Raw genomic sequence first — 108,087 nt, 5'->3', positions numbered from 1 at the left:
GGCGGCGCGCGGGGCGGGGGGGGGGGGGGGGGGGGGGGGGGGGGGGGGGGGGGTGGTGGTTTCTGTTTTTTCTATCCCCCACCCCCCCCCAACCAAACACCCCCCCCCCCCCCCCCCACGTCGCTCGGCTCCGCCGAGTGTGGCCGGAGGTTGCGCGCGAAGCCTGCGTCGACCGCCGAGCGGGGACACGCGCCGCGTAACGCGGGCGTCGATCGGCGAGCGGGGGAGTTGCCGTGCGTCGTGCCGGCAGGCGGTCGGACGAACAGCATGACGCCGCTAGGACGAGCGGGCGAGTCGGCAGCGGGCGATGTCGGCGTCGCCCGACATACGGCGAACAGCGACAAGCGGTGTACCGCGCCGCCCGGCACCAGCGACAAGCGGTGTACCGCGCCGCCCGGTACCAGAGCGACAGGCGGCGTGCAGCGCCGAAACGCCGAGTAGCACCCAACGACGGGCGGGTACACAGCGACGGGCCCGGTCGCCTAGGTGGCGGCCGGGCCCGTTCGCGGACGGCTCAGAGAGTGCTGCCGTTGGTGCCGGACGACTTGCTGCGGGGGGTGGCGGACGTCGAGCTGGTCGCGCTCGACGAGCTGCTGCCCGCCGTCGCCGGAGTGCCGGCGAAGGTGTCGTCCGCCGGAGTCAGCCCGTGCTTGCCGTTGCTGTGCAGCTTCTCGCCCAGCTTGGAGTGGCCGAGCTTGTCCTTGCCCTCCTGGTAGAGGCGGTTGGCCTGGGCCTGCGCGACCCCGGCCGCCTCCTGCACCGTCGGGTGGTCGAGGACCTTGCGGCCCTGGACCATCAGCTCCTCGTACTTCTCACGGCCGGCACGGGCGCCCAGGACGAACCCCGCAGCCAGCCCGCCAAGGAACATGATCTTTCCGCGCATGGCGGCTCCTTTCGTACCTGGCGCGCTGTCTTCCGTACCCGGAGACCGGGTGACGGTCGATCGAACTCGCGCCTGCGTCATGTCGTCGGCAGTTATCTACCCATCCTCCTCTCCGCTCATACCTCCTTGGGCCGCGATGACGATTTATCCTCTTGCGTCCGGTTGGCGGTCCATCCGATGGATGGGTAACCCCCTAGCCCACGACCCCCCGGAATCCTGTACTCTTGTGCCGGTCGCGCGGCGCGGAGAGATCCGCACCGAGCGGTGGCACGGTCCCCCGTAGCTCAATTGGCAGAGCAGCCGGCTGTTAACCGGCAGGTTTTTGGTTCGAGTCCAAACGGGGGAGCTTCACCTTCTCGTCCCGACGCCCACCGGCAAGCCGGTGGGCGTTCGTCGTATCCAGGCCCGGTCCGCCGAAGGAAGGGTCCCCTGCTATGCACGAGGCGTTAGCAGGGGACCCTTCCTTACCTGCGATCACGCCCGGCCCACCCCGGGATCGGCTGACCCGGGCCTGCCCGCACGGCGGCGTCGGGCAGCGAAAACGGGGACACCGGAGCCGAAGATGATCACCTATGATCCTCGCTGTGCCCGCACCCCTCCCGCCGGTGACCTTCGACGTCGCGGCGGCATATCCGCAGGTCGCGACCGGTCGGGACGCTCTGGCGGCCGGTGACTGGCCGGCCCTGCGCGCGCTCGTCGACGCCCAGGACGCACACGGCCGGACCGTCCTGGTCGGCGAGATCGGCGACGCCCCCGACGCGGAGAGGTTCCTGCGCGAGGTGTTCGCCGAGCATCCGGAGGACCCGGTGGCCGGGGCGATGCTCGGCGCGCACCTGATCCGGGCCGGTTGGCGCATCCGCACCGCCCAACAGGCCCAGCATGTCAGCCGGAAACAGTTCGCCGACTTCTTCGACCACCTGCGCCGGGCCGAGCAGATCCTGATCGAGGTCACCGCCCGCCACCCGCAGGACGCGGCAGCCTGGACCCAGCGGATCACCAGCGGTCGGGGACTACAGGTCGGGCAGGCCGAGGCCCGTCGCCGGTACGACCGGTTGGCCGCCCACCATCCACACCACCTGCCCGCGCAGGCGTCGCTGCTCCAGCAGTTCTGCCCCAAGTGGAGCGGCACCTGGGAGAAGACCCACGCGTTCGCCCGCGAGTGCGCCGAGGCCGCCCCGCCCGGCGCCGCCAACGCGGTACTCGTCGTCGAGGCGTACCTGGAACAGGCCCTCGACCACGACCGGGTCGAGGCGGCGAGTCAGTTCCTGCGCGACCCGGCGGTGGCCGCCGGGATCCGGGCGGCGGCGGAACGCTCCGTCTGGCACCCCGACTACCGGGACGGCTGGGGTTGGGTGTGGGTACGCAGCACCTTCGCCCTCGCCTTCTGCCTGATGCAGGAGTGGCACCCGGCGGCGCGCGAGTTCGCCGCACTCGGCGGCTTCGGCGACGAGTCGATGTTCGGCTACCTCGGTGACGGGGCGACCGAGTTCCAGCGGCTGCGCGCGAAGGCGTACGCGAAGGCCGGTCGGCCGTGATCGCGCACCTGGACACCGACGGGGTCCCCACGCTACTCGCGCCCACCGGCGGGCCGATGCGGGCCGGGCTGACCTTCCGGGTCGGCACCGCCGACGAGACACTGGCCCGGCACGGCATCACCCACCTGCTCGAACATCTCGCGCTCGCCCCGCTCGGCAGCGCCGACTACCACTTCAACGGCGCCACCGGGCCGGTTTTCACCACCTTCCACATGCAGGGCTCCGAACACGACATCGCCGCCTTCCTCACCGCCGTCTGCGCCCACCTCACCGACCTGCCCACCGCACGGTTGGAGGTGGAGAAGGACATCCTGCGGACCGAATGGAGCACCCGGGGCAGCGCGGCCATCGACGACATCCCGCTCTGGCGGCACGGTGCCCGCGACTTCGGGCTGAGCAGCTACCCCGAGTGGGGACTCGCCGCGCTCACCGTCGACGACCTTCGCCAATGGGCGGCGCGCTGGTTCACCCGCGAGAACGCGGTGCTCTGGATCGCCGGTGACCGGGTCCCCGACGGGCTGACGCTCACGCTGCCCAGCGGCACCCGGCAGCCCGTACCGGCCGCGTCGTCGGCGCTGCCCGCCACCCCGGCGTACTTCGTGCGCGGCAACCAGGCCGTGGTGCTCGACGCGGTGGTGCGGCGCGGACCCGCCGCCGGTCTCTTCGCCGACGTGCTGGAACGCGAACTGTTCCGCGCGCTGCGCCAGGACGCCGGCCTGTCCTACACGATCGCCTGCGGCTACGAGCCGCGCGGCGACGGATACGCCGTCCTGCGCGCCCTCGCCGACGCGCTGGCCGAGAAACAGGACGCCGCCCTCGGCGGCTTGGTCGACGTGCTGGCCAAGCTCCGGGTCGGCCGGATCGAACAGACCGACCTCGACGCCGCCGTGGCCAAGCGCATCGAGATGCTGGCCACCGCCGAGGCCGACGCCGCCAGACTGACCGGGTACGCCTTCAACCTGCTCACCGGCGAGCCCAACCTCAGCCTCGACGAGCACCGCGCCGCGCTGACCGCCATGACGGTGGGCGACCTGCACCGGGTCGCCCAGGAGGTGCACGCCTCGACCCTGCTGATGGTGCCGGACGGCACCCGTGCCGACTGGGCCGGTTTCGTCGCCGCTCCCACCACCTCCGAGGCGATTCCCGCCGGCACCGCCCACCGCTCCCGCGACGACGACGGCCAGCTCCGCGTCGGCCCCGACGGCATCAGCTACCTCGGTGACGGCGGCCCGCTCACCGTCCGGTACGCCGACTGCGCCGCCATGCTCGTCTGGCCCGACGGCGCCCGCCAACTGATCGGCCACGACGCGATCGTGCTGCACGTCGAGCCGACCCTGTACGACCTGCGCCCACCCGGCCTGGCCGTGCTCGACACCGCCGTACCCGCCGACCGGCAGGTCGCCATGCCACCCCGCGACCCCCAGCAGATCCCACAACCCGGCGCGGTACGCGAGTACCGCGACCGCCGTGATGACGTCCCTCGCCCCCGGCGTGCCCGGAGGGAGACGTTGCTCCTGGTGCTCGGCGTCCTGGCCGTCCTCGGCCTCGGCGGCCGGGCCCTGCTGCTCACCGTCGACGTGGTCCTCGAACCCCCTGCCGAAAAGGCCGGCGGGCGGTGGGGTGCGGTCGTCCGGGGCTGGCTGCTCACTGTTATCCTCGCGTTGCCCATCGTGCTGTTGGCGCGGGGGCGACGCCGGTGAGAAGCGGCCACCGATGCTGGCCGGTGATCGACTGGGCGGGATAAGATCCGCGCGGTGCCGGGGCGGTAGCTCAGCCGGTTAGAGCAGGGGACTCATAATCCCTCGGTCACGGGTTCGAGTCCCGTCCGCCCCACCAACGTCACCTGGGGGCACGTCGTCCTTCTCGTTGATGCGGATCTCGGCGATGAAGGCTTCGATGGCGCGTTCGCGTTCGCCGGAAGTGCCATCGGTCATGACGTGGTCGAGGTGGGCGCGCAGCTCGATGGTGCACACTGGCCGCCGCCCTCGTCGCCGCGCTCACCGCCGCCCTGGCCGAGTCGGTCCGGCCCGGTCGACGGGGTCAGCGGGTGGTGCCGTACTCGCCGGTCGACCGGACGTGGGCGCGCACCCACGGCAGCCCCCGCAGCGCGGCGAGCGGGGCGGCCCCGAGGCTGAACAGGATCGAGCGAATCCGCCGTCCGCCGACGATCGCCAGGGCCGCGCAGCACAGCGCCGCGACCACGCAGAACGTCACCAGCCACCAGGCGTTGCGGAAGGCCAGCACCGCCAGCAGCGCCAGGGCGGCACCGCCCCAACCGGCCCGGACCCACCGCTGCGCCCTCGGCAGGTCGGCGGTGTGTCGGCGGACCGCGACCAGCACCCCGGCGGTCAGCACCAGCCAACCGAGGAACCAACCGACGCCGGTACGCCCCAACGGCACGAACGCGGCCACCCCCAGCGCCCCGGCCAGGACCGCCAGCGGGGTGGCCCGGTCCCGGGCCGGTGCGGGGCCGGGCCACGCCCGGTCCAGGAACGACGGTTGGAGTGGCCGGGACCGGAAGTCGTACGGCGAGCCGGGCACCCGGTAGTCGGGCGCGGGCGGCACGGGAACGCCGGGCAGCACCGCCGATGGTGCCGCACCGGGAGCTCGCTGGCCCGGCGCTGCCGTCTCCGGACTCCGCTGCGCTGGTGGTGATGCCGCCTTCGAGACCGGATCGGTCGGCGGTGAGGCCGGGGGAGTGGAGTCGACCGGGGTGGAGACCGTCGCGGCGGCCGGGGGCGGAGTCGCCAGGGCGGCCACCGCCGAGGTGCCCGGGGCGGTGGCGGCCGGGTCGTCGTCGGCCGCCACCAGCGGGAGGAAGATCGCGTAACCCCGGGTGCCGGGCGGCACGGTCACCGGGATGGCCCAGGCGGGCTGGTTGGCGGCGCCGGGCCAGACGATGGGCGACAACCCGTCGGTGGGCGGCAGGACCAGCAGCCGGGGTGGCGTTCCGGTGGGACCGGCGTCGGGTGGCACAGGGATGTCGCCGGGTTCCCCGGCCGGGGAACGCTCGGCGGGTGGCGGCTCGGACACCGCGCCCTCATCGATGGACGAATCGCTGTCACTCTAAGGGCGGTACACCTCTGCGCGTTGTCCCCTCGGCCCCGGATGCGGCGACCCGTCGGCCCACGCTCACTCGGGCGTGCCGGTGCCCCGGCCCCGGTCGTCCAGGACCAGCGGGGCGCGCCCACGTACGGCGTACCGGATGTGGGTGACCTCGGGGGTGGGCACCACCCGGGTGGGGGACATCTCGATCGCCTCGAAGTCGTCCAGGCCCAGGTCGGGGGTGAACAGGCGCAGACCGTCGCCGAGCACCACCGGCACCACGTGCAGCTCCAACTCGTCCAGCAGGCCGGCCCGCAGCACCTGGCGGACCAGGCTGCCTCCGCCGGCCACCGCCACGTCCCTGCCGCCGGCCGCCTCGCGGGCCCGTGCCACGGCGGCGGCCACCCCGTCGGTGACGTAGGTGAAGCTGGTGCCGCCCTGGCGCAGCAGCGTCGGGCGGGGCCGGTGGGTCACCACGAACACCGGGGCCCGGAACGGCGGCTCGTCGCCCCACGGCACCTCACCGCCGTCGGCCATCCGCCGCCCCATCACGTACGCGCCGGCCGCGCCGAACGACTCGGCGACGATCTCCGAGTTGACGTCGTGCTCGCCACCGGCGAATCCCTGCCGTTCGCGCCACGACGACGCGGCGGTGACCCAGCGGGTGACCCGGAAGAAGCCGTGGCTCTCCGCCGAGTGCATCCAGTCGCCGGTCCCGTCGTGTCGTGGGCCGGCGTAGCAGCCGTCCAGCGACACCGACAGTTGCGCGGTCACCTTGCTCATCTCCGTACCTCCGCTGTCTGCGGCGGGCACCCGCCGCTCACCGGTGGATCGGAGCCGGACCGGCCACTTCTACCGGTCCCCGTTGTGTCCTGGGTCACTCTCGCAGCGGGCGGCGCGGCGCAGCAGGTGCCGCCGTTCGGCGTCGTTCCCGGCGAGGTCGGCGGCCCGCCGCCAGGCCACCGTCGCGGCGCTCCGGTCGCCGGCCAGTTCCAGCAGGTGGGCGCGGACCGCGTGCCGGCGGTGGTGGTCGGCGAGTGGCCCCGACTCCACCTCGGTCAGCAGTGCCAGCCCGGCCTCGGGCCCGTGCACCATGCCCACCGCCACCGCCCGGTTCAGCGTCGCCACCGGGTTGGGTGCCAGCCGGTCCAGCACCTCGTAGAGGCCGAGGACCTGCGGCCAGTCGGTCTCCTCGGTGCGCGGTGCCTCGGCGTGTACGGCGGCGATGGCGGCCTGCACCTGGTACGGACCCGGTGGCGAGGTGGCGAGACTGTTCGCGACCAGCGCGCAGCCCTCGGCGATCGCCGCCCGGTCCCACCGCCGGCGGTCCTGTTCGGCCAGCGGCACCAGGTCCCCGTCCGGGTCGACCCGCGCCGCCGCCCGTGCCTCGGTCAGCAGCATCAGGGCGAGCAGTCCGGCGGTCTCCCCGTCGTCGGGCAGCCGCTCGTGCAACCGGCGGGTCAGCCGCAGCGCCTGCCGGGTCAGGTCGGCCCGGCGCAGCTCGGGGCCGCTGCTGGCGCTGTACCCCTCGTTGAACAGCAGGTACAGCACCTGCCGGACCACGGCCAACCGGCGGCCCTGTTCGGCTGCCGGGGGCGGGGCGAACCGTGCGCCCGCGTCGCGCAGTCGCTGTTTGGCCCGCACGATCCGCTGCCCCATGGTCTTCTCCGGCACCAGGAAGGCGGCGGCCACCTCGGCGGTGGTGAGCCCGCCCACCGCCCGCAGGGTGAGCGCGAGCTGCGCCGGTGCGGGCAGCGCCGGGTGGCAGCAGAGCAGGAACAGCTCCAGCAGGTCGTCGCGGGCAGGTGCGGCGGCGTCCGGTGGCGGCGCGACGAGCGCGTCCCGTGGCAGGGCGTCGTGGGCGGTCCGTTCCCGGCGGGTCCGGGCCGCCTCGGCGCGGACCTGGTCGACGTACCGGCGGGCGGCCACGGTGTGCAGCCAGCCCGACGGATGCTCCGGTACGCCCTCGCGCGGCCACGCCTCGACGGCCGCGACCAGCGCCTCCTGCACCGCGTCCTCGGCGGTGGCGAAGTCGCCGTAGCGGCGTACCAGGGTCCCCAGCACCTGCGGGACGAGCCGGCGCAGCAGGTCGGCGGTGGCCTCGTCCAGGCTCAGTTCCCGGCCCCGTCCTGGGTCATCAGCGGCCAGACCTCCAGGCCGCCGCCGATTCCGGTGCCCATCCGCAGTCCCGGGTACGAGCGGGCGATCTCCAGCGCACGCTGCTCGCTGTCCACGTCGACCACGAAGTACGACCCGACGTACTCCTTGGCCTCCAGGTACGGCCCGTCGGTGACGACCGGCGCGGCGTCGACCATGCGTACCGCCCGGGGGCGGACCTCAAGGCCCTGCGAGTCGACCAGTTCACCGGAGTCGCGCAGCGCCTGGTTGAAGGCGTCCACCTCGCCGATCAGCGTGGCCAGGTCGCCGTCCGGCAGGCTGCCCCAGACCTCTTCGTTTCCGTAGATCAACATCAGGTACTTCATGTGGCATCCTCATAATGATCGATATGTCCGTAAATAGACAGGACGACGAGTGCTCTCCTGACGCACTGTTGTAGCAGGTGGAGAGGCTGCGGACGGCGGGCCACGTCCGACGAGGCCACCCCATCGACCGGGCGGATGCCCGCCCTTCCCCGACAGCGCCGTCGCCACCGTCATCACACCGGACCACCGGACCGGGCATCCGCCCGCTCCGGCCGTCGCCGTACCTCCCGTCGGGCCGACGGGGCAACCCGCCGGTCACCGCGATCGAGCCAGGAAGGCGCCGCCATGGCCGTTCCCACCGTCACCGCCGCCCTCAACGCGAGCAGCTACGCCCCCGGTGCGCAGATGCTGCTCACCGTCACCTACGGCGACCCGGACACCAAGACGCTCACCGTCACCGTCGTGGTCACCGACGCGCAGGGCAACAGCAGCGCGCCGGCCAAGGTCACCGCCGTCATCGACCCGCTCACCGTCACCGTCACCGACGACTCGGGCCGCACCTGGACACGGGTGTCGGACAACGGCACGGTGGCCGTGTACCGGGCGGTGGCGTGATGGCCCGGGTCACCGTCACCGTGCGCGACTCCACCGGGCAGACCGCCAACGCCGCCGTCGACTACGCGATCACGCCGCCGGTGCTCGGCGGCTACTACCTGTCCGGGAACGCCGACCCGACCGCCGACATGGCCGGGGGGAACTTCCGGTCGCTGACCCAGTACCGCAGTTTCGCCGACAGCTACGTCTTCCCCGGCTACAACCGCCCGTGGCTGGTCACCCTCGGTCGGGGCGGGATCCAGATCAACATGGTGCTGGAGCTCAAGCACTACGGGGCGGCCGACACCGGGGCGCAGACCTTCACCGTCGACGGGGTGCGCTACGTCGTACCCGCTCCGGCGATGACCATCCAACAGCGTCCCGGCGCGGTCTGGCCGAAGGCGTACGGCTACGGCCAGGTGCTCGCCGGGCAGTGCGACGGACTCTTCGCCCGGGCGCTGTCGCAGTACCGCACGATGGGGTTCGGGGTGAACATCCAGCTCGCCTCCGAGCTGGACACCGACCACGAGTTCGGCACCACCGAGTCCGGCCGGGCGTACACCTGGGCGGAGTCGGACGCCCGCGCGGTGCAGGCGATGACGTACATCGTGAACTGGTTCCGGGCCAAGGCGCTGCCGCAGAACACCACCTTCTCGGTCGGTCTCGGCGGCTTCGACCGGCCCTGCTTCCAGCGCACCCACCCGGAGTCGCTGATGTCGCGGCTGGACTTCCTCCAGTGGAACGTCTACGCCACCAGCGCCTCGCACACGGCCCTGGACCGGTTCCGCCGGACCAAGGACTGGGCCGTGGCCGACCTCGGCCCGGTGGCGCTGTCCCGTCCGGTGCTCATCGCCGAGTGGGGCGTACGCGTCGCCGAGATCCCCGACCAGCCGGCCTGGATCGCCACCGTGCCGGCCGCCATCGCCCGGCTGAACGCCGAGCGCGGTCCGATCATCGCCCGCACCAACTACTTCAACTCCGGCTGGGGCACGCTCAGCCCGAAGGCACCCGGACTTGCCGCCCTGCGGGCCGCGTACGCCCGTCCCCCGTACGCCTGACCGTCACCGGGTCATGCGCACCTCCCGGTACGGAGACGCGCACGCCGGGTCGGAAGGTTAACGGACCGCACCGCGACTTGACAGCGACGCCCCTCCGGTTGCATGGTTAGTTACATGAGTAGTGAACCGGCCAACCAGGGCGGCAGGCCAGGGTGGCGGACGTGATGGAGGACGGTCGACCGATCTTTCTCCAGATAGCGGAGCTGCTGGAGAACTCGATCCTGGACGGGACGCTGGCCGAGGAGGAGCAGGTGCCGTCCACGAACGAGCTGGCGGCCTTCCACCGGATCAACCCGGCGACCGCCGCCAAAGGGGTCAACAAGCTCGTCGACGACGGAACGCTCTACAAGAAACGAGGGATCGGGATGTTCGTCTCCTCCGGCGCCCGCGCCAAGCTGCGCGGTCGACGCCGTGACGAGTTCGCCCGGCAGTACGTGCAACCGCTGGTCGCCGAGGCACGCAAGCTCGGCATCGGCCCGGCGGAACTCAAGAGCATGATCGACACCTGGGAGGGGGAGCGATGAGCCCCGTCGTCACCGTCACCGACCTGACCAAGAAGTACCGCGGCGTCACGGCGCTGGACCGGGTCAGTTTCTCGCTTGCCGGGAACCGGATCTACGGCCTGCTGGGACGCAACGGCGCCGGCAAGACCACCCTGATGCAGATCCTCACCGCCCAGAACTTCGCCAGCTCCGGCGAGGTTTCGGTCTTCGGGCAGCACCCGTACGAGAACGAGAGTGTGCTGTCCCGCGTCTCCTTCATCAAGGAGAGCCAGACCTACCCGTCGAACCTCCAGGTGCGGCACGTGCTGCGGGCCGCCAGCCTGGTCCACCCCGGGTGGGACGAGCAGTTCGCGCAGCGGTTGACGGCGGACTTCCGGCTGCCGCCACGACGCAACGTCCGCAAGCTCTCCCGGGGCATGCTCTCCACGCTGGGCATCATCGTCGGGCTGGCCTCGCGGGCGCCGCTGGCCTTCTTCGACGAGCCGTACCTCGGTCTGGACGCGGTGGCCCGGCAGATCTTCTACGACCGGCTGCTGGCCGACTACACCGAACACCCCCGCACCATCGTGCTGTCGACCCACCTCATCGACGAGGTCAGCGACCTGATCGAGCACGTGCTGCTGATCGACGCCGGGCGGCTGCTGCTGGACGAGGAGTCGGAGGCGCTGCGCGGCCACGTGCTCATCGTCTCCGGCCCGGTCGCGGCGGTGGACGAGTTCACGCGTACCGCCACCGAGCTGCACCGGGTGCTGCTGGCCGGCACGGCCCGTGTCACCGTACGTGGTGACTTCGGCCCGGCCGAGCGGGAACGGGCCCGGTCCCTGGGCCTGACCCTGGAGGCGTCGTCGTTGCAGGACACCGTCGTGCGTCTGACCACCTCGGCCGGCGGGCAGGCCGTCGGTGCCACCGGCAAGGAGGCCGTCCGATGAACCGTGTCCTGACGGTCCCCCGGTTGCAGTTCGTCGCCTGGCCCAGCGTGGTCGGCTGGCCCTGGGCGATCCTCTCCCTCAGCTTCCTCATCAACCTGGCCTTCTTCGCCTCCATGGACGGGCGGGACATCGAGCAGACCACCGGTGGCCTGGCCAGCATCTACGTGATGATGTTCATCGCCTGCATCAACGTGATCACCCAGGACTTCCCGTTCGCGATCGGGCTGGGCATCTCGCGTCGCAGCTTCTACCTCGGCAACGTGTTCTCCTTCGGTGCCCAGGCGGTCGTCTACGCGGGGCTGCTCTACCTGCTCGCCGTCATCGAGGAGGCGACCGGAGGCTGGGGCGTCGGCCTGACCTTCTTCGGCATCCCGTTCCTCTGGGTGGAGAACCCGGTGCTGCGGTTCCTCGGCTTCGCGATCCCGTTCCTGCTGCTCGGGTTCCTGGGGATCGCCATCGCCCTGGTGTTCAAGCGGTGGGGCGTCAACGGCATGCTCACCCTGAGCACCGCGACGCTGGTCGTGATCGGCGGGGCAGTGGTCCTGGCGACCTGGCGCGGCTGGTGGTCGGCGATCGGTGACTGGTTCGCCGACCAGTCGAACGCCGCCCTGCTGGTGGGCTGGCCGGCGTTGTTCACGCTGCCGCTCGCGGTCGCCAGCTATCTGATCATCCGGCGCGCGACCCCCTGACCGTCGACCCGCCGGTGACGACGCCCGACGCGGTTGATCGGGCGGAACGGGGGCGGCCCCTCCCGACACGACATCGGGAGGGGCCGCTGCGGTCGGTCCCGGTCAGCGCCAGGTGTCGGTCAGCGTGACCGATCCGGCGGTGGCGGTGCGGTTGGCGCCCGACTCCCAGACCACCTGGCCCGAGTCGGTGCGCTTGACGTACTTGTAGGAGAACGCGGTGCCGGCCGGCAGGTTCAGCCCGCCGGTCCAGACCGGGTAGGCGGTCGGTGACAGCCGGACCCCCTTGGTCGGGTCCCAGCCGCCGAGCGCGGGCAGGTCGCCGACGACGTAGACGTTCTGGCCGAGTGTGGTGGTGGCGGTGGCCCGGAAGGAGACCGTGGTGGCGGCCGGCGGGGTCGTGCCCGGCTGGTTCCAGGTGGCGGTCAGGGCGCTGCCGGCGGTGCCGGTGCGGTTGGGGTCGTTCTCCCACTGCACCGAGCCGTTGCCGACCTTGACCAGCTTCCACTCGAACGCGGTGCCCGCCGGCACCGACACCGAGCCGGTCCAGGTCGGGTAGCTGCCCGAGGTGGTGGACAGCTTCACCCCGTTCGCCGGGTTCCAGGAGCCGAGCGCCGGGATCGAGCCGACGACGTACACCTCCTGGCCGAGGTCGGTGGAGACGGTGGCGGTGAACCGGGTCGACCCGGCCGGGACCGACGGGCTCGCGGTCGGGGTCGGTGAGCCGGTCGGGGAGACCGTCGGGGTCGGCGTGGCACCGTCCAGACGGGCCTCGACGTGCAGGGCGACCGCCTGGTCGGCGGCGATCGACGCGGTGAAGGCACCACCGGAGACGGTCACCGCACCGCCCGGGCAGGCCCCGGTGGACCGGTCGTACGCGCCCCGACCGACGTTGCAGTAGCGGCCGTCCGGCAGCGAGGTGGCGAAGCTGCGGCTCCAGGCGCTGTTGGTGGCGTTGAAGGCGGCGTACCCCCGGTTGCCCCGGGCGAAGGCCAACCGCCCGTTGCCGTCGGTGACCACCGACCCGATGCCGGTCCCGGCGACCGCGTTGCGGAAGCCCGGCATGCCCGCCACTCCCGGGTTGCGGTGCTCGCAGATCCAGGCGCTGCCGGTGCAGTCGGCGGCCAGCGTGGTGCCGTTGGACGTGCTGGGCGGTCCCTGCCCGTGCACCGAGCCGAACGCGTAGCTCGACATGAGCTGGGGCCGACCGTACGGGTGGGCCATCATGAACGTGTCCGCCAGGTAGTAGCGGGCACCGCTCTTGTAGGTCAGCGTCGGGTTCTCGCGCTGGGTGTCGTGGTTGTCGACGAAGACGACCGCCTGTGCGGCGGTGAGCCCGCCGTAGTTCGGCAGGTTGCCCAACTGGGCGATGGTGCCGTCGCGGAACGCCGAGGAGACGGCGCGCTGGTAGTCGAAGTTGGTCACCCCGCCGTACGGCGCGTACGCGGTGTAGGGGATCGTGCCGTCGCCGTACACCTCGTGGAACAGGTCCGGCCGACCGCCGAAGCCGGGCACGTCCCGCAACCGGTTGATGATGTCGCCCAGGTGTGCCTCCTGGACGTGCTTGGCGGCGTCCACCCGGAAACCGGCCACCCCCAGGTCGATCACCGCGTTCATGTACTTGGCGATCTTGCGGCGTACCTCGGGGTCGGCGGTGTTCAGGTCGGCCAGGTCGAGCAGCTCGCAGTCCTGGACCTCCTGCTTGTTGCCCCAGTTGCTGATCCGCCGGTAGCAGGGCGCGAAGTCGCCGTAGCCGTAGCTGTCGCCGGAGCCGTCGTTGAACAGGTTGGGGTAGCTGTACTTGCCGTAGACGGTGCCGGCGCTGCCCGGACCGCTGCCCGCCGAACCGGTGCCGCTCATGTGGTTGAGCACCATGTCCACATAGATCTTCACGCCCTGGGCGCGGCAGCGCTGGACCATGTCGACGAACTCGGCCTTGGTGCCGCGCCGGGTCGAGTCCAGCCGGTACGACACCGGCTGGTAGTCCTGCCACCACGGGTACGTGGCGCCTTCGGCGCTGGGCAGCACCACGTGTTCCTGCGGCGGGGAGACCTGTACACCGCCCCAGCCCTGGGGGCCGAGGGTGCTCTCGCACTCCTGCGCGACGGAGTCCCACCGCCACTGGAACAGGTGGACGATCGCGTCGCCGTTGGCGCGTACCTCGGCGGCGCTGGCCGGCGCGGTGCCGGCGGCGACGACGGTGAGACCGGCCGCGACCAGTGTCGCGGCCAGGGCCGCGGGTATCGCGGCGCGGGGACGGGGGATTCGCACGGGCCCTCCTCGGGGGACGGTCAGGCAGACGTGGTGACAGCAAGGCTTCCTGCAAGTTATGCAAGAAGTTGCGGTGATGGCGTGACCGTAACAGTGACGTCGATCCTTGGGAACCTCTGATTCACGCGTCGACCCCAACTGCGAGCAGCCTCTTGCGGAAGGCTGAAAACGCTGCAAGAATTTGCGTCCACCTCGGCCGGAACAGCCGGTGACTCACACCCGAGGGCGACGTCCGTCCGTGCCGAAACGCAGATAGGCCAGCACCGCCAGCACCGCGCACACCGCCTGGACGGCGACCCAACCCCAGCCCGGCCGGACCGGCCCGAGCAGGGCCACCAGGGTCGGCGTCGCGAACAGCAGCACGTCGGTACCGTTGAGCAGCCACAGCACCGGGCCGGGCGAGAAGGCACCCATCGGGGTGACGACCAGCGGAAGGGAGTGGTCGATCCGACCCGCCTGCGCCCGCCGGACGGCCATCATCGCGGCCGTCGGGCCGAACGCCAACCCGAGCGCCCACCAGGGTCCCGGCGGCAGGTCACCGAGCCACCCCAGCACTGCCACGGCCAGTCCGGACCAGGCCGTGGCCAGCACCGTCGGCACGACCAGCCGGATCGCGACCGCCCGCCGGCCGGTCAGCCCGAGCAGCCGCAGCAGCGCCGGATGGGCCGCGTCGCGGCGCAGCGCGTCGAGGGTGACCCCGGCGGTGGTGACCGCCCCCAGCACCAGGGCGGTCGCCGGCAGCCAGCCGGCACCGGCGGCGAGCAACGCCGGCAGTGGAGTCGCCAGGGCCAGCCAGCCCAGCCGCCAACCGCGTCGGCGCAGGACCAGCAGGTCCTGTTGCAGCGGCACCAGGCGGCCGAACCGGGGACGCAGCGGCCGGGAGCGCAGGGCCCGCCGCCGCCAGTACCGTCGCTCGCGCAGGTCGGCGAGGAACGACGGCTCGACGGCGTACGCGGCGTCCAGGTACGTGCCGACGGTCAGCGACGGCTCGTGCAGCCGGACGTCGGGCAGGCGCGCCAGGTCGCGGACGGCCACGGCGGTGAGGCCCGCGACGAGGAGCAGGACGCCGAGGGTGAGGGGGAGCGGCGGCGCGTCGACGCCGGGCAGCGTCGGCATCGGTCGTACCCGGGTGAGCAGCACCGTCGCGCCCAGCGCCACCAGTAGCGCCGGCAGCGTGGCGTCCAACACCCGGGCGTACCCCGGCCGTCGCTGCGCGGCCGTCGCGAGCAGTGCCAGGAGCGCACCGGCGGCCGTACCCAGGGCGAGCCAACCGGCCAGGGCGGACCCGGCGACCGGGCGGGCCGCCAGGCGGGCGGCGCCGGCCAACGCCAGCAACGCGCCGATGACCGCACCGACCGCCAGCGCCCGCACCAGCGCCGGCAGCAGCAGACCGCGCCGGGGCACCGGCGCCGGCAGCAGCCAGGTCAGCTCACCGCGTCCCAGGACCAACGGGCCTGTCTGACGCAACAGCAGCAACAGGCCGACGGCACCCGCACCCAGCAGCACCAGCACGACGAGCCGGTCCGGCGGGGCCGCCCCCGCCGCCGGCCACATCGCCGACCCGACCCCCGGACCGAACAGTCCGAACGCCATCGCCACCGTCAGCACCAGCAGGTACGCGCTCTCCAACGAGAGTGAGGGGGCGCGTTCGGCCCGCTGCCGGCGCACCCAGCGGCGCAGCCGGCGGGCGGTCGGCGGCACCGGCTCCCGGCGGGTCGGCGCCTCGGCCACCCGCGTCATGTGCCCGCGTCGGGCGTCGGTGAGCATGCGCCCGCGTCGGGCGTCGGTGACCATGCGCCCGCGTCGGGCGTCGGTGACCCGGTGTGCAGCCGGAGGACCGGACAGTCGAGGGCGGCGACGAAGACCGGATCGTGACTGGCGAACAGCAGGCTCCCACCGGCGGCCAGGTGGTCGCCGAGCAGCCCGGCCACCACCGGCCGGATCGCCGCGTCCAGCCGCTGTTCCGGCTCGTCCAGCACCAGCAGCTCCGCCGGACGGGCCAGGGCGGCGGCCAGCAGCAGCCGTTGCCGCTCGCCCGAGGAGAGTCGGTCCGGGGTGCCGTCGCCGAGGTCGCGCAGGCCCAACACGGACAGCAGCTCATCCACCCGACCGTCGGCCGGATCGTCGCCACCGGCCAACCGGACCAGCTCCACGTGCTCCCGGACGGTCAGTCCGGCGTACCAACTGGGCTGCTCGACGGTGGCCACCACCCGGCGCCAGAACGCGGCCGAGCCGTCCGGCGCGGCCCCGAAGACCCGGACCCGGCCCGCGGTCGGGTCGGTCAGGCCGGTGACGCAGCGCAACACGGTGGACTTGCCCGCACCGTTCTCGCCGACCAGGCAGAGCGCGCCGCCCGCCGGCAGGTCGAAGTCGACGTCCCGCACCACGGTCACGCTGCCGAACGTGACGTGCAGGTCCGCTACGGCAACGACCGGTTCACCCACCGCACCACCCTAGATCGGGTGCACAAGTCGGGCGGTACGGCGCTGGGCTTTCTATGCTCGGTCCATGGAACTGCGGATCTTCACCGAACCTCAGCAGGGCGCGACCTACGACGACCTGCTGGCCGTGGCCCGCCGCGCCGAGGAGACCGGCTTCGGCGCCTTCTTCCGCTCGGACCACTACCTCAAGATGGGGTCGGTCAGCGGCGATCCGGGCCCCACCGACGCCTGGACGACCCTGGCCGGGCTGGCCCGGGACACCCGCTCGATCCGGCTCGGCACGCTGATGACCGCCGCGACGTTCCGGCTGCCCGGCCCGTTGGCCATCACCGTCGCGCAGGTCGACCAGATGAGCGGCGGCCGGGTCGAACTGGGCATCGGCACCGGGTGGTACGACGCCGAGCACAGCGCGTACGGGATCCCGTTCCCGGCGCTCAAGGAGCGCTTTGACCGGCTGGACGAGCAGCTCGCCGTGATCACCGGTCTGTGGCGTACCCCGCCGGGGGAGACGTTCGCCTTCACCGGCCGCCACTACCAGGTCAGCGACTCACCGGCGTTGCCCAAGCCGGTGCAGCAGCCGCACCCGCCGATCCTGCTCGGCGGCATGGGCGCGAAGCGGACCCCGCAGCTCGCCGCCAGGTACGCCGACGAGTTCAACCTGCCGTTCGTCTCGATCGACGACACGGTCACCCAGTTCGGCCGGGTGCGGGCCGCCTGCCAGGAGATCGGCCGGAACCCGGACGAGCTGACCTGGTCCAACGCGCTGGTGCTCTGCTGCGGCAAGGACGACGCCGAAGTGGCCCGGCGGGCCGCCGCGATCGGCCGGGAGGCGGACGAGCTGCGCGAGAACGGGCTCGCCGGCACGCCCGCCGAGGTGGTCGACAAGCTCGGCCGGTACGCCGAGGTGGGCAGCCAGCGGGCCTACCTCCAGGTGCTCGACCTGGGCGACCTGGACCACCTGGACCTGGTCGCCTCGCAGGTGCTGCCGCAGCTCTGAGTGGTGCGGCAGCGCCGAACGGGCGGCTGCTCCGCGGTGCGGTGTCGCCCCCGGCCCGTCATCAGCGGGTCGGGGTCCGCAGCACGGTCTCCAGCCGCCCGTCGCGGTCGTTGTCGAGGTAGGTGACGTCCGGGATCCCGTCGCCGTCGAGGTCGTACTGCACCACGTCGGCCACGCCGTCGCCGTCGAAGTCGGTGACCACCGCGACGGAACCGTCCAGGTGTCGGCTGACGATCGACCGCGCGCCGCCCTCGATCCGGGGCGGCGGGCCGGGGGTCGGCACCGGCGACGGCGCCGGGCCCGGCGCGGGCGACGGCTGCGGGGTGGGCTGCCCCGCCGGGTACGCACCGGTCGGCGCGCTGGCCGGGAACACCCCGCTGCCGGTCGGGTCGATCTCCTCCTCGGAGGGGTACACGTCGCCACGAGGGGCGGGATCACGGTAGCTGCTCATCGGCGTAGGGTTCCCCGACGGAGCCGACGGTAACCGTCGGCAGGGCAGGGGGAGGTCGCGTGTCGACGCAGCGCAACTGGGCGGGCAACATCCGGTACTCCGCACGGGCGCACCACCGGCCGTCGTCCCTGGACGAGCTGCGTGAGCTGGTCGCCGGCAGCGACCGGATCCGGGCGGTGGGCAGCGGACACTCCTTCAACCGGCTCGGCGACACCACCGGCGACCTGGTCGACCTGTCCGGGCTGCCGGACACGATCCGCCTCGACCCGCAGCGCCGGACCGTCGACGTCCCGGCCGCGATCCGCTACGGCGACCTGGCCACCTGGCTGCACCAGCGGGGGTACGCGCTGGCCAACCTGGCCTCCCTGCCGCACATCTCGGTGGCCGGCGCGGTCGCCACCGGCACCCACGGTTCCGGTGTCACCGTCGGCAACCTGGCCACCGCCGTCGCCGGACTCGAACTGGTCACCGGCACCGGTGACCTGCACACCGTCGACCGGGACTCGGCCGACTTCGCCGGCACGGTCGTCGCCCTCGGCGCGCTCGGCGTGGTCACCCGGCTCATCCTGGACGTGGTGCCGACCTACGACATCCGGCAGTACGTGCGGCTGGACCTGCCCCGTGCCGCGCTGGACGAGGCGCTCGCCGCCGCGTACAGCGTCAGCGTCTTCACCGACTGGCGCTCCACCCTCGGTACCCAGGTCTGGCGCAAGCAGCTCGCCGACCAGCCGCCACCGCCCGCCGACTGGCTCGGCACCAGCGCGGCCGACCGGCCCTGGCACCCGGTGCCCGGCATGCCGACGGTCAACTGCACCGAGCAGCTCGGGGTGGCCGGGCCATGGCACGAGCGGCTGCCGCACTTCCGGCTCGGCTTCACCCCGAGCAGCGGCGACGAGTTGCAGTCCGAGTACCACCTGCCGCGCGCCGACGCCGCGCAGGCGCTGGCCGCACTGGACGAGGTGGCCCACCTGATCGCCCCGGTGTCGCAGACCAGCGAGCTGCGGACCATCGCCGCCGACACGCTGTGGCTGAGCCCGCAGTACGACCGGGACACCCTCGCCGTCCACTTCACCTGGATCGCTGACACCACCAAGGTGCTGCCGGTGCTCGCCGAGGTGGAACGTGCCCTGGCCCCCTTCGCCCCGCGCCCGCACTGGGGCAAGGTGCACACGCTGTCGCCCGAGGCCGTCGCGGCCACGTACCCCCGCTGGGCGGACTTCGCCGCGCTGCTCACCCGGCTGGACCCGGCCGGTAGGTTCCGCACCGAGGAACTGGACCGTCTCTTCCCCCGCTGACCTCTCAGAAGATCAAGATCGTGCTCGATCCGGGATCGAGTGGTCTCGGAGCGGTGCTGACACCACTCGATCCCGGATCGAGCACCGTCTCAGTCGAGGCCAGCGCCAGTGGGCGCCCGGCGGTGACGTCAGCGGCCGGCGGTGACCTGGTCGCGCATGCTGCCGCGCTGCACGGCGCGGCTGATGTCGCTGGGCGAGACGATGCCGACCAGGCGACCGTCGGCGACCACCAGCGCCCGCCCGTCGGCGCAGTCGTTGAGCCGGGGCAGCAGGTCGGTGAGCTGCTCGTCGGGGGAGGCGAGCACCAGCTCGTCGGAGCGGCAGGCCACCGACTCCAACGTCGTACCGTCCCGCTCGTCACTCGGCACACCGCGTACCCGGTCGAGCGTGACCAGGCCGACCGGTCGGCCGTCCTCGGTCAACGGCAGCGCGGTGTGCCGGTATGCGAACAGGTAGTTGTCCACGAAGTCGGCCACCGTCATCTCTCCCGAGGCGGTCTGCGGCTGCGGGGTCATCACGTCGGCCACCCGGATCCCGCGCAGCGCCGAGCCCACCCGCGCCTGCCGCTCCTCCAGGCTGGCCGCGCCGATCAGGAACCAGCCGATCAGAGCCAGCCAGAGCCCGCCGACACCGGCACCGGTCAGGAACCGGAACAACCCGAAGCCGATCAACGCCAGGCCCAGCACCCACCCGGCCCGGGCCGCCACCACCGTCGCCCGGGTCCGATCCCCGGTGGCCTTCCACACCGCCGCCCGCAGCAGCCGCCCACCGTCCAGCGGGGCGGCCGGCAGGATGTTGAATACCGCCAGCAGCAGGTTGATCCCGCCCAGCCAGGCCATCACCCCCAGCCACAGCCCGTGCACCCCGGCGACGCTGAGCAGCATCGCGAGCACCCCGAAGAACGCGCCGATGATCAGGCTGACCAGCGGCCCCACCCCGGCGATCCGCAGCTCGGCACCGGGCGTACGGGCCTCCCCACGCAACTCCGCCACGCCCCCGAACAGCCAGAGGGTGATCCCGCCGACGCCCAACCCGTTGCGCTTGGCCACCACCGCGTGCGACACCTCGTGCGCCAACAGGCCCAGGAAGAACACGATGGCCGCCGCCAGCCCCGCCAGCACGTACGCGACCACCGACCGGTCCGGGTACGACACGGGGAACAGGTTGGCCGACAGGCCCCACCAGATCAGCGCGAAGATGACCAGGACGCTCCAGTTGACCCCGACGGGTACGCCCACGATCCGGCCGAGCCGGAAACTCGCCCTCATGTGTGGCTGATACCCCCACAGGTCGTTTCCATGCCAGCCCGGAACATCACCACTGCGGCTACCTGCCGGTTTCCCGATGACGGTCGAACATGGCGGACAGCTCCGACCGCCCCCGATCCACGACGGCGACGAGCGGACCCAGGTCGATGCCGGCTGGCAAGTGCAACTCCGGGTGGCTGCTGGAAGCGCGACCACAACTCACCGTGTGCCGGGTCAACGTCGTCGGCGGCAGACCCGCGTCCGATGCGCGACGGCATACCTCACCCTTCGTGAGGTGCAGGTACGGATTGACCACCTCGACGGCGCCACCGACCTGCCGGATCACCTCGTTGAGAAGCCCCAGCGTGAAGGGGTGCACCGATCGGGTGGAACAGGCCGCGACCCGAGCCGGCGTCAGTGCCGGATTCAGCGCCAACTGGCCGTTCTCCGGCACGGCGACCTGCGCCACCCGGTGGGTCGCGGCGAAGAAGACGGCGGTCGCCGCGTAGAGCAGTCCTCGGGTACGCGCGGACTTCTCCAGCCGGGAACGCCCGGCGCGTACCTGCTGCGTCGACACGAACCGCGACAGCCCTCGGCGCGGTGAACGATCGATCGCACCGAAGACGGCATCCTGCGGTGACTTCCACTTGGGCTCGAAGTAGGAGACGAGAAGCAGGTCGCCTGCGGACACCAGGGACCGCTCCGCCGCGTACGCGGTGGAGTCGAGACCGCCGGAGAAGAGTGCGACCTCCTCGATCGAGGTGTCGTAGTGGCTTCTGCCCTGATGCGGCAGGGGCGGTGCACCGGGGCGGACGCTGATCCGCCAGCGGTCCGCAGTGAGAGCCCCGACCAGCGACGAGAACAGGTCGAGGGCGTGTCCGTGCCAGACGTCCGCGTGCGTCACCTGGACCCGAAGGTCGATCTGTCGGGTCCAACGGTCGTCCGCCCTGTCGCGGAGGGAGAGCTTGTCGGCGAGATACACCGCCCGAGCGATGTGCAGGAGGTCCTCCGCCCAGGCGGGACGACGCCACGGCACCTCGCTGAGGGTGCAGAGCGTCTCGGGGGCGGCTTCGAGATAGTTCCGGCCGATTCTCTCCCGGCCGTTCTCGTCCCGGGAGATCGGATAGTCGTACGCATAGGTGGCTGGTCTCATGCGGCCCGGTCCAGTCCGTGGTCGCCGAGGCCGACCGCTTCGGCGACCGTCTCCACGAGCAGATCCCGGGCTATGTCGGCGAGGCGGGGCCGTTCGGGCTCCCGTACGGCGGCTACCGCGCAGGGATCGGGGAGGATCTTCACCACCTGGTCGGCGACGAGGCCGGCCACGGTATCGGTGGGATCGAGCGCGAGTACGGGCATGGCGAGCTTGACGTGCTCGGCGATCAGGACGTGCACGAACTCGCCGACCATGCCGCCGAAGAACAGCCGGTACAGGTCGCAGAACAGCTCGCCGCTGATGCCGGTCGTCCGCGTACCGGCGAGAACGCCGCCGTCCCCGTCCACGAGACGTTCGGCCACCCGTCGCGCCGCGCGGCGGGTGACCGCGTCGACGATCAGCCGACCGTCGCCGCCGACCTCGTCGACGAACCGCCGGACGAACTCGTCCTCAAGGGTGATCGCGCTCTGCGTGATGTCTCGAAGCAGCGCCGGATCGGGTCGGCGCAGGTCGTCCAGGACGGTGACCAGACGCTCGCCGCCTGCCCGGCCCGCCTCCTGGAGGCCGAACCGGTCCGGATCCTCGCGGAGCGCGTCGCGCAGTGCCCGTCGGAGGTGTGCTGCGGACTCTTCGAAGAAGCGCTGGTCGCTGGTGGCGAGCTCATCCGGCTGGCTCTTCGGATCAGGTGTCCAGCCGTCCAGGCGGCGCTTGGCGCTGGTCCAGCCGCCTGTGGTCGGACCGGGTAGACGGGTCGACGTGCCCAAGGCGACCTCCCGGAGGGGACGGGAAAGCGCGTGACCGCGAGTCTATGGAAACCGAGCGTGCTTGTTCAAGTGCTCGGTGTGTTGGCCGCCGGTGCGAATCTTCCCCGCCAAGCCGCAGGCGGAACCTGAAGAGGGTCGTTGCCGGAGGCGCTTGCGCCGTCTGTCGCTGTGTGGGCCGCTGTCGAGCTGATGGCGTAGGCGGTTCGACCCCGGTCTACGCGGCGTCTGGCGAGTGCGTCTACATGGTTGATCGGATCGACTCGATCTGGCTCCAGAGCAGGGCTCCCGCCACGCTGGACACCACGGCCGACGCGATGAACGTCGGCCAGGACCTCGTGGCCCTGCGACGGGCAAGGAGAAGGGTGCCGCCCACCGTGGCGAGCGCGACGCTCACCCCAGCAGCGACGAGGTTGCCCAGGGAGAAGGTGTCGTCCAAGACGCGCCACGCCTGGAAGGTGACCACGATGTGCAGCCCCTGGCCGGCGAGCAGTCCCACGGCCGTCCCGGCGGCGAGCGACGCTGGCAGTCGTGTCCCGCACCGGACGGTCGAGCCCAGCCAGCCGAGTGTCACCCCGGCGGCGACGGCGGCGACGAGCCAGAGCACGGAGTGGCGGCCCACCGAGGCCAGGCCGGACATGGCGGCCGAACTGCCGTCCGCCAACTGCCCGGAGTGCCAGCGTCGCCCGTGCACCAGGATGAGCCCGTAGTACGTGACGGTGGCGACGAGCAGCAGCGTGGTGGCGTTGCGGACGGCGCTCCTGTAGTGGGGTGACGCGTACCCGGCCAGCAGGGCTGCCATGCCCCAGACGAAGCCGGTGCTGGTCAGCGTGAGGATGACCAGTCCCGCCACCCCCGGTACCTCGTCGCCGACGAAGGCGAACAGACCGAGGACCCCACCGCCCGTGAGCACCGGCCACCAGAGCCGGGCCTGGCGGGTGACGGTCGGCACCGTAGCGGGTGGGGTCATCCGGTCTCCTCACTTGACCTCGCCTAGGTGGTGGCCGGCGGGCGGTCGGCCACAGGTCGGGGATCTCGCCCGCCGGTGCCGCTGAGCATGCCACCGTCGACCACGACGCTCGTACCGGTCAGGATGCTCATCTCGCCCGAGGCGAGGGCCGGCGGTTCGTTCAGGCGGTGGCCGGTGCGGCGGGTAGTTCGTCGACCACCACCACCGGGCTGCCCTCGGGCACCTCGGCCAGCAGTTGCCGCTGACCACTCGGGGTGAGCCGGATGCAGCCGTTGGTGGTCTGCTGGCCCAGTTCGCCGTCGTGATACCAGGTGTGGATGCCGATGTGGGCGCCGCGCAACCCGTCCGGCACCGAGTCCGGGTCGTCGGGGATCGAGCCGAGGGCGTAGATGTCGACCCCGCCGTAGACGCTCTCCGGCGGTGGGGTGCGACCCAGGACGAATGTACGGCCCAACGGTGTCTCCTGGCCGCGCTGGCCCAGGCTGACCTGCCAGGTACGGCGGGCGACCCCGTCGCGGTACCAGGTGAGGCGGTGCGGCACCCGTTCCACCACGATCTGGTCCCGCAGCGCGACGGTCCGGAAGCCACCGGGCGGCAACCAGGCCAGCTTGCGGTTGGCCGACGGCAGCAGCACGGCGGTCCAGCCCTGCTCACGTCGGGCGATCGGCACGGTGAGCGGCACCTCGCTGATGGTGGGCATCAGGAAGGCCACCGGTCGTCCGCCCGGCCCGTCGTACGCGGCGAGTCGCCGGGTCGGTCGCAGCCCCTCGGTCAACGGGGTGGTGTCCAGGGTGTCCGGATCGTCGGGGAAGCCGGCCGGTGCCGGGTCGTAGGCGATCTCGGGCAGGCCGTCCGGTGCCGGTGCGGCCGACGGGACGATCTCGTCGAGCGGTGGCAGGGTGGTACTCGGCATCTCGGCCCGGTCGCTCGGCCCGGCGATCGGTGCCGGCGTCGACGAGGGCGTCAGCGCCCACCCCGCGTACGCCGACCCACCCAGCAGCACGGCAATGCTCACTGCCGCGACGACCCCCCGCCGCTCCCTACCCCAATCCCCAATCCGCACAACCAACCCTAACAATCCAGACACCCCAAAAACCCCACTTCACCCACCCCGCCCACCACCCTGGACCGAGTTGATCAAGAAGTTCGCGTCACGCCCGGGGTCGAATCCGGACCCAAAGTTCTTGATCACCTCACGAGGGGTGGGCGCGGTGGGTGGGTGGGGGTTAGGGGAGGCGGGCGTTGGTGTGGAGGGCTATGGCGTCGTGGGCGGGGACGGTGGCGGCGAACCAGCCGTTGGCGTCGACGGTGATGACCGGGCCGCTGCACGTGCCGTTGGTGAAGGTGCCGTGGATGACGTCGCAGTAGCGGCCGGCGGGCAGCCCGGTCTGGTACGAGCGGCCGGTGATCGGGAAGTCCTCGTCGTTGATGGTGACGAAGCCCCGGCCGGTACGGCTGAAGGCGATGTGCTGGTAGCCGTTGTCGTACCAGTTGCTGACGCCGGTGCCCTCGGTGGCGTTGCGGAAGCCGACCATGTTCGCGATCACCGGCCAGCGGTGCTCGCACTCCCACCCGGAGTAGCAGGTGGTGTTCAGCGTCCTGTTGGTGCCGTCCGAGGGCGGACCCGCGTCGCGGTTGGTGATGGTGTAGCTGGACATCACGGTCGGTGAACCGTACGGCCAGGCCAGCATGAAGGCGTTGGCCAGTGCGTACGTGCCCCGGTCGCGGTAGGTGAGCACCCCGCCGTCGTCGCGCTGGGTGTCGTGGTTGTCCACGAAGACCGACGACACCGAGCTGGGCAGATGGCCCCAACCCTCGCCGAAGTTACGCAGGTAGGCGAGTCGTTCGGTGCGGAAGACCCGGGCCAGGTCCTTGCCGTAGCGGAACTCGTGCACGTCGCCGTTGCCGGTGTACTCCTCGGGCCGGACCGGTTCGCCGGCACCGTAGATGACCTCCTGCACCACGTACGCGGGGCGGTTCAGGCGGCGCAGGATGTCGGCGATGTCGGCGGCGGGCATGTGCTTGCTGGCGTCGAGCCGGAAGCCGTCCACGCCGAGTGACAGCAGGTCGTTGAGGTACCCGGCCAGCCGTGACCGGACGTACTCGGAGCCGGTCTTGAGGTCGGCGAGGTTGACCAGCTCGCAGTTCTGCACCTCGTAGCGGTCGAGGTAGTCGACGATGTCGTCGTTGCCGTTGCGACCGCAGTAGTGGAAGTCCTGCGCCTGGTAGATGCCGGGGTAGACGTGGTGCTGGTAGGTGGACCCGGCCCAGCCGGTGCCGCCGTTGGTCTGGCCGGACATGTGGTTGACGACGGCGTCGACGATCACCTTGACGCTGGCCGCCTGGCAGGTGGCCACCATGGACCGGAACTGCTCCCGGGTGCCCTTGCGGGATTCGATCCGGTAGCTGACCGGCTGGTAGGCGACCCACCACTGGTTGCCGCGTACGTGTTCCTGCGGGGGTGAGACCTGGACGTAGCCGTAGCCCTTGGGGCCGAGTGTGCTCGTGCACTCGGCGGCCACCGAGGGCCAGTTCCACTCGAAGAGGTTGGCGATGACCTTCTTGCCGCCGGTCGGGGCGGCGGCGGCCGGGGGTGTGGTCACGGTGCCGGGTGCGAGGAGGCCGGCGATCACGGCGAGAGCGATGATCGCCGGGCGGAGTCGACGTCGACGCATCGGGTGCTCCTGGGTGGCGGAGGAAGGGGGTGATGGTGCGACTGCCCGGGTCTTGCAGTCGGGCCTGAAAATTTCAGCAAGGTTACAAGCGTATTTCAGTGCCTGTCAATGCATGGACGGTCGTGACTGCGTCCGGGGAGGCGGCGGAACCGCTACACGCGCCGGGCCGGGGGACGGTTCGACAACTCGTCGAGAAATTTTCGGTCCGAGCTAATCCGACTGAACGCTACGGACGTACTGGTGGGGGGAACAGGGTCGGCCGGCGGTGCGCCGCCGCGAGACGATCGAGGAGCTAATGGCCCGGGCTACGCAGAACGAGAAGGCGCCTGCCGTCCGTACCAGCACCAGCACCAGAGGCATCCGGGTACGGTCCCGTAGCCAGATCCTGGCGCTGTCGGCGTCCGGCATCGCGGCGTTGTGGGCGCTGATGATGCTCACCAGCGCCGGTCAACGGGCGTACGCCATGGGCTTCTTCTTCACGGAGTTCTTCGCCGGTGTGATCTGCCTGGTCGCGCTGAGCCTGACCGTGATGATGGGGCTGCTGGCCACCGACCGGCTGGTGCTGCTGATCCGGCACCGGGTGCTGTTGCAGTCGGCGCACCGGGCCACCGGCATCCTCGGCGTCGCCGGCCTGGTCTTCCACGTGATCACGAAGATCGCCAGCGGCCGGGCCGGGGTGACCGACGCGGCGGTGCCGTTCGTCGGCGGCCGGGGACTCTACGTCGGCCTCGGCACCATCGCCGCGCTGCTCATGGTGGGTGTGCTCTGGACCGGCATCATCCGGGCCCGGTTCGCCGACGTCGGTCCCAAGTGGCTGTGGCGTGCCCTGCACTCGATGGCGTACCTCTCCTGGCCCTTCGGCATCTTCCACGGCCTCGGTGCCGGGCGCGCGCCGGCCACCTGGGTCAGCCTCAGCTACTGGCTCTGCGTGGTGCTGGTGGTGGTGGCGCTGCTGGTCCGCCTCTCGGTCAGCCTCCAGCGTCGGAGCCGCGAGCAGCACCAGGCCGCCGCGCTCAACGAGGCGATGACCGGTGGCAAGTCCACCGAGGAGACCCGGGGCAAGGGCCTGCTCGGCACCCTGACCGGCCGCCGCGCCGAGGGCGAGGACGGTCGGGAGAAGCGGGTCCGGCGCGACATGAGCTGGGCTGAGAGCACCTCCGGCACCTGGGCCAGCCCGACCATCCGGCGCAACGACCCGGAGCGTTTCACCGTGCCGGTGGTCCCCGAGCCGGGCAGTCTGCGCGAGCCGGTACTTCCCGGCCGGGACCGCCTCGACGAGGAGCTGGAGCCGGTGGTGCGGCGTCCCTCGCGCCGCGAGGAGGAGGAGTTCGAGCGGGCCATCCGCCGCGAGACCGAGCTGATGGAGCCGGTGACCAGACGGCGTGACGAGGAACCGGCCGGTCGACGTACGGTCCGGCGCGACGACGAGCTGGAGTCCACCGGGCGGCGCGCGTACCGCCGGGACGAGGAGGAGCTGGAGCCCGTGGGCCGCCGGGTCCGCGAGGACGATGAGCCGGTCCGGCGCCGTGCCTCCCGCCGCGAGGAGGAGCGCGAGTCGGTGGGCCGACGCTCCGCGCGCCGCCGCGAGGAGGAGCCGGAGTACGAGCGCGAGCCGGGCGGCCGACGCCGCCGCGACGACGAGGAGACCGGCCGGTACCGCCGCTCCCGGGTGGATGACGATGCGGGCACCCGCTACTCGTCCCCGCCCCGCCGCCGCACCGACGAGCCGGAGGAGCCCTGGGACAGCCCGCGTCGCTGGGAGTCGAACGCCCCGATCTCGGCCGGCCCGATCTCCGGCGCGCCGATCTCCGGTTCGCCGATCTCGGGTACGCCCATCTCCGCCGAGCCGCGCAGCGGCGGCGGGCGGCACAGCGTGGAGGACGACGTGCCCGAGGCGGAGAACGACTACTGGCGGCCCCCGGCCCGGTACGCCACGGAGGACGCCGTGGACGACGACACCCCGACCCTGGTCGACCTCGCCTCCCGGCGCGCCCGCCGGGCGTCGGACAGCCGCCGCCGTCGGGCCGACCCGGACAAGGTGGACGGTGCCTACTGGGCCGGGCTGCGAGGGGAGGCCAAGTGACCGAGCGTGCTGTCGTCCCGCCGGTGGCCTGTGTCGGTGAGCCCCGGCTCACCGCCGGGTTCGCCGAGTTCGGCCGACTCGACCTGCGGGCGCACGAGATGGTGCACGGCCCGATCAGCCCGATGGAGCCGTCCAACCTGCTGCGTCTCGCCGAAGGCATCCAGCTCAAGGGCAAGGGCGGCGCCGGGTTCCCGTTCGCCCGGAAGTTGCGGGCGGTGCTGGAGTCCTGTGAACGCCAGGACCTGCCGCCGGTGGTGGTGGTCAACGCCACCGAGGGGGAGCCGGCGAGCTGGAAGGACAAGGTGATCCTCACCCGGGCCCCGCACCTGATCCTGGACGGCGCTGCACTGGCCGCGTTCGCGTTGGACGCCGAGGAGATCGTGCTCTGCGTGGCCGACGACCTGGTCGGCCGGGACTCCCTGATGGAGGCGCTGGACGAGCGGCGGATGCCGGCGCCGACCAGCGTGGTGACGGTGCCGCACCGGTTCATCAGCGGGGAGGGCGGTGCGCTGGTCAACGGGATCAACGGGCTGCCGCACATCCCGCCCGGCACCAAGAAGCGCTCCAGCGACTCCGGCGTGAGCAACCTGCCCACCCTGCTCTCCAACGCCGAGACGTACTCGCAGCTCGCGGTGGCCGCCCGCCTCGGCCCGTACGAGTACGCGGCGCTCGGCACCGACGACGAGCCGGGCACCGTGCTGCTCAGCGTGACCGGCGCGGCCAAGCGGCACGCGGTGGTCGAGTGCGCGGCCGGCACCCCGCTGCGCGAGATCCTCGAACTCTGCGAGGTGCCCGACGGGCCGGGCATCCTGATGGGCGGCTACCACGGCAAGTGGATCACCAGGGAGGCGGCGGAGAAGGCCGAGGTCTCCCGCAAGGGACTCGCCGCCGTCGGCGGGACCCTCGGTGCCGGCATCATCGTGCCGCTCGCCAACGACACCTGCCCGCTCGGCGAGGCCGCCCAGGTGGTGCGCTACCTGGCCGGCGAGTCGGCCGGGCAGTGCGGACCGTGCAAGCGCGGACTGCCCGACCTGGCCCGCGCGGTCGACCTGGCGGTCTCCGGCAGCGCGCCGGTGGAGGTGGTCCGGGCCGCCGCCGGTGACGTCAAGGGGCGCGGCGCGTGCAGCCACCCCGACGGTACGTCCCGCTTCGCGCTGTCGGCGATGGAGGTCTTCGCCGACGACCTCAAGAAGCACACCACCGGCGAGGGCTGCGGCCGACGGGTCAAGGGCATGATGGGCCTGCCCGGAGCCCCCGACCCGGATCCACAGAAGCTGGTCCTGGACTGGTCGCGGTGCGACGGCCACGGCCTCTGCGCCCACGTGGTGCCGGACTTCATCCGACTCGACCAGAACGGCTACCCCGCCTTCCCGCCCACCCCGGTGCCGACCTGGCTGCGGGAGGGCGCCTCGAAGGCGGTCAAGGTCTGCCCGGAGCTGGCGTTGCGGCTGACCAAGGCCTGAGCGTGCCGCGACCGGAGCCGGCACCGGGCAGGCGTGTCGCGACCGAAGCGGGGTGCGTGCGCGTGCCGCGACCGAAGCGGGAGTGCCCGCGCGCGGTGACCGAAGCGGGACCGGGCGGGCGGCCGGTGGCCGTACCAGCGAACCGAAGGAGACACCGATGAGGCCGGTCCGACAGACGCGACGTGCCATCGGTCCGGTCGTCGTCCTGCTCGCCGCCGCGCTGGCGGCCGGCGGCTGCGGTGCCGGGGGCTCGGTCGAGGAGGCTGCGGCCGTGCCGGAGCCCCCGCCCGCCTCGGCGTCTGCGGAGCCCGCCGGACCCACGCCCGGTCCCACCGCCCCGGTGCCGGTGCCCGACACCCTGCGGTTCACCGGGCAGACCCTGGCCGGTACGGAGTTCGACGCCGCCGTCCTGGCCGGTCGTCCGGTGGTGCTCTGGTTCTGGGCGCCCTGGTGTGCCACCTGCGCCAGCCAGGCGTGGACCATCGCCGAGATCGAACCCGGCTTCCGCGACACCGTGCCGATCGTCGGCGTCGCCGGGCTCGGCGAACGCAAGGCGATGACCGACTTCGTCACCGAGTTCGAACTCGGCCCGATGCCGCAGATCGACGACCGGCAGGGCGCACTCTGGAAGCGGTTCGGAGTCGTCGAACAGAGCACTTTCGTGATCATCGATCGCGAGGGCAAGGTCGCGCACAAGGGGTGGCTGGACGGGGAGGACCTCACCCGCCGGGTCACCGCGCTGGCCGCCTGATGGAGGCACCGCTCCTGCTCGCGCTGACCGCGGGCATGCTCGGCGCGGTCAACCCGTGCGGCTTCGCGATGCTGCCGGCGTACCTGTCGCTGCTGGTCGCCGGGGCCACCGACACCCGGGGCGCGGTCGGCCGGGCACTCACCGCCGCCGCCGCGCTCACCTGCGGGTACGTGCTGGTGTTCGGCGCCTTCGGCCTGGCGCTGGCCCCGTTCGCGGGTTGGTTGCGTCCCCGGCTGCCGTGGTTCACCGTCGGACTGGGACTGCTGCTCCTGCTGCTCGGCTGCTGGCTGCTCGCCGGACGACGGCTGCCCAGCCTGCGTCCGCTGACCCGGGCGCCCCGACTGACCCGCAGTTGGCCGTCGATGGTGGTGTTCGGCATGGCGTACGCGGTCGCCTCGCTGGGCTGCGCCATCGCGCCCTTCCTGGCGATCGTGGTGACCAGCCTCCAGGCCGGGTCGACCGGACGCGGGCTGGCGCTGTTCGGGGCGTACGCCCTGGGGATGGGTCTGGTGGTCGCGGTGGCCGCGCTCGGCGTGGCGCTGCTGCGCGGCGAGGTGGTGGCCCGACTGCGGGGCGCGGGGGCCTGGGCCCCTCGGGTGAGTGGCTTGGTGCTGCTGCTCGCCGGTGGCTACGTGGCCTGGTACGGCTGGTACGAGGCGCGGCTGGCCGCCGGTCGTCGCGAGGCGCTCGCCGATCCGGTGGTGAGCGCCGCCGCCGGTGTCCAGCGTTGGCTGGCGGCGACCCTGGACAGCGTGGGTCCGGCGGTGCTGGCTGCGGTGGTCGGCGTGCTGGTGCTCGCCGGCCTGCTGCGAAGGAAGGGCACCTTGTTAACGTCTGCGGTAGAGCAGGGGACCCCTGCTCTACCGCACGGGGGCCGCACGCGGCGACCCCCGACGAACCGGTCAGCGCGGGGTGAGTAGGTCGGTGCCGATCCGGTCGCGGAGCACCTCGGGCACCAGCACCGAACCGTCGGGCTGCTGGAACTGCTCCAGGATCGCCGGCAGCAGGCGGCTGGTCGCCAGCGCCGAGCCGTTCAGCGTGTGGACGAACCGGGTCTGCTTGCCACCCGGCTCGCGGTAGCGGATCGCCGCCCGGCGGGCCTGGTAGTCACCGCCCCAGGAGACCGACGAGACCTCCTTGTACTTGCCGGTGCTGGGCATCCACACCTCGATGTCCAACGTCTTGCGCATCGAGGCGCTGGAGTCGCCGGCCGCCAGCAGGCTGCGCTGGTAGTGCAGGCCCAACCCCTCGACCAGGCTCTCCGCGTGGGCGACCATCTGTTCCAGCGCGGCGTCGGCCTGCTCGGGCAGGGTGAACTGGAAGATCTCCACCTTGTTGAACTGGTGGCCCCGCACGGTGCCGCGCTCGTCGGAGTGCGAGCCCGCCGCCTCCCGGCGGTAGCAGGGGGTGTACGCGAACACCCGCAGCGGCAGCTTCGCGGTCTCCAGGATCTCGTCCTGGTACGCGCCGAGGATCGCCGTCTCCGCCGTCGGCAGCAGGAACTGCCCGCGCGGGGCCGACTGCTTGTCCAGGTGGTACACGTCGTCGTAGAACTTCGGGAACTGGCCGGCGGCGAAGCCCGCGGTGTCCAGCAGCAGGTGCGGCGGGAGCAGGAACTCGTACCCGGCCTCGATGTTGCGCTCGATCAACCAGTTGACCAGCGCCCACTCCAGGCGGGCGCCCAGCCCGGTGTACATCCAGAAGCCCGACCCACCCAGCTTGACGCCGCGTTCGTGGTCGACCAGGCCCAGGGCCCGGCTCAACTCGACGTGGTCACGGATCTTCTCGATCGGCGGGGGCGCACCGAAGGTCTTCACCACCCGGTTGGCCTCCTTGCCGCCCGGGACCACGTCGTCGGCGGGCAGGTTGGGCAGCTCGCTCATCACGCTGCGCAGCCGGGCCTGCACCTCGTCGAGTTCGCTCTCCAACTCGGCGATCTGCTTGCGGCCGACCTCGGAGGTCGCCTCCGGCTCGACACCGGCCCGCTTCGCCTGCGCGTACGCCCGGGCCTCGGCCTTGCGACGCTGGCGTTCCCCGTCGATCTCACTGATCAGCCGGCGACGCTCCCGGTCGAGCTGCTGGATGTCGTCCAGCGCCCGGTCGACCTCGGCGGCCTCCAGCCGCTTCGCCAGCGCGGTCGCCACCGCGTCGCGATCCTTCCGGATCAACTCCATGTCGAGCATGCTGCTCCGTACGCCTCCGTCCGGAAGTCGGGTGGACTACCAGATGCTACCGCCGCGCCCGGATCGCCCCGACTCCCGCACCCGGCACACCGATCCTGTTCGGCGGCGCGCGCTCGGTCAGAGCCGGATCGGCATCAGGATGGAGAAGGCGCCCTCGTCGTTCGGACGGCGGATCGCCAGCGGGGTGACCGGGCTGTCCAGTTCGAGCACCAGCCGGCTACCCCCGGCCGCGTCGAGCGCGTCGAGCAGGTACGCACCGTTCACGCCGACCCGCAGGTCGTCGGCGTGGTGCGGGTCGTCGGGGCCGAGCAGCCGCAGCCCGTCGCCCGTCCCCATCCCGAGTACGGTCACCGGCAGCGGGGCACCGGCGTACTCGAGGGTCAGCGTCGGACCGCCCGCCCGTAGCGCGCCGGCCAGCCAGTCGGCGTCCACCGTGACGCGGCGGGTCGGCCCGTGCTCGCCCGCCCGGGGCAACAGCACGTGATAGTCGGGGAAGTCGTCGGGCAGCGCCGTGACGTGCAGCTCCCGACCGGCCACGTCGGCGTGCAGACCGGACGTGGTCAGCGTCAGCCGTACCGCGTCCGTCTCGACGTCCGGGTCGGTCAGCAGTCGACTGAGCCGGTCCACCGCCGCCAGCGGCAGCAGCGTACGCACCGTCGGGCCGTGCACCGCCCCGTCGGCGGTCGCCACCGCCAGCCGGTGCCGGTCGGTCGCCACCAGCCGTACGCCCGTGTCGCCCACGTCGAACAGGACACCGGTGAGCGCCGGCAGCTCCGGGTCGGTCCCGACGGCGAACCGGACGGCGTCCACGGCAGCGGCCAGTCCCGTGCGGTCCAGGACGATCCGGGTGGCGGCCGTGGACTCATCGACCGGCACCAGTGCCCGAATCCGGGAGACCTCGCGGCGCGCGTCGGCCAGTCCGTCGGCCAACCGGCGCAGTTGGGTGTCGAGCAGCCGGTGCACGACGGCCGGTTCGGCGCGTACCGCCTGGGCGATCTCGGCCACCGGCAGGCCGACCCGGCGCAGTCCGGCGACGAGCCGGGCCGAGGCGACCTGGTCGTCGGTGTAGCGGCGGTACCCGGTCACCGGGTCCACCCGGGCCGGCACCAGGACCCCGGCGGCGTCGTAGAACCGCAGGGCACTCACCGTCAGCCCGCTGTCCCGGGCCACCTCGCCGATGCTGCGCAGGTCACGCTCCACCTCGCAGATCCTGCCGCCTCGACCAGGTCGAGGGTCAACCCGGGTGCCGGGCGGATGTGAGGAGGGGGCCCCTCCTATGCACGAGGCGTTAGTAAGGTGCCCTTCCTTTCACCTCACCGGAGGACGCGGAAGGTGAGGCCGGCGCTGGTGAGTCGGGTCAGCAGTGCGTCGCCCATCGCGGTCACCGGCGTGACCTGGCCGGACGTGGCCGGCAGGTCGTCCAGGGCGAGGCAGAGGGCGGACTCGGCGAGCATCTTGGCGGTCTCGTCGTAGCCGGGGTCCCCGCCGGCCACCTCGGTGACCACGCGGTGACCGCCGCCGGTGCCGACGAAACGGATCCGGAACCACGACTCGGCCCGCTGCGCGGCGGTCGGGCCCTGGCCGGAGGCGAGCCGGCCGAGCAGCCAGCGGCGGGCCGGGGGCAGCCGGGTCAGTCCGGCCAGCGCGCCCAGGCCGACGCCGGCCACCAGCACGGTGGGCAGGCGCTTGACCGCCGCGAAGTGCCGGTAGCGGAAGTCCGGCCCGTACTCGGGGCGGGCCTCGGCCGAGCGGCGGACCACCTGCGGGTCGATGGTCGGCAGCGGCACCGCCCAGACCGGCAGGTCCTGCGAGCGGGCCAGCCTGCCCGGCACGGCCCGGACCCGGCGGTCGGTGGGACGCGGTTCGACCGCCCGCCGTTCGCGGGCCACCCGGGACGTCTCGGTCCGCCGGGAGAAGGCGGTCAGCGCCGAGTGGTACGTGCCGGCGGAGAAGCGCCCACCGGCCCGTACGTAGCCGTCCACGCTGATCGGCACGTCGGCCGGGAGCTGCTTGACGGTGAACCAGACGCCCAGGTCGTGCGGAATCGAGTCGAAGCCGCAGGCGTGCACCAGCCGGGCGCCGGTGCGGGTCGCCTCGGCGTGGTGCCGCAGGTACATCCGGTCGACGAACTCGGGTTCGCCGGTGATGTCGAGGTAGTCGGTGCCGGCGGTGGCGCACGCCGCGACCAGCGGTTCCCCGTGGTGCACGTACGGGCCGACGGTGCTGGCCACCACCCGGGCCTGCGCGGCCACCGCCCGCAGCGAGTCCGGGTCGGTGACGTCGGCGGTGAGCAGGGGCAGGTCGGTCAGGGACGGCGTGATCGCGACCAGCCGCTCCCGGACCGCGGCGAGCTTGTCGGGGTTACGCCCGGCGATCGCCCAGCGCAGTCCGGCCGGCGCGTGGCGGGCCAGGTACTGCGCGGTCAGCTCCCCGGTGAACCCGGTCGCCCCGAACAGCACGACGTCGTACGTCCGTTCCGCAGCCATCCCGCGATGATGTCATTCACCAGGCCGGACGTCGATCGACGGCGGCTCGTGCGGGGTGAACACGGCTCGCAGGCAGTCGTCGGGGTGGTCGCGGAACAACGCGTACCCCTGGGCCGCCCGCTCCAGCGGGAAGTGGTGCGTGGCCAGGTGCTCGGTTCGCAGCTCGTCGCGGGCCATCCGGTCCAGCAGCATCGGGACGTAGCGCCGGCCGTGCTGTCGCGCTCCCCGCACGGTGAGCCCCTTGTGCACCACCGCGCCGGTCGGGAACGCGTCGACGACGCGCGCGCCGCCGTTGAGCACGAAGACGGTGCCGCCCTTACGGCAGGCGTGCACCGCCTCGCGCAGCGCCTCGGGCGCACGGCGGCGTCCGGTGACGCGGTCCGCCAGGGACCGGGGCTCCTCGGCCGCCCCGCCGACCGCCTCCACGCAGACGTCCGGCCCCCGGCCGCCGCTGAGTTCGCGCAGTTCCGCGAGCACGTCGGTGTGGCGCAGGTCGAGGGTTTCCGCGCCGGTGTGCTGACGGGCCATCAGCAGCCGGCCCGGGTGCCGGTCGACGACCACCACCCGGTCGGCGCCGAGCAACCCGGCCGCGCGGGCGGTCAGTTGCCCGACGGCACCGGCGCCCCAGACCGCCACCACGTCGCCGGGACGGACCGCACCCAGGTCGGCGCCCATCCAGCCGGCTGGTGCGGCGTCCGAGGCGAACAGGGCCCGGTCGTCGCCGACGGACTCCGGCACGGTGAATGCTCCGACGTCGGCGTACGGCACACGGACGTACTCGGCGTGGCTGCCGGCGAAGCCACCGGCGGCCCGGGGCTGACCGAAGCAGCCCGCGACCGGATGCCCCCACTCCGCCTCCCCGGCGGCCGGCTCGGTGCTGCCGTTGTCGCAACACCCCGGCAGCCCGCGTCGGCAGTACCAGCAGGCGCCGCAGGCCACCGAGGCGCAGACCACCACCCGGTCGCCGACCCGGTGACGGCGGACCGCCGGACCCACCTCCAGCACGTCGCCGAGGAACTCGTGGCCGAGCACGTCGCCGGGGGAGAGACCGGGTGCCCGCCCGGCGAGCAGCGACAGGTCGTCGCCGCAGGTGGCGCTGCGGCGTACCCGGACGATCATGTCCTGGTCGTTGCGCAGCTCCGGGTCCGGGACCTGGCGCACGGCCAGTTCCCCGCCGGAGGTCCAGCACAGCGCCCTCATCCCGGCGGGCGCGCCGGTCGGTCGGTGGACGGTCGGTCGGCGCGCAACACCTCACCGGCCTCGGCGATCTGCTTGACCTGCCACAACGCCCGGCGGACCAGGAGCTGCGGGTCGTCGCCGACCAGATGTGCGGCGAACCCGGGCACGGCGGTGTTGGGCAGCGGGCGGGCGGCCAGCTCGACGCCCCGGCCACCGGGCGCGGTACGCAGCCGGACGTCCACCGCGCCGTCGAGCCGACGCAGCGGCTCGGGCCAGCCGCGTGTCGGCAGCACCTGCTCCGCCGGCCGGTCGACCGTCACCACCTGCCAGCGCCCGACCCGGGCACCGGCGTGGCCACCGCCGCGTGCGGTCCAGCGCCGCGCGATCACCGCGCGGGCGGTACGGGCCGCCCCCTGACCGAGGACGCCGGCCACCGCGACGACCGTCCTGACCCGTCCCACTTCGCACCTCCGGATCCGTGTCCGCCCCGATCGTCCGGATCGGCGGCCCGACCAGCGGACGGAACCTCCCCACGTTCGCCCGGGGTCAGGTGAACCCGGCTCGCCCCGAAGGGGTGAACCGCTGCCGGAGGGGTAACCGCTCGCCGCAGGACCGGGGAGGAGTACGCGTCCGTGGGGGTGGGCCGGATGCCGGATGACCGCAGCACCGTACGGACCGCCGGGGCGGTCGGCGTACCGGCCGGCCCGCCCCTGCTGGCGTCGCGGCTGACGCCTGCCGTACTCCCGAGACCGGTGGTGCTGCGTCCCCGACTGGCCCGGCTGCTGGACGAGGGCGTGGCGTCGCCGGTCACGCTGGTCCGCGCGCCCGCCGGGTGGGGCAAGACCACTCTGCTCGCGTCGTGGCGGCAGCAGGCCGTGACCGGGGCCGACCCGCACACCTCGGCACCGGCCTGGATCTCGGTGGAGGCCGGCGACGACAGTGACCGTCTCTGGTCGTACCTGTCGGCGGCGCTACGGTCGGTCACCGATCCGGGAGCGGATCCGGCCGCGACACCGGTGCCCGACCGGGCCCCGCGCCCGGACGAGCTGGAGGTGCTCGCCGCCGCCCTGGCCGCCCGGGAACGACCCGTGGTGCTGATCCTGGACGACCTGCACCGCGTCACCGATCCGGCCGCCCTGGCCGGACTGGAGTTCCTGCTGCGCCACACCGGGCAGCGGCTGCGCGTGGTGGCGGCCGGACGTGCCGGTCTGCCGCTGGCGGTGCACCGGCTCCGGCTGGCCGGTGAACTGACCGAGATCGGTCCGGCCGATCTGGCCTTCACCACCGACGAGGTGGCCGACCTGCTGACCGTGCACGGGGTGGCGGTGCCGGCCGCCGCCGTCGAGCGGCTGCGCGGACGTACCGAGGGGTGGGCGGCGGCGTTGCGGATCGCCGCGCTCGGGCTGCACGGCCAGCCGGACCCGGACCGGTGGATCAGCCAGCTCGGCGCGGACCAACCGGAGGTCGCCGGTTATCTGCGCGAGGAGGTGCTCGCCGGGCTGGACCCGGCCGACCGGGACCTGCTGCGCCGGGCGGCGGTCACCGACACGGTCTGCGCCGGGCTGGCGGAGGCGCTGACCGGCGACACCGACGCCGAGGGGCGGCTCGGCGCGCTCGCCGAGGACGCCGGGCTGCTGCACCCCGACGGTGGGCGTCCGGTGTGGTACCGCTGCCATCCGCTCCTGGCCGACCTGCTGCACCGCGAACTGGCCCGGCTGCCCGCCGAGGAGCAGCGGGACCTGCACGGCCGCGCGGCGAGCTGGTATGCCGACAACAGTCGACCGGCCGACGCGCTGCGGCACGCGCTCGTCGCCGGGGACTGGACGAGGGCGACCGACCTGTTCGTGACCGACTGGCCGGAGTTGACGTACGACCGGGGCGGCCCCTCCGGTCCGGTACCCGCACCACCCCCGGCGGAGGCGGTGTCGCGCGACCCGGAACTGGCGCTGGCCTGTGCCGCCCAGCGGGCCCTCGACGGCGACACCGACGCGGCCCATCAGCATCTGCGGCTGGCCGCCGGGCACGCCCGCGCCCTGCCGGAGCCGCGCCGTGGCCGGTTCGCCCGGCTGGTCGCCGCCGTGGAGCTCACCCTGGCCCGGCTGGCCGGTGACCCCGAGGCGGTACGCGTCGCCGTCACCCGCCTACTCGCCACCCGCCCCGAGGCCGCGCGATCCGCCGCCGCATCCTCTGCCGCCGCATCGCCCGCCATCGCGGAGCCCGCCGTCGGGGCGGCCACTGCCGGGCGGCTCGACCTCACCGCCCCGGACGAGGGTGCGGCGGTACGCGTTGAGCGCCCACGGTCGGGCACCGGGGACGACGCCGACGTGCGGGCGGTGGCCGGTACCGCCTCGGCTCTGCTCGCCCTCGACGACGGTGACCTGGCCGGCGCGGCGAGCGGGTTCGCGACGGCGCGGGCGGCAGCCCGGTCGGCCGGTCGCCCGCGCACCGAACTGGTCTGCGCCAGCCGGTGGGCGCTGCTCGCGGCGCTGCGCGGTGAGCTGCGCGCGGCCGAGGAGGCGGCCCGTGTCGCGCTCGCCCTGCCGCCCTGTCAGGGCTGGTCGGCGCAGCTCGACTGCGGGTACGCCTACCTGGCGTTGGCCCTGGTGGCGGTGCACCGGGACCAGGCCACGGAGGCCGAGGCGAACCTGACCCTGGCGGCACCGGCGGGCGCGGAGGCGACGGCCGGCGCGGTGGCGGCCTGGTGCCGGGCGTACCTGCGCGGCGACGAGGGTGATCTCGCCGTGGCACACCGGCTGCTGGTGGAGGCCCGGACCCACTGGTCCGGCCGGGGCGGTGAACTGGACGCCCGGCTGCGGGCGGCCGAGGCGGACCTGCACCGCGCCCGGGGCGACCTGCCGACGGCACGGGACCTGGCCGGTGACCCACCGGCGGCGGCACCGTTGGCGGTGGCCGCCGCCCGGGTCGCACTGCGGGCCGGTGATCCGCGCGCCGCCGCCCGCCTGCTGCCGGACTGGGCGTCGTCGGTCGACTGGCCGCTGCCGGTACGCCTGGACGCCGCACTACTGGAGGCGGTGCTCGCGGCCCGCGAAGGCGACGGTCGGCGGGCCGGCCGGACCGTGGAACAGGCGCTCGACCTGGCGGCCCCGGACGGGTACCGGCGGCCGTTCACCCGGGCCGAGCCGGGGCTGCGGGACCTGCTCGCCGCCCATCTGGACTCCGGTACGGCGCACTGGCCGATGGTCAGCGACCTGGTCCGCGCCGTCGAGGTGCCCGACGAGCGGGGTGCGGCGGACGGGCCGGTGGCGGCACTCGACGAGCCGTTGACCGAACGGGAGCTGACCATCCTGCGGTACCTGCAGAGCATCCTGTCCAACGTGGAGATCGCGGCCGAGCTGTCCGTCTCGGTGAACACCGTCAAGACGCACGTCCGCAACATCTATCGCAAGCTGGACGCCACCCGCCGCCGCGACGCGGTCCGCCGGGCCCGCCAACTGCGCCTCATCTGACCCCGCACGAGTCGGACGCCGGACGCGGATCCGACGCCCGGACACGACGGTGGCGGGTGAGCACTCACCCGCCACCGTCGCCACCGCCTCGGCCACGGTCAGCCGGTGGCGTCGTCGACCACGGTCAGGAGGGTGCCCAGGTCGACGTCGCCGTCGTGGCGGTCGCCGTTGACGAACAGGGTGGGACTGGCGTCCACGCCGCTGCGGATCGCGCCGACGAAGTCCTGCCGGATGCGGTCGCCACCGGCGTGCCGCCCGATCTCCGCGTCCACCTCGTCGACCGGCAGGCCGAGCTGCTCGATGCCGAGTGTCAGGTGCACCGGGTCGAGCTGGTCCTGGTGTTCGTAGAGCCAGTCGTGCATCTCCCAGAACCGTCCGCGTCGGCCGGCGGCCTCGGCCGCCTCGGCGGCCCGCTCGGCGTACGGGTGGATGTTCGCGATCGGGAAGTGCCGGTAGACGAGCCGGACGGTCTCCGCCCGCTGCCGCAGCACCTCCTGGAGGTTGCGGTGGGCCGTGCCGCAGAACGGGCACTGGAAGTCGCCGTACTCGACGATCGTCACCGGCGCGTCCACCGGGCCCCGGACGTGGTCGTGCTCCGTGACGGGTGTGCGGAGCCGCGCAGTGACCTGCAGTGGCGTGGTCAGCCGATCGGTCATGTCCGCCAGTCTGCTGCCCGGCCGGGTGAGGCGCGGTCACCCGGCCGGGGTGGTTGCCGTCGACCGAGTGACTCAGCCCAGCACCGGGGCGACCGCGATGTGGTTCTGCACCTCGCGGATGCCGGGCGCGGACCAGACGACCCGTTCGACCTCGGCGCGCTCGGGCATCGAGTGCACCAATCCGCCCAGCAGCACCGTGTCGCCGTGCACGCGTACCGTGACCTGCTCGGCCTCGGTGGCCTGGTTGCGGGCCAGCGCGTCGACGATCCGTTGGACCAGCACGTCGCCGTCGGGGCGTACCGTGGGCCGGACGGCGAGACCGTCGCTCACCCCGCGTACGCCGTCGAGACCGGCGACCGCCTGCTGGGCGGCCCGGCGCTGGTACTCCCACTCGACCTCGCCGTGCAGGGTGACCCAGCCCTGGGAGACCGTCACGTCGATCTGCTCGACCGGCACGAACGCGTGCCACTGGAGGGCGTGGGTCACCGCGGCGGCGATCTGCGGATCGGTGCGCTCCGCGCCGGTGGCCGTGTGCACGGCGAGGTCGTTGGCGACGGCCCGGACCTGGGCGACCCGGTGGGCGGCCCGTTCCGCCGCCCACTTCCTGGCGTAGCCGTCGACCCGTCCGGTCAGCGTCACCACGCCCTCCGCGACGCTCACCCCGATCTCGTGCGGCCGGACCCGGGGCTCCCAGTCGAGTTCGTCGAGCACCGCGGTCCGGATGTGCTCGTCGGTGCGTTGGATCGTCGAGATGCCGACCATCTCCTCGCTCCTCTCGCGGTGGCGGGTGCGGACCGACACCGGTCCGCCGGGACCGAGCCTGGCGGGGGGCCGGGTGATCCGGCCTCACCCGGGTCGGGCGAGATGAACGTAAGGAAGGGCCCCCTGCTATGCACGAGGCGTTAGCAGGGGACCCTTCCTTACATGCCGTCAGGTCAGCGGGCCGGCGGGGGAGTCCGGGCGCTCGACGTCCACGAACTCGATGTCGTCGACGGCCCGGTCCCGGCTGCCGGCGGCCCGCGCGGCACTGCCGGCGGCCCAGCCGATCGCGGCGCCGACCAGGGCCGCGCCGATCAGCAGGGTCCAGGGCAGCGCGGGACGGCGTCCGGCGAGCGCGTCGAAGGCCACGCTGGCCCGGTGACGTGCCTCCTCGGCCGCCGATCCGACCAGCTCACCGGCGTCGTCGGCGAAACCGGCCGAGGTGTGCCGGGCCGAGCGGGCGGCGTCCCGGATGCTGCCGCCCGCCGAGACGAGGTGTTGCCACGCCTGGTCCGTGATCTGTTCCGGCTTGCTGCGACGGTCCAGCAGGTTGCTTCCGAACATGTGGTTCCCTCCTCGACAGTGCCGAAGCCGGTGGCCGGTGCTGACCTCGGACGTCGGCGGTTCGCCATCGAGGCTGTGCCCCGCCGGACGCCACCGCAAACCAGCGTGCGCGCGTCGTCGGTGATGCTGGGCACACTCCGCCACCGGTATCGGGAGGTCGCAGGTCAGGCCGCCGACCGGCGAGGGCACGCCGGGATCCCGGATGTCGGACGGGTGAGCCATGGCCCGCTACCCTGGTTCGTCGGTGCGGGCCTCGGCTTGCCCCAAGTGATAGGAAGTAATAAGTCCGGATATGGGTGATTTGACGCGCCGATGTCCGCGAATTGCTCATCCCGAGGGGTGGCGACCGAGGCCGTCGGAGGAATACTCTCGGTCGCGGCCCGCGTACTGATGAGGCGCCCGTCGTACGGGCGAGTGGAGGTGCTCGCGTGAGCCTGTCGATCCTGCAGACGGTTCGGCCCGGTGGTGTCATCGAGATCGCCCCTCGGGGTGAGATCGACGTCGACACCGCGTACGAGGTGAAAGAGGCCATCGCCGAAGTGCTGGCCAAGGGGCGGCCGGCCCGGATCGAGCTCAACATGCGGCTGGTCACCTTCATCGACTCCGTCGGCATCAGCGCGATGGTCGCCGGCTTCCAGACCGCTGAGGTCAGCGGCGTCAAGCTGGTCGTCACCGAACCCAGTCGGTTCGTGCACCGACAGCTCTGGGTGACCGGGCTGCTCGGTCTCTTCGGCGCACCGGAGCCGTACTACGCCGGTGCCGCCGCCACCCCCGAGGTCCTTCCCGGCGGCTGACCGTCAGTCGCCGTCGAGGCCGGACAGGTTCACGTCGGAGACCTCGGTGACGGCGCGGACCGCGGTCACCGTGGCGTACCCGTCGGCGAGCCACGCCAGGTCGGTGCCGGGCTGCACCGCCTGACCGGGTTCCTCCAACGCGGTCCGCACGAAACCGTGGCCGGACTCGGCGACGGTCATCTGCACCTGCCCGAAGGTCGCCAGCCCCGCCCGACGTACGCCGCGCAGCCGGTCGGGCGGCACGTCCGGCGAGTTGACGTTGAGCACGCTCTCCGCCGGCCCGGCGGTCAGCCGGGGGAGCAGGTCCAGGGCGACGTGGGCGGCGGTCGCCCAGTTCCGTTCGGCGTCGCGTACCCGGGCCGCGGCGGCCACCGCGGCCCCGCCGCTGACGGCGGTCGCCTCACCGGCGGAGAGCACGTCCAGCGACACCGCCAACGCCCGGCAGCCGTTGGCGGCGGCGGTGAACGCCGCGCCCACGGTGCCGGAGTGCAACACCGCCCGGCCCGCGTTCGCCCCCCGGTTGATGCCGGAGAGCAGCACCGTCGGCGGCGGCCCGAACGCGCCGTGCACGGCGATCAACGCGATGAAGCCGGGCGAGCCGCCCACCCCGAAGGCCGGCACCCCGGCCAGCCCCGGCAGCGGATGCTCGTGGACCACCACCTGCCCGTCCTGCTCGACCGCGCTCATCGCGGCGCTGGTGCCGCTCGCCTCCTCCAACGGGGCCGCGACCACCACGTCCAGCCCCCGGTCCACCGCCGCCCGGGCCAGCGCCTGGATACCCGGCGCGGCGATCCCGTCGTCGTTGGTGATCAGCACGCGCAACGTCATGCGCCACCCACCCGGTGCGCCAACTCGTCGGGGGTGGTGCGTTCCTGCCGGCGGACGCCGGCCGGCTCCAGGCGTACCCGGTCCACCAGGCCGGTGATCGAGTCGAGCCGCCCGGTGCCCAGCCCGTGCCGGGTGACGTTCAGCGCGCCGGCCGCCGCGCCGGTCCGGATCGCGGTACGTACGTCACCGCCGCGCGCCACCACGGCGGCCACGCTGGCGGTCATCGAGTCACCCGCACCTCGCGGGTCGGCCGCCTCCAGGCGGGGCATCCGCACCTCGAAGACCTCGCCGTCGACGAGGGCCAGTGCCGGCTTGTCGGCGCGGCTGACCACCACGTTCTCGGCCCCGTTGGCGTGCAGGTCGTACATCGCTCGGGTGAGCTGCTCCTCGTCGTCGTCGGTTGCGCGACCGTCGGCGATCAGCTCCTCGTGGCTGACCTTGACGAAGAAGACCCCGCTGTCCAGCACGGCGTTGAGGTGGTCGCCGCAGAGGTCCACCACCACCCGGCTGCCGTTGGCGCCGAGGTCGGCGGCGAAACGCCGGTACAGGTCGGCGGGGACCAGCGACGGGTCGTTCGGGCCGCTCAGGATGCTCACCGCCGCCCGCAGTCCCTCGCCGAGCGCCAGGTTGTAGAGCTCGTCCAGCTCGTGTCGGCTCAGCGGCTGCCCGGTCACGTCGACGATCTCCTGCCGGGTGCCCTCCCGACGGTCGTGCACGTACCCGCCGCTGCCGCCGGAGTCGCGCGCCACCACCTTGAGGTCGACGCCCTCGCTGACCAGCAACGGCTCCAGCACCTGTCCGATCTCGCCGCCGAGGGCGGTGCAGAGCACCACGTCGATGCCGTGCGACAGCACCATGCGGGCCTGCCAGACCCCCTGGCCGCCGGGGTGCAGGTGCAGTTCCGGCGTGTCGTTGGGCTGGTCGATCGTGACCGTGAGCAGGGGCGTCGGCGCGAAGACCATCACGTGCCCGGTCGGCGCGCTCACGACGCACCGTCGCACTGGGTCCACTGCGGTCCGCTCATAACCGTTCCTCCCGGTCGCCACGAAATGTCCGCTTCGATGTCGACGGTAACCAAGGTGGGCCGAGAGCGCGCGGCGACGGGCGGGGCGGTCCGGGACGGCCGGGGCGGCGTGCGGGAACGACGACGCCGGGTGGACCGTCCCTCACGAGGGCGGCCACCCGGCGTGCCGTGTGGATCAGTACACCGACAGGTGCACGTGGTTGGTGTGGTCGCTGGACGGGTCGCCACGCGCGCCGCTGTACGTGCGCCAGCCGCTGCTGGGCAGCCAGATCTGCTTGTACCAGATCACGTAGAGCACGGCGAGACGGTCGGCGTTGTTGACGTAGAACGCCGCCAGGTTGTTGCCGTACGTCCGGTCGCCGCCGGTGGCGACCCCGCCGAAGCCGTTCTTCTGCGCCGCGAAGTCGCAGGCCCGACCCTTCGGGTGCTCACCCGAGCCGCCCGCGCGGTAGCAGGAGACGTACCTGGTGAAGCCGGCCGCCTTGGTCTGGTTGAGCGCGTGCAGGGTGCGCGGGGTGATGCAGCCGTTGGCCGGGGTGGGGTCGTTGACGCTGCACGACTCGGCCGGCCAGGAGCCGTTGGCGTTGCGCGGCGCGGGCTTGGCCGTGGGGCTGCTGGAACCGCCGCTGCGTGCCGGGGTCCGGCTGGCCCGCTCCTGCGCCGCGGCCCGCTCGGCCCGCTCGGCGCGTTCCTCGGCCACGGTCAGCGAGCGCTCGGCCTGCTCCTTGCGCTTGGCCATCACGGCCACCTGCTTGCGCTGCTCCTGCACCTCGACGTCGAGGGCCTGCTTGGTCCTGCCGACCTCGTCGCGGGTGGCCCGCAGGTCCCGCAGCGCGCGTTCCTCGTTGGCCGCCACCGCGTCCAGTGCCGCCGCCCGGTCCATGAAGCCGGCCGGGGAGCCGCTGTTGAGCAGCGCCGTCGCCGCACCGAGTCGACCGCCGCGATACGCCTGCGCGGCGATCTCGGCGACCTTGGCGCTGCGTTCGGTGAGCTGGCCCTCGGTCGTGGTGAGCTGCTCGGCGAGCTTCTTCTGCCGGTCGACCGAGCGGTCCAGGGCGGTCTTGGCGTCGAGGTAGCCCTTGCTGGCCGCCTCCAACTGGGCGCGTAGCGCCGGTGTGCCGCCCTCGTCGCCGACGTCACCGGGGGCCGCGGAGGCAGCGCTGAACGGAGCGAGCGCGGCGCCCAGGGCGAGGGCGAGCCCCGCGGCGATCAGGGCCGCCGTACGGGCGGCCGGTCTCACGGTTGCCACTGCTGGCATGCACATGTCCTTCCGTCAGCCGCCGACCGGGTTAGCTGACGGGTTCGGGACGGAAGATCCCTACCGCTGGACGCGGATGCACCCCTGGAACATGGTTCCCCGGTTCGCCCTCGCGGGCGATTAGGCGGCGGTCACCGCCGGCACCGTCGAGTGCCGCCTGGCGGAGACCGGGTCCGAGCCTACCGGTGCTGGTGGGGACCGTGCAGCCGGTGTGACTCCTGGTGTTCCCCTGACCACGAGTAAACCAGACATAAGGTATTTTTGTTGTCTTTCGCGCTACTGGTCCCGCTACCACTCCACCGTCCCGCAGGCACCGGCACTCGTCGCGGGCTCGATCTGGAGCGTCGCGTGCGTGATGTCGAAGTCCTCGCGCAGCGCCGTCCGGGCCGCGCGGAGCACCGCGCCGACCTCGGCGCCCTCGGCCGTGGCCAGGTGGGCCGAGGCCACCTCCATCCCGGAGGTGAGCGTCCAGACGTGCAGGTCGTGGACGTCGGCCACGCCGGGCACCGCGGCCAGCCGGTCGTGCACGGCGGTGACCTGGAGGTGCTCCGGGGCGGCCTGCACCAGGATGCGGACCGCCGCCCGGCCCAGACGCCAGGTGCGCGGCAGGATGAACGCGCCGATCGCCACCGCCACCAGCGGGTCCGTCCACCACCATCCGGTCAGCGCGGTCAGCGCCGCCGCCGCGATCACGCCCAGCGAGCCGAGCAGGTCCGCCAGCACCTCCAGGTACGCCCCGCGCAGGTTGATGCTCTCCCGCGCCCCGGGACGCAGCAGCGCGAACGCGACCAGGTTGGCGAGCAGGCCGAGCGTGGCCACCACCAGCACCGGCCCGGTCCGCACCTGCGGCGGGTCGCCGAACCGGCGTACCGCCTCGACCAGCACGTAACCGGCGACGCCGACGAGCAGCACCGCGTTGGCCAACGCGGCGAGCACCTCCAACCGATAGAGGCCGAAGGTGCGTTGCGGATGGGCGTCCACGCGCCGGGCGGCGGTGAGAGCCGCGAGCGCCATCCCGATGCCGAGCACGTCGGTGAACATGTGCCCGGCGTCGGAGAGCAGGGCTAGCGAGCCGGTCCGCAGGGCGGTCACCGCCTCCACCACCATCAGCGTGGTGAGCAGCACGAACGCCGCCCACAGCCGGCCGGAGTGGCGGTGTGCGGCGTGCGACACCGCGGCGTGGTGGTGGTCGTGGCCCGCGCCCACGCAGACACCTTGCGCGCTGCGTCCGACCCGGGGCGGAGCTATGCCGACATTGCTATATGTGCGCGCTCAGTCGGTCAGGTCGACCGTGGTCAGCCGCTGGGTGGCCCGGGACAGGGCGACGTAGAGCGTACGCACGCCGGAGCCGGGATCGGCACGGATCTCGCCGGGGGCGACCAGCACCACCCCGTCGTACTCCATGCCCTTGGCCTCCAGGCTGGTCACCACCTGGAGACGCTCGCCGCCGAGCCCGCCCAGCCAGGCCGCGACCTCGTCCCGGCGCGGCACCGGCGTGATCACCCCGACGGTGCCCTCGACCTCGCCCAACAGCGTGCTCGCGGCGGTCAGCACGCTGGTCTCCAACTCCGTCGCCGGCACCACCAGCTCCACCGGGTCGATCCCGGTGGTCCGGACCGCGGTGGGCAGGGCCAGGTCCGGGTACGCCCGGCGGATCTCGGCCGCCGCCACGGCGAAGATCTCCGCCGAGTTGCGGTAGTTGGTGGTGAGCGTGAACCGGTGCCGTCGACGGCGTCCCAACGCCTGGTCCCGGGCCCGGGACAGCTCCTGCGGATCTCCCGTCCACGCGGTCTGCGCCGGGTCACCCACCACCGTCCACGAGGCCAGCCGACCGCGTCGGCCGATCATCCGCCACTGCATCGGTGAGACGTCCTGCGACTCGTCCACCACCACGTGCGCGTAGTCGCGGTAGTCCTCGGGTCGCTCGCGAGCGGCCTGGCGGGCGGCCCGCTGCCGGTCGGCGTACGTGCTCAGCTCGCGCACCCCACCGGCGAGCTGGAACGGGTCACGTTTCGCCCGGGCCGGACGCACCGGCTTGCCGAGCAACGCGTCCAACTCGTCGAGCAGCGCCACGTCGGCGACGGTCGGCCCCTCGGCGGCCAGCCCCCGGTACGCCTGCTCCAGCAGCCGGATCTCGGCCCGGGACAGCAGCCCGGCGGCGTACCGGCGCAGCCGCTCCGGATCGGCCAGCCAGCCGAGCACGTGGCGGGGATGCAGCCGGGGCCACCACGCCTTGAGGAAGTCCCGGAAATCCGTCCGGTCGATCAGCTCGTCCTCGAAGGCCCGCTGCTCGGGCAGCCGGGGGATGCCCAACCGGCGGGCCTGTGCCCAGAGCGCCGCCAGGATGCCGTCGAAACCGGCCCGGCGGACCTCGTTGCGTCGCGCCCCCCGGGGCAGCGCCCGCTCCCGGACGGCGTCCAACTCGGCGCGCTCCAGCCGCAGCAACTGCCCCCGGTAGAGCAGGCGCAGCTCGGCCGGCGAATCGGGTACGCCGTCCCGGGCCGCCCGCTCCAACAGTCGGCGCATCCGCAGCGACCCCTTGACCGCGGCCACCTCGACCGGGTCGGTGCGGGTGGCGACCAGCCCGGGGAAGAGGGTGCCCAGCGAGTGCAGGGTCGCGGTGTCCTCGCCCAGGGACGGCAGCACCGAGGCGATGTACTCGACGAAGACCGAGGACGGGCCGACCACCAGGATGCCGCCACCGGCGTACCGGCTGCGGTCGGAGTAGAGCAGGTACGCGGCGCGGTGCAGCGCCACCGCCGTCTTGCCGGTGCCCGGGCCGCCGGACACCAGCGTCACCCCCGAACCGGGGGAGCGGATGGCCTCGTCCTGCTCGCGCTGGATGGTCGCGACGATGTCGCGCATCCCCCGACCGGTGGTCCGGGACAGGTTCGCCAGCAGCGCGCCGTCGCCGACCACCGCCATCTCCGCCGGAGCGGCGTCCGGGTCGAGCAGGTCGTCCTCGATCCGGGTGACCCGCTCCCGGCTGGACTGGATCGTCCGGCGGCGCACCACACCGAGCGGCTCGGCCGGGGTGGCCTGATAGAACGGGGCAGCCGCCGGGGCACGCCAGTCGACCACCAGGGTCGCGGCGTCCTCGTCCCGGATGCCCAGCCGTCCGACGTGGAACACCTGCCCGTCGCGCAGGTCCAGACGGCCGAAGACGAGCCCCTCGTACTCGGCGTCGAGCACGTGGCGGCGCTGCGCGGCGTGGAACACCATGGCGTCCCGCTCCACCAGCGCGCCGAAGTTTCCGACCCGGGCCAGCCGGTAACCGTCCCGCTCGGCACGGACCGCCGCGCGCCGCAGCTCGGCCAGTCGTGCGTACACCCGGTCGAGATGCCGTTGCTCGACGGCGATCTCCTGGTCCAGGGTGCTCTGGTCCACCGCTTCGTTCTCCTCGTCACGCCGGCCCGGCCAACCGCACGAGATTACGCCCCACCTCGCGGACGTGCGGAGGCACCGGTCCGGGTGCGAGTCCTACCGGCGGCGGGCGCGGCCGGCGGCGGAGCGGCGACCGGTGGGCCGGGCCTCGGCGAGCACCCGATCCAGCACACCGGAGAGCGCCGCGGTGACCTCCTCGGGACGCTCCATCATCAACATGTGCCCGGCCCCGGGACAGACGGTCAGCTCGGTGGCCGGCAGCGCGGCGGCGATCGACTCCGCGCACGGCGGCGGGGTGAGCCGGTCCCGGTCGCCGACCAGCGCCGCCGCCGGCAGGTCCGCCAGCGCGGCCAGCGTCTCCAGCCGGTGCTGGGCGCCGAAGGAGGCCCGGAACCCGCCGATCGAGCGTAGCGAGGCGCGCGCCACCGCAGAGGTGACCAGGCGGATGTCGGTCGGGTCGCAGCGGTCGCCGAAGAGCATCCAGCGAATGCTGGGACGGAGCGCGCGCAGCAGGGCCCGGGGCGGACGCCAGGCGCCGCAGCGGGCGAGCACCCCGGCCCCGGTGGTCTCCGCCAGCCGGATGATCCGGGCGATCCGGGGTGACAGGCCGTAGACCGTGTGCGTGTGCCCCTCGGCGGTGGTCGAGACGAAGACCAGCCCGGCCACCCGGCGGGCGAAGTGCCCGGGGTGCCGGTGCGCGTACTCCATGATCGTCATGCCGCCCATGGAGTGACCCACCAGCACCACCCGCCCGGTCGGCACCACCGCGTCCAGCACCGCGGCCAGGTCGTCACCGAGTTGCGCCAGTGTCGCCGTGGGCAGCGTCATGCAGCTCGACCGGCCATGCCCCCGCGCGTCGTAGCTGACCACCCGCACCGACCGGTACGCCGTGCGCAGCGCCGCCACCTGCCGGTGCCAGCTACGCCCGTCGAGCGTCCAGCCGTGCACCAGGACCGCCGTGACCTCGGCGTCCGCCGGGCCGTCGACGTCCACGTGCAGGCGTACGTCGTCGCTCAGTCGCACCTCGACCGGATCTGACATCGCCACCTCCCCAGGCACACGCGGATGCGGTAACACCGGGGATACCCGGCGGTAACACCGGCTACCCGTTATGAGACCACGCGAATCGGGGTGCTGAGAAGATCCCGGAACCGGGTACGTCGGCAGGACGATCCGGTCAAGCTGGGACCATGGCGACGCCCCGGACGGCCGACCCACGACCGGACGACCGAGCGGCCGGCGGAACCCCCCGCGCCGCACTGGCCGAACTGCTCGCCGGCAACCGCCGCTTCGTCAGTGGCCAGCCGGTGCACGGACACGACGTCAGCGCCGCCGCCGCGTGCGCCTCCGGCGACCAGCAGCCGTACGCGGTCCTGCTCGGCTGCATCGACTCGCGGGTGCCGCTGGAGGCGATCTTCGATCAGACCTTCGGCTCGATCTGCGTCATCCGCACCGGTGGCCACGTGCTGGACCGCGCGGTCCTCGGCTCGATCGAGTACGTGGTGGACGTGTTGGGCGTACCACTGGTGATGGTGCTCGGTCACGAGCGTTGCGGCGCGGTGGCCGCGACGATCGACACACTGCGTACCGGTCGTCGCCCGTCCGGTGCCCTGGCCCACCTGATCGACCGGATCGCCCCGGCGGTGACCGAGGTGGGGCTGGACGACCCGCAGGTGCAGCCCCTGGCCGTACGCCGGCACGTCCGGCGCACCGTCACGACCCTGCGCGCCGACCCGCTCCTGGCCCCCGCCGTCGCCTCCGGCCGGGTCGCCGTGACCGGTGCCCTCTACACCCTCACCACCGGCGAGGTCGCCCTCCTACCCCCCACCCCCTGACCCGCCCCCCGCCCCGCCGCCGCCCGCTCGGGGCCGCGCGATCATGGACTCGTGGCTCGTGTTCCGAGGCTTTTCATGTGGTTTATCACTGCCACAAGTCCATGATCGACGGGGTGGGGGTGTGGCGCGGCGTCCTGGGGTGACGTGGGCGGGTGGGGACGCGCGAACGCCCGCCGGGTGGGCCCGGCGGGCGTTCGTGATGGTGCGGGTGGTGCGGGGCTGTGGTGCGGGGCTCAGCCCTCGAAGACACCGGCCTCGACCAGGCGCTTCTCGGTGGCGTCCCAGCCGTCGCCCGGGTGGGCGGCGTTGAGGCCGTTGATCTCCGCCCGGATCTTGGTGGCGTGTCCGGCGGCGGCCAGCACCCGGATCTCCTCGACGAAGGCCTCGGAGTCGGTGCGCAGGTGCGCGGTCTTGCCGTTGGTCAGGTTCCGCACGTAGGCGTGCTTGCCGCCGTTGAGCGGGATCAGGTACTTGAACTCGCCCAGCACGCTGAGTGCGCCACCCTGGCCAGCCTGGCCGGCCCGGACTGACGCGCGCGCGGTCTTAGAGGTGTTGCTCGCCACGGAGGTACTCCTTGCAGACGTACGGAGGACGGGAAACGTCCGGGGGCTGGTGCGGGCGGTACCGAACGGGTGACCCGCAGAGGCTGTACGCGGCACAGGCCGCCGATGGAACTGTACACGAGCCACGATCCCGGCTGGTCGTCGCGGCGTCACGAGGTGGAACCGCAGTCACCTGTCCGGGTATTCCGACCGGCGGATTTCCCGATTCGCTGGCGCACCATCCGTCACAGGAGTCATCATGTGTTCCAGCAACGCACCCGGTCCGGGTCGAGGTCGTAGGGGAAGACGCACCTCGCTCTCCGGGAGGTCACCGTGCCAACGCGTGGCGTCGTATACGTCCATTCGACCCCGCTCGCCGTGTGCTCACACGTCGAGTGGGCGATCGCGCGCGTCCTTGTCGCGCCGGTCAACCTGCAGTGGACGGCTCAACCCGTCGATCCCGGCGCCCGCCGGGCCGAGTGCGGGTGGTCCGGTCGCCCGGGGACGGGCGCCGAACTGGCTGCTGCCCTCCGGCAGTGGCCCATGATCCGTTTCGAGGTGACCGAGGAGCCCAGCCCGGGCGCCGACGGAGAACGCTTCATGTACGTGCCGGGGCGCGGGCTGTTCCGGGCCACGGTCGGTGCCGCCGGGGACATCCAGCTCGGCGAGGACCGGCTGCGCAGCATCATGGCCGCCGCCCGGGGGCCGGAGGCGCTCGCGCACGCGCTGGACAAGGCGCTCGGCACCGCCTGGGACGCCGAGCTGGAGCCGTACCGTCACGCCGGTGACGGCGCTCCGGTGACCCTGCTCACCCGGGTCGGCTGAGCGGGCGACCCGAGGCCCGCCACCTCCGGCGGCGTACCGGCCGCCCGTCCACCGGCTGGCGGTCGAGTTGCCCCGGTCCGCGACAAGCTGGTGGGATGGGCCGCGTGTCGACCACCCCTCGGCGCGTCGTCGCCGCGTTCGTCGCCGTGACCGCGTTACTCGTCACCGGCTGCTCGGGAGCCGGGCAGCGACCGGGGACCACCCCGTCGTCGGCCCCGGCCACCGAATCGGCACCGCCGTCGAGCGCACCGCCGGACGATCCGGCCGCCCGGGCCGCCGCGCTGGTCGCCGAACTCGCCGACGAGGACCTGGTCGGCCAGGTGCTGATGCCGTACGCCTACGGCGACCAGGCCACCGAGGTCTCGGCCGGATCGGCGGCCGGCAACCGGAACCTCGGTGGCGTGGACACCCCGGCCGAGATGATCGAGAAGTACCGGCTCGGTGGGCTGATCCTGGTCGGCTTCAGCGCCGACGACCCGACCCAGAGCAACCAGGCGACCACCAACGTCGACAACCCGAAGCAGGTCCGCCAGCTCACCACCGGTCTGCGCGAGGCCGCCGGCAAGCTGCCCGCCGGTACGGCGCCGTTCCTGATCGGCACCGACCAGGAGTACGGCGTGGTGACCCGGATCACCGACGGGGTGACCATGCTGCCCAGCGCGCTCGCCGCCGGTGCCGCCGACGATCCGGCGTTGACCGAGGCCGCCTGGCGGGCCGCCGGCACCGAGCTGGCCGCGATGGGGATCAACCTCGACTTCGCGCCGGTCGCCGACGTGCTGGTGAAGCGCAGCACGGTGATCGGTTCCCGGTCCTTCGGCGCCGACCCGGAACGGGCCGCCGGCCAGGTCGGCGGTGCGGTCCGAGGGTTGCAGGCGTCCGGCGTCGCGGCCACCGTCAAGCACTTCCCCGGGCACGGGCACAGCGCCGTCGACTCGCACGAGGACCTGCCGGTGCTCAGCCAGTCGCGCAAGAAGCTCGCCGCCGAGGCGTGGCCCCCCTTCACCGCCGGCATCGAGGCGGGCGCCCTGGCCGTGATGTCCGCCCACCTGGACGTGGCCGAGGTCGATCCGGGGGTGGCCGCCACCTTCTCCCGCAAACTCCTCACCGACGTGCTGCGCGGTGAACTCGGCTTCCAGGGCGTGGTCGTCACCGACGGGATGAACATGCCGCCGGCCCGCCGCTGGGGGCCGGGTGAGGCGGCGGTACGCGCACTCAAGGCCGGCAACGACCTGATCCTCATGCCGCCGCACGTCGGTCAGGCGTACGACGGGCTGCTGACGGCGCTGCGGGACGGCTCACTGCCCCGGGCCCGACTGGTGGAGGCGGCCACCCGCGTCCTGACCATGAAGTTCACCCTGGCCGACAAGCCGGTCCCGGAGATGTCGACGCTGCGCGCTCCGGCGCACCTCGACGCCGCCGGTGACCTGGCCGCCGCCGCGGTGACCGTGTTCAAGGGCCGGTGCGACACCAGCGGGGTCAAGGGCCCGGTGACCGTCACCGCCTCCGGCGGGCGGGAGCACACCCGGACCGCGCTGACCGAGGCGCTCACCGCCGCCGGGGTGCAGGTGGTGTCCAGCGGCGGCACGGTCGTGCACCTCGTCGGGTACGGCGACGGGGCCCGCGACCTGCGCTCCGGAGCCGCCGTCACGGTCGCCATGGACACCCCGTACGTGCTGGCGCAGGCGGGTTCGCCGACGCTGCTGGCCACGTACTCGTCGAGCCGGGCCTCGATGACGGCGCTCGCCGACGTCCTGGCGGGCAAGGCCGCGCCGCGCGGACGGTCCCCGGTAAAGGTCTCCGGGCTGCCCGCCACCACCTGCGGCTGACCCGCCGACGCCCGGCGGGGCCGACCGGGCCGGAACAAGCCACGACCCCGCCGACGCGTGGTGCGTCGGCGGGGTCGGTGCGGCGCTGCGGTGATGTGCGCCGCCGGGTGTCTCAGGCCCGGGTGAAGACGAGCGCCACGTTGTGACCGCCGAAGCCGAACGAGTTGTTCAGCGCGGCCGGGATGTCCATGTGGCGGGCCTTGCCGGCGGCCACCTCGAGGTCGAGGCCGTCGTCCGGGTCGTCCAGGTTGATCGTCGGCGGGACCACGCTGTCGCGGATCGACAGGATGGTGGCGATCGACTCCAGCGCGCCGGCCGCGCCGAGCAGGTGCCCGGACATCGACTTGGTGGCGGTCAGCACCGGGTGGTCGCCCAGCGCCGCGTGCAGTGCCTTGATCTCGGCGATGTCGCCCACCGGGGTGGACGTGGCATGCGCGTTGACGTGGCTGATGTCGGCCCGGTCCACGTCCGCGTCGGCGATCGCCTTCGCGATGGCCCGGATCGCCCCGGCGCCCTCCGGGTGCGGCTGGACGATGTCGTAGCCGTCGGAGGTGATACCGGCGCCGGCCAGCCGCGCGTACACCCGGGCACCCCGGGCGGCGGCGTGCTCGGCGCGCTCCAGCACCACGATGCCGGCGCCCTCACCGAGGACGAAGCCGTCCCGGCCCTTGTCCCACGGTCGGGAGGCCCGCTCGGGCTCGTCGTTGCGGGTCGACATGGCCCGCATCGAGGCGAAACCGGCGATCGGCAGCGCGTGGATCACCGCTTCGGTGCCACCGGCCACCACCACGTCGGCCCGACCGGCCCGGATCATGTCCAGACCCAGCGCGATCGCCTCCGCGCCAGTCGCGCAGGCGCTGGCCACCGAGTGCACACCGGCCTGGGCGCCGAGTTCCAGACCCACCCACGCGGCGGGACCGTTGGGCATCAGCATGGGCACGGTGTGCGGGGAGACCCGCCGGGGGCCGGACGCCTCCAGGATGTCGTCCTGGTTGAGCAGGGTGACCGCGCCACCGATGCCGGAGCCGATGCTGACCCCGATCCGTTCCGGATCCGCTCCGGCGTCGACCAGGCCGGCGTCGGCCCAGGCCTGGTGGGCGGCGATCAACGCGATCGCCTCGGAGCGGTCCAGCCGGCGCAGCTTCACCCGGTCCAGGACGGTGGAAGGATCGACCGCCAGTTCGGCGGCGATCCGGACCGGCAACTGACCGGCCCACTCCTGGGTGAGCGCACCCACCCCGGAGCGGCCGGCGAGCATGGCGTCCCAGGTCGACGCGACGTCCCCGCCCAGCGGGGTGGTCGCGCCGAGCCCGGTGACGACGACGTCAGGACGACTCATGATCAGGACTGCGCCTCGATGTAGCTCACGGCGTCCCCGACCGTCTTGAGGTTCTGGACCTCGTTGTCCGGGATCTTGACGCCGAACTTCTCCTCGGCCGCCACCACGACCTCCACCATGGAGAGCGAGTCGACGTCCAGGTCGTCGGTGAAGGACTTCCCCTCGGCCACGTCGTCCGGGTTCACCCCGGCAACCTCTTCGAGGATCTCGGCGAGGCCGGTGGTGATCTCGTCACGGGTCATTGCGGTGGGTTCCTCTCATCGGGATTTCTCGACGGTCGGCGACGCCGTCCGTCACACCTCTGCGCCTGCGCGCCGAGGAGGTATCAGGGGCAGCGGACGACCTGACCGGCGTAGGTCAGGCCACCGCCGAAACCGAACAGCAGCACCGGCGCGCCGGAGGGCACCTCGCGGCGCTCCACCAGCTTCGACAGGGCCAGCGGGATGCTGGCCGCCGAGGTGTTGCCGGACTCGATCAGGTCCTTCGCGACGATCGCCTGCGGGATCTTCAGCCGCTTCGCGATGCCGTCGATGATCCGGGTGTTGGCCTGGTGCGGGACGAACGCGGCCAGCTCCGACGGATCGACCCCGGCCCGCTCGCACGCCTGCAACGCCAACGGCGCCAGGGCGGTGGTGGCCCACCGGAACACCGTCTGCCCCTCCTGCGCGATGTACGGGCGCCAGCCCTCGATGCGTACCGCCTCGCCGCGTTCCGGCACCGAGCCCCAGACGACCGGGCCGATCCCGGCCGGCTCGCCCTCGGGTGCGGCGGTGACCACCGCGGCACCCGCGCCGTCGCCGAAGATGATGCAGGTCGAGCGGTCGTTCCAGTCGATGAAGTCGGAGAGCTTCTCCGCGCCGATCACGATGGCGTTGCGGCTGGCACCGGCGCGCACCGCGTGGTCCACGGTGCCCAGCGCGTAGGCGAACCCGGAGCAGGCCGTGTTCAGGTCGAACGCCCCCGGGGCGTCGATGCCCAGCTTGGCCGCTACCCGGCAGGCCACGTTCGGGCTGCGGTCGATCGAGGTGCAGGTCGCCACCACGACCAGGTCGATGTCGGAGGCGGTCAGCCCGGAGTTGGCCAGCGCCTTGTCCGCGGCGGCGGCGGCCATGTCGGCGACCGTCTCGTCACCGGCGATCCGCCGGCTGGCGATCCCGACCCGGTCCCGGATCCACGCGTCGTTGGTCTCCACCAGCTCGGCGATCTCGTCGTTGGTCACCACCCGGGACGGCTGGTAGTGCCCCAGGGAGAGGATGCGACTGCCGCTCATGACGAGCCCTTCCTACGGTCGATCTCGGCACGGGAGTCGGACGGACTGAGGCGGACTGCGCTCACGCCTGCCCTCCGGCGACGCGGGCGATCAGGTCGCGGGCGGCGGGCAGCTTGTCCGGGGTGGTCAGCGTCACGATCTCCGGCAGGCCGGGACCCTTGAGCTCCCGCTTGACCAGTCCGGCGAGCGTACCGGCGGGCGGCAGCTCGATCACGCCGGTCACCCCCAGGTCGGCGAGGGTGGCCATGCACAGGTCCCAGCGGACCGGGGCGGTGACCTGGCGGACCAGCCGCTGGAGCATCTCCGCGCCCTGCCCGACGGCGGTGCCGTCGAGGTTGGAGAGCAGGATCCGGGTCGGGTCGCCGGTGGTGACGTCGGCCGCCACCGTGGCCAGCGCCGCCTCCGCGGGAGCCATGTACGGGGTGTGGAAGGCGCCAGCCACCTGGAGCCGGATGACCCTCGTCTGGGCCGGCGGCTCGGCGGCCAGCTTCTCCAGGCCGTCGACCGCACCGGCGGCGACGACCTGCCCGGTGCCGTTGCGGTTCGCGGCGTGCAGCCCGTGCCCCTCGATCGCGGCGAGCACCTCGTCCGGGTCGCCGCCGAGGACGGCGGCCATGCCGGTCGGTTCCAGCGCGCAGGCGGCGGCCATCTCCCGGCCGCGTACCCCGGCGAGCGAGATCGCGGCGTCCGCAGGCAGTGCCCCCGCCAGCGCCGCCGCGCCGAGTTCGCCGACGCTGTGCCCGGCGGTCAGCGCCACGTCCTGCATCGGCAGGTGCTCGGCGGCGAGCAGCGCCGCGGCCACCAGCAGCGGTTGGGTACGGGCGGTGTCCCGGATCTCGTCGGCGTCGGCCTCGGTGCCCAGGTGCACCAGATCGACGCCGGCCAGCGCGGACCAGTGACGCAGCCGCGCCTCGGCGCCGGGCAGGTCGAGCCAGGGAGTCAGGAAGCCGGGTTTCTGAGAACCCTGGCCGGGGCAGAGTACGGCGAGCACGTCTATGACTCTCCCGGATACCCACCGGTTGCGCTGTGCCGACCGGTACCAAACCGCACTAGGACCTTTGGAGGGATCCTACAAAGATTGGTGCTGGTCATCGCCGACCTGTGATCTTTTACCGGTCGGTGGGGCCAATGTCGGGGTCGGCACCACCGGATCCAACCGGCCCACGGTCAACGCCACCCGCAGCGCGAAGGCGTCCCGGGGCGACAACGGGCTGAACCCGGTGACGTCGGAGATCCGCCGCAGCCGGTACCGCACCGTGTTGGGGTGGACGTACAGCGCCCGTGCCGCGCTCTCCAGCGTGCCGCCGGCGGCGAAGAAGGCGTCCAGCGTCTCCAGCAATTCGCCGCCGGCCCGCACCAGCACCGCGTACACGTCGTGCCGCAGCCGCCGCCGGGCCTCCGCGTCGCCGGCCAGGGCGCGTTCGGGCAGCAGGTCACCGGCGTAGACCGGCCGGGGCGCGGCCGGCCACGCCGGGGCCGCCCGGTATCCGGCCAGCGCGGCCCGGGCCGACTCGGTGGCCTCGTCCAGGCTCGGCACCGAGGGGCCGACGACCACCGGGCCGTCACCGAAGGCGGAGAGCAGCTCGGCGGTGGCCGCCACCGGGTCCGCCGCCCCACCGAGCACGATCACCAGACGGTCCCCGTGCACGCCGCCGATCACCTCGACCCCGACCCGCCGGGCCTGCCGGTAGACGGTGTGCAGCACGGCGGCGACCTCCCCGCCGGGAGAGGGGCCGACCGCCACCGCGACCGGCGGCGCGTCCGTCCAGCCGAGCGCGGCGGCCCGGCTGGCCAGAACGTCCGGCGAGTCGCCCCGCAGCAGCGCGTCGACCAACAGGGCCTGGAGCCGGGCGTCCCAGGAACCGCGCGACTCGGCCGCCCGGGCGTACACCCGGGCCGCGGCGAAGGCGATCTCCCGGGAGTAGCGCAGCACCGCCTCGCGCAACTGCGCCGCCTCGCCCGGTGCGGCCAGGTCGTCGACCTGCTCCTCGACCACGTCGATGGTGACCTTGATCAGGGCGACGGTCTGTTGGAGTGTGATCGACCGGGCCAGCGCCTGCGGCGCGGTGGCGAACACCTCGTCGGAGACCTCCTGGGTGCCCTTGTCCGGGCCGCCGTCGGAGCGCAGCCACTGCACCAGGGAGCGCGCGCCGGCCTGCGCCACCAGCATCACCCAGGACCGCTGGTCGGCGGGCAGCTCCCGGAACCAGGGCAGGGTGTCGTCCATCCGGGCCACGCTGTCGGTGGCCAGCGCGCCGGCGGCCCGTTCGATCCGGCGCAGCGTGGCCGACAGGTCCGTCCCGCCCGACTCGCTCACCCGCCTAGCCTGACATGTCCTGAGCTGGCCCTCGCCGGCAGGAGTCGGGAGCCCCGGAAGCACCCGGTCGGTACGCGCTGCACGGCCCGTCGGAGCCGGCCAGTACGGTAACGAGGCACGTCGGGTGGGCACCGACGGGTGAGGGCGAGCGTGAGGAGACACCGATGGCGCACGGGGAGGCTGACCACGGCTGCGCCCAGGGGGAGCCCTGCCGACTGGGGTCGCACGAGCATCCGGTCCCCGCCAAGCACCACCGTCGGCTCATCGGCCTGGCCGACCCGGGCGACCCCGCGCCGACACGGGCGGCCGATCGTCCCGAGGAGGACGTCGCTCCGGTACGCCCGCGCCCCGTCGACCCCGTGGTGCCGCGCCAGCGTACGGGCGATACCTCGGTGTCGGATCCGGCCACCGGCGGCTGTCGAAGCGACCGGCCCGGCTGGGCCGGCGCCCACCGGCACGGTCCGGTCCGCCCGGCACTACGTACGGCCCGCCGGGAACGCCCCCCGCGCCGCTGGTGCTGAGGCCCAGCGGATCCGGCAGGGCGGTGCTCGGGATCAGCGGGTCCGGCGGCGGACCAGCAGTGCGATCCCGGCCAGGCCGAGCGTGATCACCAGCATCACCGCGACGTTCAGCAGGAGCAGGCGACGCAGGTCGCTGAACGCCTCGTTGATGTCCTGGGCGGGGTTGAGCGCGTCCTCCGGGATGATCCGTTCGCCTCCGCCGGCCCCGCCGCTGACCGGTTCGTACGTCCGCTCCAGCGGCACCCCGGCGGTGCGCAGGGTCTCCGACATGCTGAACCGGCCGAGGAACCAGGCCGCGGTGGTCTTTCGGGCGTCCGGCTGCTTGGCCGGTCGGTAGACCCGCGGCCCGCCGACCGCCTTCGGATAGAGGTCGTAGGTCTGCTTCGGAGTGTCACCCGCCAGCACCACGACGGTGTACTTCGGACCGAGGTCGGCCTTCTTGGGCGCGCTCGTCCGAGGCAGGGAACGGCTCACCTGGTCGATGACGGCGGCCACCTGCCCAGGCTCGGTGCCGTGGCGCAGCCGCAGCGGCTCGGCCAGCCCGTGGCCGGTGATGTCGACGCCGGCCGGTGGCGCCTTCGGTGCGGCCTTGGCGGGCTCGACGAAGGCCAGTGACAACAACACCGCGGCGGCTCCACCGATCGCTATCGCGGTCAGTCGCCTCATCCGTCGGACCATGCCGCCTCCTCGCCCCGTCGATGGTCGGCTTGCTGCAGAGTCACGCGTTGGAAGGCCGACGGCGGTAACCGTGCCCACAGGACGGGTAACCACCTCTAAGACTCCGCGGAACGACGATTGGTTGCAGCTGGTGAAACACTAATTGGAACTATCTGCGATCGCGAATCGACCAATGATCAGCCATGGACACGCGGGGCGGATCTTACCTGTACGGAGGCCGTGATGTGGGGCAGGGTAGCGCGTACGCTGCGGTGCTGGACAGTGGTGTTCGGCGTGGCGCTCGGTGTGTCGCTGCTGCTGCCGGTGAACCCGGCCGCCGCGCACAACCAACTGACCGGAAGCGACCCCCGCGACGGTGCCCGCGTCGCGACCGCGCCCGAGCGGGTCGAGTTGCGCTTCCTCGCCCGGCTCGACGAGGAGACCACCACGCTCACGGTCACCGGACCGGACGACGTGGACGCACTCGGCGGACCAGCCAGGATCTCCGGCAACCGGATCAGCGCGCCGTTCACCCCGGGCCGGGCGGGCCTGTACAGGATCGGGTACGAGATCGTCTCCGGCGACGGCCATCCGATCTCCGGAGAGGTCCGGTTCACGCTCACCACCGGTACGCCCGCCGACCCGAGCGCGTCGCCGAGCCTCGCCGCCCCGTCGACACCGCCCGACAGCGCCGCCCCGTCGACCCCGCCCGCGGCGGAGGGCACGCCCACCCCATCGACGTCCGGGCCGCTGGTGGCCACCCCGATGCCCCGATCGGGTGAGTCGTCGGGCGCCGGCTGGTGGTGGACGGGCATCGGTGCCCTGGTCCTGCTCGTCGTGCTGGCGACCGCCCGGCTGATCCGGCGTCGCGGGGCCCGGAAGTAAGGAGGGGTCCCCTGCTATACATCAGGCGTTAGCAGGGGACCCCTCCTTAGATGGGACAGCTAGAACAGGCGGGCGCGGGCGGCGCGCAGCCGGGTCAGGGTGCGCTCGGCGCCGAGCAGCTCCAACGACTCGAACAGCGGCAACCCGACCGTCCGGCCGGTGACCGCGACCCGTACCGGTGCCTGGGCCTTGCCGAGCTTGAGACCGCGCGCCGCGCCGACCTCCTCCATGGTGGTCTTGAGCGTCGCCGCGTCCCACGACGTCACCGCCTCGAAGGCGGCGATGGCGTCGTCCAGCAGCTCGCCCGAGCCCTCCTTCATCGCCTTGGCCCAGGCCGCCTCGTCGATCAGCGGCGAGGCGAGGAAGAGGAAGTCGACGTTCGGGACGATCTCGCTGAGCACCGCGATGCGGGTCTGGGCCAGCGGTGCCACCGCGGCGAACGTGGCCGCGTCGAACTCGTCGGGCTGCCACGGCGGCGGCGGAATGCTGCCGGTACCGGTCAGCCACGGCCCGCAGACCTCGACGAACTCCTCGACCGGCAGCGCCCGGATGTACTCGCCGTTGAACGCCCGCAGCTTCTTCTCGTCGAAGAAGGCCGGCGACGGGTTGACCTCGTCCAGCCGGAACTCGTCCTCGATCACCGACCAGGGCACGATCTCCCGGTCGCCGGAGGGCGCCCAGCCGAGCAGCATCAGATAGTTGCGCATCGCGGCGGCGAGGTACCCCTCGTCCCGGTACGCCTCCAGCGCGACCTTGTCCCGTCGCTTGGACAGCTTCTGCCGCTTCTCGTTGACCACCACCGGCACGTGCGCCCAGATCGGCGGCTTCACCCCGAGGGCATCCCAGAGCAACTGCTGCTTCGGGGTGTTGGGCAGGTGCTCCTCGGCCCGGATCACGTGGGTGATCCCCATCGTCATGTCGTCCACGACGTTGGCCAGCAGGAAGACCGGGGACCCGTCGCCCCGGGCGATCACGAAGTCCTCGATGAGCTTGTTCTCGAAGGTCGGCTCGCCCCGGATCAGGTCGACGACCACGGTCGAGCCCTCGTCGGGCGTACGGAAGCGCAGCGCGCGGCCCTCGCCGGGCGGCAGACCCCGGTCGCGGCAGTACCCGTCGTAGCCGGTGTACTGGTTACCGGTCCGGGCCTGCACCGCCTCCCGGGTGCAGTCGCAGTAGTACGCGCGACCCGAGTCGTACAGCCGTCGGGCGGCGGCGCGGTGCTCGTCGGCGTACGAGGACTGGAACCAGGGGCCCTCGTAGCTGCCCCGCTCGATGCCGATCCAGTCCAGCGCCGACAGGATGCCCTCGGTCCACTCCGGCTTGTTGCGCGCCGCGTCGGTGTCCTCGATACGCAGCACGAACACCCCGCCCTGCTGCTTGGCGTAGATCCAGTTCTGCAGCGCCGAGCGGGCGCCGCCGACGTGGAACATACCGGTCGGGGAGGGGGCGAATCGCACACGTACCGTCACGACCCCCAGCGTACAGATGTAAGGAGGGGTCCCCTGCTATCGCCTGGTGTCGTACCGGGGTCCCCTCCTTTCATCACAGCCTGTCAGGGGACGGAGCGGATCTTCAGGACCAGGACGCTGCCGAGGACGGTCACCGCGGCGGTGGTGGCGTACAGGGCCGGGTAGCCGCCCAGGTACACCACGATCGGGGCGGAGACGGCGGGTCCGAGCACCTGCGGCGCGGAGTTGGCGATGTTGATCACGCCGAGGTCCTTGGCCCGGTCGGTGGCCCTCGGCAGCACCTGGGTGATCAGGGCGGCGTCCACCGACAGGTACACCCCGTAACCGGCGCCGAGCAGCAGCGCGGCGACGATCGCCATCGGCCAGGTGGGGGCGACGGCCAGCAGCAGGGCCGCGACCGCGATCACCAGCCCGGCGACGATCACGAAGACCTTGCGTTTGCCCGAGCGGTCCGACAGCCGCCCGGCGACCACCGTGGTGGCCATCAGCCCGGCGGTGTAGAGCAGGATCAGCACCAGCAGGCCGCCCTCGGGGTCGGCCACCCGGACCTCGTCGGTGAGGAAGTACAGCAGGTAGAGGGTGCCGAAGGCGTTGCCGAGCTGAACCAGGAACCGGGTGATCCAGGCCCAGCCGAAGTCGGGGTACCGGCGCGGCGACACCCACATGCCGGCCAGCAGTCCACGCAGCGGCGGTCGGTGCGTACGCGGCAACGGGTCGTCGGTGGTGCGCAGCGCGAACGGCAGCGCGAACAGCAGCACGGCGGCGGCGATCACCAGGTATCCGGCGGCGTTGCCGCTGACCACGGCGGTGACCAGCACGACGCCGAGCACCAGCCCGAGCGCCTGCGGGATGCCGACCCAGCCGGAGACGCCGCCGCGTTGGGCGACCGGGACCCGGTCCGGTACGGCGGCGGTCAGGCTGGCCAGCATCGCGTTGAAGCAGGTCTGTGCCGCGATCCAGCCGACGACCACGCCGAGCACGGTCTGCGCCTGGGCGAGCAGCGCCAGCGACAGCGCGCCGAGCAGCGCGCCGCCGAGGGTCCAGACGTGCCGACGCCCGAACTCCCGGCCGCCGATGCGCAGGCAGGTCCGGTCCGACAGCGCCCCGACCAGCGGGTTGACGATCACCGCGGCCAACGCGCCGAGCCCGGTGACCACCGCCAGCATGGTCTCCTTGTTCGTCGGCGCGATCTGCCCGAGCTGCTGCGGCAGCAGCACCTGGATCGGGGTGAAGAACGCCATCCAGACGCCGAGGTTCGCGGCGAAGAGCAGCGCGATCCAGCCGCGCCGTACCGCGATCGTCGGTTCCGCCAGCGCCGCCGGCAGCGAGGCCGGCGTCGGGTCGACGGTGGTCACCGGGGAGGTTCCCGCCGGGCCGCCGCGATGACCTCGCGCAGCCAGGTGTACGACGACTTGGGCGTGCGCGCTCCGGTGGCGAAGTCGACGTGTACCAGCCCGAAGCGCTTGGTGAAGCCCTCGGCCCACTCCCAGTTGTCCAGCAGGGACCAGACGAAGTACCCGGTCACGTCGACCCCGTCGGCCATCGCCGCGTGCACCGCGCGCAGGTGACCGTCCAGGTAGGCGATCCGGTCCGGGTCCGGCACCCGGCCGTCGGCGTCCGGGGTGTCGTCGTACGCGCAGCCGCTCTCGGTGATCTGGATCGGCGGCAGGTCCGGCCCGTACTGCCGGTGCAGCCAGCCGAGCAGGTCGTGGAGCCCGTCCGGCGCCACCGGCCAGTCGAAGGCGGTACGTGGGTACCCGGTGAGCGGCACCAGCGTGAACGGCAGCGGAGAGCCCTCTTCGGGGGCGCGTACGCCGGTGGGGTTGTAGTAGTTGACCCCGAGCACGTCGAGCGGGGCGGCGATGACGTCGAGGTCGCCGTCGCGGACCACGCCGGTGTCGAAGCCCAGCTCGGTCGGGTAGCCGCGGCCGAGCAGTGGGTCGGTGAAGAGCCGGTTGTGCAGTGCGTCGTAGGCGTACCCGGCGGCGGCGTCGGCCGGGTCGTCGCCGAGCACGCGTACCGGCGAATAGTTGTTGGCGATGGCGACCGGGCTGCTGCTGCGGGCGCGCAGCGCGGCGACCGCGAGGCCGTGGCCGAGCAGTTGGTGGTGGGCGACCGGGAAGGCGTCGAAGAGCAGCGCCTCGCCGGGGGCGTGCTCGCCGGTGCCGTGCCCGAGGCTCATGTGGATGAACGGCTCGTTGAGGGTGATCCAGAGCTTGACCCGGTCGCCGAGGCGGGCGGAGACCGCGTCGGCGTACTCGGCGAAGCGGTGCGCGGTGTCGCGGTGCAGCCAGCCGCCGGCGTCCTGGAGCGGCTGCGGCAGGTCCCAGTGGAACAACGTGGCGACCGGGTCGATGCCGTGGCCGAGCAGCTCGTCCACCAGCCGCTCGTAGAAGTCCAGCCCGGCGGCGTTGACCGGGCCGGCACCGGTGGGCAGCACGCGGGGCCAGGCCACCGAGAACCGGTACGCGCCCACTCCGAGGTCGGCCATCAGCGCCACGTCCTCGGCGTAGCGGTGGTAGTGGTCGCAGGCCACGTCGCCGGTGCTGCCGTCGAGGATGCGCCCGGGGGAGTGGGCGAAGGTGTCCCAGATGGAGGGTCCGCGACCGTCGACGTCGGCGGCGCCCTCGATCTGGTAGGCGGAGGTGGAGACGCCCCAGCGGAATCCGGTGGGGAAGTCGGGCATCGGAGCGGTCTGCATGCGCCCTCCCGGCGAAACGCGAAACGTGTTCGGAACTCTAGGGGTCGTGGGAGCGCTACGCCATAGGGTGCCGAGGCGTCGATGGCAATACCTTTCGGCGTGTCTTTGTTAACCCGTCCGCATACGTCCGTTTTTGCGCATACAGTTCCGAATATTGTGGGATGTCCTCACTGGAGGAAGACGGAAATGATCCTCGTGGAACGCAGCGCGCACGTGACGGCACCGGTGAACGCGGTCTGGGACGTGGTACAGCGCGCTGAGCAGTTGCCGGCCTGGCTGGCCGGCGTCCGTGCGGCCGAGGTCCTCTCGGGGGAGGGCTTCGGCAGACGGCAACTGGTCCAGGCCGGGCGTGGTGCCGCACATGAGGCCGAAGTGATCGCCTATCAGGAGCCGACCCTGATCGGCTGGCGCGAACGCGCCAAGGGCGCCGGTGCCCGAGCGGAGGCGCGCACCGAGATATACGTCCAGCTCACCCCGGACGAGGACGAGGGTGGGACGGTCGTGCGGCTCATCGTCGTACGCTGGCCGGCCGGCCCGGTCAAGGCCGCGTTGCTCCGGCTCGGCCTGCGCAGGGTCGGCGCCGACCTGGAGGACTCGCTGGCTCGGCTGACCGACCTGGCCGCCGTCGGCTGACCGACCACCTCCTGGCGTCACCCGCGATGCGGTGGCGGCCCCGGTGTCCCGACCAGGTGCACCCGGGCCGCCACCGTTTTCGACGCCCCTACACGACCACGGTGAAGGCCGCCACACGTACCTCGTCGAGGTGTCGGAACTCGAAGAACAACCGGTAGGTGCCCGTCGACGGCACGGTGATGCCGAACGCCACCACCGAACTGGCCTGGCTGGCCGCCGCCGGATGGACGTGCAGGTACGCCAGGTCGCCCTGCCGCAACGCGACCAGATGCCCGTACGCGCCCAGGTGTGGTTGCAGGTCGTTCACCGGCTGCCCGAGACGACCGAGCCAGACCAGCACCTGGTGGGACTCCCCGGCACGCAGGCCGCCGTCCAGGGTGACCGTGTAGTCGTCGACCAGGACCGTCTCCTCGGGCGGATCGAGCGGCCGGACCGCGTACCGGCCGGGAACCGGCACGTCGGCCCCGAGGGTGACCCCTGCCTGGGCACCGAGCGGCCAGAAGTCGGCGATCACCCGCAACGGCCCGGGTGCCGACGGTGTGACCCGCACCCGCCAGGTGCCGTCGGGCGACATCTCCGGGTGCAGGTGCTGATATCCGGAGAGGTCACGCCCGACGAGGATCAGGTGCATCCGGCGCTCGTGGTTCTCCTGGAACGCGGTCAGCACGACACCGGTCTGGTCGGTGATCTGGAAGGCCAGTTCGTTCGGCTCGCCGACGGTCAGGGTCGACGTGTGCAGCGTCAGCGTCCAGCCGTCCCGCGAGACCTCCAGTCCACCCGGACCGTGGCCCGCGTGCCCGCCCGCCACGGCGGCGGCCGGCCGGGCCGCACCGCCGGTCGGACCACCGGCCCGACCGGCGAAGAAGCCGACCGCCAGCGACAGCGCGAGCACCAGCGCGCTCGCCGCGTAACGGGTCCCCGGGCCTGCCGTCGGCACCGGGACGTCGGGACCGGCCGGGTGCTCCGGATCGGGCGGCACGCCGACGGGGCCGACGGCGTTCGCCGTCGGCCCCTGGCTGGTCGTCGTCACGGCAGCCGGGGCTGCAACACGAACAGCCCCTGTTCGATGCCGCTGACCACGACGACACCGCTCGGGAAGTACGGGTAGGTGCTCCACGCCCCGTTCATCGAGGAGCTGTTGCTGGACGGGTAGACGTCGAAGAAGCCGGCCTCGGTGGCCCGACCGGCGGCCACGTCGGTCAGGTCCAGGATGCGCAACCCGGCCCGGTAGTTGGCCTGGTAGCTGTACCTCCCCTTGACGTACTGGTTGTGGTCGGTGGCGGCGACACCGGAGGGCGCGCTGTAGGTGCCGATGTGCCGGGGTGCGTCCAGGTCGGCCAGGTCCCAGATGTAGGTCTGGGTGTTCACCCCGCGCCGGGTCTCGTCCAGCTCGTCGTCGAGCAGGAAGTACCGCTGGTCCTCGGTGAACCAGCCCTGGTGGGTGTACGCCCGGCCGGTGTACCCGATGCGGGCCAACTGCCGGGGAGCGGACTTGCTGGTGACGTCCACCACGGTGACGGTGTCCTCGTTGGAGCTGACACAGATCTCCCGGCCGGTGTGGGCGGTGTCGGGACCCCGGTACACCACGCACTGGGTGTCGTGGGTGTATCCGTCGTTGCTGACGCAGCCGGCGTACGTCGGGGACTTCGGGGTCCGGATGTCGACCATGTGCAGGCCGCCGCTGCACGTGTTGGTGCCGACCGCGTACGCGAAGCCGGTCTGCTCGTTGATGGCGATGTTGTGCGAGTTGCCGAACTGGTTGTACTGCGCGTTGGTCGTCCAGGTCTGCGGCGTGGTGACGCCCCGCAACCGGGTCAGGTCGAAGACCTGCATGCCGTGCCCGGACACGTCCGCCACCACGTACGCGTGGTCGCGGTAGACCTTGATGTCCCGCCACACCGCCGTGCGGTTCTGGTACGCGGGCAGGTTGCCGAGGTAGACCGGCGCGGTCGGATTCGAGATGTCCACGAAGGAGGTGCCGTTGCGGCGACCGACGATCGCGTACTCCTTGCGGGTCTGGGGATCGGTCCAGCCCCAGATGTCGTTCGCCTGGCTGCCGCCGATGCTCGTCAACGGCAGGAACGACAGCAGGTCGACGTTGCGGCACGGGTAACCCGCCGCCTGGCCGTTCGTGCAGGCCGTCGCGGCGGCGGCGACCAACTGCTGGGTCGGTTCACGCTGTGCCATGAACTCCTGGGCCGAGGCCCGCCCGGCGGGGGTGGCGGGATCGTGCGCCACCGAGGGTGAGCCGGGTCCGAGCGTCGACACCACCAGTGCGCCGACGGCCAGGGCCAGGCCGATCCGGACGATTCGCATCTGTGCTCCCTCTCGTCGCGCGGGGGCGGACGGCGTCCGAGCCGGCGGAGGACGGCGCGACAGGGGAGTCCACCGGGCCGGCGTGGTGCCCGTGCGGAAGCCGGATGCCTATCGATGATTGTGGATTGGTGATGTTACGGGGGGAAGTCGCTCCCCGATATCGCCTGTGTCATACCGGCACGCCGTCCAGGGGCGGGCGTCGCCGCCGTTCTCGGCGGCGTTTGTGGTGCGGGTACGTGTGTTAGGAAGGGGCCCTTGCTATGCACGAGGCGTTAGCAGGGGACCCTTCCTTTCCCCAGCCCCCGCGCGCAGCGCGAAGGAGGGCCCGGCGCTGTGCGCCGGGCCCTCCTTCAGTGCGTGCGGTACTAGCTGTCGCCGCCGGTCTCGCCGACCGGGGCGGCGTTCACGTCGTCGATGGCGTACTTCTTGGCCGCCTCGGCCGGTACGTGCGCCGGTACGACGCCCCGCAGCGCGAGCTGCCGCAGCGTGGCGACCGCGATCGACTCGGCGTCGACGCGGAAGTGCCGACGCAGCGCGTGCCGGGTGTCCGACAGGCCGAAGCCGTCGGTGCCCAGCGAGGTCCAGTCGCCCGGCACCCAGCGGGAGACCAGGTCCGGCACCGCGCGCATCCAGTCGCTGACCGCGACCTTCGGCCCGTCGGCGTCGGCCAGCTTCTGCTGGATGTACGGCACCCGCTGTTCCGCGCCCGGGTGCAGGAGGTTGTACGCCTCGCACTCGACCGCGTCCCGCCGCAGTTCGGTCCAGGAGGTCACCGACCAGACGTCGGCGGCCACCCCCCAGTCCTGGGCGAGCAGTTGCTGCGCCTTGAGCGCCCACTGCATGCCGGTGCCGGAGGCGAGCACGTTCGCCCGGGGGGCGTCGCCCTCCACCGAGGGGGCCGCCGCGTAGCGGTAGATGCCCTTGACGATGCCCTCGGCGTCCACGCCCTCCGGCTCGGCCGGCTGGTGGATCGGCTCGTTGTAGATGGTGAGGTAGTAGAAGATGTTCTCCTGCTCCTCGCCGTACATCCGGTGCAGGCCGTTCTCCACGATGTGCGCGATCTCGAACGCGAACGCCGGGTCGTACGCGACGACGGCCGGGTTCGTGGCCGCGAGCAGCAGCGAGTGGCCGTCCTCGTGCTGGAGGCCCTCACCGTTGAGCGTGGTGCGACCGGCGGTGGCGCCGAGCACGAAACCACGGGCCATCTGGTCGGCCGCCGCCCAGAAGCCGTCACCGGTGCGCTGGAACCCGAACATCGAGTAGAAGATGTACATCGGGATCATCGGCTCGTCGTGCGTGGCGTACGACGTGCCGGCGGCGGTGAACGAGGCGACCGAACCGGCCTCGTTGATGCCCTCGTGCAGGATCTGACCGGTGGTCGACTCCTTGTACGACAGGAACAGCTCCCGGTCGACCGAGGTGTACCGCTGGCCGTGCGGCGAGTAGATCTTGGCGGTCGGGAAGATCGAGTCCAGACCGAAGGTACGCGCCTCGTCCGGGATGATCGGCACCCAGCGCCGGCCGAACTGCTTGTCCTTCATCAGGTCCTTGAGCAGCCGGACGAAGGCCATCGTGGTGGCCACCTTCTGCTTGCCCGAACCCCGCTTGACGTCGGCGAAGCGCTCGCTGCCGGGGATGGCCAGGGTCTTGGCCTCGGTCCGCCGGCTCGGCAGGTAACCGCCGAGCTGCTTGCGCCGCTCGTGCAGGTACTGCATCTCGTCGGACTTCTCGTCCGGCCGGTAGTACGGCGGCAGGTAGGGGTTCTCCTCCAGCGCCGAGTCCGGGATGTCCAGGTAGAGCCGGTCGCGGAACATCTTGAGATCGTCCAGCGTCAGCTTCTTCATCTGGTGCGTGGCGTTGCGGCCCTCGAAGTGCTGACCGAGCGTCCAGCCCTTGATCGTCTTGGCCAGGATCACGGTCGGCTGCCCGGTGTGCTCCGTCGCCGCCTTGTAGGCCGCGTAGAGCTTGCGGTAGTCGTGTCCGCCCCGCTTGAGGTTCCAGATCTCGTCGTCGCTGAGGCCGTCGACCATCTTGCGGGTCCGCGCGTCCCGACCGAAGAAGTGCTCCCGGACGTACGCGCCGGACTCCGCCTTGTAGGTCTGGTAGTCGCCGTCCGGCGTGGTGTTCATCAGGTTGACCAGCGCACCGTCGGTGTCGGCGGCGAGCAGCGGGTCCCACTCCCGGCCCCAGACCACCTTGATCACGTTCCAGCCGGCGCCCCGGAAGAACGCCTCCAGCTCCTGCATCACCTTGCCGTTGCCGCGGACCGGACCGTCCAGACGCTGGAGGTTGCAGTTGATCACGAAGGTGAGGTTGTCCAGCTCCTCCCGGGCGGCCACGCCGATCGCGCCCAGGGTCTCCGGCTCGTCCATCTCGCCGTCGCCGAGGAAGGCCCAGACGTGCTGGTCGGAGGTGTCCTTGATGCCCCGGTGCTGGAGGTAGCGGTTGAACCGGGCCTGGTAGATGGCGTTCAGCCCGCCCAGCCCCATCGAGACGGTGGGGAACTCCCAGAAGTCCGGCATCAGCCGGGGGTGCGGGTACGACGGCAGACCGCCACCGGGGTGCGACAGCTCCTGCCGGAAGCCGTCGAGCTGGTTCTCGCTCAGTCGGCCCTCGACGAACGCGCGGGCGTACATGCCGGGGGAGGCGTGCCCCTGGTAGAAGAGCTGATCGCCGCCACCCGGGTGGTTCTTGCCCCGGAAGAAGTGGTTGAAGCCCACCTCGTACAGCGAGGCCGAGCTGGCGAAGGTGGAGATGTGCCCGCCGACGCCGATCTCGGGACGCTGCGCCCGGTGCACCAGCATCGCCGCGTTCCACCGCACGTACGCCCGGATCCGGCGCTCGATGTGCTCGTCACCCGGGAACCAGGGTTCGCGCTCCGGCGGGATCGTGTTGAGGTAGTCGGTGGTGGTCAGCGACGGTACGCCGACCTGGCGCTCACGGGCGCGCTCCAACAGGCGCAGCATCACGTAGCGCGCCCGCTTGGTGCCACGATCATCGATGACACCGTCGAGCGACTCGACCCATTCGCTGGTCTCTTCAGGGTCGATGTCCGGAAGCTGGCTCGGCAGTCCGGCCGTGATCACCGGGCGCTTGCGTTCCGTAGCCACAGGCGTTCCCTCGGTTGTGTGTGGGATAGGTCTCTAGCGCCATCCTGCCCCGTCGCGGCACTCGGCGTCACGTCCACCCGGCCCAAGGGCGACGCGCGACACACGTACCGAGCAGTAACTTCGGGTCGTCCCGCAGGCCGCGACGGGTGGTAGACGATCTTGCCAGGAAACGCTCCCGAGCGCGCCGGTACAAGATCTCGTAACCGGGCAGAATGGGGGGTATGCGTAGTGAGGTGATCAGCATCCGGACCGGTTCCCGGCCGACCGTCCGGGACATCACCGCCGAGGCCGAGCAGTTCCTCGCCGGGCAGGGCGACGGACTGCTGCACGTGTTCGTGCCGCACGCCACCGCCGGGGTGGCCATCATCGAGACCGGCGCCGGCTCCGACGACGACCTGCTCACCGCGCTGGACGCCCTGCTGCCCACCGACGACCGGTGGCGGCACCGGCACGGTTCGCCCGGACACGGCCGCGACCACGTGCTGCCCGCCTTCGTCGCGCCGTACGCGACGCTGCCCGTGCTCGGCGGTCGGCTCGCCCTCGGTACCTGGCAGTCGGTCTGCCTGGTCGACACCAACGGCGACAACACCAGTCGGCAGGTCCGCTTCTCCTTCCTGCCCGGCTGACCGCCACGCCTGCCCGGCTGATCACGCGAGCGGCCGTTTCGGCGGCGCGCCGTCGAAAGTGACGGCGGAGCTGCCCGAACCCGGCCGGAACGTAGAATCCGACCATGCTGCGACCGCCCGCCTCGCTGGTCGGCCCGGGTGGGGCCGACCGGTCCCGGGTGGCCGGCGATCTGGTCCGGCGGATCATGCACGTGGCCGCCGCCCTGCGGCACCACCAGGACACCGAGATCGCCGCGTTGGGTCTGACCCCGGCGGTCGCCCGCGCGCTGTACGAGCTGGACCCGGATCACCCGCTGCCCGCCCGCGAGTTGGCCGGGCAGTTGCGGTGCGACCGCTCCAACGTGACCGCGCTCGTCGACAAGCTGGAGCGGGCCGGGCTGGTGGAGCGCCGTGCCGACCCGGCCGACCGGCGGCAGCGGACGCTCGTGGTGACCGACGCCGGCCGGCGGATGCGGGACCGCGTCCACGGCGTGCTGTCCGACTCACGACTGTTGGCCGGGCTCAGCACCGAGGAGTTGGCGCTGCTCGGCGAACTGGTCTGGAAGGTCTCCGACGGCGGCTGCCCGGAGCGGTTCGACGCCTGAGGCCGGTCGGGTGAAACGTGCTCGGGTGGGCGAGGCGTGCCTCGGTCGGTAATGCTGTCGGACGTGACCACCCCGCAGGATCTCGACGACCGGTTCCGGGAGGCCCTTGCCGCCCTCGCCGCGCCGGGGCACCGCGCCGACCCGGCACAGCCGGTGGCCGACGGTGCCACGCTGACCGGCGCAGAGCTGTTGGACCTCTTCGACGCACAGGTCACCAGCCGCCAACTCGACCTCGCCGGACGCTGGCTCCGTAGCTTCGGCGAGGGCTACCACACGATCGGTTCGGCCGGGCACGAGGGCAACGCCGGGGTCGCCGCGGCGCTGCGCCCCACCGATCCGGCCCTGCTGCACTACCGCTCCGGCGCGTTCTACTGCGTACGGGCCGGACAGGCCGCCCGCGACGCGGAGCCCGACACCGGCCGGGAGCCCGACGCGGACCCGACCGGCGACCGCGACGGCCCCACCGCCGACACGTCCGCGCCCGCCGGGCAGGCGACGGAGGACGACCTCGACCGGGTCGAGGACGCGCCGCCGGTCGGCGGGGTCGGGCATGCCGAGGAGGCCCCCCGGGCGGCTGATCCGCTGGACGACGACGAGCGCCCGGCCGGGGAGACGGAGGCCGCGAGCAACGAGCGACCCGACGACGACGGGACCGGCGCCCGTCCGGATGGCGGTGCGGGCGACGGTCGGGCCGTACCGGCGGCGAGGTCCGGGCAGGCGACCGTGAGCGCGCCGGTGACCGTTGGAGACGGCGCGAGCGGCGAGCGGCGGGCGATCGACCCGGCGTACGTGGAGGCGGCCCGGGACGTGCTGCGCGGGCTGGTGGCCTCGCGCGAGGAGCCGATCGCCGGTGGCCGGCACAAGGTCTTCGGCCGCGCCGATCTCGCCGTCGTGCCGACCACCTCCACGATCGCCTCGCACCTGCCCCGCGCGGTGGGCATGGGCCTCGCGGTGGAGCGGCTGCGTCGGCTGGACGCACGCCCGGAGCCGACCTGGCCGGGCGAGACGCCCGCGGCGGCGGCCTGGGCACCCGACGCGATCGTCGTCTGCTCGTTCGGGGACGCCTCGATCAACCACGCCAGCGCCACCGCCGCCTTCAACACCGCCGGCTGGTACGACCACACCGGCCTGCGCATCCCGGTGCTGTTCGTGTGTGAGGACAACGGCCTGGGACTCAGCCTCCGGTCCCCGCGGGGCTGGGTGGCGACGGCGCTGCGGTCGAAGCCGGGCGTGCGGTACTTCGCCGCCGACGGCACGGACCTGGTGGAGACGTACGAGGTGGCGGTCGAGGCGGCGGCCTGGGTGCGCCGGCACCGGCGTCCGGCCGTCCTGCACCTGACCACGGTGCGGCTGATGGGGCACGCGGGCGCGGACGCCGAGAGCGCGTACCGGTCCGCCGGGGAGATCCGGGCCGACCTGGACCGGGACCCGGTGGTGGCCACCGCCCGGCGGCTGGTCGAGGCGGGCCTGGCCAGCGGTGCGGAGCTGCTGGACCGCTACGACGAGGTCGGCTGGCGGATCCGCCGGCTGGCCGAGGGGGTGCTCGACGAGCCGAAGCTGTCCAGCCCGGCCGAGGTGGTCGCCCCGCTGGCGCCCCGCCGACCGCTGCGGGTGGCCCGTGCGGTGGCCGAGGCGGGCGACCGGGCGGCCGGGCCGGGTGCGGGTGCACGGGTCGAGGCGTTCGGCGGCAAGCCGCCGGAACTGGTCGGCCCGCTGACGCTGGCACAGAGCATCAACGCCGCGCTCACCGACGGGCTGCTCGACCATCCGCAGATGGCCGTCTTCGGCGAGGACGTCGCCGCCAAGGGCGGGGTGTACGGGGTGACGAAGGGACTACGGGACAGGTTCGGTGTCGCCCGGGTCTTCGACACGCTGCTCGACGAGACGTCGATCCTGGGCCTGGGGCTCGGTGCCGGGCTGGCCGGGATGCTGCCGGTGCCGGAGATCCAGTACCTGGCGTACCTGCACAACGCCGAGGACCAGTTGCGGGGCGAGGCGGCCACGACGCGGTTCTTCTCACAGGGCGCGTTCCGCAACCCGATGGTGGTGCGGGTGGCCGGGCTGGCGTACCAGGAGGGCTTCGGCGGGCACTTCCACAACGAGAACTCGGTGGCGGTGCTGCGGGACGTACCCGGGCTGGTGGTCGCCGTACCGGCGCGACCGGACGACGCGGCGGCGATGCTGCGGACCTGCCTGGCGAGCGCGGCGGTGGACGGCAGCGTCTGTGTGTTCCTGGAGCCGATCGGGCTCTACCACACCCGCGACCTCTACGCCGACGGCGACGGGGAGTGGCTGGCCGGGTACGCCGAGCCGGGCGCCTGGGCGGGCGCGCACGTGCCCGTCGGGCGGGCCCGGGTGTACGGCGTCGGCTCGGCCGAGGACGTCACGATCATCACGTTCGGTAACGGCGTACGGATGTCGCTGCGGGCCGCGTCGGTGCTGGCCGACGAGGGTGTCGGCACCCGCGTGGTGGACCTGCGCTGGCTGGCCCCGCTGCCGGTGGCGGATCTCATCCGGGAGGCCACCGCGACCGGCCGGGTGCTGGTGGTGGACGAGACCCGGCGCTCCGGCGGGGTCGGCGAGGGAGTGATCGCCGCGCTGGTGGATGCCGGTTATGTCGGTGCGGCACGACGGGTGGCCGCAGTTGACTCATTTGTACCATTAGGTCCGGCTGCTCGTCAGGTGCTGGTGTCCGAGGAGGCCATCACCCAGGGTGCCCGTACGCTGCTGGCACGGTAAATTTCGTTCCACCCGGTGCGCCACTTGCGCCGGAGGGCACAACTGTGTGGACTTTGCCTGACGGCGTTCGAGGGAACGCCGCGAACTCGCCACGAGATGAGGAGGCACGCGACAGTGAGCGCGACCGCTGGTCAGGCTGCCGACGGGGTACGCAGCCTGGCGGACCGGTTCGGCATCGAGCCGGGGATGGTCGTCATGGAGATGGGCTACGACGACGACGTCGACTCCGATCTCCGGGACGCCCTGACGGACCGTTGTGGTGATCTGGTCGACGAGGACACCGACGAGGTGGTCGACGCGGTGCTGGTGTGGTACCGCGACGGCGACGGTGATCTCTTCGAACTCCTCGTCGACGCACTCGGCCCCCTGGCCGACAACGGGGTCGTGTGGCTGTTGACGCCCAAGGCCGGCCGTGACGGGCACGTGGAGCCGAGCGAGGTCGCCGAGTCGGCACCCACCGCCGGCCTGCAACAGACCTCCACCATCAACGCCGGCAAGGACTGGAGCGGGGCTCGTCTCGTACTGCGCCGCGGCGCCAAGGGCAAGAAGTGACCCTGCCCAGCGGTGTGACAGGCTGAGGCCGACCCGACCTGACTCCCGAAGGAGCTCGCATGCCGATCGAGGTTGGCGCCGAGGCGCCGGACTTCGTGCTGAAGGACCAGAACAACCAGGAGGTGCGGCTCGCCGACTTCCGCGGCCGGCGCACCGTCCTGCTGGTCTTCTACCCGCTGGCCTTCACCGGCATCTGCCAGGGCGAGCTGTGCGAGGTGCGGGACAACCTCGACGAGTACGTCAGCGACGACGTCCAGGTACTCACCGTCAGCGTCGACTCGGTGTACGCCCACAAGATCTGGGCGGACCGCGAGGGCTACCAGTTCCCGCTGCTGTCGGACTTCTGGCCGCACGGTGCCGTCGCCCAGGCGTACGGCGTCTTCAACGAGGTCGCCGGCATCGCCAACCGGGGCACGTTCGTCATCGACAAGGACGGCGTGGTCCGGTTCGCCGAGATGAACATGCCGGGCGAACCGCGCGACCAGCACGGGTGGCGCAAGGCCCTGGCCGAGGCCAGCGCCTGACCCGTCCCGAACGGTGGTAACCGTCCGGTCGAGCCGGTGGGCGGCAGGGTAGGCTTGCCAACCGCCGGCTCGGCCGGACGGTGTCCCGGGCGCGTAGCTCAGCGGGAGAGCACTCGCCTTACAAGCGAGGGGTCGCAGGTTCGAAACCTGCCGCGCCCACCAGCACACACGATGGCCCGGAGAGCACTTCTCCGGGCCGACTCCGTATCGACGTGCGGGGGTCGCCGTCTGGGGCGAACCCGGCGCTGACCACAGACCGGCCGCGCGTTGGGGCCGATAGGCAGACGTCGAGGTCGCCGACGTGCGGTATGGGCACGAGACACACGTCGGCGGCGACCTCCTTGGTTCCTCCTTCGGCGCCTGTCGAGCTGAACCGTCTGCGCTATCGCACCTCCGGGCACGGCGCGCCGCAGTCTGGAAGGTCCAACGTGATCCGTCAACGCTCTCAGCTCGACAGGGGCCCAAGGTGCTGTAGACCCCGTGCCAGCCCGGCCGAACGCCAGCCCGGCCCCGCGCCAGCCCGTGCCACCCACGCCGACGGCGTGCTGACAGGGGTGCGGTCTCGGGCGATCGGAGCCGAGACCGCAAGGGTGCCGCGTACCGTCGTCGTCGGGTCGGTGTCGACGCGGACGGGGAGGGGCGCGAGTGGGCTATGCCGAGGTCGCCGACGTGCGGTTCTGGTACGAGACACACGGCACCGGTCGGCCGCTGGTGCTGCTGCACGGCGGGTTCGGCGCGGTCGAGACCTTCGCCGCGATCCGGCCCGCGCTGGCGCAGCGACGCCAGGTGATCAGCGTCGACCTGCCGGGTCACGGACGCACCGCCGACGTCGACCGTCCGATGCGGTACGAGTCGATGGCCGACGACGTGGCCGCGTTGATCGGTCACCTGGGCCTGGGCCGGGTCGACGTGCTGGGCTTCTCGCTCGGCGGCGGGGTCGGCCTGCGGCTGGCGGTCCAGCACCGGCAGTTGCTCCGGCGGCTGGTGGTGGTCTCCGCGCCGTGCCGACGTCAGGGCTGGTTCCCGGAGGTGCTCGCCGGGATGCCGGAGCCCGACGAGGCGGCCGGCGAACGGATGAAGGGCATCCCCGCCTACGAGCTCTATCGGCAGGTCGCGCCCCGCCCCGACGACTGGCCGCGACTCTGGGCCCGGACCGGTGAGCTGCTGCGCCGCGAGTACGACTGGTCGGCGGAGGTGGCCGCGCTGACCACCCCCACCCTGCTGGTCTTCGCCGACGCCGACTCGATCCGCCCCGCGCACATGGTGGAGTTCTTCGGTCTGCTCGGCGGCGGCCACCGGGACGCCGGTTGGGACGGTGCCGACCGGCCGGACGCACGCCTGGCAGTGCTGCCCGGGCTCACCCACTACGACATCGTGGACTCGCCCGCCCTGCCGGCGGTGGTGCTTCCCTTCCTCACCCACACCCTGAGCACCCCGGCCTGACCGGGCCGCCGACACCTCGCCGCCGTGTCCGCTCTACCGGGAGTAGCGCAGCATGACCACGCCCGCGCCGATGGGGGTGGCGTCGACCAGGGTGAAGTGCTGTAGGTCGAACGGACGGTCGGCGAGCGGGATGCCGCTGCCGGCGACGATCGGGTTGACCTTGACCATCAGCTCGTCCACCTCGGGCAGCAACTGGCCCGCGAGTCGGCCGCCGCCGCAGAGCCAGATGTCGCCGCCGGGCTGTTGCTTGAGGTCGCGGACGAAGGCGACCGCGTCGCTGGAGACGATCTCCACCGCCGGGTCGTCCGACGGCGGCAGGGAGCGGGCGAAGACGTACTGCTTGAGGTGGGCGTACGGGCTGGCGATGCCGAGCTTCAGTGCCGGTTCGTAGGTGGCCCGGCCCATCAGGACGGCGTCGAACCGGCCCTGCGGGCGGTCGATGCCGAGCTGCGGGTGGGCGAAGGTCGGGAAGGTCTGCGGCCAGTGCGTGGCGAGGTGCCGCGCCACCTCGGGTTCCGGGCCGAAGAACTCGAACGCCCCGTCGGGGGCGGCGATGAAACCGTCGATCGTGCTGGCGACGTAGTAGACGAGCGATCGCAAGCGGTACTCCAATCACTACGGATGTTGTGGTTGACTCCAAACTACAACACCTGTCGTGGTTGTTGTTAGGGTGTTCCCCATGGCACGCAACCCCGAGCGACGGGCGGCCCTGGCAGACGCCGGGCTGCGAGTGCTGGCGGCGCAGGGCGCGCGCGGGCTCACCCACCGTGCCGTCGACACCGAGGCGGGCGTACCGGTCGGGACCGCCTCCAACTACTTCCGCTCCCGGGACGCCCTGCTCGGCGCGCTCGGCGAGCGGATCTTCGAGCGGTTCGCCCCCGACGAGACGGTGGTGGCCGGGTTGGCCGCCCGGGAACCCTCCACGGCTCTGCTCACCGACTACGTCCGGTACATCGTCGAGCGGACCACCCGGCAGCCGGAACTCACCCGCGCCCTGATCGAACTGCGCCTGGAGGCGGCCCGCCGGCCCGACCTGGCCCGGATCCTCGGTGCCACCCTGCGTCGCGGCTACCGCGACGACGTCGCACACCAACTGGCCGCGGGTCTGCCCGGTGGCGCGTTCGAGGTGGCGCTGTTGCGGTACGCCGTGGACGGGCTGCTGCTCGACCTGCTCACCCCGTCGATCGACGCCGGGTTCGACCCCGATGACGTGGTCGTCGCCCTGGTGTCCCGGTTGTCCGCCGCGCCCTCCTGAGCCCCGATCGCCTGCGGGTACCCCGCCTGCGGCGAGGACTGTTCGTCGGTGCAGCGGGAAGACGTCGACGCGGACGCACCTGGGGAGGAGCGACGGATGACGCGTGCCGGACTGACCATCGGCGTGCTCGGCTCGTACGGCGGGCGCAACCTCGGTGACGAGGCCATCCTCACCGGCCTGCTGGCCGACCTGCGGGAACAGGAGCCGAACGCCCGGATCATCGTCTTCTCACGGAACCCGGCGCACACCGCGTTGGCGCACCCGGACGTCGAGGCGGTGCCGTGGGAGGGGGTCAGCCGCACCGACTCCGCCCTGGTGCTCTCCCAACTCGACCTGCTCATCCTGGGCGGCGGCGGCATCCTCTACGACAAGGAGGCCCGCCGCTACCTGCGCGTGGTGCGGGTCGCCCAGGAACGCGGTCTGCCGCTGCTCACGTACGCGGTGGGGGTGGGGCCGCTCAGCGAGATGGTGGACACCGGCATGGTGCGGGAGACGCTGGCCGGCGCCACCCAGGTCACCGTCCGAGACCAGGAGTCGCGGATGGTGCTGGAGGAGGCCGGGCTGCTCAACCCGATCACCGTCACCGCCGACCCGGCGTTCCTGCTGGAACCGGAGGACTTCCCGGCGGATCTGCTGCGCGAGGAGGGCGTACCGGCGGGCAAGCGGCTGGTCGGCATGAGCGTACGGGAGCCCGGCCGTGCCGCCGAACGGCTCGACGTCGACGGCTACCACCGGCTGCTGGCCCAGATCGGCGACTTCCTGGTGCACCGGATCGACGCGCACGTGCTGTTCGTCCCGATGGAGCGCGACGACATCCGGCACTCGCACGGGGTGCTCTCGCACATGACCGCCGCGGAACGTGGACGCATCCTGCACGGCACCTACTCACCGCAGCAGGTACTCGGGCTGATGCGCCACTTCGACCTGGCCGTCGGTATGCGGCTGCACTTCCTGATCTTCGCCGCGATGATGGGTACGCCGTTCCTGCCCCTGCCGTACGCCGGAAAGGTGTTCGACCTGGCCCAGCGGCTCGGGGTGCCGGCGCTGCGCGGCGTGGAGCGGGAGGTGGAGGGGCCGCTGCTGGCCGAGGTCGACCAGTTGTGGGACGAGCGTGACCAGCGGCGGGAGACCACCGCCCAGCGGGTCGCCCAGGTCTGCGAGGAGGCCCGGGGCACCTCACGGGTCACCCGGTCGGTGCTGGAGAGCCTGCGCACCCGATCCCTGGTCGAGGTCGGCGCCTGACCCACCGTGCCTGACGGGGTGCCCGACGTTCGCGCCCGATGCTCGGGCCGACGCCTGCGACGGGCGCGTCCGGTTGGCGGGCCGCGTCGGGCGTCGGGTGCGGCGGGTGGTCAGACAGCGGGACCTCGCCAGCAGTAGCGCCACTGCCGGCTCTCGGCGTCGATCGACTCCAGCTCGTAGATGTCCGCCCCGGCCAGGCCGCCCGAGCCCAGGTGATGGTGGGTCAGCGGAGGACGGCCGTTGGGGTCCAACTCGACGGTGACCTGCTGCCCGTCCGCCTCGCCACCTACCAGCGGGATCTCAACCGAGGATGCCATGCGCCCATCCTGCCCCGCCCGCTGTCACCCGCGCAGCGGATAGCCGGGGGCGAACGGGACAGCGCAGGCTCCGACGTGGGGCTCGGGTCCGGTCAGGGCAGCGGGAGGAGCCCCGGCGGGTACTCCATGCCGTCGTGCGTGCAGGCGGCGGCGGCCACCCGGGCGGCGTACCCGGCCGCCTCGGCCCAGGTCGCGCCGCGCGCTCGGGCCGCGACGATCCCGGCGGCGAAGGCGTCTCCGGCGCCGTTGGTGTCGATCACCGGGCCGGGCGGCACGGCGGCCGGCACGTGGTGCACCCGGCCGCCGAGATGCAGCTCCGCGCCGTCCGCGCCGCGCGTGACCGTCGGCGCCGACCGTGTCGACGACTGCCACCCGCAGCCCGAGCGCGTGGGCGGCGAGCAGTACCCCGGAACCCGTGTTGCCGATCCGCAGGTCGATCGGGCAGGTCGTCCATGGCGCCGACGGTAGCGGTCCGGCGCCGCCTAAGCTGTCCCGGATGTTTGCAGGGGACCCTTCCTCTACCGGAGGCGTTAGCAGGGGACCCTTCCTTACCGGGCGAGGGGGCGTGCGTGCTGGTCGTGCACGGGGTGTGGCTGCCCGGTCGGGGCCTCGCCGTCTGGGCCGAGGACAGCACCCGAGAGCCGGAGGCACTCCGTCGGCCGGGGCGGGCGCCCCGGGAACGCCCGCACCCGTTCGCCGCCGACCATGCGGCACTGACCGCCGTGTTGGGCGAGGCCGCCGAACCGGCCGACCTCGGCACCGCGCTGCTGAGCCTGCCCACCCGGGGCGGTTCGCCGCTGGACTCGCCGGAACTGGTCCGGACCGGCGTCGTGACACCGGCCCGGGGGCGGGTCACCCTGGCCGGCTGGCGGGTGCCGGTGCTCGCGTACGGCCCGGATGCCGCGCTGGCGCTGCTGCGCGGTCTCGACGGCGTGTCCGCCGTACCGGGTGCGGCCCTGCGACACCTGGCCGAGGTGGCCGCCTTCGCCGTCGACCTGGCCGAGCGGGGGCGGGTCCTGCCCGGCCTCGCCGCCGTGCCGTCCGCCGCCGTGCCGTCCGCGCACCCGGCCCACCCGGCCCGTCCAGCTCACCGGGCCGTCCCCGCCCGACGGCGGTCCACCGCCCGGGCCGAGTCGACGGCGGCCGGGCGACCCGGAGACGTCGTGCCCGCGCGTGCGGTGTGGCGACCGCTGCTCACCGGCACTGACGCGGCCTGGGCGCGGTCGTTGGCGTTGGCCCTGCCGCCGGTCGCCCGCGCGGTGGTCGAGACGGACCTGCCCGCCCTGCCGACGCCCGGCAGCGACTCCGCGCGTCGGACGCCCGGCAGCGACTCCGCGCGGGCGACCGGCGGCAGCGACTCCGCGCGTCGGCGGGGCGGCTCGGCGCGCGCCGCCGGGCGGGGAAGTGAAGAGGGGTCCCCTGCTCTACCTGAGGCGTTAACAGGGTGCCCTTCCTTGCATCCAGCCTTGCCGCCGGGTGGAGTGGTGGGGGATGCGCTGGACGTGTTGACCGACGCGGCCGTGCGGGCGGTCCTGCCGGAGACCGCCCTGGCCCGGGGCGTACGCCCCGGCGCGGCGGTGGCGTCCTGGCTCGGTGCGTTGACCGGGCCGCATCGCGGGTTCACCGCCGAACCGAAGGCGCTGGACGTCCTGCGGTCCGAGCTGGACACGTGGCAGCGGGATGCCGCAGGCGGGACGGTACGGGCGAGTTTCCGGCTGGTGGAGCCGTTCACCGAGGAGGTGTCCGGCCCGGTGACGGTGGTGCCGCTGGACCTGGACGCGGCGGTGGCGGATCCGGGCCGGTGGCGGGTGGAGTTCGGGTTGCGCGCGGCCGACGAGTCGGGTCTGCACGTCGACGCCGGTCAGGTGTGGCGCGGCGAGGGCGGCGCCGTCGCGGGCGCGCATCCGCAGGAGACGTTGCTGGCCGAGTTGGGCCGGGCCAGCCGCCTCTGGCCGGAGCTGGACACGGCGCTGCGGACCGCCACCCCGGAGGCGCTGGAGCTGGACGCCGACGGGGCGCACCGGTTCCTGCGCGAGGGCGCGCCGCTGCTGCACGCCGCCGGGTTCACGGTGCTGCTGCCGTCCTGGTGGCAGCGGCCCGCGTCGCGGCTCGGCGCGCGGCTGCGCGCGGGCTCGCGGGCCGCGCCCGGCACGGTCAGCGGACCGACCGACCGGGTCGGGTTGGACGCGCTGGTGGACTACCGCTGGGAGGTGGCGCTCGGCGACCATCCGTTGACCGAGGAGGAGTTGGCCCGGCTGGCGGAGGTGAAGACGCCGCTGGTGCGGCTGCGCGGCCAGTGGGTCGAGCTGGATCCGAAGCGGCTCGCCGCCGGTCTGCGCCTGTTGCGGTCCACCGGCGAGCTGACCGTCGCCGACCTGCTGCGGCTGGGGCTCGCCGACGGTACGCAACCGGACGCCCTGCCGGTGCTGGAGGTGACCGCCGACGGGGCGTTGGGTGACCTGCTCGCCGGGTCGGTGGAGCGTCGGCTCACGCCGCTGGACCCGCCGCCGTCGTTCCACGGCACGCTGCGGCCGTACCAGCGGCGCGGGCTGGCCTGGCTGGCGTTCCTCCAGTCGCTGGGGCTGGGCGGGGTGCTCGCCGACGACATGGGGCTGGGCAAGACGGTGCAGTTGCTCGCCCTGCTGGCCGGTGATCCGGCCGAGGCCGGGCCGACCCTGCTGGTCTGCCCGATGTCGCTGGTCGGCAACTGGCAGCGGGAGGCGGCCCGGTTCGCCCCGGGGCTGCGTGTGCACGTGCACCACGGCGCGCAGCGGGCGCGGGGCGACGACATAGGTGCCGCCGCGCAGGAGGCGGACCTGGTGCTCACCACGTACTCGGTGGCGGCGCGGGACGCGGTGGACCTGGCCGGGGTGGACTGGCACCGGGTGGTGCTGGACGAGGCGCAGGCGATCAAGAACGCCGCCACCCGGCAGGCCGAGGCGGTGCGGTTGCTGCCCGCCCGGCACCGGCTGGCGGTCACCGGTACGCCGGTGGAGAACCGGCTCGCCGACCTCTGGTCCATCATGCAGTTCGCCAATCCGGGGCTGCTCGGCCCGGCCGCGACCTTCCGCAAGCGGTTCGCCGAGCCGATCGAGCGGCACGGTGACGCGGACACCGCCGAGCGGCTGCGCCGGATCACCGGCCCGTTCGTGCTGCGTCGGCTCAAGACGGACGCGTCGATCATCTCGGACCTGCCGGAGAAGCTGGAGATGGAGGTCGTCTGCAACCTCACCGCCGAGCAGGCGGCGCTGTACCGGGTGGTGGTCGACGACATGATGGCCCGGATCGAGTCCTCCGACGGCATCGAGCGGCGGGGCCTGGTGCTGGCCACGATGACCCGGCTCAAGCAGGTCTGCAACCATCCGGCGCAGTTGCTGCGCGACGGTTCCCCGTTGGACGGACGCTCCGGCAAGCTCGCCCGGTTGGCGGAGATCCTCGACGAGGTCCTGGCGGCGGGGGAGAAGGCGCTGCTGTTCACCCAGTACGCCGAGTTCGGCGGGATGCTGCGCGGCCACCTGGCGTCCCGGTTCGGCCGGGAGGTGCTGTTCCTGCACGGCGGGGTCGGCAAGGCCGACCGGGACGAGATGGTGGCCCGCTTCCAGTCCGACGACGGACCGGCTCTGTTCGTGCTCTCCCTCAAGGCCGGTGGGACGGGCCTGACGCTGACCGCCGCCAACCACGTGGTGCACGTCGACCGGTGGTGGAATCCGGCGGTGGAGGACCAGGCCACCGACCGGGCGTTCCGGATCGGGCAGCGTCGCCGGGTCCAGGTCCGCAAGTTCGTCTGCGCCGGCACGGTGGAGGAGAAGGTCGCCGCGCTGATCGCCGAGAAGCGCGGCCTGGCCGCCTCGGTCGTCGGCACCGGCGAACAGTGGATCACCGAGCTGTCCACCACCCGGTTGCGGGAGCTGTTCGCACTGGAGGCCGGGGCGGTGGCCGAGTGACCGAGGGCAGGTTCGCCGACTACGGTCGGCCGCGCCGGGTCGACGGCGGGCTGCGCGCCCGCAGCACCCGGGGCGCCATCGGGGTGTCCTGGTGGTCGCGCCGGTTCCTGGAGGTGCTGGAGTCGTTCGCGCTCGGCACCCGGCTCACCCGGGGTCGGGCGTACGCACGCGCCGGCCAGGTGGTACGCCTCGACGTCCACCCCGGACGCGTGGACGCGGTGGTGCAGGGCTCACGACCCCGGCCGTACCAGGTCCGGGTCGCGTTGCCGCCGTTTCCGGTCGACCTCTGGGCCCGGATCGAGGCGGAGTTGGCCGCCCAGGCGTTCTTCAGCGCCCGGCTGCTCGCCGGTGACCTGCCGGCCGAGTTGGAGGAACTGCTCGCCGCACTCGGCGCACCACTGTTCCCCGCCGCGGTGGCCGACCTGGAGCAGCACTGCTCCTGCCCGGACGCGGCGGTGCCCTGCAAACACCTCGCGGCCACGTTCTATCTGCTCGCGGAGGCATTCGACGCGGACCCGTTCGCCCTGCTGCACTGGCGGGGCCGTAGCCGCGACGACCTGCTCGCCCGACTGCGCGAGCTGCGCGCCACCGGGTCCGGTCACGTCGGCGGACCACCCGGCGCGAGCGCCACCGCCCGGCAACCAGACGCCCCGACAGCGGGCGCACAGACGGCGGGTGCCCCGACAGCAGACGGCCCGACGTCCGACGGCGACGTGGGGCTTCCGGCGGCCGGTGCGGCACGTGTCCTCACCGACCTGCCGGCCCCGCCGCTCGCCGAGGCCGTCGACCGGTTCTGGCTGCCGCCGGTGCCGCTGCCGGACCGCCCGCCGAGCCTGGCGAGTCGACCCGACCTTCTGTTGCGGCAGCTCGGCGCGCCCGCACCGGCGATCGGCGGGCCAGGGCTGGCCGAGCGTCTGCGCCAGGCGTACCGGCAGCTCGGCGAGTGAACGGTCCGGCGGTCAGACCCACCGGTGCCGGTACCGCCACAACAGGGCGGTGTTGACGACCAGCAGGACGGCGTACACCGCCCCGGCCAGCCGGCCGGCGAGTACGGTCGTGGCCGGCAGGGCCGCCCACAACACGATGGTCATCAACAGCAGCATCCGACCCCGTCGCATCCGGGAGCGGTTGTCGAGCCGGGCGAAGAACGCCGGATCGCTCTCCCGGAGATTGCGGGTGATCTGCTCGAAACGGCGCTGGTCCTCTTTGCTGAGCATGTGCCTTCCCCTCACGCGTTCAGCAACGGCGTCGCGGAATACCCACTGGGGTGACGGCTCACGCTCTCCTACTGGTCCTACTTTGGCCGGTCCGGCCGTCCGCACCGGCCTGAGCGCGGCAGGAGTGCGGCGGCGGGTCGGCGGAGCGGGGTCGGACGCCTGAGCGCCGCCTTAGTTCCGCCTTAAATCTGGCTGTGGGGTCGAACCGGTCCGCCGTCGACCGAACGGGTGGGATTGTCACCGACCGTAGGTGGCTCGTGTCGTCCGTGCTGCTCGCGAGGTGCGTACCCGGGTGGCCGGTGCGGGAGCCGACATCCGTTCGCGTTGAGGGTTGCCTTAAGTCGCCCCGGTCGGGCGGGACGGCCCGTCTTGTCGGGGCACATCCCGCTGACTACCTTGCCGTGGCAACCCCTCCGGCAGCAGTCGTCGCACCTCACCACCCTCGCTCGGCCGTGAGCGCGACGCTGGGTAGAAACGGGAACGGTATGGCCGACCAGCAGGTGCCACCCCGCCGCGACGAGCACGGACAGGACCCCCGCCCGTACCCCCGATCCCGCCGGCCCCACCCGCACCCCGGACCCCGGCCGCACCACGCCGCCCCGTACCCCGGACCGCAGCCGCACCACGCCGTCGGGTACCCCGGACCGCCGCCGCCACCCGACGTGGACCCGTACGCCCAGGACGGTCGCCCGCAGTGGATCGGACCGGACGGGTACGGCGTGCCGCCGATGCCGACGGGCGGACCGTCCGATCCGGACGGTGGCGACGACGGTGGTCGCCGGGTCGGTCGCCGCCGGGCGCTGGCCGCGCTGGGCGGTACCGCCGCCGTGGTCGCCGGTGGCGCGGCCCTGGCGATGACGCCGCAGGTGCGCGGCCTCCTCGGTGGCGGCGCGGCGGTGGCCGGCGACGCCACCGGGACTACCACGACCGACGGTACGTCGGCCCGCCCCAGCGGGCAGCGGCCGAGTACGGTCCGCACCTACACCGAGCAGAACGAGAGCTACATGGGCTCCCGCGCCGGTGAGGTGCTGAAGAAGAACGCCCCCACCGGCGGCCGGGTCTACTCCGGCCCGGCGCAGGCCGCGGCGGAGACCAAGGTGACCGTCAAGACGGCGCTCAGCAAGGACCCGGCGGTGCACCTGGCCCGCCGGTTGACCTTCGGGCCGACCGCCGCTGTGCTCGCCGAGATCAAGCAACGCGGCATCGACGGCTGGGTGCGTTGGCAACTGGAGCCGGAGAAGATCGCCCCGACCCGGGCGGAACTCAAGCTCGCCGAACTGCCCACCCTGAAGCTCTCCGTCGAGGAACTCCGCGAGCAGCGGGACCAGCTCAACGAGCGGGGTGCCCAACCGGAGCGGGAGATGGTGGACGCCACCGTCGCCCGGCAGATCTGGTCGGACCGCCAGCTCTTCGAGGTGATGGTCGACTTCTGGAACGACTTCCTGCACGTCGCCGCCGAGTTCGACGGCGGTGAGGTGTACCGCAACTCGTTCGACCGGGACGTGGTGCGCAAGCACGCGCTGGGCAGCTACCCGCAGATGCTGCTGGCCGCCAACCGGCACCCGGCCCTGCTGCTCTATCTCAACCAGGTGGACTCCCGGGCGGACGCGGTCAACGAGAACCTGGCCCGGGAGAACCTGGAGCTGTACTCGGTCGGGGTCGACGGCGGCTACACCGAGGCCGACGTCCGCCAGGCCGCGCTGCTCCAGACCGGCCGGGGCGTCCAGGACGGCGCGTACGTCTTCCGCCCCGACCGCCACTACGTCGGCAAGGTCAAGATCCTCGGCTTCCGCCACGCCAACGACTCGGCGGACCCGAAGCGGGCCGAGGCGGCGATCGACGCGTACCTCACCCACCTCGCGTTGCACCCGTCCACCGCCAAGTACGTGGCACAGAACCTCGCCGTCCGGTTCGTCTCGGACACCCCGCCGAAATCCCTGGTGGACCGGCTGGCCAGGACGTACGCCGCGAACCACGGCCAGATCAAGCCGGTGCTGATGACGCTGTTCAGCTCCTCGGAGTTCTGGGCGGCGGTGGGGCAGAAGGTGCGCCGCCCACTGGAGTACCTGGTCGCCACCTACCGCACCCTCGGGGTCTCCCCGGACGCGGCACCGGACCACGACAACGGCGACAACCGCCGCACCCCGTACGCGCGGGGCCTGCGGCAGATCTCCGACAAGCTGCGCGAGTTGGGCCACCACCCGATGGGCCAGCCCACCCCGGACGGCTACCCCGACGTCTACGTCGCCTGGACGTCGGCGGGCACGATGGTCAACGGCTGGAACGAGGCCAACGAACTCCTCGCCGCCAACCGCACCGTGTTCACCCACACCCGGCCGGAGAAGCTGCTGGCCGACCCGCCCGCCTCCGCCGGGGCGTACGTGGACGCGCTGGCCCGGCGGCTGGTCCGGCAGAAGCTCACCGACCGGGAACGGGCGCTGATCCTCGATGTCGCCGGGGTCTCCGCCGGCACGAGGGTCGACGCGACATTCGACGGGGCGATCACCGCCGTCGCGCGGGCGATCCTCGCCTCCCCCCAGCACCACCTCCGCTGAGGCACCCGATGGAGGAGCCCGTGTACTCGTACCCCCTGCACCCGGAATGCCCCGACGTGCGGCGACTGGCCGACAACCCGACCGAGGCCCTGCTGCGGGCCGAGGCCGACGTGGTGGCCGCCGAGAACGCCGCCGAGGCGGACCGCTACCGGCGGTTGGAGGAGTTGGAGGAGGCCCAGCAGGACGGGCGCGGGGTGACCCGGCGGACCTTCGTGGCCGGTGCCGCCGCCACCGCCACCGCGCTGGCCACCGCCCAGTTCGTCACCACCTCGGCGTCGTTCGCGGCCACCAAGACCGGCACGCTGGTGCACGTCTTCCTCTACGGCGGCCTGGACGGGCTCAGCCTGGTCGCGCCGAACGACGATCCGGTGCTCGCCCGGGCCCGCCCGGACCTGCTGCTGGCCGACGACTCGCTGGCGCTCGGCCGGGGCTTCAAGCTGACCAGCGCGTTCCGGCCGCTGGAGCGGTGGTTGCGTGCCGGGCAGCTCGGCTTCGTCCCGGGCGTCTCCGACGAACGGTTGTCCCGCAGCCACTTCCAGGCCGCCGACGCCTGCAACCTGGGCGGACTGCCCGGCGAGACCGGCGGGCGGGGCTGGTTGGACAGCCTGGTCGACGCACTCGGCAAGGGCACCGCCTTCCGCAGCGTCGGTGTCGGCAGCACGCTGCCCCGCTCGCTGGTCGGCAACAACGGGGCCATCTCGCTGAACAGCGTCGGCTCGTTGCGCCTCGCCGGTGACGAGCGGTACCGGGAGGCCACCGAGAAGGCCATCCGGGGCCTGTTCACCGGGATCAACCATCCGGTGGAGGAGGCGGTGCGTTCCGGGCTCGGCGCGCTGGCCACCGCGCGCCGGCTCTCCGCCGAGCCGTACCGGCCAGCCGAGGGGGTGGAGTACCGGGGCGTCGGCTTCGCCTTCCAGCAACTCGCGCAGCTCATCAAGGGCGGCGCGAACGTGCGGGTGGCCACCGTCGGCATGGGCGGGTACGACACCCACGAGAACCAGGGCACCGGCGAGGGCGGCCAGCTCTATCGGCGGCTCAACGAACTCGCCGCCGCACTGGCCGCGTTCTTCACCGACCTCGGTGACGCCGCCGCCGACGTGACCGTCATGGTGTCCAGCGAGTTCGGGCGGCGGGTCGCCTCCAACAGCGGCGGCACCGATCACGGGCACGGCGGGGTGGTGACCATCCTGTCCGGCCGCAGACTCGCCGGTCCGCTGCTCGGCACCTGGAACGGATTGAACGCACTCGACTCCGGAGACGTCCCGGAATACAACAACATGTTCAACGTCTACGGCTCGGTGGCCCAGGGTCGGTTCGGGCTCACCAACGCGGAGGTGGACAAGATCTTCCCCCGGATGAAGTACGCCCCGATGAAGCTGTACGCGTGACCCACCACGCGTACGCCGACCGCCGGTCCGGGCCGCGACCCCGCGCCGACGGTCGGCCGCCCGCGCCCCCGCCCCTGCCGGTGGCGACCCGACGCGGGCCCGCCGGCCGGCGGCTGCTGACCGGGCTGTTCCTGGTCGGCCTGGTCGCCAGCGTGCTGCCCTGGTGGCTCGACACCCCGGCCGGGTCGCTCACCGACGCCACCGCGACGACCACCGCCGCCGGTCAGATCACCGGCCTGCTCGCCGGCTACCTGCTGCTGGTCCAGGTGCTGATGATGAGCCGGTTGCCGGTGCTGGAACGGGTGGCCGGCGGCGAGCGGATCGCGGCGTGGCACCGGGACCTGGGGGTGACGCTGCTGGTCGCGGTGCTCGCGCACACCGGCTTCATCCTGGTCGGCTACGGCGGCCTGACCGGCCGCTCGCCGCTGGACCAGGCCGGGGTGATGTTGCGCGAGTACCAGGACATGGTCTCCGCGTTCGCCGCCGCCGGTCTGCTGGTGCTGGTCGGGTTGACCAGCGTCCGGGCGGTCCGCCGGGCGTTGCCGTACGAGCTGTGGCACGCCACCCACCTGGCCGGGTACGCGGTGCTGCTGCTCGGTTTCGCGCACCAGTTCAGCAACGGCACCCAGTTGTTCCGCCCCGGCCCGGTCCGCACCGGGTGGATCGCCTGCTACGGCCTGGTGATCGCCGCTCTGGTGTGGGGGCGGCTGGTCGGGCCGCTGACGTTCAACCTGCGGCACCGGCTGCGGGTCGCCGACGTGGTGGCGGAGAGCCCGGACACCGTCTCGATCTATCTGACCGGCGCCCGGCTGGACCGGCTGGACCTGCTCGGCGGGCAGTTCTTCCGCTGGCGGTTCCTGACCCGGGGCTGCTGGTGGCAGTCGCACCCGTTCTCGGTCTCCGCCGCCGCCAACGGCCGCTGGCTGCGGTTGACCGTCAAGGTGGTCGGCGCGTACACCCGGGACCTGCGTGACCTCGAACCCGGTGTACGGGTCTGGGCGGTGGGGCCGTCGGGCACCTTCACCGCCGCGCACCGGGTCCGCGAGCACGCGCTGCTGATCGCCGGTGGCAGCGGCATCACCCCGCTGCGGGCGATGCTGGAGGAGTTGCCGCCCGGCGCGGCGCTGATCTATCGGGCCCGCACTCCGGGCGACGTGCTGCTGCACCGGGAACTGGACTGGCTGGCCCAGGCCCGGGGCGTGCGGATCTGGTACGTCGTCGGTTCCCGCAACGACCCCGGCCCACGCCAGGTGATGTCGCCGGACGGGCTGCGCCGGCTGGTGCCGGACGTGGCCCGACGCGACGTCTACCTCTGCGGCCCACCCGGCCTGGTCGCGCAGAGCCGACGGCTGCTGCGCCGGATCGGCGTGCCCCGCCGACAGATCCACGTCGGCACCTTCGAGCTATAGGCAGAGGAGTACCGCCCCGATGCGTCGCGCGCTGTTCGCGATCACCGGCCTGGCCGCCGGCACCACCGCGATGGTGGTGCTCAAGGCCGCCCCGGGCACCGGCCAGGTCGCCCAGGAGCCACCGCCCGGCACGGCCACCGGCACGGACGGGCCGACGCCACAGCCGACGGTGGAGGAGTCGGCGGCGGCGAGCCGCGAACCCCGCGCCACCCGGTCACCGAAACCCGCGCGCAGCACCGAGGCCCCGACGAACCGCTCCGACTCGTCCGACGCACCCCGGACGCCCTCGGCTCCCCGCACCACCACCGCGCCGCGACCCACCACCCGGACCGTCACCGGCCCGGTGGTCCGCAACGAGTACGGCAACGTGCAGGTGCGCATCACCGTCTCCGGCAGCCGCATCACCGACGCGGTGGCGCTGGAACTGCCGGAGCGGACCGCCCAGTCCGAGCAGCGCAGCGACCTGGTCGACAGCCGGTACAGCGGCGTGGCGGGGCTGGTGGTCGCGCGGCAGAGCGCCGACCTGGACACCGTCTCCGGGGCGACCGCGACGAGCGAGTCCTACCGGCAGTCCCTCCAGGCCGCGATCGACCGGGCCCGCTGATGGCCGCCGGCACCGCGACCCGCCCCGGCCTGCGCCGGGTCGAGCACGTCATGGGTACGCCGATCAGCCTGGACCTCGCCGACGACCTGACCGCCACCGAGCTGACCCGGCTCGCCGACGAGGTGTTCGGTTGGCTGCGCGAGGTGGACGCACGGTTCAGCACCTACCTCCCGGACAGCGAGGTGTGCCGTTTCGACCGGGGCGAGCTGCTGCTCTCCGAGGCGTCCGCGGACCTGCGCCGGGTGCTGGAACGCTGCGCCGACCTGTGGGGCGACACCGACGGGTTCTTCGACGCGTACGCCACCGGCGGGCTCGACCCGTCCGGGTACGTCAAGGGCTGGGCCGCCCAGGTGGCCTCGGACCGGCTGCTCGCGGCCGGTGCCGCGAACCACTGTCTGAACGCGGGCGGGGACGTGCGGGTGCGGGGCCGCTCGTCGACCGGGCGACCGTGGCGGATCGGGGTGCGGCACCCGTGGGACCCGTCGGCGGTCTGCCTGGTGCTGACCGGCACCGACCTGGCGGTGGCCACCTCGGGGGTCTACGAGCGTGGCCACCACGTGCGCGACCCCCGCCGGGGCGCACCGGCGAAGGGACTGCGCTCGGTGACCGTGGTGGGGCACGACCTGGGGCTGGCCGACGCGTACTCGACCGCCGCCCTGGCCATGGGCGTGACCGGCATCGGCTGGGTGGACCGGCTGCCGGGGCACCGGCACGCGGTGGTCACCGAGGACGCCCGCTGCCTGCGCTCCGCCGACCTGCCGCTGGCCGACTGACCGGTGTCGCCGACCTCTAGGCCCAGCGGCTCGGCCGGTGCAGGATCGCCGGTCGGGAGCCGAGCGGCCGGGGACGCCCGGGACGCGAGCCCGGTGGTCGGGTGGCCGCCCAGCGGCGTCCGGGCCGGTGCCGGCGAGGCGGTTCGGTCCCGCCCTGGTGCTGCTCCGTGTGGTCGGTGGACATCGGATCCCCGCTCCCGGCGCGGGCGCGCCGTCGTGGTGCTCAACGAGCAGTTCCCGTCGGGCGTCGCTGTCGGGTACCACACCGACTCGTCGGGGGTGGCTCAGCGACCCCGGCGGGGCAGCGGCAGGTGGCCCGGGACCAGCGCGGAGGTCAGCGTGACGCCGCTGGCCCGCAACTCGTCGACCAGGGTGTTCTGCACCAGGTACGAGTCGGGGAGCTGCCAGCGGGCCTGCTCCGGCGCTACCGCCCAGCGGACCGCTCCCTCGGGCAGCCGGGTGGGTGGTGCCGGCACCCACGAGCCGGGACCGTGCCGCACCACGTGGAAGCAGTGCTCCAACTCGGGACGCAGCGGGTCACCGGGGCGCACCAGGAACATCCAGCGGCCGGTCGGGGTGACCAGCACCGGTCCGCGTACGCCCGGGCCGACCGGGTGCGACCGGACCGCGTCGAGCACGCGTCGGCCCAGGCTGGCGGAGACCTCCAGCACGTCGAATGCGCGGCCGGTGGGCAGCAGGATGCCGTGCGGGCGGGACCGCCACCAGGTGGCCACCCGGGCCGGGTCGGCGCTGGCCGCGTGCTCCCAGTCCTCCAACGCGGGGTGGCAGCCGACCGTCGGGCAGCCGGCCCGGCCGCAGACGAAGCGGCTGCGCGCCAGACAGGCGCCGGGGGTCACCTCCCAGCCGTGCAGCGCGTACCGTACCGCGACGCGGCGCAGCCGGACCCGCTCCAACGGCGACAGACGGACCACGCTCGGTGCGACATTCCCCCACATTGGTGCCATCTCCCCTCGCCGGGCCGACCGGCACCAGCACATACGTCGAACAGCGTCACTGCCGTGGCCTGCGATCGTTTATTTGACAAAGTGGCCGATGCAACTTGCACGAAAAGTACGAGGCTCGGCCGTACGGCTGACGCACAGGCAGTGCGACCAGCGAAAACCTGACATACAGATGGATGGCCGCACCTGCGGATCGGCCCCCGGCCCCCGGCCAGGGCTCCAGCAGCAAGGGGAGGACTGGGGACATGGACGAACTGCCCATCGGGCGGCGGGTTGCTTACTGGCGCGGGCGACGCAAGATGTCGCAACAGGTGTTCGCCGACCGACTGGGTAAGTCCAAGAGCTGGGTCGACAAGATCGAGCGCGGAGTGCGGCGGCTGGACAAGTTCTCCGTGCTCTACGAGATCGCCGACATCCTCCAGATCGACGTGCAACTGCTGCTCGGCAAGGATCCGGAGCGGCGTACCGACACCATGAACTGCATCGACCAGGTCGAGGTCGAGGAGATCCGGGCCGCCCTGGAACGGTACGACTCGATCAGCGCCTACTTCGACGCCAAGCCGGACCCGCCACCGATCGTCGACATGGGCAAGGCGGTCACCCACGCCTGGCTCACCTACCAGTACGGCCGCTACGGCATGCTGACCCGGGCGCTGCCGAAGCTGCTGCGCGACGCCCAGGCGGCCGACGCCGCGTACGGCGGAGAACAGGCCCAGCGCGCGGCGAACCTGCTCGGGCAGGTCTACCAGATCGCCTCCTCGGTGCTGCGCAAGCTGGGGGAGTGCGACCTGGCCTGGCTGGCCGCCGACCGCTCCATCGCGGTCGCCCAGCGCGCCGACGACCAACTGCTCGCCGGGATCGCCACCACCCGGGTCTGCAACGCCCTGCTCGCCATGGGCCGCCCCCGCTCCGCGCTGGAACTGAACGTCCGCATCGCCGACCGGATCGAGTTGGTCGGCGGCACCGACAACCGGGCCGACCGACTCTCGGTCTACGGGATGCTGCTGTTGCAGGGCGCGATGGCCGCCGCCCGGACCGGCGACACCTCCACCGTCGTCGACCTGCTCGACGAGGCGTCCGAGGCCGCCCGCGAACTCGGCAGCGACCAGAACCACTACTGGACGTCGTTCGGGCCGACCAACGTCGAGCTGCACCGCGCGGCGGCCGCCGTCGAGCTGGGCGACGGCGGGCGGGCCGTCGAGATCCACCGCACCAGGATCGTCAACCTGCCGCTCGACGCCATGCTCCCCGAACGCCGGGCCCACCACCTGCTCGACCAGGCTCGCGCCTACTCCCAGATGGGCGACATGGCCAACGCCGGGGAGATGCTGCTGCGCGGTGACCGGCTGGCGCCGTCGGAGATCCGCTGCCGGCCGATCGCCCACGAGGTCATGTCCGAGGTCCTGCGTCGCACACGGGGTGCGCCGCCTTCTCCGATCGCGGAGTTGGCTGAGCACATGGGAGTAGGAGTATGAACTCGGAGCCGGCATGACCGGTTCGCACCGCCACGACGGGCACCAAGAGGTGCTCTACATCATCGCCTGCGGTTCGCCGTTGGCCCGAGACGTGGGCCGGCTCGTCGAGCTGGCCCAACAGGACGGCTGGGACGTCTGCGTGATCACCACGCCGGACGGCGCCAAGTTCGTCGACCGCACCTCGCTGGCCCGCCAGACCGGCCACCCGGTGCGTACGCACTACAAGAACCCGGGGGACCCGGACGTCCTGCCGTCGGCCGACGCCATCATCGTCTGCCCGGCCACCGTCAACACGGTCAACAAGTGGGTGGCCGGCATCGCCGACACCCTCGCCCTCGGGTTGCTGGTGGAGGCACAGGGACGGGGCGTACCGCTGGTCGCCGTGCCGTACACCAACGCGGCGATGGCCGCCCACCCGGCCTTCCGGACCGGGATCGCCCGCCTGGCGGAGTGGGGGGTGACCGTGCTCTTCGGCGACGACGTCTTCCCCCTGCACCCGCCGGGCACCGGCGAGCGGCACCAGCACGCGTTCCCCTGGGCCCTGCCGCTGACCGCCCTGCGCGACCAGCTCTGCCGAACCGGGTGAAGTGAAAGGAAGGGCACCTTACTAACGCCTCCGGTAGTACAGGGGTCCCCTGCAATCACCCGCACACCGGATGCCGCAATCCTCAGCCCGGGCCGTGGCCGTCGCCACGGCCCGGGCGCCGTCGCGCGGCCCGGGCAGTCGCCCGCCGGGAAGCACCCGCCCGGCCGTGCCGAGAAGGCGGGTGAGATGTCCGGGGTCGGCCGGGTGACGTCCCGGAGCGCCGCCGACGCCGGTAAGCTGGCCCGCCGTGAGCACAACCGCAGCCGTGCCGACCGTCGCCGACGTCGTGGCCGAGCTGGAGCGGCGCTATCCGCCCGCCTGGGCCGAGGAGTGGGACAAGGTCGGGCTGGTGCTCGGCGAGCCCGGTGCCCCGGTGCGTCGGATCCTCTGCGTCGTCGACGTGGTCCCGGAGACCGCCGCTGAGGCCCTCGCCGCCCACGCCGACATGATCATCGCGCACCACCCGCTGTTGCTGCGGGGCGTCTCGTCGGTGGCGCCGACGACGTACAAGGGCCGGATCATCCACCAACTGATCAAGGCCGACGTCGCGCTGTACGTCGCCCACACCAACGCCGACGTCGCCGTACCCGGAGTCTCCGACGCCCTCGCCGACCGGCTCGGCCTGACCGACCTGCGTCCGCTGGTGCCGTCCCGGCCGGGCAGCCCCGCCGCCGGCCAGGGCCGGGGCGCCGGGCGCATCGGCGAGCTGCCGCAGCCGCTCACCCTGGCCGAGCTGGCCCGGCACGCCGCCGCCGTGCTGCCCCCCACCGCCATCGGCGTACGCGCCGCGGGCGACCCGGACCGCACGGTGCGTACGCTGGCAGTCTGCGGCGGCGCAGGGGACAGTTTCCTGGCCGACGCGACCGCCGCCGGGGTGGACGCGTACCTCACCGCAGACCTGCGTCACCACCCGACCGGCGAACACCTCGCCACCGGTGGACCGGCGCTGCTCGACGCCACCCACTGGGCCACCGAACGGCCCTGGCTCGACGACCTGGCCACCGGGTTGCGCGCCACGATGCCCGACGTCGAAACCCTGGTGTCCGACCTGGACACCGACCCGTGGACCGTACACGCCGCCTCACCCGCCGCCCCGGAGCGATCCGCAGCGGACGACAAGGAGCCCCGACCGTGAAGGCTGACCCCCAGGTCCAGCGCCGCCTGCTCGACCTCCAGGCGATCGACACCGCCCTCGCCCAGCTCGCCCACCGCCGCCGGGCGCTGCCCGAGCGCGCCGAACTGGAGGCCCTCGCCCGGGAGCTGTCGTCGCTGGAGGACGAGCGGGTCCGCGCCCAAGTGGCCGTCGACGACCTGGACCGGGACATCGCCCGGCTGGAGAAGGACGTCGACCAGGTCCGCGCGCGCAAGAAGAAGGACGAGGACCGGCTCGCCGCCGGTGGCGGTCCGGCCCGCGAGCTGGAGGCGCTCCAGCACGAACTGGTCTCGCTGAACCGTCGGCAGAGCGACCTGGAGGACGCCGAGCTGGAGCTGATGGAGCAGCGCGAGACCGCCCAGTCGACGCTGGACGGCGTGGAGCAGCGGCTGGCCGAAGCGCGCGAGCGGCGGGCCGCCACCGAGCAGCGCCGCGACGAGGCCCTGGCTGAGATCGGCCGCGAGGAGGAGTTCAAGCGCTCCGCCCGGCAGCCGCTCGCCGGTGACCTCCCCGCCGACCTGGTGCAGCTCTACGACAAGATCCGCACCGACACCGGGCTGGGTGCCGCGCTGCTGACCGCCGGCCGCTGCGGCGGCTGCCGACTGGACCTCTCCGGCGCCGACCTGGCCCGGATCCGCAAGACCGACCCCGACGAGGTGGTCCGCTGCGAGGACTGCCGCCGGATCATGGTCCGTACCAACGAGTCCGGGCTGTAGGCGGTGGCACCGCGTACCGTGCTGGTCGAGGCCGACGGCGGCTCCCGGGGCAACCCCGGCCCGGCCGGCTACGGCGCGGTCGTCCGTGACCAGGCGACCGGCGAGGTGCTCGCCGAACGCAGCGAGTCGATCGGCACCGCCACCAACAACGTCGCCGAGTACCAGGGCATGATCGCCGGCCTCACCGCCGCCGCCGAACTGGGCGCCAGCGAGGTCGAGATCCGGATGGACTCCAAGCTGGTCGTCGAGCAGATGTCCGGCCGCTGGCAGATCAAGCACCCCGGCCTGCGTCCGCTCGCCGCCCAGGCCGCCCAGCTCGTCGGCCGGTTCGACGCGGTCCGCTTCACCTGGATCCCCCGGGACCGCAACACCCACGCCGACCGGCTGGCCAACGCCGCGATGGACGCCGCCGCCACGTCGGGCACCGCCACCCCGACCGTCACGCCACCGCGTACCGTCGAGTCACCGCACCGCGTCGGCGGCCCGGAACCGGCCGGCGGCGGCGCGAGGCAGGTCGCCGCCCGCGCCGACGAGCCGCCCGGCACCGACCCGAGCAGCGCCCCGGTCTCCTGGGAGCCGCGCCCCAGCTTCACCGCCACCCGGCTGATCCTGGTCCGGCACGGCGAGACCGAGTACACCGAACAGGGCCGCTACTCCGGACGCGGCGACATCCCGCTCTCCGAGAAGGGCAAGGACCAGGTGCGGGCCACCGCCGCCCGGGTCGCCGCGCTCGCCCCCGACACCGCCGCCGTGGTCAGCTCACCGCTGTCCCGCTGCACGGCGACCGCCGAGGCCATCGCCGCCGCGATCGGCGACATCCCGGTACGCCGCGACGACGAGCTGATCGAGTGCGACTTCGGCGCCTGGGAGGGCCGGACCTTCGCCGAGGTACGCGAACAGTGGGCCGGCGAACTCGACGCCTGGCTGGCCTCACCCCGGATCGCCCCACCCGACGGCGAGTCCTTCGACGAGGTCGCCCAACGCTGCACGCGGGTGGTGGAGCGACTGCTCGCCGCGTACCCCGGTCAGACCGTGGTGGTGGTCTCGCACGTCTCGCCGATCAAGCTGATGCTGCGCGACGCGCTCGCCGCCACCGACGCCTTCCTGCACCGCCTCTACCTCGACGCCGCCGGCATCTCCATCCTCGACCGCTGGCCCGACGGCGGCGTAGCCGTCCGCTCCGTCAACGAAACCCCCTACCTGCCCTGACCCGCTCTCCCTGGTTGGTGGCGGTGGCGGCGGACCTGATGGCGGTGGCGGCGGACCTGCTGGCGGTTGATCAAGAGGTTTCGGTCACTGTTCGCGGGGATCCAGACCCAAACCCCTTGATCAACTCCCGGGGGTACGGGGGTGGGGTTATTCGCCGAGGGGGCCGTTGGCCAGTTCGGTGACGATGTCCAGGTGGCCCAGGTGGCGGGCGTACTCCTGGACTAGGTGGAACAGCACCCGTTCCAGGGATGCCGGGTCTGCGCCGTTCCAGCGGGGGCCGGGGGCGCCGACGGCGTCTAGGTCGGCGCTCTGCACCACTGTGCGGGTGTGGGCGCCCTGCGTGCGCAACTCGGCTACCAGGTCCGTCACGCTCGTCTCCGGCGGTACGTGCCAGCGGCCGTCCCGCCAGTCGCCCCACGGCTCGGCCACCGGCCGACCCTGGAAGCCCCACTCGATCCAGCGCAGCTCGACGAAGCGCAGATGCCGCAGCAGCTCCAGCGGAGTCCAGCCCGACGGCAACCGGCTCGCCCGCACCTCCGCCTCGGGCAGCGCCGACACCTTGGCCAGCACACTCTCCCGGAAATAGTCGAGGTAGCGCAGGAACACCTCGGCCCGCCCGTCGGCCGGGGCCGTGGGCTCGGGAAACGGCGGCAGCGTCGTCATCGGCCCATTATGCGTACCCCCGGACGACCCGGCCTGCGGTCCTGCCGGCGCAATAGGCGGCGACCCGGTGTCGTTAGGATGAGCGTGCGACGGACGAGTCGACCGGGCGGTCGCGTCGGCGGGCTGCGGCCCGCCGCCGAGGAACGTCCGGACTCCACAGGGCAGGGTGGTTGTTAACGGCAACCCGGGGCGACCCGCGGGACAGTGCCACAGAAAACAGACCGCCGACCCCCAACGGGGACGGTAAGGGTGAAACGGTGGGGTAAGAGCCCACCAGCACCCCGGGTGACCGGGGTGGCTCGGTAAACCCCACCCGGAGCAAGGCCAAGTAGGGCCGTCACCGCAAGATGACGACCCGCGCAGACGCTTGAGGGCTGCCCGCCCGATGCCTGCGGGTAGGCCGCACGAGCCTGTCGGCGACGGCAGGCCGAGATGGATGGCCGCCGCCGGTGCGAACCCCGCAAGGGGTGCGCGCCGCGCACAGAATCCGGCGTACAGGTCGACTCGTCCGTCGCCCACCAGCTCAGGGCCTGACCTGATGCCAGCCAGCGAGGAGCGCACCCGCAACGCGATCGACGGTCTCATCGTCTTGCGTGGTGATGCGGTGCGAGCAGCGCAGATGCGGTTACTGAGTTGCGTTTTTGGCGTTTACGGCGCATGCTGGCAAGTATGAGTGGGGAACTCCTGACCACTGGGCAAGCGGCCAACTTGCTGGGGTCGTCGCGTCAGCAGGTGGTCAACTTGTGTGAACGCGGAGACCTGCCGTTCGTGTGGGTGGGTGCGCACCGCAAGGTCAGGCGGGAGCATGTCGAGGCGTTGTTGCGGCCCACACGGGCGTTGACCCGTGATCAGCTCAAGTCGCTGTGGCTGCACCAAGCGGTGGCGGGCGGCCTGGTCGTCGATCCGGACGAAGTGCTGGGTAGGGCTGCGGAGAACCTTGATCGACTACTCCGGCAGCATCGGGGGACCATGACCGAGGTATGGCTGAGGCGCTGGCAGGACAAGATCAACGAAGGCGTGGGGTCTGTCCTGCGGTCTTTGACGTCGGAAGACCCGGAGGCTGTCGAGTTGCGGCAGAATTCGCCCTTCGCTGGCGTGCTCTCGCAGCCGCAGCGTCGGAAGGTTCTTGAGTCCTTCAAGCGCAGCGGCGGAGACCGGGCGGCATGAAGCGCGCAGAGCTGGAGCATGTCCTGAGATCGGCGGGTCGGATTGTCGAAGACCGGAACGTCCTCATCATCGGCAGCCAGTCGGTGCTGGGGACGATTCCGGAAGGTGATCTTCCGTTGGAAGCCACTGCCTCGATGGAGGTAGATGTGGCGTTCTTTGACGACCCGGACGATCAGAAGGCCGACCAAATCGACGCGTTCATCGGCGAGTTCTCGCCGTTCCACGAGACGTTCGGCTACTACGCCCAGGGCGTGAGTGTGTCGACTGCGGTGTTGCCTGATGGCTGGCGCGACCGTTTGGTGCTGGTGGAGTCCGACAACACCCAGCCGGGACGTGGCTATGCACTTGATCCGCACGACTGCGTGGTGTCCAAGCTGGTGGCCGGCAGGGAGAAGGACACCAAGTTCGCTGACGCGTTGCTCCGAGCGGGCCTGGTGAGACCGGACGTGGTCGCCGAGCGAATCGAACTCCTGGCCGACGTGCATCCCTCGGTGATGAAGCGCCTGCGGGACTGGATCGCCGCGTATCAGCCGGGGCCTGAAGCCGTCGGTTAAGACGGATCGCCCGAAGCTGCTGACGGCCCAGGGCGGGTGCCCCACAACTCCAGCCCTGGTCGGAGCAATCCGGCACACAGGAAACCGTCCGTCGCCTACCAGCTCAGAGCCCTGAAAATCGTGTCGGACTCGCGTGGTCGGTCATCGACGCCCACCACAAGGATGTCTGTACGCGCTGTCAGCCGCACACCACCTGCCCGAGGCTCGAAGGCGCCGCAGCGACCGTCAACGCCTGGCGTACCTCGGTCGGGAGAACTGCTGTACCTCACCCGGGAGGCCAGTCCGCAGTTCCATAAGTCGATCCACTTCCGACCGATCAGGGTTCTCGACTGGACGACGTTCGGCGGCTGGATCTTGCTTGAGAGATACCGGCTCGACCACTGCGGTCAGGCCACCGAGCGGCGGCCGGTGTTCGTCCTCGTCGCCGGTCTGAGAACGGCCTCCGACGCCACGTGAAGGCGCGATCAGCGAGCCCGACGCATGAAACGGCGTCTGTTCCGCGTGCTGAGGGCTTCGCTGCTGGCGTTCGTGCGGTAGACAGTTCGACGGACGTGAGTGGGCGTTCCGTGCCGAGGTGCGGGACTGGTGGAGGGTAGGCGGGATGGGCGAGAGAGGCGACCTCACCCGGTACGCGTACTGGTCGGAGCGGCGGGTGCGGTCCATCGCCGAGGACGGTGGGATCGACCTCAGTCCACGGTGGCGGTCGAAGGTGGCCCTCTCGGTGCCACTGCTCAACTCCACTGCCGAGTTCGAGCGGGAGCCTCGTACGCTCTTCCGGAACGAGATCGCGGACCGGATCGAGCGCGCGATCGGGGATCTGGCGGTGGAGGACTTCGTCACGCCACCCAGGGTTCGCTTCGCCAAGGGGCGGGGCCAGGTCGAGTTCACGCATCTGGTCGGCTGTATGCCGCCGCGCGTCGTCGTCGGCGTCCGGTCGGTGGCGTCCGACGGTAGCCGCGTCGCCGTCTGCCTCTTCGGCAGTACGGACAACCTCGCCGGCTTCGTGAGCGCGGGAGAGCAGCACGCCGGCCACCGTGGCGGGGGCAGTTCGTCGGAGTCGTCGATCAGCGGTTGGCTGGTGAGCGGGTTCCCGAAGGACTGGTCCGGGCCGGTCGACTCGCAGTCGGTCTCGCGTGAGGCGGTGGCCGTCGCGTTCGGCAACGGTGCGGGCGACGGCGGATCGTCGCGGCGTGACCGGGAGCAGCCGGAGTTCAGCTTCGACCGGGTGACCGACTCGGAGTGGTTCGCCGAGATCTACAGCGACGTGGTGCTCGTCCCGGATTGGTGGACCGAGCGCACGTCGGTCGACCGGGTGCTGATCGGCGCTCCCCTGTGGGTGCGGACTCCGCGCGGGCGGGCCGATCGTCGTCGCGCGATGAACGCGGCCCGGTGAACGTTTCTGGACACCGCACTAGGGTGGCGGTGGGCTCACCGCCATCGTGTGGCGAGGAATCACGCGCGGCGCGTGGCGCACACGATGGCGGTGAGCCCGGCTTGCGGCAGAAGTCAGACCTGGGCGAGCAACCGAGGTCAGACCTGCGCGAGCAGCGCGGCGAGGCGTGCCGCTACGGGTGGGGCGTGCAGGTGGAGGCGGGCCACGTTGATCGCGTCGGCGCCGACCACGGAGAGCAGGGCTTGCGGGCCGACGGCGTACACGGAGAAGTAGCCGGCCTGGTTGCGGACGGTGGACTGCTGGAACTCGCCCTGGCCGAGTCGGAGGCTGACCTGCCGGCCGAGGCCGAAGGTCGCCGCCGCCATCGCGGCCAGGTCGTCGGGGTCCAGCGCTGGTGGTACGTCGTGGGTGATGCGCAGACCGTCCACCCCGCCGAGGACGCTTCCCTGCACGCCGGGGATCTGGAGGCGCAGCTCGGCGAGTTCGGTGCCGATGGCCGGGTACGGCAGTTTCGGGTTGCCGGCCAGCGACGGGGGGAGCCGGTGCGGTGGCGGGGTGACCGGGCGTTGCGCGGTGCGGCGGGGCAGGAAGGTCTCGCTCACAGTTCGAGGCGCTCCTCGATGCTGCGCAACTGGTGCCGGGCCAGAGCCAGGTTCGAGCGGGTCTTGCTCAGCATCAGATAGAGGAACAGGCCCTTGCCGTTGGTGCCGTTCAACGGCCGGATGATGTGGTACTGACCGCCGAGGGTGATCAGCATGTCCTCGATCTCGTCGTTGAGCTTGAGCATCTCGATGGTCCGCATCTTGGCGCGTACCACGTCGGTGTTGCCGGCGGCGGCGACGGTCAGGTCGATCTCCGGTGTGCCGCCCGCGACGCCGAGTGTCATGCCGCTGGTGTAGTCGACGAGCGCGACGCCGATCGCGCCGTCGATCGTCATGGCGTCCTTGAGGGCGGTGTCGAGGTTGGCCATGGTGCCTCCATGTTCGGCTGGCGTCCGGGTCCGCGCCAGCTCGTGGTCTTCACCAGGGCCCGGCCCCGGTGAGGAAATCTCGGACGAGAGTGGCACATGTGACACGTGCTGTGAATCCGGGTCAGCACGATCGGACTGAGCGGGCCACGCTCGGTGACCGGCGGGCCGGTCGAGTTCGTCGCTGCGGCTGATGTCTCGGTGCCGATGTCGTCTGCTACTCAGTCCGCGACCTGGGCATCAGCGGCTGACCGACTTCGTTTCGGGGTGGCGGCGGGTATCCGGGGACGAGCAGGGAGTACCACCGACCGCACCGGGCACAGCATGTCGGGTGCCCGGTGCCGCCGCACCCCTAGTTTGGGTGGCGCAAGGGAAGGAGGAACCGGGTGCTGGAGCGTCTCAACCAGGCCATGGAGCACATCGAGCGGCATCTCGACCGGCCGGTCGACGCCGGTGAACTGGCGCGGATCGCGGTCACGTCGGAGTACCACTTCCGGCGGCTGTTCTCCGCGCTGGCCGGGGTCCCGCTCTCCGAGTACGTGCGCCGTCGCCGACTCACCGTCGCGGGGGCGGAGGTGGTCGCGGGGGAGCGGACGCTGCTCGACATCGCGGTCCGCTGGGGGTACGGCTCGGCCGAGGCGTTCGCCCGCGCGTTCAAGGCGGTGCACGGCATCGGGCCCGGTGAGGCGCGGCGTACCGGCGCGGTGTTGCGGGCACAGCCCCGGATGTCCTTCCGCCTGACCGTCGAAGGGAGCAGCAGCATGCGATACCGCATCGTGCAGAAGGAGCCGTTCCGGCTCGTCGGCCGCAGGGCCCGGGTGCCGTTGGTGCACGAGGGCATGAACCCGGCCATCGTGGCGTTCGTCAGGACCATCGAACCGGCGACCCGGGACCGCATCGAGGCGCTGTCCGACCAGGAGCCGGTGGGCGTGGTCAACGTCGGGGACGGCCTCGCCGACAGCCGCGCCGAGGGCACCGAACTGGACTACTGGTACGGCGTGGTCACGAGCGCCGACGTGCCCGACGACCTGGACGCCATGCCGGTGCCGGCGGGCACCTGGGCGGTCTTCGAGACCTCCGGGACCGTTCCGGAGGCGGTGCAGGACCTGTGGCGGGACGTGTTCACGCAGTGGTTCCCGTCCAACCCGTACCGGTCCCGGCCCGGGCCGGAGATCTCCCGTACCCGGATCTCGGCCGACGGCAGCCGTGCCGACGCGGAGCTGTGGATCCCGGTGGAGCCGGTCGCGGCCTGAGCGCTCAGGCCGGCGTACCGGCGAGGTCGGCCAACACCCGGCGCTGGAAGGTGCGGGCCTGCGGGCCGGACGGGGGTGGGCCGCCGTCGCGGGCGGTGATCGACCGGGTCACCAGGTCGGCCGTCGCGGCGTCGACGAGCGGTCCGGCCTCGTCCAGCAGCCGCCGGCCGGCGGCCACCTTGGGCAGCCACACCCCGTGGTGCAGGCGTACCCAGGACCGGCACGCGCCGAGCACGGCGTCCTCGGCTCCGGGTGCGGGCACGTCGCCGGGCGGCAGCGGCAGTGCCAGCCACCACCGCAGCGCCTCCACCACGAGCCGCCGCAGGTCGTCGGGGGACAGGTCGGTGAAGACGTCCGCAGCGGGCGGGCCGAGAAGGGCCCGCCCGCTCTGGTGCAGGATGCTACGGTCCAGGCCGTACCAGAACAGGCCGTCGGCGGGCGGCCGGTCCGCCGGGCCGTACGACACCCGGAAGTCCATTCCCGCACCGGTGTTCAGCTCCACCTCGAACCCCGGCTCGGCGGTGCCCGACCGGGCCACCTCCCACCGGTACACCACCAGTTCCAGCCCGCGCGCCGGGCAGGGCAGCGCCTCGTGCCGCAGCCGCGCCACCAGGTCTGCGGCGACCGCACGGTCCAGCGGCGCGGCGCAGACCAGCGCCACGTCCACGTCACTGCGCCCCGGCTGGTACGCGCCCGACCCCACCGAGCCCGCCGCGTACGCGCCGCGCAGGTCGTCGCCGAGCACCTCGCGGGCGGCGGCGACCAGGTCGGCCAGGTAGCGCAGCGGCGCGTCAGGCATGTTCGAGTTCGCCCGGCTCACCCCAGAGCATCCCGGCGGGCAGGAAGAACGCCGACACCTCGGTGCCCAACGCGTGCCTGATCACCATCCGGGCGTGCTCGTCGAGGTCGGGCAGCCGCCCCGGGGCGAACCACCGCACGTCCAACGACTCGTCGTCGTCGACCCGCAGGTCGCCGCCGAGAAGACGGCAGCGGAAGCCGAGGTTGAGGTACTCGCAGCGGTCGCCGTTCGGGTACGTGCGCGGATGCGTCACCGCGCTGCTCAGCCGCAGTGGCTCGACCTCCAGGCCGGTTTCCTCCAGCACCGCGCGGACCACCGCGCCGGCCGGCTGCTCCTCCGGCTCGACGAAGCCACTCACCACCGACCATCGCCGGTCGTCGGCGAGTCGGGAGAGCAACAGCTCGCCCGCGTCGTTCCGGACCACCGCGCTGACGCTGGGTAGCCAAATCAGCTCGTGTCCGACGTGTTCACGCATCCGCAGGATGTATTCCGGTACGCCCATCCGGCGACCTTAGCCGGGCGCCGATCGGCCCTCGCATCCGGTCAGGACGAAGTGACGAGTGACCCGATTCCCCTGGCAGAGTTGGATTTCTGCAACTCGGACGCGCTCGGTGCCCGCGCCGTCGCGGGGTGCCGACATTTACGCGGCAGGCGTCCGCGTCCGCCGCCACAGTGACAGTCACTCGTGTACGGAGAGTGGTCGAGCTGCATCGACATTTTGTATTTTTCGCTGTTTTCGCACGTAAAGCCACATGCAGGTCTACTGTGGAAAAGCCTGGTGACTTGCAGTGTTCCGGTGGCGGGCGGTCGCATCCCGATGCACAGTGATCCCATGAACGACATCGGACATGGGCGCTACTACTGGTGTACGCGGCACCACCGGGTCGAGCACGAAGCCGACGTGTGCCCTGCCCGGCACGTCCTCGGCCCGTACGCCTCGGCAGCCGACGCGGAGAACGCCCTGCAGAAGGTGCGGGAGCGCAACGAAGCGTGGGAGGCCGAGGACGCCCGGAGGGCCGAGGAGGACGGGGAGGAGAAGTAGCCGACGCGGGACGACCTCGCGTCGCGACACCACGTGCGCCGCGAGGGCGGTGGCACGTCCCCAAGGAGGAACCGAGATGGCCGAAGCACAACAGGCCACCCGACCGGCCGCGACGCGAACACCCGCCCGGCAGACTGCCGCCACGGACCGCACCGCCGGCCTCACCCGTACGCCGACCACGCGTCGCGCGAACGGCACCGCCCCGGCCACCCGTACCGCGTCCGGTGGTGCCGGCCGGGCCCCGGCCTCCAAGCGCACCACCGCCACGGCCCCGGCCGCCCGGCGGGCCACCCCGGCGACCCCGGCCGCGACGGCGACCGCGACAGCGGGCACCACGACGGCCCCCGCCCGCAAGCGCGCCGCCGTGAAGGCACCCGCCAGCCAGATCACCGCAGCGACCCCTGCGGCTGCCGGTCGGAAGACCGCGCCCGGGTCCGCTGCGGCTGCCGTCGGTGCGAAGTCCGCGCGTGTCGTCGGTGCGAAGTCCACCGCCACCACCGCTGCGGCGAAGAAGACCACCTCGGCGCGGGCCGGGTCGGGCGAGGGTCGGACGGCTCCGGCCCGCACCACGACGGCGGCGAAGCGGGCACCGGCCAAGGCCACGACAGCGACGGCGACAGCGGCCCGGACCACGGCGGCCCGGACCACCGGTACCCGGAGCACGACCACTCGGAGCGCGGCGGTCGGTAGTGCAGCGGCCCGAAGCACGGCGGCGCGCACCACTGCCGCCAAGGCGTCCACGAGCGCGGCGACCCCGGCTCGCAAGACCGCTCCCGCGCGTAAGGCCGCTTCCGCTGCGTCCAAGACTGCGCCGGCCCGTAAGGCTGCTCCCGCGCGTAAGGCCGCTTCCGCTACGCGTAAGACCGCGCCTGCACGCAAGGCTGCTCCCGCGCGTAAGGCCGCTCCCGCCGCGCGTAAGGCCGCGCCCGCGCGGAAGACGACGACGGCGCGGGCCACCGCCGCGCGCAAGGCCCCGGCCACGAAGACCACCACGGCGGCCGGTAAGGCACCCGCGCGCAAGACCACCACGGCGTCGACCCGGACCTCCGCCCGTACGACGGCGGCGAAGGCGCCCGCGAAGAAGGCCCCGGCGAAGAAGGCGTCCGCCGGTCGCGCCGCCCCGGCGACGAAGACGACGGCTGGTCGGACCGTTTCCGCCCGTAAGGCTGCTCCGGCCAAGAAGACGGCGGCGGGTCGGGCCGCTCCGGCCCGTAAGACCGCTCCCGCCAAGAATGCCTCGACTGGTCGGGCCGCTCCGGCGCGCAAGGCCGCTCCCGCCAAGAAGACCGCGACAGGTCGCGTCGCTCCCGCACGGAAGACCGCTCCGGCGAAGAAGGCGACCGCGACCCGGCCGGCCGCGACACGCAAGACGGCGACCGCAGCGAAGAAGACGACGACCCGGGCCACAGCGGCGCGCAAGTCCGCACCGGCCACGAAGGCTGCGGCGAAGGCGACGAGCAGCGGTACGGCGGCCCGCAAGTCCGCCGCCCCGGCGAAGAAGTCCACCGCCTCGGCGCGCAAGTCGACAGCACCGGCCCGCAAGTCCACGGCGAGCACGACGACCAGGGCGAGCACGACGACGAGGGCGTCGGCCCGCAAGTCCACGGCCCCGGCGAAGAAGGCCACGACGGGCGCCGCGAGCCGTGCCCGCAGGTCCACTGGTCCGGCGGCCACGTCGACCGCGAAGCGGACGACGACCTCGACGACCTCGGCCCGCAGGGCCACTCCCGCCAAGTAGCCGACCTCAACTCAGCCTCCGGCGTCTTCCGCTGAGCAGGTCTCCCGGCCCGCCCACCCCGGCCGGTCATCGACGCGCGATCATGGAGTTGTGGGGGGGGGGGGATGCCCGGTAGTTTGGGGAGGACGGGGCCCCAAACCACGATGAGCGGGGGGGGCGCCCGGGGGGGGGGGGGGGCGGGCGCGCGGGGGCGGGG

At 72.7% G+C, this 108,087-nt stretch carries 96 protein-coding genes, 3 tRNA genes, 1 other RNA gene, 2 pseudogenes and 1 riboswitch; of the genes and pseudogenes, 49 read left to right on the top strand and 53 right to left on the bottom strand.

The features are described from left to right. Window positions 1–514 precede the first annotated feature (514 nt). A complete protein-coding gene (locus ACIBMZ_RS13750; RefSeq protein WP_396693427.1) occupies window positions 515–883 on the bottom strand; it encodes a hypothetical protein in 369 nt (122 codons plus the stop codon). A gap of 273 nt (window positions 884–1,156) precedes the next feature. On the opposite strand from ACIBMZ_RS13750, the gene ACIBMZ_RS13745 reads away from it, so the two are divergent. The 4 genes from ACIBMZ_RS13745 (at window position 1,157) to ACIBMZ_RS13730 (ending at window position 4,254) form a co-directional block, all read left to right on the top strand. Continuing rightward, window positions 1,157–1,229 (top strand) — tRNA-Asn (locus ACIBMZ_RS13745). 238 nt (window positions 1,230–1,467) lie between these two features. Continuing rightward, window positions 1,468–2,418: a tetratricopeptide repeat protein gene (locus ACIBMZ_RS13740; RefSeq protein WP_396693425.1), complete on the top strand. Its 951-nt coding sequence runs from the start codon at window positions 1,468–1,470 to the stop codon at window positions 2,416–2,418. Continuing rightward, the gene (locus ACIBMZ_RS13735; RefSeq protein ID WP_396693423.1) at window positions 2,415–4,118 is read left to right on the top strand and encodes a M16 family metallopeptidase; all 1,704 of its coding nucleotides are present in this window, start codon (window positions 2,415–2,417) and stop codon (window positions 4,116–4,118) included. The genes ACIBMZ_RS13740 and ACIBMZ_RS13735 overlap by 4 nt, the downstream gene beginning before the upstream one ends. Before the next feature lie 59 nt (window positions 4,119–4,177). Next, a tRNA-Ile gene (locus tag ACIBMZ_RS13730) sits at window positions 4,178–4,254 on the top strand. A 204-nt stretch (window positions 4,255–4,458) separates the two neighbouring features. Here ACIBMZ_RS13730 and ACIBMZ_RS13725 read toward each other — a convergent pair. The 4 genes from ACIBMZ_RS13725 to ACIBMZ_RS13710 all read right to left on the bottom strand — a co-directional run bounded on the left by ACIBMZ_RS13725 (window position 4,459) and on the right by ACIBMZ_RS13710 (window position 7,946). After that, on the bottom strand, window positions 4,459–5,451 hold the full coding sequence (locus tag ACIBMZ_RS13725) for a DUF4153 domain-containing protein (protein ID WP_396693421.1): 993 nt from the start codon (window positions 5,449–5,451) through the stop codon (window positions 4,459–4,461). A 99-nt stretch (window positions 5,452–5,550) separates the two neighbouring features. Continuing rightward, window positions 5,551–6,246 carry a dihydrofolate reductase family protein gene (locus tag ACIBMZ_RS13720; protein WP_396693419.1) on the bottom strand — a complete coding sequence of 232 codons (696 nt, stop codon included), beginning with the start codon at window positions 6,244–6,246 and terminating at the stop codon, window positions 5,551–5,553. A gap of 69 nt (window positions 6,247–6,315) precedes the next feature. Next, window positions 6,316–7,572, bottom strand: a complete 1,257-nt coding sequence (locus ACIBMZ_RS13715; RefSeq protein WP_396693545.1) for an RNA polymerase sigma factor — start codon at window positions 7,570–7,572, stop codon at window positions 6,316–6,318. A gap of 2 nt (window positions 7,573–7,574) precedes the next feature. Continuing rightward, window positions 7,575–7,946, bottom strand: coding sequence for a YciI family protein (locus tag ACIBMZ_RS13710; protein ID WP_396693417.1), 372 nt, complete (start codon window positions 7,944–7,946; stop codon window positions 7,575–7,577). Between the two features lie 285 nt (window positions 7,947–8,231). On the opposite strand from ACIBMZ_RS13710, the gene ACIBMZ_RS13705 reads away from it, so the two are divergent. From ACIBMZ_RS13705 to ACIBMZ_RS13685, 5 genes are all read left to right on the top strand, one after another. Next, entirely contained in the window at window positions 8,232–8,501 is a 270-nt protein-coding gene (locus ACIBMZ_RS13705) for a hypothetical protein (protein WP_396693415.1), read from the top strand. Next, complete coding sequence (locus ACIBMZ_RS13700; RefSeq protein ID WP_396693414.1) at window positions 8,501–9,538, top strand: hypothetical protein; 1,038 nt, start codon at window positions 8,501–8,503, stop codon at window positions 9,536–9,538. Before ACIBMZ_RS13705 ends, ACIBMZ_RS13700 begins: the two co-directional genes overlap by 1 nt. 164 nt (window positions 9,539–9,702) lie before the next feature. Next, window positions 9,703–10,062 (top strand): GntR family transcriptional regulator, encoded by a 360-nt coding sequence (locus tag ACIBMZ_RS13695; protein ID WP_396693543.1) that lies wholly within the window; start codon window positions 9,703–9,705, stop codon window positions 10,060–10,062. Beyond that, the gene (locus tag ACIBMZ_RS13690) at window positions 10,059–10,970 is read left to right on the top strand and encodes an ABC transporter ATP-binding protein (RefSeq protein WP_396693412.1); all 912 of its coding nucleotides are present in this window, start codon (window positions 10,059–10,061) and stop codon (window positions 10,968–10,970) included. The genes ACIBMZ_RS13695 and ACIBMZ_RS13690 overlap by 4 nt, the downstream gene beginning before the upstream one ends. Continuing rightward, the gene (locus tag ACIBMZ_RS13685; protein ID WP_396693410.1) at window positions 10,967–11,659 is read left to right on the top strand and encodes an ABC transporter permease; all 693 of its coding nucleotides are present in this window, start codon (window positions 10,967–10,969) and stop codon (window positions 11,657–11,659) included. The genes ACIBMZ_RS13690 and ACIBMZ_RS13685 overlap by 4 nt, the downstream gene beginning before the upstream one ends. Window positions 11,660–11,761: 102 nt before the next feature. On the opposite strand, the gene ACIBMZ_RS13680 is transcribed toward ACIBMZ_RS13685, so the two are convergent. The 3 genes from ACIBMZ_RS13680 to ACIBMZ_RS13670 form a co-directional block, all read right to left on the bottom strand. Continuing rightward, window positions 11,762–13,927 carry a carbohydrate-binding module family 20 domain-containing protein gene (locus ACIBMZ_RS13680; protein ID WP_396693408.1) on the bottom strand — a complete coding sequence of 722 codons (2,166 nt, stop codon included), beginning with the start codon at window positions 13,925–13,927 and terminating at the stop codon, window positions 11,762–11,764. Between the two features lie 213 nt (window positions 13,928–14,140). Then, window positions 14,141–15,721 carry a DUF6297 family protein gene (locus tag ACIBMZ_RS13675; RefSeq protein ID WP_396693407.1) on the bottom strand — a complete coding sequence of 527 codons (1,581 nt, stop codon included), beginning with the start codon at window positions 15,719–15,721 and terminating at the stop codon, window positions 14,141–14,143. Beyond that, window positions 15,664–16,371, bottom strand: coding sequence for an ATP-binding cassette domain-containing protein (locus ACIBMZ_RS13670; protein WP_396693405.1), 708 nt, complete (start codon window positions 16,369–16,371; stop codon window positions 15,664–15,666). Before ACIBMZ_RS13670 ends, ACIBMZ_RS13675 begins: the two co-directional genes overlap by 58 nt. A gap of 64 nt (window positions 16,372–16,435) precedes the next feature. On the opposite strand from ACIBMZ_RS13670, the gene ACIBMZ_RS13665 reads away from it, so the two are divergent. Further along, window positions 16,436–17,365: an LLM class F420-dependent oxidoreductase gene (locus ACIBMZ_RS13665; protein WP_396693403.1), complete on the top strand. Its 930-nt coding sequence runs from the start codon at window positions 16,436–16,438 to the stop codon at window positions 17,363–17,365. A gap of 61 nt (window positions 17,366–17,426) precedes the next feature. On the opposite strand, the gene ACIBMZ_RS13660 is transcribed toward ACIBMZ_RS13665, so the two are convergent. Continuing rightward, window positions 17,427–17,816 carry a thrombospondin type 3 repeat-containing protein gene (locus tag ACIBMZ_RS13660; protein ID WP_396693401.1) on the bottom strand — a complete coding sequence of 130 codons (390 nt, stop codon included), beginning with the start codon at window positions 17,814–17,816 and terminating at the stop codon, window positions 17,427–17,429. A gap of 59 nt (window positions 17,817–17,875) precedes the next feature. Here ACIBMZ_RS13660 and ACIBMZ_RS13655 point away from each other — a divergent pair, with 59 nt between their 5' ends. Then, window positions 17,876–19,111, top strand: a complete 1,236-nt coding sequence (locus ACIBMZ_RS13655; protein WP_396693399.1) for a D-arabinono-1,4-lactone oxidase — start codon at window positions 17,876–17,878, stop codon at window positions 19,109–19,111. Window positions 19,112–19,239: 128 nt separating this feature from the next. On the opposite strand, the gene ACIBMZ_RS13650 is transcribed toward ACIBMZ_RS13655, so the two are convergent. From ACIBMZ_RS13650 to ACIBMZ_RS13625, 6 genes are all read right to left on the bottom strand, one after another. Beyond that, on the bottom strand, window positions 19,240–20,379 hold the full coding sequence (locus ACIBMZ_RS13650; protein ID WP_396693397.1) for a site-2 protease family protein: 1,140 nt from the start codon (window positions 20,377–20,379) through the stop codon (window positions 19,240–19,242). Between the two features lie 58 nt (window positions 20,380–20,437). Then, window positions 20,438–21,511, bottom strand: a complete 1,074-nt coding sequence (locus ACIBMZ_RS13645; RefSeq protein WP_396693396.1) for a hypothetical protein — start codon at window positions 21,509–21,511, stop codon at window positions 20,438–20,440. Beyond that, complete coding sequence (locus ACIBMZ_RS13640; protein ID WP_396693394.1) at window positions 21,508–22,275, bottom strand: hypothetical protein; 768 nt, start codon at window positions 22,273–22,275, stop codon at window positions 21,508–21,510. Before ACIBMZ_RS13640 ends, ACIBMZ_RS13645 begins: the two co-directional genes overlap by 4 nt. 238 nt (window positions 22,276–22,513) lie before the next feature. Further along, a complete protein-coding gene (locus tag ACIBMZ_RS13635) occupies window positions 22,514–23,242 on the bottom strand; it encodes a hypothetical protein (protein ID WP_396693392.1) in 729 nt (242 codons plus the stop codon). Between the two features lie 160 nt (window positions 23,243–23,402). After that, complete coding sequence (locus ACIBMZ_RS13630) at window positions 23,403–24,257, bottom strand: L,D-transpeptidase (RefSeq protein WP_396693390.1); 855 nt, start codon at window positions 24,255–24,257, stop codon at window positions 23,403–23,405. A 211-nt stretch (window positions 24,258–24,468) separates the two neighbouring features. Continuing rightward, window positions 24,469–25,917 carry an alpha-amylase family protein gene (locus tag ACIBMZ_RS13625; RefSeq protein WP_396693388.1) on the bottom strand — a complete coding sequence of 483 codons (1,449 nt, stop codon included), beginning with the start codon at window positions 25,915–25,917 and terminating at the stop codon, window positions 24,469–24,471. 265 nt (window positions 25,918–26,182) lie between these two features. On the opposite strand from ACIBMZ_RS13625, the gene ACIBMZ_RS13620 reads away from it, so the two are divergent. From ACIBMZ_RS13620 to ACIBMZ_RS13605, 4 genes are all read left to right on the top strand, one after another. Next, the gene (locus tag ACIBMZ_RS13620) at window positions 26,183–28,000 is read left to right on the top strand and encodes a hypothetical protein (RefSeq protein ID WP_396693386.1); all 1,818 of its coding nucleotides are present in this window, start codon (window positions 26,183–26,185) and stop codon (window positions 27,998–28,000) included. Beyond that, the gene (locus ACIBMZ_RS13615; protein ID WP_396693385.1) at window positions 27,997–29,463 is read left to right on the top strand and encodes an NADH-ubiquinone oxidoreductase-F iron-sulfur binding region domain-containing protein; all 1,467 of its coding nucleotides are present in this window, start codon (window positions 27,997–27,999) and stop codon (window positions 29,461–29,463) included. Before ACIBMZ_RS13620 ends, ACIBMZ_RS13615 begins: the two co-directional genes overlap by 4 nt. A gap of 157 nt (window positions 29,464–29,620) precedes the next feature. Then, window positions 29,621–30,214 (top strand): TlpA family protein disulfide reductase, encoded by a 594-nt coding sequence (locus ACIBMZ_RS13610; protein ID WP_396693383.1) that lies wholly within the window; start codon window positions 29,621–29,623, stop codon window positions 30,212–30,214. Then, window positions 30,211–31,134, top strand: coding sequence for a cytochrome c biogenesis CcdA family protein (locus tag ACIBMZ_RS13605; protein ID WP_396693541.1), 924 nt, complete (start codon window positions 30,211–30,213; stop codon window positions 31,132–31,134). The genes ACIBMZ_RS13610 and ACIBMZ_RS13605 overlap by 4 nt, the downstream gene beginning before the upstream one ends. Here the strand turns inward: ACIBMZ_RS13605 and serS are convergent. From serS to ACIBMZ_RS13580, 5 genes are all read right to left on the bottom strand, one after another. Then, on the bottom strand, window positions 31,117–32,397 hold the full coding sequence (serS, locus tag ACIBMZ_RS13600) for a serine--tRNA ligase (protein WP_396693381.1): 1,281 nt from the start codon (window positions 32,395–32,397) through the stop codon (window positions 31,117–31,119). The two genes, ACIBMZ_RS13605 and serS, sit on opposite strands and share 18 nt — an antisense overlap. Before the next feature lie 117 nt (window positions 32,398–32,514). Next, entirely contained in the window at window positions 32,515–33,585 is a 1,071-nt protein-coding gene (locus ACIBMZ_RS13595) for a MerR family transcriptional regulator (protein ID WP_396693540.1), read from the bottom strand. A 125-nt stretch (window positions 33,586–33,710) separates the two neighbouring features. Next, complete coding sequence (locus ACIBMZ_RS13590) at window positions 33,711–34,883, bottom strand: saccharopine dehydrogenase family protein (protein ID WP_396693379.1); 1,173 nt, start codon at window positions 34,881–34,883, stop codon at window positions 33,711–33,713. A gap of 12 nt (window positions 34,884–34,895) precedes the next feature. Further along, window positions 34,896–36,083, bottom strand: coding sequence for an alcohol dehydrogenase catalytic domain-containing protein (locus ACIBMZ_RS13585; protein ID WP_396693377.1), 1,188 nt, complete (start codon window positions 36,081–36,083; stop codon window positions 34,896–34,898). After that, complete coding sequence (locus ACIBMZ_RS13580; protein ID WP_396693538.1) at window positions 36,080–36,451, bottom strand: hypothetical protein; 372 nt, start codon at window positions 36,449–36,451, stop codon at window positions 36,080–36,082. Before ACIBMZ_RS13580 ends, ACIBMZ_RS13585 begins: the two co-directional genes overlap by 4 nt. Window positions 36,452–36,709: 258 nt before the next feature. Between ACIBMZ_RS13580 and ACIBMZ_RS13575 the strand changes: the two genes are divergently transcribed. Further along, entirely contained in the window at window positions 36,710–39,529 is a 2,820-nt protein-coding gene (locus ACIBMZ_RS13575; RefSeq protein ID WP_396693375.1) for a LuxR C-terminal-related transcriptional regulator, read from the top strand. Window positions 39,530–39,627: 98 nt separating this feature from the next. Here ACIBMZ_RS13575 and ACIBMZ_RS13570 read toward each other — a convergent pair whose 3' ends face one another. From ACIBMZ_RS13570 to ACIBMZ_RS13560, 3 genes are all read right to left on the bottom strand, one after another. Then, a complete protein-coding gene (locus ACIBMZ_RS13570; RefSeq protein ID WP_396693536.1) occupies window positions 39,628–40,173 on the bottom strand; it encodes a DsbA family protein in 546 nt (181 codons plus the stop codon). An 84-nt stretch (window positions 40,174–40,257) separates the two neighbouring features. Then, on the bottom strand, window positions 40,258–40,947 hold the full coding sequence (locus tag ACIBMZ_RS13565; RefSeq protein ID WP_396693373.1) for a BON domain-containing protein: 690 nt from the start codon (window positions 40,945–40,947) through the stop codon (window positions 40,258–40,260). Between the two features lie 168 nt (window positions 40,948–41,115). Next, the gene (locus tag ACIBMZ_RS13560) at window positions 41,116–41,508 is read right to left on the bottom strand and encodes a hypothetical protein (RefSeq protein WP_396693371.1); all 393 of its coding nucleotides are present in this window, start codon (window positions 41,506–41,508) and stop codon (window positions 41,116–41,118) included. Window positions 41,509–41,936: 428 nt separating this feature from the next. Here ACIBMZ_RS13560 and ACIBMZ_RS13555 point away from each other — a divergent pair, with 428 nt between their 5' ends. Continuing rightward, on the top strand, window positions 41,937–42,302 hold the full coding sequence (locus ACIBMZ_RS13555) for an STAS domain-containing protein (RefSeq protein ID WP_357216275.1): 366 nt from the start codon (window positions 41,937–41,939) through the stop codon (window positions 42,300–42,302). A gap of 3 nt (window positions 42,303–42,305) precedes the next feature. Here the strand turns inward: ACIBMZ_RS13555 and surE are convergent, their stop codons facing one another. The 6 genes from surE to ACIBMZ_RS13525 all read right to left on the bottom strand — a co-directional run bounded on the left by surE (window position 42,306) and on the right by ACIBMZ_RS13525 (window position 49,837). Further along, window positions 42,306–43,130: a 5'/3'-nucleotidase SurE gene (surE, locus tag ACIBMZ_RS13550; RefSeq protein WP_396693369.1), complete on the bottom strand. Its 825-nt coding sequence runs from the start codon at window positions 43,128–43,130 to the stop codon at window positions 42,306–42,308. Beyond that, window positions 43,127–44,092 (bottom strand): PfkB family carbohydrate kinase, encoded by a 966-nt coding sequence (locus ACIBMZ_RS13545; RefSeq protein ID WP_396693534.1) that lies wholly within the window; start codon window positions 44,090–44,092, stop codon window positions 43,127–43,129. The genes surE and ACIBMZ_RS13545 overlap by 4 nt, the downstream gene beginning before the upstream one ends. Before the next feature lie 237 nt (window positions 44,093–44,329). After that, entirely contained in the window at window positions 44,330–45,412 is a 1,083-nt protein-coding gene (locus tag ACIBMZ_RS13540) for a coiled-coil domain-containing protein (protein ID WP_396693367.1), read from the bottom strand. Between the two features lie 4 nt (window positions 45,413–45,416). Beyond that, window positions 45,417–45,549: riboswitch (cyclic di-AMP (ydaO/yuaA leader) on the bottom strand. Between the two features lie 151 nt (window positions 45,550–45,700). Further along, window positions 45,701–46,618 carry a cation diffusion facilitator family transporter gene (locus ACIBMZ_RS13535; protein ID WP_396693365.1) on the bottom strand — a complete coding sequence of 306 codons (918 nt, stop codon included), beginning with the start codon at window positions 46,616–46,618 and terminating at the stop codon, window positions 45,701–45,703. A gap of 66 nt (window positions 46,619–46,684) precedes the next feature. Continuing rightward, window positions 46,685–48,799, bottom strand: a complete 2,115-nt coding sequence (locus ACIBMZ_RS13530; RefSeq protein WP_396693363.1) for a HelD family protein — start codon at window positions 48,797–48,799, stop codon at window positions 46,685–46,687. A gap of 93 nt (window positions 48,800–48,892) precedes the next feature. After that, a complete protein-coding gene (locus ACIBMZ_RS13525) occupies window positions 48,893–49,837 on the bottom strand; it encodes an alpha/beta fold hydrolase (protein WP_396693361.1) in 945 nt (314 codons plus the stop codon). Between the two features lie 149 nt (window positions 49,838–49,986). Between ACIBMZ_RS13525 and ACIBMZ_RS13520 the strand changes: the two genes are divergently transcribed. Continuing rightward, window positions 49,987–50,631 carry a carbonic anhydrase gene (locus tag ACIBMZ_RS13520; RefSeq protein WP_396693359.1) on the top strand — a complete coding sequence of 215 codons (645 nt, stop codon included), beginning with the start codon at window positions 49,987–49,989 and terminating at the stop codon, window positions 50,629–50,631. Between the two features lie 233 nt (window positions 50,632–50,864). On the opposite strand, the gene ACIBMZ_RS13515 is transcribed toward ACIBMZ_RS13520, so the two are convergent. Further along, window positions 50,865–51,194, bottom strand: coding sequence for a hypothetical protein (locus ACIBMZ_RS13515; RefSeq protein WP_117229745.1), 330 nt, complete (start codon window positions 51,192–51,194; stop codon window positions 50,865–50,867). A 312-nt stretch (window positions 51,195–51,506) separates the two neighbouring features. Here ACIBMZ_RS13515 and ACIBMZ_RS13510 point away from each other — a divergent pair, with 312 nt between their 5' ends. After that, on the top strand, window positions 51,507–51,998 hold the full coding sequence (locus tag ACIBMZ_RS13510) for a DUF3145 domain-containing protein (RefSeq protein ID WP_396693357.1): 492 nt from the start codon (window positions 51,507–51,509) through the stop codon (window positions 51,996–51,998). 95 nt (window positions 51,999–52,093) lie between these two features. Next, entirely contained in the window at window positions 52,094–53,824 is a 1,731-nt protein-coding gene (locus ACIBMZ_RS13505; RefSeq protein ID WP_396693355.1) for a glycoside hydrolase family 3 protein, read from the top strand. A gap of 112 nt (window positions 53,825–53,936) precedes the next feature. Here ACIBMZ_RS13505 and fabF read toward each other — a convergent pair whose 3' ends face one another. The 5 genes and pseudogenes from fabF to ACIBMZ_RS13480 all read right to left on the bottom strand — a co-directional run bounded on the left by fabF (window position 53,937) and on the right by ACIBMZ_RS13480 (window position 58,813). Beyond that, the gene (gene fabF, locus ACIBMZ_RS13500; RefSeq protein ID WP_396693353.1) at window positions 53,937–55,163 is read right to left on the bottom strand and encodes a beta-ketoacyl-ACP synthase II; all 1,227 of its coding nucleotides are present in this window, start codon (window positions 55,161–55,163) and stop codon (window positions 53,937–53,939) included. A 2-nt stretch (window positions 55,164–55,165) separates the two neighbouring features. Further along, window positions 55,166–55,405 (bottom strand): acyl carrier protein, encoded by a 240-nt coding sequence (locus tag ACIBMZ_RS13495; RefSeq protein ID WP_053653162.1) that lies wholly within the window; start codon window positions 55,403–55,405, stop codon window positions 55,166–55,168. Window positions 55,406–55,488: 83 nt separating this feature from the next. Then, the gene (locus ACIBMZ_RS13490) at window positions 55,489–56,433 is read right to left on the bottom strand and encodes a beta-ketoacyl-ACP synthase III (protein ID WP_396693351.1); all 945 of its coding nucleotides are present in this window, start codon (window positions 56,431–56,433) and stop codon (window positions 55,489–55,491) included. 73 nt (window positions 56,434–56,506) lie between these two features. Then, window positions 56,507–57,424 (bottom strand): annotated as a pseudogene (locus ACIBMZ_RS13485) (ACP S-malonyltransferase); the annotation flags it as partial. Window positions 57,425–57,502: 78 nt separating this feature from the next. Continuing rightward, window positions 57,503–58,813, bottom strand: coding sequence for a PucR family transcriptional regulator (locus tag ACIBMZ_RS13480; RefSeq protein WP_396693349.1), 1,311 nt, complete (start codon window positions 58,811–58,813; stop codon window positions 57,503–57,505). Window positions 58,814–58,914: 101 nt separating this feature from the next. On the opposite strand from ACIBMZ_RS13480, the gene ACIBMZ_RS13475 reads away from it, so the two are divergent. Next, on the top strand, window positions 58,915–59,271 hold the full coding sequence (locus ACIBMZ_RS13475; protein ID WP_396693347.1) for a hypothetical protein: 357 nt from the start codon (window positions 58,915–58,917) through the stop codon (window positions 59,269–59,271). A gap of 33 nt (window positions 59,272–59,304) precedes the next feature. Here ACIBMZ_RS13475 and ACIBMZ_RS13470 read toward each other — a convergent pair whose 3' ends face one another. Beyond that, window positions 59,305–59,949, bottom strand: coding sequence for a hypothetical protein (locus ACIBMZ_RS13470; RefSeq protein ID WP_396693345.1), 645 nt, complete (start codon window positions 59,947–59,949; stop codon window positions 59,305–59,307). Window positions 59,950–60,171: 222 nt separating this feature from the next. Between ACIBMZ_RS13470 and ACIBMZ_RS13465 the strand changes: the two genes are divergently transcribed. Then, on the top strand, window positions 60,172–60,813 hold the full coding sequence (locus tag ACIBMZ_RS13465; RefSeq protein WP_396693344.1) for a copper resistance protein CopC: 642 nt from the start codon (window positions 60,172–60,174) through the stop codon (window positions 60,811–60,813). A gap of 59 nt (window positions 60,814–60,872) precedes the next feature. Here the strand turns inward: ACIBMZ_RS13465 and gltX are convergent, their stop codons facing one another. From gltX to ACIBMZ_RS13450, 3 genes are all read right to left on the bottom strand, one after another. Further along, window positions 60,873–62,282 (bottom strand): glutamate--tRNA ligase, encoded by a 1,410-nt coding sequence (gene gltX, locus ACIBMZ_RS13460; protein ID WP_396693342.1) that lies wholly within the window; start codon window positions 62,280–62,282, stop codon window positions 60,873–60,875. A gap of 83 nt (window positions 62,283–62,365) precedes the next feature. Beyond that, a complete protein-coding gene (locus ACIBMZ_RS13455) occupies window positions 62,366–63,637 on the bottom strand; it encodes an MFS transporter (protein WP_396693340.1) in 1,272 nt (423 codons plus the stop codon). Then, entirely contained in the window at window positions 63,634–64,983 is a 1,350-nt protein-coding gene (locus ACIBMZ_RS13450; RefSeq protein ID WP_396693338.1) for a GH1 family beta-glucosidase, read from the bottom strand. Before ACIBMZ_RS13450 ends, ACIBMZ_RS13455 begins: the two co-directional genes overlap by 4 nt. Window positions 64,984–65,169: 186 nt before the next feature. On the opposite strand from ACIBMZ_RS13450, the gene ACIBMZ_RS13445 reads away from it, so the two are divergent. After that, window positions 65,170–65,616, top strand: a complete 447-nt coding sequence (locus ACIBMZ_RS13445; protein WP_131054674.1) for an SRPBCC family protein — start codon at window positions 65,170–65,172, stop codon at window positions 65,614–65,616. Between the two features lie 88 nt (window positions 65,617–65,704). Here the strand turns inward: ACIBMZ_RS13445 and ACIBMZ_RS13440 are convergent, their stop codons facing one another. The 3 genes from ACIBMZ_RS13440 to aceE all read right to left on the bottom strand — a co-directional run bounded on the left by ACIBMZ_RS13440 (window position 65,705) and on the right by aceE (window position 71,042). After that, the gene (locus ACIBMZ_RS13440) at window positions 65,705–66,646 is read right to left on the bottom strand and encodes a hypothetical protein (RefSeq protein ID WP_396693336.1); all 942 of its coding nucleotides are present in this window, start codon (window positions 66,644–66,646) and stop codon (window positions 65,705–65,707) included. Then, on the bottom strand, window positions 66,643–67,932 hold the full coding sequence (locus tag ACIBMZ_RS13435; protein ID WP_396693334.1) for a choice-of-anchor B family protein: 1,290 nt from the start codon (window positions 67,930–67,932) through the stop codon (window positions 66,643–66,645). The genes ACIBMZ_RS13440 and ACIBMZ_RS13435 overlap by 4 nt, the downstream gene beginning before the upstream one ends. 365 nt (window positions 67,933–68,297) lie before the next feature. After that, window positions 68,298–71,042: a pyruvate dehydrogenase (acetyl-transferring), homodimeric type gene (aceE, locus tag ACIBMZ_RS13430; RefSeq protein ID WP_396693332.1), complete on the bottom strand. Its 2,745-nt coding sequence runs from the start codon at window positions 71,040–71,042 to the stop codon at window positions 68,298–68,300. Window positions 71,043–71,263: 221 nt separating this feature from the next. Here aceE and ACIBMZ_RS13425 point away from each other — a divergent pair, with 221 nt between their 5' ends. The 7 genes from ACIBMZ_RS13425 (at window position 71,264) to ACIBMZ_RS13395 (ending at window position 77,510) form a co-directional block, all read left to right on the top strand. Continuing rightward, window positions 71,264–71,668: a YjbQ family protein gene (locus tag ACIBMZ_RS13425; protein WP_396693330.1), complete on the top strand. Its 405-nt coding sequence runs from the start codon at window positions 71,264–71,266 to the stop codon at window positions 71,666–71,668. 104 nt (window positions 71,669–71,772) lie between these two features. Then, window positions 71,773–72,252, top strand: coding sequence for a MarR family winged helix-turn-helix transcriptional regulator (locus ACIBMZ_RS13420; RefSeq protein WP_396693328.1), 480 nt, complete (start codon window positions 71,773–71,775; stop codon window positions 72,250–72,252). 276 nt (window positions 72,253–72,528) lie between these two features. Continuing rightward, the gene (locus ACIBMZ_RS13415; protein ID WP_396693532.1) at window positions 72,529–74,991 is read left to right on the top strand and encodes a thiamine pyrophosphate-dependent enzyme; all 2,463 of its coding nucleotides are present in this window, start codon (window positions 72,529–72,531) and stop codon (window positions 74,989–74,991) included. Window positions 74,992–75,105: 114 nt separating this feature from the next. After that, entirely contained in the window at window positions 75,106–75,543 is a 438-nt protein-coding gene (locus tag ACIBMZ_RS13410; protein ID WP_350698451.1) for a DUF3052 domain-containing protein, read from the top strand. A gap of 59 nt (window positions 75,544–75,602) precedes the next feature. Further along, entirely contained in the window at window positions 75,603–76,067 is a 465-nt protein-coding gene (locus ACIBMZ_RS13405) for a peroxiredoxin (RefSeq protein ID WP_396693326.1), read from the top strand. Window positions 76,068–76,154: 87 nt separating this feature from the next. Beyond that, window positions 76,155–76,229, top strand: a tRNA-Val gene (locus ACIBMZ_RS13400). Between the two features lie 483 nt (window positions 76,230–76,712). Next, window positions 76,713–77,510: an alpha/beta fold hydrolase gene (locus tag ACIBMZ_RS13395; protein WP_396693324.1), complete on the top strand. Its 798-nt coding sequence runs from the start codon at window positions 76,713–76,715 to the stop codon at window positions 77,508–77,510. 33 nt (window positions 77,511–77,543) lie between these two features. Here the strand turns inward: ACIBMZ_RS13395 and ACIBMZ_RS13390 are convergent, their stop codons facing one another. Then, window positions 77,544–78,110: a dihydrofolate reductase family protein gene (locus tag ACIBMZ_RS13390; RefSeq protein WP_396693322.1), complete on the bottom strand. Its 567-nt coding sequence runs from the start codon at window positions 78,108–78,110 to the stop codon at window positions 77,544–77,546. Between the two features lie 79 nt (window positions 78,111–78,189). Between ACIBMZ_RS13390 and ACIBMZ_RS13385 the strand changes: the two genes are divergently transcribed. Continuing rightward, window positions 78,190–78,765, top strand: a complete 576-nt coding sequence (locus tag ACIBMZ_RS13385; RefSeq protein ID WP_396693320.1) for a TetR/AcrR family transcriptional regulator — start codon at window positions 78,190–78,192, stop codon at window positions 78,763–78,765. Between the two features lie 96 nt (window positions 78,766–78,861). Next, window positions 78,862–80,007: a polysaccharide pyruvyl transferase family protein gene (locus tag ACIBMZ_RS13380; protein WP_396693318.1), complete on the top strand. Its 1,146-nt coding sequence runs from the start codon at window positions 78,862–78,864 to the stop codon at window positions 80,005–80,007. A gap of 110 nt (window positions 80,008–80,117) precedes the next feature. Here the strand turns inward: ACIBMZ_RS13380 and ACIBMZ_RS13375 are convergent, their stop codons facing one another. Beyond that, window positions 80,118–80,324 carry a hypothetical protein gene (locus tag ACIBMZ_RS13375; RefSeq protein WP_396693316.1) on the bottom strand — a complete coding sequence of 69 codons (207 nt, stop codon included), beginning with the start codon at window positions 80,322–80,324 and terminating at the stop codon, window positions 80,118–80,120. Between the two features lie 92 nt (window positions 80,325–80,416). Continuing rightward, window positions 80,417–80,656 (bottom strand): annotated as a pseudogene (locus tag ACIBMZ_RS13370) (PfkB family carbohydrate kinase); the annotation flags it as partial. Window positions 80,657–80,893: 237 nt separating this feature from the next. Between ACIBMZ_RS13370 and ACIBMZ_RS13365 the strand changes: the two are divergent. Together ACIBMZ_RS13365 and ACIBMZ_RS13360 are read left to right on the top strand one after the other, a co-directional pair. Further along, window positions 80,894–84,268, top strand: a complete 3,375-nt coding sequence (locus tag ACIBMZ_RS13365) for an SNF2-related protein (protein WP_396693314.1) — start codon at window positions 80,894–80,896, stop codon at window positions 84,266–84,268. Beyond that, a complete protein-coding gene (locus ACIBMZ_RS13360; protein WP_396693312.1) occupies window positions 84,265–85,215 on the top strand; it encodes an SWIM zinc finger family protein in 951 nt (316 codons plus the stop codon). Before ACIBMZ_RS13365 ends, ACIBMZ_RS13360 begins: the two co-directional genes overlap by 4 nt. Before the next feature lie 12 nt (window positions 85,216–85,227). Here ACIBMZ_RS13360 and ACIBMZ_RS13355 read toward each other — a convergent pair whose 3' ends face one another. Continuing rightward, window positions 85,228–85,485, bottom strand: coding sequence for a DUF3040 domain-containing protein (locus ACIBMZ_RS13355; RefSeq protein WP_396693310.1), 258 nt, complete (start codon window positions 85,483–85,485; stop codon window positions 85,228–85,230). 452 nt (window positions 85,486–85,937) lie between these two features. On the opposite strand from ACIBMZ_RS13355, the gene ACIBMZ_RS13350 reads away from it, so the two are divergent. The 5 genes from ACIBMZ_RS13350 to ACIBMZ_RS13330 are packed head-to-tail and all read left to right on the top strand — an operon-like array spanning window position 85,938 to window position 92,214. Next, window positions 85,938–88,040, top strand: coding sequence for a DUF1800 domain-containing protein (locus tag ACIBMZ_RS13350; protein WP_396693308.1), 2,103 nt, complete (start codon window positions 85,938–85,940; stop codon window positions 88,038–88,040). A 20-nt stretch (window positions 88,041–88,060) separates the two neighbouring features. After that, window positions 88,061–89,428, top strand: coding sequence for a DUF1501 domain-containing protein (locus tag ACIBMZ_RS13345; RefSeq protein ID WP_396693306.1), 1,368 nt, complete (start codon window positions 88,061–88,063; stop codon window positions 89,426–89,428). Further along, a complete protein-coding gene (locus tag ACIBMZ_RS13340) occupies window positions 89,425–90,837 on the top strand; it encodes a ferric reductase-like transmembrane domain-containing protein (RefSeq protein ID WP_396693304.1) in 1,413 nt (470 codons plus the stop codon). Before ACIBMZ_RS13345 ends, ACIBMZ_RS13340 begins: the two co-directional genes overlap by 4 nt. Window positions 90,838–90,856: 19 nt before the next feature. Continuing rightward, the gene (locus ACIBMZ_RS13335; protein ID WP_396693302.1) at window positions 90,857–91,441 is read left to right on the top strand and encodes an FMN-binding protein; all 585 of its coding nucleotides are present in this window, start codon (window positions 90,857–90,859) and stop codon (window positions 91,439–91,441) included. A 50-nt stretch (window positions 91,442–91,491) separates the two neighbouring features. After that, on the top strand, window positions 91,492–92,214 hold the full coding sequence (locus tag ACIBMZ_RS13330) for an FAD:protein FMN transferase (protein ID WP_396693530.1): 723 nt from the start codon (window positions 91,492–91,494) through the stop codon (window positions 92,212–92,214). A 284-nt stretch (window positions 92,215–92,498) separates the two neighbouring features. On the opposite strand, the gene ACIBMZ_RS13325 is transcribed toward ACIBMZ_RS13330, so the two are convergent. Then, on the bottom strand, window positions 92,499–93,170 hold the full coding sequence (locus ACIBMZ_RS13325; protein ID WP_396693300.1) for a bifunctional DNA primase/polymerase: 672 nt from the start codon (window positions 93,168–93,170) through the stop codon (window positions 92,499–92,501). 251 nt (window positions 93,171–93,421) lie between these two features. On the opposite strand from ACIBMZ_RS13325, the gene ACIBMZ_RS13320 reads away from it, so the two are divergent. The 5 genes from ACIBMZ_RS13320 (at window position 93,422) to ACIBMZ_RS13300 (ending at window position 98,315) form a co-directional block, all read left to right on the top strand. After that, window positions 93,422–94,651 carry a helix-turn-helix domain-containing protein gene (locus ACIBMZ_RS13320; RefSeq protein ID WP_396693298.1) on the top strand — a complete coding sequence of 410 codons (1,230 nt, stop codon included), beginning with the start codon at window positions 93,422–93,424 and terminating at the stop codon, window positions 94,649–94,651. A 13-nt stretch (window positions 94,652–94,664) separates the two neighbouring features. Then, window positions 94,665–95,237, top strand: a complete 573-nt coding sequence (locus tag ACIBMZ_RS13315; protein WP_396693296.1) for a flavoprotein — start codon at window positions 94,665–94,667, stop codon at window positions 95,235–95,237. 247 nt (window positions 95,238–95,484) lie between these two features. After that, window positions 95,485–96,372, top strand: a complete 888-nt coding sequence (locus ACIBMZ_RS13310) for a Nif3-like dinuclear metal center hexameric protein (protein WP_396693294.1) — start codon at window positions 95,485–95,487, stop codon at window positions 96,370–96,372. Then, complete coding sequence (locus ACIBMZ_RS13305; RefSeq protein ID WP_396693292.1) at window positions 96,369–97,106, top strand: zinc ribbon domain-containing protein; 738 nt, start codon at window positions 96,369–96,371, stop codon at window positions 97,104–97,106. Before ACIBMZ_RS13310 ends, ACIBMZ_RS13305 begins: the two co-directional genes overlap by 4 nt. A 3-nt stretch (window positions 97,107–97,109) precedes the next feature. Beyond that, window positions 97,110–98,315 carry a bifunctional RNase H/acid phosphatase gene (locus ACIBMZ_RS13300; RefSeq protein ID WP_396693290.1) on the top strand — a complete coding sequence of 402 codons (1,206 nt, stop codon included), beginning with the start codon at window positions 97,110–97,112 and terminating at the stop codon, window positions 98,313–98,315. Window positions 98,316–98,462: 147 nt separating this feature from the next. Here ACIBMZ_RS13300 and ACIBMZ_RS13295 read toward each other — a convergent pair whose 3' ends face one another. After that, window positions 98,463–98,978: a DinB family protein gene (locus ACIBMZ_RS13295; RefSeq protein ID WP_396693288.1), complete on the bottom strand. Its 516-nt coding sequence runs from the start codon at window positions 98,976–98,978 to the stop codon at window positions 98,463–98,465. Between the two features lie 94 nt (window positions 98,979–99,072). Here ACIBMZ_RS13295 and rnpB point away from each other — a divergent pair. The 4 genes from rnpB (at window position 99,073) to ACIBMZ_RS13275 (ending at window position 102,092) form a co-directional block, all read left to right on the top strand. Next, window positions 99,073–99,489: RNase P RNA component class A (gene rnpB, locus ACIBMZ_RS13290), an RNA gene on the top strand. Between the two features lie 158 nt (window positions 99,490–99,647). Beyond that, window positions 99,648–100,145 (top strand): helix-turn-helix domain-containing protein, encoded by a 498-nt coding sequence (locus ACIBMZ_RS13285; protein WP_396693286.1) that lies wholly within the window; start codon window positions 99,648–99,650, stop codon window positions 100,143–100,145. Continuing rightward, window positions 100,142–100,699, top strand: a complete 558-nt coding sequence (locus ACIBMZ_RS13280) for a DUF6036 family nucleotidyltransferase (protein WP_396693284.1) — start codon at window positions 100,142–100,144, stop codon at window positions 100,697–100,699. Before ACIBMZ_RS13285 ends, ACIBMZ_RS13280 begins: the two co-directional genes overlap by 4 nt. A 601-nt stretch (window positions 100,700–101,300) precedes the next feature. Next, entirely contained in the window at window positions 101,301–102,092 is a 792-nt protein-coding gene (locus ACIBMZ_RS13275; protein ID WP_396693282.1) for a hypothetical protein, read from the top strand. 137 nt (window positions 102,093–102,229) lie between these two features. Here the strand turns inward: ACIBMZ_RS13275 and ACIBMZ_RS13270 are convergent, their stop codons facing one another. After that, complete coding sequence (locus tag ACIBMZ_RS13270) at window positions 102,230–102,694, bottom strand: roadblock/LC7 domain-containing protein (protein ID WP_396693280.1); 465 nt, start codon at window positions 102,692–102,694, stop codon at window positions 102,230–102,232. Further along, complete coding sequence (locus ACIBMZ_RS13265; protein WP_396693278.1) at window positions 102,691–103,062, bottom strand: hypothetical protein; 372 nt, start codon at window positions 103,060–103,062, stop codon at window positions 102,691–102,693. The genes ACIBMZ_RS13270 and ACIBMZ_RS13265 overlap by 4 nt, the downstream gene beginning before the upstream one ends. Window positions 103,063–103,445: 383 nt before the next feature. Here ACIBMZ_RS13265 and ACIBMZ_RS13260 point away from each other — a divergent pair, with 383 nt between their 5' ends. Further along, window positions 103,446–104,312, top strand: a complete 867-nt coding sequence (locus ACIBMZ_RS13260) for a GyrI-like domain-containing protein (RefSeq protein WP_396693276.1) — start codon at window positions 103,446–103,448, stop codon at window positions 104,310–104,312. A gap of 4 nt (window positions 104,313–104,316) precedes the next feature. Here ACIBMZ_RS13260 and ACIBMZ_RS13255 read toward each other — a convergent pair whose 3' ends face one another. The 3 genes from ACIBMZ_RS13255 to ACIBMZ_RS13245 form a co-directional block, all read right to left on the bottom strand. Then, entirely contained in the window at window positions 104,317–105,111 is a 795-nt protein-coding gene (locus tag ACIBMZ_RS13255) for a nucleotidyltransferase domain-containing protein (protein WP_396693274.1), read from the bottom strand. Continuing rightward, on the bottom strand, window positions 105,104–105,613 hold the full coding sequence (locus ACIBMZ_RS13250; RefSeq protein ID WP_396693272.1) for an NUDIX hydrolase: 510 nt from the start codon (window positions 105,611–105,613) through the stop codon (window positions 105,104–105,106). The genes ACIBMZ_RS13255 and ACIBMZ_RS13250 overlap by 8 nt, the downstream gene beginning before the upstream one ends. Window positions 105,614–105,871: 258 nt before the next feature. Further along, the gene (locus ACIBMZ_RS13245; protein ID WP_396693270.1) at window positions 105,872–107,887 is read right to left on the bottom strand and encodes a hypothetical protein; all 2,016 of its coding nucleotides are present in this window, start codon (window positions 107,885–107,887) and stop codon (window positions 105,872–105,874) included. Window positions 107,888–108,087 lie beyond the last annotated feature (200 nt).

The sequence above is a fragment of the Micromonospora sp. NPDC049900 genome, from assembly GCF_044461025.1.
Classification (GTDB): domain Bacteria; phylum Actinomycetota; class Actinomycetes; order Mycobacteriales; family Micromonosporaceae; genus Micromonospora.
The sequence above is the reverse complement of the archived record's forward strand: the minus strand, read 5'-3'. Positions and strand labels throughout refer to the sequence as shown.

What these genes read in the sequence shown, in the direction of transcription:
- ACIBMZ_RS13750 (WP_396693427.1), bottom strand. Translation starts at nt 883, where the DNA reads ATGCGCGGAAAGATCATGTTCCTTGGCGGGCTGGCTGCGGGGTTCGTC.
- ACIBMZ_RS13720 (WP_396693419.1), bottom strand. Translation starts at nt 6,246, where the DNA reads ATGAGCAAGGTGACCGCGCAACTGTCGGTGTCGCTGGACGGCTGCTAC.
- ACIBMZ_RS13710 (WP_396693417.1), bottom strand. Translation starts at nt 7,946, where the DNA reads ATGAAGTACCTGATGTTGATCTACGGAAACGAAGAGGTCTGGGGCAGC.
- ACIBMZ_RS13705 (WP_396693415.1), top strand. Translation starts at nt 8,232, where the DNA reads ATGGCCGTTCCCACCGTCACCGCCGCCCTCAACGCGAGCAGCTACGCC.
- ACIBMZ_RS13700 (WP_396693414.1), top strand. Translation starts at nt 8,501, where the DNA reads ATGGCCCGGGTCACCGTCACCGTGCGCGACTCCACCGGGCAGACCGCC.
- ACIBMZ_RS13695 (WP_396693543.1), top strand. Translation starts at nt 9,703, where the DNA reads ATGGAGGACGGTCGACCGATCTTTCTCCAGATAGCGGAGCTGCTGGAG.
- ACIBMZ_RS13690 (WP_396693412.1), top strand. Translation starts at nt 10,059, where the DNA reads ATGAGCCCCGTCGTCACCGTCACCGACCTGACCAAGAAGTACCGCGGC.
- ACIBMZ_RS13685 (WP_396693410.1), top strand. Translation starts at nt 10,967, where the DNA reads ATGAACCGTGTCCTGACGGTCCCCCGGTTGCAGTTCGTCGCCTGGCCC.
- ACIBMZ_RS13675 (WP_396693407.1), bottom strand. Translation starts at nt 15,721, where the DNA reads ATGGTCACCGACGCCCGACGCGGGCGCATGCTCACCGACGCCCGACGC.
- ACIBMZ_RS13665 (WP_396693403.1), top strand. Translation starts at nt 16,436, where the DNA reads ATGGAACTGCGGATCTTCACCGAACCTCAGCAGGGCGCGACCTACGAC.
- ACIBMZ_RS13660 (WP_396693401.1), bottom strand. Translation starts at nt 17,816, where the DNA reads ATGAGCAGCTACCGTGATCCCGCCCCTCGTGGCGACGTGTACCCCTCC.
- ACIBMZ_RS13650 (WP_396693397.1), bottom strand. Translation starts at nt 20,379, where the DNA reads ATGAGGGCGAGTTTCCGGCTCGGCCGGATCGTGGGCGTACCCGTCGGG.
- ACIBMZ_RS13645 (WP_396693396.1), bottom strand. Translation starts at nt 21,511, where the DNA reads ATGAGACCAGCCACCTATGCGTACGACTATCCGATCTCCCGGGACGAG.
- ACIBMZ_RS13635 (WP_396693392.1), bottom strand. Translation starts at nt 23,242, where the DNA reads ATGACCCCACCCGCTACGGTGCCGACCGTCACCCGCCAGGCCCGGCTC.
- ACIBMZ_RS13625 (WP_396693388.1), bottom strand. Translation starts at nt 25,917, where the DNA reads ATGCGTCGACGTCGACTCCGCCCGGCGATCATCGCTCTCGCCGTGATC.
- ACIBMZ_RS13610 (WP_396693383.1), top strand. Translation starts at nt 29,621, where the DNA reads ATGAGGCCGGTCCGACAGACGCGACGTGCCATCGGTCCGGTCGTCGTC.
- serS (WP_396693381.1), bottom strand. Translation starts at nt 32,397, where the DNA reads ATGCTCGACATGGAGTTGATCCGGAAGGATCGCGACGCGGTGGCGACC.
- ACIBMZ_RS13590 (WP_396693379.1), bottom strand. Translation starts at nt 34,883, where the DNA reads ATGGCTGCGGAACGGACGTACGACGTCGTGCTGTTCGGGGCGACCGGG.
- ACIBMZ_RS13585 (WP_396693377.1), bottom strand. Translation starts at nt 36,083, where the DNA reads ATGAGGGCGCTGTGCTGGACCTCCGGCGGGGAACTGGCCGTGCGCCAG.
- ACIBMZ_RS13575 (WP_396693375.1), top strand. Translation starts at nt 36,710, where the DNA reads ATGCCGGATGACCGCAGCACCGTACGGACCGCCGGGGCGGTCGGCGTA.
- ACIBMZ_RS13565 (WP_396693373.1), bottom strand. Translation starts at nt 40,947, where the DNA reads ATGGTCGGCATCTCGACGATCCAACGCACCGACGAGCACATCCGGACC.
- ACIBMZ_RS13560 (WP_396693371.1), bottom strand. Translation starts at nt 41,508, where the DNA reads ATGTTCGGAAGCAACCTGCTGGACCGTCGCAGCAAGCCGGAACAGATC.
- surE (WP_396693369.1), bottom strand. Translation starts at nt 43,130, where the DNA reads ATGACGTTGCGCGTGCTGATCACCAACGACGACGGGATCGCCGCGCCG.
- ACIBMZ_RS13545 (WP_396693534.1), bottom strand. Translation starts at nt 44,092, where the DNA reads ATGGTCTTCGCGCCGACGCCCCTGCTCACGGTCACGATCGACCAGCCC.
- ACIBMZ_RS13540 (WP_396693367.1), bottom strand. Translation starts at nt 45,412, where the DNA reads ATGCCAGCAGTGGCAACCGTGAGACCGGCCGCCCGTACGGCGGCCCTG.
- ACIBMZ_RS13525 (WP_396693361.1), bottom strand. Translation starts at nt 49,837, where the DNA reads ATGTCAGATCCGGTCGAGGTGCGACTGAGCGACGACGTACGCCTGCAC.
- ACIBMZ_RS13520 (WP_396693359.1), top strand. Translation starts at nt 49,987, where the DNA reads ATGGCGACGCCCCGGACGGCCGACCCACGACCGGACGACCGAGCGGCC.
- ACIBMZ_RS13505 (WP_396693355.1), top strand. Translation starts at nt 52,094, where the DNA reads ATGGGCCGCGTGTCGACCACCCCTCGGCGCGTCGTCGCCGCGTTCGTC.
- fabF (WP_396693353.1), bottom strand. Translation starts at nt 55,163, where the DNA reads ATGAGTCGTCCTGACGTCGTCGTCACCGGGCTCGGCGCGACCACCCCG.
- ACIBMZ_RS13495 (WP_053653162.1), bottom strand. Translation starts at nt 55,405, where the DNA reads ATGACCCGTGACGAGATCACCACCGGCCTCGCCGAGATCCTCGAAGAG.
- ACIBMZ_RS13490 (WP_396693351.1), bottom strand. Translation starts at nt 56,433, where the DNA reads ATGAGCGGCAGTCGCATCCTCTCCCTGGGGCACTACCAGCCGTCCCGG.
- ACIBMZ_RS13475 (WP_396693347.1), top strand. Translation starts at nt 58,915, where the DNA reads ATGGCGCACGGGGAGGCTGACCACGGCTGCGCCCAGGGGGAGCCCTGC.
- ACIBMZ_RS13470 (WP_396693345.1), bottom strand. Translation starts at nt 59,949, where the DNA reads ATGGTCCGACGGATGAGGCGACTGACCGCGATAGCGATCGGTGGAGCC.
- ACIBMZ_RS13465 (WP_396693344.1), top strand. Translation starts at nt 60,172, where the DNA reads ATGTGGGGCAGGGTAGCGCGTACGCTGCGGTGCTGGACAGTGGTGTTC.
- ACIBMZ_RS13450 (WP_396693338.1), bottom strand. Translation starts at nt 64,983, where the DNA reads ATGCAGACCGCTCCGATGCCCGACTTCCCCACCGGATTCCGCTGGGGC.
- ACIBMZ_RS13445 (WP_131054674.1), top strand. Translation starts at nt 65,170, where the DNA reads ATGATCCTCGTGGAACGCAGCGCGCACGTGACGGCACCGGTGAACGCG.
- ACIBMZ_RS13435 (WP_396693334.1), bottom strand. Translation starts at nt 67,932, where the DNA reads ATGCGAATCGTCCGGATCGGCCTGGCCCTGGCCGTCGGCGCACTGGTG.
- ACIBMZ_RS13425 (WP_396693330.1), top strand. Translation starts at nt 71,264, where the DNA reads ATGCGTAGTGAGGTGATCAGCATCCGGACCGGTTCCCGGCCGACCGTC.
- ACIBMZ_RS13420 (WP_396693328.1), top strand. Translation starts at nt 71,773, where the DNA reads ATGCTGCGACCGCCCGCCTCGCTGGTCGGCCCGGGTGGGGCCGACCGG.
- ACIBMZ_RS13405 (WP_396693326.1), top strand. Translation starts at nt 75,603, where the DNA reads ATGCCGATCGAGGTTGGCGCCGAGGCGCCGGACTTCGTGCTGAAGGAC.
- ACIBMZ_RS13385 (WP_396693320.1), top strand. Translation starts at nt 78,190, where the DNA reads ATGGCACGCAACCCCGAGCGACGGGCGGCCCTGGCAGACGCCGGGCTG.
- ACIBMZ_RS13380 (WP_396693318.1), top strand. Translation starts at nt 78,862, where the DNA reads ATGACGCGTGCCGGACTGACCATCGGCGTGCTCGGCTCGTACGGCGGG.
- ACIBMZ_RS13375 (WP_396693316.1), bottom strand. Translation starts at nt 80,324, where the DNA reads ATGGCATCCTCGGTTGAGATCCCGCTGGTAGGTGGCGAGGCGGACGGG.
- ACIBMZ_RS13355 (WP_396693310.1), bottom strand. Translation starts at nt 85,485, where the DNA reads ATGCTCAGCAAAGAGGACCAGCGCCGTTTCGAGCAGATCACCCGCAAT.
- ACIBMZ_RS13335 (WP_396693302.1), top strand. Translation starts at nt 90,857, where the DNA reads ATGCGTCGCGCGCTGTTCGCGATCACCGGCCTGGCCGCCGGCACCACC.
- ACIBMZ_RS13330 (WP_396693530.1), top strand. Translation starts at nt 91,492, where the DNA reads ATGGGTACGCCGATCAGCCTGGACCTCGCCGACGACCTGACCGCCACC.
- ACIBMZ_RS13325 (WP_396693300.1), bottom strand. Translation starts at nt 93,170, where the DNA reads ATGTGGGGGAATGTCGCACCGAGCGTGGTCCGTCTGTCGCCGTTGGAG.
- ACIBMZ_RS13320 (WP_396693298.1), top strand. Translation starts at nt 93,422, where the DNA reads ATGGACGAACTGCCCATCGGGCGGCGGGTTGCTTACTGGCGCGGGCGA.
- ACIBMZ_RS13315 (WP_396693296.1), top strand. Translation starts at nt 94,665, where the DNA reads ATGACCGGTTCGCACCGCCACGACGGGCACCAAGAGGTGCTCTACATC.
- ACIBMZ_RS13295 (WP_396693288.1), bottom strand. Translation starts at nt 98,978, where the DNA reads ATGACGACGCTGCCGCCGTTTCCCGAGCCCACGGCCCCGGCCGACGGG.
- ACIBMZ_RS13285 (WP_396693286.1), top strand. Translation starts at nt 99,648, where the DNA reads ATGAGTGGGGAACTCCTGACCACTGGGCAAGCGGCCAACTTGCTGGGG.
- ACIBMZ_RS13280 (WP_396693284.1), top strand. Translation starts at nt 100,142, where the DNA reads ATGAAGCGCGCAGAGCTGGAGCATGTCCTGAGATCGGCGGGTCGGATT.
- ACIBMZ_RS13275 (WP_396693282.1), top strand. Translation starts at nt 101,301, where the DNA reads ATGGGCGAGAGAGGCGACCTCACCCGGTACGCGTACTGGTCGGAGCGG.
- ACIBMZ_RS13265 (WP_396693278.1), bottom strand. Translation starts at nt 103,062, where the DNA reads ATGGCCAACCTCGACACCGCCCTCAAGGACGCCATGACGATCGACGGC.
- ACIBMZ_RS13255 (WP_396693274.1), bottom strand. Translation starts at nt 105,111, where the DNA reads ATGCCTGACGCGCCGCTGCGCTACCTGGCCGACCTGGTCGCCGCCGCC.
- ACIBMZ_RS13250 (WP_396693272.1), bottom strand. Translation starts at nt 105,613, where the DNA reads ATGGGCGTACCGGAATACATCCTGCGGATGCGTGAACACGTCGGACAC.